At 49.4% G+C, this 84,372-nt stretch carries 76 protein-coding genes and 3 pseudogenes (1 of these 79 cut by a window edge); 45 read left to right on the top strand and 34 right to left on the bottom strand.

What is annotated here, in order from left to right:
- From Q0460_RS07150 to yajC, 9 genes are all read right to left on the bottom strand, one after another.
- A partial coding sequence (locus tag Q0460_RS07150) for a DEAD/DEAH box helicase (RefSeq protein ID WP_299086120.1) occupies window positions 1–2,172 on the bottom strand: 2,172 nt, incomplete at its 3' end.
- Window positions 2,172–3,065 (bottom strand): M23 family metallopeptidase, encoded by an 894-nt coding sequence (locus Q0460_RS07145; RefSeq protein ID WP_299086119.1) that lies wholly within the window; start codon window positions 3,063–3,065, stop codon window positions 2,172–2,174. The genes Q0460_RS07145 and Q0460_RS07150, both read right to left, overlap by 1 nt.
- The gene (locus Q0460_RS07140; RefSeq protein WP_367178673.1) at window positions 3,058–4,425 is read right to left on the bottom strand and encodes a bifunctional folylpolyglutamate synthase/dihydrofolate synthase; all 1,368 of its coding nucleotides are present in this window, start codon (window positions 4,423–4,425) and stop codon (window positions 3,058–3,060) included. Before Q0460_RS07140 ends, Q0460_RS07145 begins: the two co-directional genes overlap by 8 nt.
- Window positions 4,406–4,945: an LPS assembly lipoprotein LptE gene (lptE, locus tag Q0460_RS07130; RefSeq protein WP_005872277.1), complete on the bottom strand. Its 540-nt coding sequence runs from the start codon at window positions 4,943–4,945 to the stop codon at window positions 4,406–4,408. Before lptE ends, Q0460_RS07140 begins: the two co-directional genes overlap by 20 nt.
- Window positions 4,946–4,951: 6 nt before the next feature.
- Window positions 4,952–7,399: a leucine--tRNA ligase gene (leuS, locus tag Q0460_RS07125; protein ID WP_299086118.1), complete on the bottom strand. Its 2,448-nt coding sequence runs from the start codon at window positions 7,397–7,399 to the stop codon at window positions 4,952–4,954.
- A 9-nt stretch (window positions 7,400–7,408) separates the two neighbouring features.
- On the bottom strand, window positions 7,409–7,750 hold the full coding sequence (locus Q0460_RS07120) for a DUF6394 family protein (RefSeq protein WP_005872279.1): 342 nt from the start codon (window positions 7,748–7,750) through the stop codon (window positions 7,409–7,411).
- A 9-nt stretch (window positions 7,751–7,759) separates the two neighbouring features.
- The gene (gene secF / locus Q0460_RS07115; RefSeq protein WP_299086117.1) at window positions 7,760–8,728 is read right to left on the bottom strand and encodes a protein translocase subunit SecF; all 969 of its coding nucleotides are present in this window, start codon (window positions 8,726–8,728) and stop codon (window positions 7,760–7,762) included.
- Window positions 8,712–10,316, bottom strand: a complete 1,605-nt coding sequence (secD, locus tag Q0460_RS07110) for a protein translocase subunit SecD (protein WP_291935968.1) — start codon at window positions 10,314–10,316, stop codon at window positions 8,712–8,714. The genes secF and secD overlap by 17 nt, the downstream gene beginning before the upstream one ends.
- Window positions 10,306–10,578: a preprotein translocase subunit YajC gene (gene yajC, locus Q0460_RS07105; protein ID WP_005872282.1), complete on the bottom strand. Its 273-nt coding sequence runs from the start codon at window positions 10,576–10,578 to the stop codon at window positions 10,306–10,308. The genes secD and yajC overlap by 11 nt, the downstream gene beginning before the upstream one ends.
- Here yajC and Q0460_RS07100 point away from each other — a divergent pair.
- The 9 genes from Q0460_RS07100 to Q0460_RS07060 all read left to right on the top strand — a co-directional run bounded on the left by Q0460_RS07100 (window position 10,554) and on the right by Q0460_RS07060 (window position 20,933).
- Window positions 10,554–11,897 (top strand): apolipoprotein N-acyltransferase, encoded by a 1,344-nt coding sequence (locus tag Q0460_RS07100; RefSeq protein WP_299086116.1) that lies wholly within the window; start codon window positions 10,554–10,556, stop codon window positions 11,895–11,897. The two genes, yajC and Q0460_RS07100, sit on opposite strands and share 25 nt — an antisense overlap.
- 64 nt (window positions 11,898–11,961) lie before the next feature.
- Entirely contained in the window at window positions 11,962–12,681 is a 720-nt protein-coding gene (gene pyrH / locus Q0460_RS07095) for a UMP kinase (RefSeq protein WP_299086115.1), read from the top strand.
- Window positions 12,682–12,704: 23 nt separating this feature from the next.
- Window positions 12,705–12,923, top strand: coding sequence for a DNA-directed RNA polymerase subunit omega (locus Q0460_RS07090; protein WP_291935955.1), 219 nt, complete (start codon window positions 12,705–12,707; stop codon window positions 12,921–12,923).
- Window positions 12,901–15,093, top strand: a complete 2,193-nt coding sequence (locus Q0460_RS07085; RefSeq protein WP_297961523.1) for a RelA/SpoT family protein — start codon at window positions 12,901–12,903, stop codon at window positions 15,091–15,093. Before Q0460_RS07090 ends, Q0460_RS07085 begins: the two co-directional genes overlap by 23 nt.
- A 14-nt stretch (window positions 15,094–15,107) precedes the next feature.
- Entirely contained in the window at window positions 15,108–16,313 is a 1,206-nt protein-coding gene (gene tyrS / locus Q0460_RS07080; RefSeq protein WP_298061144.1) for a tyrosine--tRNA ligase, read from the top strand.
- On the top strand, window positions 16,313–17,401 hold the full coding sequence (locus Q0460_RS07075) for a nitronate monooxygenase (protein WP_299086114.1): 1,089 nt from the start codon (window positions 16,313–16,315) through the stop codon (window positions 17,399–17,401). The genes tyrS and Q0460_RS07075 overlap by 1 nt, the downstream gene beginning before the upstream one ends.
- Entirely contained in the window at window positions 17,385–19,223 is a 1,839-nt protein-coding gene (locus Q0460_RS07070) for an N-acetylmuramoyl-L-alanine amidase (protein WP_299086113.1), read from the top strand. Before Q0460_RS07075 ends, Q0460_RS07070 begins: the two co-directional genes overlap by 17 nt.
- A 667-nt stretch (window positions 19,224–19,890) precedes the next feature.
- On the top strand, window positions 19,891–20,610 hold the full coding sequence (locus Q0460_RS07065; protein ID WP_299086112.1) for a hypothetical protein: 720 nt from the start codon (window positions 19,891–19,893) through the stop codon (window positions 20,608–20,610).
- Complete coding sequence (locus Q0460_RS07060; protein WP_299086111.1) at window positions 20,607–20,933, top strand: hypothetical protein; 327 nt, start codon at window positions 20,607–20,609, stop codon at window positions 20,931–20,933. Before Q0460_RS07065 ends, Q0460_RS07060 begins: the two co-directional genes overlap by 4 nt.
- Window positions 20,934–21,037: 104 nt before the next feature.
- On the opposite strand, the gene Q0460_RS07055 is transcribed toward Q0460_RS07060, so the two are convergent.
- The gene (locus Q0460_RS07055; protein WP_299086110.1) at window positions 21,038–22,144 is read right to left on the bottom strand and encodes an FtsW/RodA/SpoVE family cell cycle protein; all 1,107 of its coding nucleotides are present in this window, start codon (window positions 22,142–22,144) and stop codon (window positions 21,038–21,040) included.
- 31 nt (window positions 22,145–22,175) lie between these two features.
- On the opposite strand from Q0460_RS07055, the pseudogene Q0460_RS10650 reads away from it, so the two are divergent.
- From Q0460_RS10650 to Q0460_RS07005, 10 genes and pseudogenes are all read left to right on the top strand, one after another.
- A pseudogene (locus Q0460_RS10650) lies at window positions 22,176–22,829 on the top strand (pseudouridine synthase); the annotation flags it as partial.
- A 498-nt stretch (window positions 22,830–23,327) separates the two neighbouring features.
- Window positions 23,328–23,654: pseudogene (locus tag Q0460_RS10645) on the top strand (RluA family pseudouridine synthase); the annotation flags it as partial.
- The gene (locus Q0460_RS07040) at window positions 23,584–24,249 is read left to right on the top strand and encodes a fibronectin type III domain-containing protein (protein WP_299086109.1); all 666 of its coding nucleotides are present in this window, start codon (window positions 23,584–23,586) and stop codon (window positions 24,247–24,249) included. The pseudogene Q0460_RS10645 and the gene Q0460_RS07040, both read left to right, overlap by 71 nt.
- A gap of 3 nt (window positions 24,250–24,252) precedes the next feature.
- The gene (gene trmB / locus Q0460_RS07035; RefSeq protein ID WP_299086108.1) at window positions 24,253–25,950 is read left to right on the top strand and encodes a tRNA (guanosine(46)-N7)-methyltransferase TrmB; all 1,698 of its coding nucleotides are present in this window, start codon (window positions 24,253–24,255) and stop codon (window positions 25,948–25,950) included.
- Window positions 25,938–26,627 carry a cell division ATP-binding protein FtsE gene (locus Q0460_RS07030; protein ID WP_295152369.1) on the top strand — a complete coding sequence of 230 codons (690 nt, stop codon included), beginning with the start codon at window positions 25,938–25,940 and terminating at the stop codon, window positions 26,625–26,627. Before trmB ends, Q0460_RS07030 begins: the two co-directional genes overlap by 13 nt.
- Complete coding sequence (locus tag Q0460_RS07025) at window positions 26,614–27,429, top strand: hypothetical protein (RefSeq protein ID WP_299086107.1); 816 nt, start codon at window positions 26,614–26,616, stop codon at window positions 27,427–27,429. Before Q0460_RS07030 ends, Q0460_RS07025 begins: the two co-directional genes overlap by 14 nt.
- Window positions 27,426–28,808: a peptidoglycan DD-metalloendopeptidase family protein gene (locus Q0460_RS07020; RefSeq protein WP_299086106.1), complete on the top strand. Its 1,383-nt coding sequence runs from the start codon at window positions 27,426–27,428 to the stop codon at window positions 28,806–28,808. The genes Q0460_RS07025 and Q0460_RS07020 overlap by 4 nt, the downstream gene beginning before the upstream one ends.
- Before the next feature lie 2 nt (window positions 28,809–28,810).
- Window positions 28,811–29,182 (top strand): hypothetical protein, encoded by a 372-nt coding sequence (locus Q0460_RS07015; RefSeq protein WP_299086105.1) that lies wholly within the window; start codon window positions 28,811–28,813, stop codon window positions 29,180–29,182.
- 25 nt (window positions 29,183–29,207) lie between these two features.
- On the top strand, window positions 29,208–30,023 hold the full coding sequence (locus Q0460_RS07010; protein WP_299086104.1) for a threonine/serine exporter family protein: 816 nt from the start codon (window positions 29,208–29,210) through the stop codon (window positions 30,021–30,023).
- Entirely contained in the window at window positions 30,016–30,516 is a 501-nt protein-coding gene (locus tag Q0460_RS07005; protein WP_299086103.1) for a threonine/serine exporter family protein, read from the top strand. The genes Q0460_RS07010 and Q0460_RS07005 overlap by 8 nt, the downstream gene beginning before the upstream one ends.
- A gap of 2 nt (window positions 30,517–30,518) precedes the next feature.
- On the opposite strand, the gene Q0460_RS07000 is transcribed toward Q0460_RS07005, so the two are convergent.
- Window positions 30,519–30,641, bottom strand: a complete 123-nt coding sequence (locus Q0460_RS07000) for a hypothetical protein (protein ID WP_299086102.1) — start codon at window positions 30,639–30,641, stop codon at window positions 30,519–30,521.
- Window positions 30,642–30,821: 180 nt separating this feature from the next.
- On the opposite strand from Q0460_RS07000, the gene Q0460_RS06995 reads away from it, so the two are divergent.
- The 4 genes from Q0460_RS06995 to Q0460_RS06980 all read left to right on the top strand — a co-directional run bounded on the left by Q0460_RS06995 (window position 30,822) and on the right by Q0460_RS06980 (window position 32,512).
- Complete coding sequence (locus tag Q0460_RS06995; protein WP_299086101.1) at window positions 30,822–31,022, top strand: hypothetical protein; 201 nt, start codon at window positions 30,822–30,824, stop codon at window positions 31,020–31,022.
- Complete coding sequence (locus tag Q0460_RS06990) at window positions 30,982–31,941, top strand: zeta toxin family protein (RefSeq protein ID WP_299086100.1); 960 nt, start codon at window positions 30,982–30,984, stop codon at window positions 31,939–31,941. Before Q0460_RS06995 ends, Q0460_RS06990 begins: the two co-directional genes overlap by 41 nt.
- 62 nt (window positions 31,942–32,003) lie before the next feature.
- Window positions 32,004–32,279: a hypothetical protein gene (locus Q0460_RS06985; protein WP_297944858.1), complete on the top strand. Its 276-nt coding sequence runs from the start codon at window positions 32,004–32,006 to the stop codon at window positions 32,277–32,279.
- On the top strand, window positions 32,276–32,512 hold the full coding sequence (locus Q0460_RS06980; RefSeq protein ID WP_299086099.1) for a zeta toxin family protein: 237 nt from the start codon (window positions 32,276–32,278) through the stop codon (window positions 32,510–32,512). Before Q0460_RS06985 ends, Q0460_RS06980 begins: the two co-directional genes overlap by 4 nt.
- Before the next feature lie 102 nt (window positions 32,513–32,614).
- Here the strand turns inward: Q0460_RS06980 and Q0460_RS06975 are convergent, their stop codons facing one another.
- On the bottom strand, window positions 32,615–33,775 hold the full coding sequence (locus tag Q0460_RS06975; protein ID WP_299086098.1) for a PepSY domain-containing protein: 1,161 nt from the start codon (window positions 33,773–33,775) through the stop codon (window positions 32,615–32,617).
- Window positions 33,776–34,127: 352 nt separating this feature from the next.
- On the opposite strand from Q0460_RS06975, the gene Q0460_RS06970 reads away from it, so the two are divergent.
- The 6 genes from Q0460_RS06970 to Q0460_RS06945 all read left to right on the top strand — a co-directional run bounded on the left by Q0460_RS06970 (window position 34,128) and on the right by Q0460_RS06945 (window position 40,142).
- Complete coding sequence (locus tag Q0460_RS06970) at window positions 34,128–34,817, top strand: hypothetical protein (protein ID WP_299086097.1); 690 nt, start codon at window positions 34,128–34,130, stop codon at window positions 34,815–34,817.
- 44 nt (window positions 34,818–34,861) lie between these two features.
- A complete protein-coding gene (locus Q0460_RS06965; RefSeq protein ID WP_299086096.1) occupies window positions 34,862–35,584 on the top strand; it encodes a hypothetical protein in 723 nt (240 codons plus the stop codon).
- A 295-nt stretch (window positions 35,585–35,879) separates the two neighbouring features.
- Window positions 35,880–36,773, top strand: coding sequence for a DMT family transporter (locus Q0460_RS06960; protein ID WP_299086095.1), 894 nt, complete (start codon window positions 35,880–35,882; stop codon window positions 36,771–36,773).
- Between the two features lie 204 nt (window positions 36,774–36,977).
- Entirely contained in the window at window positions 36,978–37,691 is a 714-nt protein-coding gene (locus Q0460_RS06955; protein WP_299086094.1) for a vWA domain-containing protein, read from the top strand.
- Window positions 37,692–38,453: 762 nt separating this feature from the next.
- Entirely contained in the window at window positions 38,454–39,560 is a 1,107-nt protein-coding gene (locus Q0460_RS06950; protein ID WP_299086093.1) for an alanine racemase, read from the top strand.
- A gap of 141 nt (window positions 39,561–39,701) precedes the next feature.
- Complete coding sequence (locus Q0460_RS06945; RefSeq protein WP_299086092.1) at window positions 39,702–40,142, top strand: pyrimidine dimer DNA glycosylase/endonuclease V; 441 nt, start codon at window positions 39,702–39,704, stop codon at window positions 40,140–40,142.
- Between the two features lie 446 nt (window positions 40,143–40,588).
- Here Q0460_RS06945 and Q0460_RS06940 read toward each other — a convergent pair.
- The 7 genes and pseudogenes from Q0460_RS06940 to Q0460_RS06910 all read right to left on the bottom strand — a co-directional run.
- Window positions 40,589–40,898: pseudogene (locus Q0460_RS06940) on the bottom strand (formate--tetrahydrofolate ligase); the annotation flags it as partial.
- 153 nt (window positions 40,899–41,051) lie between these two features.
- The gene (locus Q0460_RS06935) at window positions 41,052–41,612 is read right to left on the bottom strand and encodes a histidine phosphatase family protein (protein ID WP_299086091.1); all 561 of its coding nucleotides are present in this window, start codon (window positions 41,610–41,612) and stop codon (window positions 41,052–41,054) included.
- Window positions 41,613–41,780: 168 nt separating this feature from the next.
- Window positions 41,781–42,413: a tetratricopeptide repeat protein gene (locus Q0460_RS06930; RefSeq protein ID WP_299086090.1), complete on the bottom strand. Its 633-nt coding sequence runs from the start codon at window positions 42,411–42,413 to the stop codon at window positions 41,781–41,783.
- A gap of 56 nt (window positions 42,414–42,469) precedes the next feature.
- Window positions 42,470–45,103, bottom strand: coding sequence for a hypothetical protein (locus Q0460_RS06925; protein ID WP_299086089.1), 2,634 nt, complete (start codon window positions 45,101–45,103; stop codon window positions 42,470–42,472).
- Window positions 45,104–46,504: 1,401 nt separating this feature from the next.
- A complete protein-coding gene (locus Q0460_RS06920; RefSeq protein WP_299086088.1) occupies window positions 46,505–48,151 on the bottom strand; it encodes a formate--tetrahydrofolate ligase in 1,647 nt (548 codons plus the stop codon).
- Window positions 48,152–48,174: 23 nt separating this feature from the next.
- Window positions 48,175–48,417, bottom strand: coding sequence for a hypothetical protein (locus Q0460_RS06915; protein WP_299086087.1), 243 nt, complete (start codon window positions 48,415–48,417; stop codon window positions 48,175–48,177).
- 108 nt (window positions 48,418–48,525) lie between these two features.
- Complete coding sequence (locus Q0460_RS06910; RefSeq protein WP_299086086.1) at window positions 48,526–49,284, bottom strand: exodeoxyribonuclease III; 759 nt, start codon at window positions 49,282–49,284, stop codon at window positions 48,526–48,528.
- Window positions 49,285–49,351: 67 nt separating this feature from the next.
- Here Q0460_RS06910 and Q0460_RS06905 point away from each other — a divergent pair, with 67 nt between their 5' ends.
- A complete protein-coding gene (locus tag Q0460_RS06905; protein WP_299086085.1) occupies window positions 49,352–49,714 on the top strand; it encodes a diacylglycerol kinase in 363 nt (120 codons plus the stop codon).
- A 199-nt stretch (window positions 49,715–49,913) separates the two neighbouring features.
- Window positions 49,914–52,367, top strand: coding sequence for a molybdopterin-dependent oxidoreductase (locus Q0460_RS06900; protein ID WP_299086084.1), 2,454 nt, complete (start codon window positions 49,914–49,916; stop codon window positions 52,365–52,367).
- Between the two features lie 36 nt (window positions 52,368–52,403).
- Here the strand turns inward: Q0460_RS06900 and Q0460_RS06895 are convergent, their stop codons facing one another.
- The 7 genes from Q0460_RS06895 to Q0460_RS06865 all read right to left on the bottom strand — a co-directional run bounded on the left by Q0460_RS06895 (window position 52,404) and on the right by Q0460_RS06865 (window position 59,680).
- Window positions 52,404–53,417 (bottom strand): hypothetical protein, encoded by a 1,014-nt coding sequence (locus Q0460_RS06895; protein WP_299086083.1) that lies wholly within the window; start codon window positions 53,415–53,417, stop codon window positions 52,404–52,406.
- 113 nt (window positions 53,418–53,530) lie between these two features.
- The gene (locus tag Q0460_RS06890; protein ID WP_299086082.1) at window positions 53,531–53,863 is read right to left on the bottom strand and encodes a hypothetical protein; all 333 of its coding nucleotides are present in this window, start codon (window positions 53,861–53,863) and stop codon (window positions 53,531–53,533) included.
- 228 nt (window positions 53,864–54,091) lie between these two features.
- Window positions 54,092–55,372, bottom strand: coding sequence for a dihydroorotase family protein (locus tag Q0460_RS06885; RefSeq protein ID WP_299086081.1), 1,281 nt, complete (start codon window positions 55,370–55,372; stop codon window positions 54,092–54,094).
- Window positions 55,369–56,298, bottom strand: coding sequence for an aspartate carbamoyltransferase catalytic subunit (locus Q0460_RS06880; RefSeq protein ID WP_297901164.1), 930 nt, complete (start codon window positions 56,296–56,298; stop codon window positions 55,369–55,371). Before Q0460_RS06880 ends, Q0460_RS06885 begins: the two co-directional genes overlap by 4 nt.
- Window positions 56,299–56,577: 279 nt before the next feature.
- The gene (locus tag Q0460_RS06875; protein ID WP_299086080.1) at window positions 56,578–57,108 is read right to left on the bottom strand and encodes an NAD(P)H-dependent oxidoreductase; all 531 of its coding nucleotides are present in this window, start codon (window positions 57,106–57,108) and stop codon (window positions 56,578–56,580) included.
- Between the two features lie 560 nt (window positions 57,109–57,668).
- Window positions 57,669–58,538 (bottom strand): hypothetical protein, encoded by an 870-nt coding sequence (locus Q0460_RS06870; protein WP_299086079.1) that lies wholly within the window; start codon window positions 58,536–58,538, stop codon window positions 57,669–57,671.
- Window positions 58,539–58,549: 11 nt separating this feature from the next.
- Window positions 58,550–59,680, bottom strand: coding sequence for a CinA family protein (locus tag Q0460_RS06865; RefSeq protein ID WP_299086078.1), 1,131 nt, complete (start codon window positions 59,678–59,680; stop codon window positions 58,550–58,552).
- Window positions 59,681–59,798: 118 nt separating this feature from the next.
- On the opposite strand from Q0460_RS06865, the gene ileS reads away from it, so the two are divergent.
- The 7 genes from ileS (at window position 59,799) to Q0460_RS06830 (ending at window position 68,592) form a co-directional block, all read left to right on the top strand.
- A complete protein-coding gene (gene ileS / locus Q0460_RS06860; protein ID WP_299086077.1) occupies window positions 59,799–62,558 on the top strand; it encodes an isoleucine--tRNA ligase in 2,760 nt (919 codons plus the stop codon).
- Between the two features lie 96 nt (window positions 62,559–62,654).
- The gene (gene gatA / locus Q0460_RS06855; RefSeq protein WP_299086076.1) at window positions 62,655–64,013 is read left to right on the top strand and encodes an Asp-tRNA(Asn)/Glu-tRNA(Gln) amidotransferase subunit GatA; all 1,359 of its coding nucleotides are present in this window, start codon (window positions 62,655–62,657) and stop codon (window positions 64,011–64,013) included.
- Window positions 64,014–64,015: 2 nt separating this feature from the next.
- Window positions 64,016–65,467 carry an IMP dehydrogenase gene (guaB, locus tag Q0460_RS06850; protein WP_299086075.1) on the top strand — a complete coding sequence of 484 codons (1,452 nt, stop codon included), beginning with the start codon at window positions 64,016–64,018 and terminating at the stop codon, window positions 65,465–65,467.
- Window positions 65,464–66,570 carry a homoserine O-acetyltransferase gene (locus Q0460_RS06845; protein WP_299086074.1) on the top strand — a complete coding sequence of 369 codons (1,107 nt, stop codon included), beginning with the start codon at window positions 65,464–65,466 and terminating at the stop codon, window positions 66,568–66,570. Before guaB ends, Q0460_RS06845 begins: the two co-directional genes overlap by 4 nt.
- Complete coding sequence (xseB, locus tag Q0460_RS06840) at window positions 66,560–66,745, top strand: exodeoxyribonuclease VII small subunit (protein ID WP_005872361.1); 186 nt, start codon at window positions 66,560–66,562, stop codon at window positions 66,743–66,745. Before Q0460_RS06845 ends, xseB begins: the two co-directional genes overlap by 11 nt.
- A 9-nt stretch (window positions 66,746–66,754) precedes the next feature.
- Window positions 66,755–67,930, top strand: a complete 1,176-nt coding sequence (locus Q0460_RS06835; protein WP_299086073.1) for a carbon-nitrogen hydrolase family protein — start codon at window positions 66,755–66,757, stop codon at window positions 67,928–67,930.
- Window positions 67,927–68,592 (top strand): ThiF family adenylyltransferase, encoded by a 666-nt coding sequence (locus Q0460_RS06830; RefSeq protein WP_299086072.1) that lies wholly within the window; start codon window positions 67,927–67,929, stop codon window positions 68,590–68,592. The genes Q0460_RS06835 and Q0460_RS06830 overlap by 4 nt, the downstream gene beginning before the upstream one ends.
- A gap of 240 nt (window positions 68,593–68,832) precedes the next feature.
- Here Q0460_RS06830 and Q0460_RS06825 read toward each other — a convergent pair whose 3' ends face one another.
- From Q0460_RS06825 to Q0460_RS06810, 4 genes are all read right to left on the bottom strand, one after another.
- Complete coding sequence (locus Q0460_RS06825; protein ID WP_299086071.1) at window positions 68,833–70,404, bottom strand: ankyrin repeat domain-containing protein; 1,572 nt, start codon at window positions 70,402–70,404, stop codon at window positions 68,833–68,835.
- A gap of 180 nt (window positions 70,405–70,584) precedes the next feature.
- The gene (locus Q0460_RS06820) at window positions 70,585–70,995 is read right to left on the bottom strand and encodes an Rrf2 family transcriptional regulator (protein ID WP_299086070.1); all 411 of its coding nucleotides are present in this window, start codon (window positions 70,993–70,995) and stop codon (window positions 70,585–70,587) included.
- Between the two features lie 673 nt (window positions 70,996–71,668).
- Complete coding sequence (locus Q0460_RS06815; RefSeq protein ID WP_299086069.1) at window positions 71,669–72,304, bottom strand: NAD(P)-dependent oxidoreductase; 636 nt, start codon at window positions 72,302–72,304, stop codon at window positions 71,669–71,671.
- Between the two features lie 213 nt (window positions 72,305–72,517).
- Window positions 72,518–72,892 carry a cupin domain-containing protein gene (locus Q0460_RS06810; protein ID WP_299086068.1) on the bottom strand — a complete coding sequence of 125 codons (375 nt, stop codon included), beginning with the start codon at window positions 72,890–72,892 and terminating at the stop codon, window positions 72,518–72,520.
- A gap of 167 nt (window positions 72,893–73,059) precedes the next feature.
- Between Q0460_RS06810 and Q0460_RS06805 the strand changes: the two genes are divergently transcribed.
- From Q0460_RS06805 to Q0460_RS06785, 5 genes are all read left to right on the top strand, one after another.
- Complete coding sequence (locus tag Q0460_RS06805; RefSeq protein WP_299086067.1) at window positions 73,060–73,935, top strand: ABC transporter six-transmembrane domain-containing protein; 876 nt, start codon at window positions 73,060–73,062, stop codon at window positions 73,933–73,935.
- A gap of 53 nt (window positions 73,936–73,988) precedes the next feature.
- On the top strand, window positions 73,989–74,945 hold the full coding sequence (locus Q0460_RS06800) for a cation diffusion facilitator family transporter (RefSeq protein WP_299086066.1): 957 nt from the start codon (window positions 73,989–73,991) through the stop codon (window positions 74,943–74,945).
- Window positions 74,946–75,531: 586 nt separating this feature from the next.
- Window positions 75,532–76,146 (top strand): hypothetical protein, encoded by a 615-nt coding sequence (locus tag Q0460_RS06795; RefSeq protein ID WP_299086065.1) that lies wholly within the window; start codon window positions 75,532–75,534, stop codon window positions 76,144–76,146.
- A gap of 157 nt (window positions 76,147–76,303) precedes the next feature.
- Window positions 76,304–76,687 (top strand): transporter, encoded by a 384-nt coding sequence (locus tag Q0460_RS06790; RefSeq protein ID WP_299086064.1) that lies wholly within the window; start codon window positions 76,304–76,306, stop codon window positions 76,685–76,687.
- Between the two features lie 62 nt (window positions 76,688–76,749).
- A complete protein-coding gene (locus Q0460_RS06785) occupies window positions 76,750–77,316 on the top strand; it encodes a hypothetical protein (RefSeq protein ID WP_299086063.1) in 567 nt (188 codons plus the stop codon).
- Here the strand turns inward: Q0460_RS06785 and ribD are convergent.
- Window positions 77,308–78,498 carry a bifunctional diaminohydroxyphosphoribosylaminopyrimidine deaminase/5-amino-6-(5-phosphoribosylamino)uracil reductase RibD gene (gene ribD, locus Q0460_RS06780; protein ID WP_299086062.1) on the bottom strand — a complete coding sequence of 397 codons (1,191 nt, stop codon included), beginning with the start codon at window positions 78,496–78,498 and terminating at the stop codon, window positions 77,308–77,310. The genes Q0460_RS06785 and ribD overlap by 9 nt on opposite strands.
- A 505-nt stretch (window positions 78,499–79,003) precedes the next feature.
- Between ribD and Q0460_RS06775 the strand changes: the two genes are divergently transcribed.
- Window positions 79,004–79,258, top strand: coding sequence for a hypothetical protein (locus Q0460_RS06775; protein ID WP_069435689.1), 255 nt, complete (start codon window positions 79,004–79,006; stop codon window positions 79,256–79,258).
- A gap of 980 nt (window positions 79,259–80,238) precedes the next feature.
- On the opposite strand, the gene rimP is transcribed toward Q0460_RS06775, so the two are convergent.
- On the bottom strand, window positions 80,239–80,658 hold the full coding sequence (gene rimP / locus Q0460_RS06770; RefSeq protein ID WP_299086061.1) for a ribosome maturation factor RimP: 420 nt from the start codon (window positions 80,656–80,658) through the stop codon (window positions 80,239–80,241).
- Window positions 80,651–81,016 (bottom strand): 30S ribosome-binding factor RbfA, encoded by a 366-nt coding sequence (gene rbfA, locus Q0460_RS06765; RefSeq protein ID WP_299086060.1) that lies wholly within the window; start codon window positions 81,014–81,016, stop codon window positions 80,651–80,653. The genes rimP and rbfA overlap by 8 nt, the downstream gene beginning before the upstream one ends.
- A gap of 40 nt (window positions 81,017–81,056) precedes the next feature.
- Here rbfA and Q0460_RS06760 point away from each other — a divergent pair, with 40 nt between their 5' ends.
- Window positions 81,057–81,275, top strand: coding sequence for a hypothetical protein (locus Q0460_RS06760; RefSeq protein ID WP_299086059.1), 219 nt, complete (start codon window positions 81,057–81,059; stop codon window positions 81,273–81,275).
- A gap of 822 nt (window positions 81,276–82,097) precedes the next feature.
- Here the strand turns inward: Q0460_RS06760 and infB are convergent.
- On the bottom strand, window positions 82,098–84,372 hold the 3' portion of the coding sequence (gene infB, locus Q0460_RS06755; RefSeq protein WP_299086058.1) for a translation initiation factor IF-2. The gene runs 434 nt beyond the window's last position; the window shows 2,275 of its 2,709 coding nt (coding positions 435–2,709); its start codon lies off the right edge, out of view — the gene reads right to left on this strand; its stop codon occupies window positions 82,098–82,100.

Raw genomic sequence — 84,372 nt, 5'->3', positions numbered from 1 at the left:
AAATTTTAAAATTTCATCCTCCGTCGTCTTAGCATCAATCTTGGAGTGTAGAATTAAAATTTTAAGGCTCGGCAAAATTTCAAGCAGCTTCTTTTTGGCGCTTTGCATCGTCGCGATGTGGTTGTGGACGTAAAAAATCTGCCCGCCGCGTCGCAGCTCGCGCGTGATCGCCTCTTTTATGATCTTTTCGTCCCACTGCTTGACGAAGGTGCGCACGTCGAGGCGGTCCTGCGGCGGGCTAAGCAGCGTGGAGTAGCTTTTAATCGAGCTTAGCGCCATATTTAGGCTGCGCGGTATCGGCGTCGCGGACATACTAAGCAGGTGCGAGGCGGCGCTTTTCTCTTTGAGCCGCTCCTTTTGCTTAACGCCGAATTTATGCTCCTCATCGATGATTATAAGCCCTAAATTTGCGGGATTTAAATTTAAAAGTGAGTGCGTGCCGACCACGACGATCGCCTCGCCACTTTGCAAGCGCTTTAGAATTTCGCTCTTTTGCCTCGCGCTACTGAAGCGATCGAGCTTGAAAACAGGAATTTCAAACTCCCTAAAGCGCTCGCTAAGCGTGGCGTAATGCTGCGAGCTAAGCAGCGTCGTAGGCACGAAAAACAGCACCGAATGCCCACTTCGGATGCAAGCAAAGATCGCATTCATCGCAACCTCGGTCTTTCCAAAGCCCACGTCGCCGCTAAGTAGGCGATCCATCACCTTGCCGCTTTGCAGATCCGCCAAAATCGCGCTCACCGCCTTTTGCTGATCGCTCGTGTAGCTAAAGCCGCTCGCGCTTAAAAATTTCGCATAATCCGCGCTTTCGTTTTTGATGACGAGCCCCCGCACCAGCTCGCGCTTGGCCGCCAGCGCGATGATCTTTGAAGCGATCGCAAAGAGCTTTTCGCGCACTCGCTCCTTGATTTTTGAAAAGCTCGCCCTGCCCAGATGATCCAAGCTCACCGCACCGCCGCTTGCTACGTAGCGATCGATTTTATTTAGATACTCGACCGGCAGCAGCAGTTTGTCGCCGCCCTCGTAGAGCAGGGATACGAACTCCTTACTGCGCCCCATCACCTCGATGAGCTCAAGCCCGTTAAATTTAGCGATACCGTGATCTTCGTGAACGACAAAATCGCCCACGTTTAGCTCATCCAGAGCTAGGCTCGATCTTCGCACGCGCTTTTTAGGTGCCGCTTTGTTTAGCGAAAGGATGATCCGCTCGGCGCTTATTAAATTTACGACGAAATCCTCGCGTAAAATTTCGATATTGCTAAATCCGCTAAGATCAAACGGTGCGAGCAGAGCGTCGTTTCGCGCGATCAGCGTGATAGTCTCGCTGCGGTGAAATTCAAAAAATTCCTGCGACGGCGTCACGGCGAGGTCTTTAAATTTACGCGCCGCGGGCAGTACCTCGATCGCGTCTAAAAAATCCAAATTGCGCTCAGAAAAAATTTCATCCTTTTTGATCTCATGCAGCAAGACGCAATCAAACGCGCTCACGTAATCGACGAAGCCCTCGATAAACCAAAACCCGAGCGAGCCCAGATCGCGCGCTAGCGCGTCGCTATCTGCGCGCGATATCTTTTCGCTCACGCTCTCAAACTCGTCCTCGCTTAAATTTGCCAAAAACGGCGCTATCTCTGCTTGCGCAAGTTCATCTTTTTCGCTTTTTTGCGTAGCGACGTCAAATCGCCTGATGCTCTCGACCGTCTCGCCGTCGAGTAGAATTCTAACCGCGCTTTCGCTTCCTACCGAAAAAATATCGATGATCTCGCCACGGAAGCTCACATCGCCCATGCTTTCGACGATGTCGCGCACGTCGTATCCAAGGCGCAAAATTTCCTCTTTCAGCTCGCTTAAGTTTAACTCATCACCAAATTTTATATTTAACGGGCGCAGATGGCTTGCGGCGGGGAGCTTATTTAGGATCGTGCGAACCGGCGAGATTAAAATTTTTTTGCCGCTTGCTTTGTAAAACGCGCTAAGAGCGGTGCTGATGCCCGCAAGCTCGCCCATATAGCTGCGAAGATCCTCGCCGAAGCTAGCTCTAAAATCGGGCAGGCAAAAGGCCGCGTATCCCATAAATTTTAGCACCTGTTCGCACGCCGCGGCCTCTTTATCGTCCTCGCAGATCAAAAGCTCTTTTTGGTTTTGCAAAAAGTATTCGTAAACCTCGGCTTGCATTATTTAAACCTTTCGATCTGGTGCTGCACGACGTTTGCGATCTCCTGCCACGAAACATTAGGTTCCAAGGTCGAGATATTTTTGAAATTCTGCGCGTTCCAGCTCATAAAATTTGCAGGATCAACACTTTGAGCCAAAAACCTAACTTCGTAATGCAGGTGCGGACCGGTGCTGTAGCCGGTGTTGCCGCTATAGCCGATGAGATCGCCCTTTTTAACCCAAGAGCCCGGCGTTACGACCACGGAGCTAAGGTGTCCGTAGCGGGTTTCAAAGCCGTAATTGTGCGATAGAATCACTAAAATTCCATATCCGCTGCCGCTACCGCCTGCAAACTGCACGAAGCCCTCTGCCGTCGCAAACACCGGAGTGCCCTCACTCGCTCGCAAGTCGATGCCGTGGTGCATCCTCATAACGCCGCTGATTGGATGAGTGCGCATCCCAAAAGAGCTAGTAACGCCGCGATACTGCATCGGAAGTCCGTTAGGCACAGCGCTAAGAATCGCGCTCGCCGTTTTTTCGCTAGCTGCAATGTGCGCGCCGGAGCCCTTTTTACGCTCCTTTTTCATCTCATTCATCGCAAGCATTACCTGGATATCACTATCCAGCCCGCCCCCATCGTCTTCGCGTCCGTCCAGCTTAGCAAGTACCTCCTCGTTTTTGCCCTCAAGTGCGATATTTTGCTCTTTAAGCGCGAGATTTTCGGCGTAGAGGGTTTTGTTTAGCTCCTTTAAATTTGAGCGGTCGCTAGCGAGTTTAAAGATCGCAAAAAACAAAACGAGCAGAAAAATTACGAAAAACGCGGATAAAATTTTAAGTTGAAATCTAAAATTTTCGCCAAAATACAGCGTCTTGGTGCCAAAGTGATCGCTTAGGGTAAGTTTAGTTTTAGCCACGGCGCGCCTCAAGCCATAAAATGAAATTTTCTACCAAATGAAACGAGCCGAAAACCAAATACTCCTCGTCCTCTCTAAGCTCGCCGCGAAATGGCGAATGCGGAATTTTAAGCGCGTCAAGCGCGCGGGTTATCGCCTCTGCTGCCATTTCGCGATCCGCAACCTCGTAGTTAAAGATCTCCACGCGCTCTACCACGGGCGCCAAAGTCCGCAGCACCGCGGCTACGTCTTTATCGGCAAAAGCGTTGTAAATCAGCACGATCTTTCTGCCCCCGTAGATTTCGGTAATTTCGCGGGCTACTTGCTGTGCCGCAAGCTCGTTGTGCCCGACATCCACGCGTAAATTTGGCGCCAAAACTTCCATCCTGCCGCGTAAATTTAGAGGCGGCAGCTGTGAAATTTCAAATTTCAAATTTAAAAATTTCATCGCGGCAAGCGCTAGGGCTAAATTTGAAATTTGAAATTTAGGCAGATTATTGTGCGCGTAAAACTCCGCGATCTGCGCTTGCTCGCTCTTGCTTAAAAGCTCTGCTGCAAACCTCAAATGAGTTCCTTTTTGCTCTGCGATTTGCTGCGCGATATGAAGCGGAACCTCGCTCATCTCATCGCTTAAAATCGCCTCCTTATCCATCGTAATGAGCTTGGTGTGGGCGATCTGCTCTAGATTTTGTCCTAGCATGCCCAAATGATCGGTGCCGATCGGTGTAAAAAGCGACAGCGTGCGCCCGAAGCTCGACGTAGCGTCAAACTCGCCGCCCATCCCAGCCTCGATCACGCAGTAATCGCAATCCCTAAAAAGCACTGCCGCCGCAAGCGTGAGATACTCGAAATATGACAGGCTATCTTTAAACTTCGTGGGCAAGCTCTCTTGCAAAAACTCATGCGCGAAATCAAGCTCCTCATCCGTAGCATCGCGCCCTAGCGAAATGGGAGGCGAGCTTTGAGTGGATTTGGAATTTGATCTTAGCTGAGATTTAAAATTTTGCATTTTTTCGGAATTTTGTCTTTCCGTAGAATTTGACGCCAAAGCAGAATTTTGCTCGTTTTTAAAATTTGAAGAGTCAGAATTTAACGCAAAAAGTGGGATTTGCGCGATGCGTCCGCCTAGATAGATGCGCTCATTGAGCCTAAAAATGTGCGGACTGGTGTAGTGCCCGACACTAAAGCCCGCTGCGGCGATCGCGTTAGCCAAAAATCGCCCGGTGCTGCCCTTGCCGTTTGTGCCGATGATCTGAATGACGTTTTTAAGCGGAATTTTATCTTTAATAGCGGCATATGCCCGCGGGAAGCGCTCATAGTCGATTTTTTTGTAATAAATCGGGCGATTTTGCAAAAATTCTTTAATGCTGCGCCCGCTCAAGTCTGAATCCCCTAATCGCAAGCGCCGAAATAAACTCGTCAAACGCCTGCGCGGAGGCATTTTCGATCGCCTTGTAGCGGTCCTTATCGCTAATGATCGAGCTCGTATCGTAGCTATTTTTGACTAGGCGGCTAACTTTAAAATCGTAATCGCCCACGCAATCCTTGCTGAAAACCTCGCCGTTTTTAAGCTTGGTGCTGAAATTTACGATGAGATTCGCACGATAGCTAGTGACGTAGCCGAACTGATCGTATGAAAGCTCGCTAAAGCTTAGGCTTTTTATGCTCGCTACTACGATCGTCTGCGCCGAGTTTTTATCCGAAAGGCTCATCCCTAGGCGCTGGACTATGCCCTGCCTGATCGCGTCTTTGATCGCGACGGTGTTTTGCGGATCTGTCTTGCTCATCATAACGTCCACAAATACGCTTCCGCTCATCGTCTCTTTTGCAATCCTTGAAACGGGCTTGTAGCCGCAGCCGATCAAAAAAATCAAACAAAAAACGGTTAAAGCTTTTCTCATCTTTGCCTACTTTATCACAAAATTTACGAGCTTGTTTTTGACGTAAATTTCTTTTACGACGCTCTTGCCCTCTAGCCATTTGGCACAGTTCTGCTTCGCAAGGCTTAAAATTTCGCCCTCGCTTAGGCTCGCGCCCACTTCGAACTCAGCACGCTTTTTGCCGTTAATCGTGACGGCAAGCTTGATCGTATCGCTTTCGAATACCTCTTCGCAAACTCGTAGCTCGCCGAAATTCCGCCTCTTAAACAGCCGCTCGCTAAGCTCGGCGCAGATGTGCGGCACGATAGGCTCGAGCAGGTTTAAAATCACGAAGTAGCCCTCGGTGAATACGTCTTTGTTACTCTGCGCGTTTAGCGCGTTTAGCGCCTCCATACACGCGGCTATTAGGGTATTAAAAGCAAAACTGCTCTCATAAACCTGCTGCGATTTCTTGAGCGCCTCGTAAACTTTGAGGCGGGCGTATTTTTCCTCTTTATTTAAAGCGGCGTGGTCGATCTGCGGAATTTTATCCGTAGCATAGGCGTTTTCGGCGCGATCGTAGAGGCGACCAAGAAATTTATACGCGCCCTCTACCGCGCTGTCGTTCCACTCAAGCTCTTTTTGAGGAGGCGCGGCAAAAAGTATAAAAAGTCTCGCCGTATCGGCGCCGTAGGTCTCGATGATATCATCGGGATCGACGGTATTGCCCTTGCTTTTACTCATCTTTGCGCCATCTTTTAGCACCATGCCCTGGGTTAGCAGCCGCTCAAACGGCTCACTATCGCGCAGATAGCCTATGTCGCGAAGAGCCTTTTGGAAAAACCTTGCATATAAAAGGTGCAAAATCGCGTGCTCGATGCCGCCGATATACTGATCGACGTTCATCCAGTAATTCACGCTTTGCTCGTCAAACGCCCGCTGCTGCCACGTCCGCTCGTCGCTTGCGTAGCGCGCGAAATACCACGAGCTTTCAAAAAATGTATCGAGCGTATCGGTCTCGCGTACCCCGTCGCCGCCGCATTTAGGGCATTTGCAAAACTTCCAGCTAGGATGCGTATCGAGTGGATTGCCTTTGCCCGTGATCTTAATATCCTGTGGAAGCTCTACGGGCAGATTTGAAATTTCCTCGCTTACCAGTCCGCATTTTGGGCAGTGGATCATCGGAATCGGTGCGCCCCAGTAGCGCTGGCGGCTCACTCCCCAATCGCGCAATTTAAAATTTACCACGCGGCGCCCGAGCTTTAACTCCTCAAATTTTGAGATGACGGCGCTTTTTGCCTTCTCGCTATCCATGCCGCTAAATTCCGCGGAATTTACCAAAACTCCGCTCTCCACGTAAGCTTTGCTAGCGTCGTAATCGCCGCTTTTTGGAGCGATGCTTTGAATGATCGGCAGGTTAAATTTCTTTGCAAACTCAAAGTCTCTTTCATCGTGCGCAGGCACAGCCATAACCGCGCCGCCGCCGTATTCTGCCAGGACGAAATTTGCGATCCAAACAGGGATCTTTTTGCCGCTTAGTGGATGAAGTACGCTGATTCCGAGGCTCACGCCGTCTTTATCACTTGCTTGGCGCTCGCGCGGGCTTTGATTTAAAATTTCTCTCACCTTCGCCGCAGCTTCGGCGTCAAGTAAATTATTATCCAAAAGTCTCTTTACGACCTCGTGCTCCGGCGCGACCGCCGCGTAGCTCATGCCGTAGATCGTATCGGGGCGCGTCGTAAAAACCTTAAAACCCTCGATGCCGCCAAGCTTGGCGCTACTTTGCTCGTCAAATTTAAAGCTAAATTCCAAACCCTCGCTGCGCCCGATCCAGTTTTCCTGCATCGTAAGCACCTGAGCGGGCCACTTGCCCTCAAGCTGTTTTAGGCAGTCCAAAAGCTCCTGCGCATAAGCGGTGATTTTTAGGTAGTAGCCAGGCATCTGCTTTTGCACGACCTCGTTGCCGCAGCGCCAACACCTGCCCTCCTCGACCTGCTCGTTGGCAAGCACCGTCTGATCGTGCTCGCACCAATTGACCACGGCGCTTTTTCTATAGATAAGCCCTTTTTCAAAAAGTTTGATGAAAAATTCCTGCTCCCAGCGCGTATAAAGCGGATCGGAGGTAGCAAGCATACGACGAGCCGAAAAGCTAAAGCCTAGGCGGTGCAGCTCCTTTTTCATATAATCGATATTTTCGTAAGTCCAAGTTTTAGGGTGAATGCCGTGTTTGATCGCTGCATTTTCTGCAGGCATGCCGAAGCTATCAAAGCCGATCGGCTGAAGCACGTTGTATCCGCGTAGTCTATAATAGCGGCTCAGCGCGTCGCCGATGCTGTAGTTTCGCACGTGCCCCATGTGGATGCGACCGCTTGGGTAGGGAAACATCGAAAGGATATATTTTTTAGGCAGGCTATAATCGTCCTTAGGCTCGAAAACTCCCTCTTCGTCCCAAATTTTCTGCCATTTAAGCTCAATACTTTTACTATCGTAAGGCATTCTGCGCTCCTAGAATTCGTCTTTAGTTTTTGCCGATTCGATCGCTATTAAAATTAGCGAGAAAAAGTTTGCAAGTAGCGCACCGATGGCAAGCGAGGTCACGATCGATAGATCTCCCGGCGCTACTACAATCAAAACGAACGCCGGTATGAGATGCAGATCCGCGACGAGCGAGCTTGCAAAAAGCTCAGCTGCTAGCATATTTCGCACGCCTACCTTCAAAAGCGTCGAGACCGCATTCACGCTGGTTGCTATGAAAAGTAAAATTTCATTCTTCTCATACAAAAACCCGCCTATCGTAGTCATACTCATCAGCGCAAAAAATATGTAAATTACCCTTCCCCAGTTCATCTTTTATCCTTACACCGTGCCTTTTTCATACATGGCTCGGTTTTTTTCTTTCTCTTTGATACGGCGCTGTTTTTCAGCTAAAAACGCGCGGTACTTTTCAACGTTAAATTTAAACAAAATCAGCATCGGAGCAGCTACAAATACGGAGCTGAAAGTTCCTGCTATGACACCTATTAGCATCACGAAGCTAAAGCCGTGGATCATCTCTCCGCCCCAAACGAATAAAATCACGATGACGATGAGAGTCGTAAGCGAAGTAAGCAGCGTGCGCGATAGCGTGTGAGAGATTGATTCATTTATAACCTCGTCAAGCTTAATCGATTTACTATCTTTTACACCCTCTCGAATTCTATCGAAAACAACGATGGTATCGTTTAGCGAGTAGCCCATTATAGTTAGCAGTGCGGCTAAAATTTCAAGGTTGAAATCTACGCCGGCTAAAATCATCGCACCTACGGCAACTACGACGTCGTGCAGATCCGATAGCACTGCGGCGACCGCAAATCTCCATTCAAACCGCAGGGTGATATAAACCAAAATGAGCGCAAACGACACACATACCGCTAAAATTCCGTTTGTGCGAAGCTCCTCGCCAACTTTAGGACCTACGATATCGACTTTGCGAATGTCAAAGTTTCCACTGCCTTGCAAAATTTTTTGCGCCGCTAAAGCAGGATTATCGCCCAGTTCGCTCGCAGCGCCTGAATATCTAATCGTGACCTCTTGATCGCTGCCGAATTCCGTAACGTTGATATTGCCTAAATTTGCCGCTTCGAAGCGCTTTCTGATCTCATCAAGCGGCGCTTTAGCGTCATATTTAACCTGAATGAGTGTACCACCGCTAAAATCGATGCCGTAGCTGACACCTTTAATGAAAAACAGCGCAATAGAGCCTATTATCAAAACTGCAGAAAGCGTAAAGGTAAAATATCTAAATTTCATAAAATCATAAATTTTGCCCTTATCGAACACTTGCATTTGCGCCTCCTCTTACTTTATAACCGAGCCAAAGCGCGGTATTTTTGCTCTTTTCCATCTTATCCATTACTAACTCAAACATTCCATGAGTGCCCAAAATCGCCGTTATCATCGACGCTACGATACCGATGCTCATCGTGACGGCAAAGCCCTTCACCGGACCCGTGCCGTAAGCATAAAGCGCAGCGGAAGTAATTAGCGTAGTGATATTTGAATCCACGATCGCGCTCATCGCGTTTTCATAGCCTTTATTTATACTTTGGCGGATTGAAACTCCCGTCCTTAGAACTTCTCTAACGCGCTCGTTAATGATGACGTTCGCATCTACCGCCATTCCGATAGTTAGTACGATTCCAGCCATTCCAGGAAGCGTTAACGTTGCACCAAAAAGCGCCATACAAGCGATTAGAAATAAAATATTTACTACAAGCGCGATGTCAGCAAAAAGCCCCGCTACGCCATAATATAAAATCATAAAGATTAAAATCGCAACCGCCGCAAGACTAAGCGCTGCCATACTTTTATCGATGCTATCCTGTCCTAGGCTAGGACCGATGCTGCGTGTCTCTGAGACTTTAACAGGAGCCAAAAGCGCACCGCTTCTAAGCGCAATCGCTACGTCATGCGCCTCCTCGACGCTAAATCCGCCGCTGATCTGACCGCTGCCGCCGCCGATACGCTCGTTTATGCGCGGCGCGGAGTAAACCTTGCCATCAAGCACGATAGCTAGACGCTTACCGACGTTTTTGCCAGTAAAATCGCCAAAAATTTGAGCACCTTGGGAATTCAGCGTAAAATTTATGATCGGCTGATTAGTGTGTTGATCGAAAGCGACCTTCGCATCAACTAGCATCGCGCCATCAAGCACCGGAATTTCGTTTATGAGATACTTGTAATTCGGATTTTTAACGTCCGGGTAGATCACGTCGCCGTAAGCTCTGGCATCCGCTGCGCTGATAGTCTGCGCGCGGTCTTGGCGCACATCGTCCACTGCCATAAGCTGCAAGTGAGCCGCTTTAGCGATCAGATCCTTGGCGCGTTGCTCATCCGCTGCACTTTTGACGCCCGGAAGCTCAACCAAAATATAGCTCTCGCCCTGCTTTGCTACCGTTGGCTCCGCAAGTCCGAATTGATCCAAGCGGTTGCGGATAGTTTCTACGGCCTGTTCGATCGCGTATTTTTTAGTCGCTTCGACCTCCTCAGGTGTTAGCGTGACTCGGTATTTTTCGCCCGATTTTTGAATGTCTAATCCGCTTGCGGCGCTATGCAAAATCGCATCAAATTTAGAGGCCTCGTCCGCGTCTAAAATTTCAAACTCGAACGAATCGCCTTCCAATTTTAGCCCGTCCATCAGCAGATCATCGCGCTTGGCGGCGTAATTGACGCTCGCAGCGATCGATTTGATCTTTGAAACGACCGCCTCGTCGCTTTGAACCTCAAGCAGCATGTGAAGCCCGCCTTGCAGATCTAGACCCAAGTTTATCTTGCTTCCCTTTTCGGTCTGAAAGATCGAAGGCGCGGCAAAAATCGCCGAAAAAATTACCGCAGCTAAAAAGATCAGCAGGCGATATGAAATTTTACTGCTCATCTAATTTTCTTGCTACGAATTGTTTATCCAGCTCAACCATGACCTCATCGTTAAGCTTAACTGTGATAAAATCATTGTTTGTTTTCACGACCGTGCATTTTATGCCACCGCTAGTTATGATCTTATCGCCTTTGCCGAGCGCATCGACCATCGCTTTATGATCCTTGGCCTGCTTTTGCTGCGGTCTGATAATCAAAAAATACATAATCGCAAAGATTACGACGATAGGCAGGATTGATGCAAAGAAATTTCCTTGTTCCATGTGTTTCCTTCATTAGAAATTTAAAAAGTAGCTATTTTACATTAAGTTACATAAATAAAGGCTTTGTTCTTGCCCTTGCGCTTTCAAATTTTATTTTCGTAGAAATTTTAAGCTCTAAATTTGACGGCTTGGCTGCTTTGGCGGCGGAATTTTTCTCGCCTCTAATTGCGATAGCAGCACTTTTTTATCTACTAAAAGCAAGCAAGGCGGAGTGGTTTTGGTGCGGATTTTTTATCGGCGCGCTGTGGATGCACTGGATCAGCTTCAGTCTGATCTATTTCGATCTTGCGTTTTTGATCCCGCTTGAAATTCTTGGAATTTGCCTCGTTTATGCCTTTATTTTTCGCATCTTTGCGATCTTTGACGCGCCGGTTTTGCGCGCCGTGTGCCTTTTGATTCTAAAATTTATCCATCCTTTCGGCTTTGACTGGCTAAATTTTGAACTACTGCTAAGCCATGGAATTTTCAGAGCCGATCTTAGCGCGCTGGCTCTGATTTTAGCGGGGCTTTGCGCGGTTTTGTATCTACATAGGCGCGGCGCCCGGGCTAAGCTTAATGCCACGATCTTTGCGGTATTTTTGATCTGCGCGCTGCAATTCAGCCAAAAAGAGCCCGAGCCGCTACCGATTAAAATTTTTCTCGCAAACACCGACATTTCGCAGCATGACATCTGGGCGAAGGATAAAATTTTATCCGCCGCGTTGGCAAATTTGGCTCGGATTGATGATGCGATCGCAGAGGGACAAGACGCGATAATACTGCCCGAAAGCGCCTTTGCGATGCCGCTAAATTTAGAAAACGTATTAGTTGAAGCCCTAAAGGAAAAATCGCGCGCAATTACTATCATAGCGGGCGCGGAAGCGTATGAGAACGGGAAATTTTACAACAGCGCCTATCTTTTTGCGAACGGGGAAATGAAGCGCTTCGATAAGCACATTTTAGTACCGTTTGGCGAAATGGTGCCACTGCCGGAATTTGCGCGAAATTTTATCAACCGCGTGCTGTTAGGCGGTGCGACCGATTTTTCCACAGCTAGCGGTTTTAGCGACTACGAGCTTGGCGGGCGAAGCGTAAGAAGCGCCGTTTGCTACGAGGCTACGCGCGCAGAGCTTTACGAGGGCTCGCCCAAATACGTCGTAGCGATCAGCAACAACGGCTGGTTCGTGCCGAGCTACGAGCCCTATTTGCAGCGCCTCATAATCCGCTACTACGCGAGCTTACACGGTACATTGATCTATCACGCCGTAAACGGCAGCGCTAGCGAGATAATCGCTCCGAAGAAGATCTGGATAAACCGCCTTAAAGATCATCTAAAATAGCCTAAAAAGTTATTTTTAAACGACTTTTGGGTAATATTTTAAAATTTTATTAGGAGCTAAATTTATGGCTAAATACAATCGCATACTCGTAAAATTTTCGGGTGAAGCGCTAGCGGGAGAGAACGGCTTTGGGATCGACAGCGAAATTTTAAAATTTATCGCTAAAGAGATCAAACAGCTCGTAGAGTGCGGCATTGAAGTAGGCATCGTAATCGGCGGCGGCAACATCATAAGAGGCGTAAGCGCCGCAGCTAGCGGTATCATCAAACGCACCAGCGGAGATCATATGGGTATGCTAGCGACCGTCATCAACGCAATCGCGATGAGAGAGGCGCTAGAATACGCAGGCATGGATGTGCGCGTGCAAAGCGCGATAAAGATGGAAGCGATCTGCGAGACCTTCATCATCGGCCGCGCTAAAAGGCACCTCGAAAAAGGTCGCGTCGTGATCTTTGCCGCGGGCACCGGAAATCCTTTCTTTACGACCGATACTGCGGGTACTCTCCGCGCGATCGAGATCGGAGCCGACGCTATCATAAAAGCCACCAAGGTAATGGGGATCTACGACAAGGATCCGCAAAAATTTAAAGACGCCAAATTGCTTTCCAAAGTCACTTACGATCAAGCCCTGCACGACAACATCAGGGTGATGGATGATACGGCTATCGCGCTTGCCAAAGATAATGCGCTCCCGATCATCGTATGCAATATGTTTAAGAGCGGAAATTTATACAAAATCGTCGATGGCGGAGATCTAAGCTCCTGCTCGATCGTAAAAAACTGAAATTTTAAATTTAAGGAGAATTGATGAGAACCGAACAAATAGTAGCCAAGGCCTTAAAAGTAACGGGCGGAGACCGATATAAGCTATCTTTGATGATAAGCAAACGCGCCGAGCAGCTAGCTGCGGGCGAACCGCCGCTGATAGAGAACGTAGATACTCGCAGGATGAAATTTGCCGATATAGCAATCTTGGAACTAGCCGAAGGTAAGATCGCATTAGATGGAATCGTTGACAAGGATTAATGATAACTTCCTAGAAAGTCTCATCGACGATGTCGTCGATACCAAAGACATTCAAAGCGCCAAGCAGCTGCTTTATAATCTAAAAGAGCCCACTCCGTTACTGGTGGATGCTATAAATTTATGCATCGCTCAGCACGACGGGCAGTTTCGCAAAAGCGGCGAGCCGTATGCGATCCATCCGATTTTGGTAGCTTGCTTCGTATCTTTTATGGGTGGAGACGACGCGATGGTGATATCTGCGCTACTACACGACGTAGTAGAGGATACAGATTACAGCATCGAGCAGGTTAGACAAAGATTCGGCGACGAAGTAGCCAAAATCGTAGAAGGGCTTACTAAAATCGTCAACATCAGGGAGGATAAATTAGCCCCATCCGGCGATAGTAACGCCAAGCTTCGCACCACCGCACTTACCTTCCGCAGGATGCTGATGATCTCCATTAACGATCAGCGCGTTTTGGTAGTCAAGCTCTGCGACAGGCTACACAATATGCTAACCCTAGACGCACTTCGCCCAGATAAACAAAAACGTATCGGCGAGGAGACGCTTTTGGTTTACGCGCCGATCGCGCACAGGCTTGGAATTTCATCAATCAAAAACGTGCTTGAAGATCTTAGCTTCAAATACGTCATGCCTAAAGAGTATTCGGCGATCGCCGATTACGTCGAGGAGCATAAGCAGCAACTTCAGATGAGCTTGAGCAAATTTAGCGAAAAGATCAAGGAGTATATGCTTTCAAACGGCTTTAGTGAGGGAAGCTTTGAGATCCAAAAGCGGATGAAACACTACTACTCGATCTTTTTAAAGATGCAACGCAAAGGAATTTCGATCGAGGAGGTGCTTGATCTTTTAGCTATACGCATCATCGTGCAAAAGCCGATGGATTGCTACTTGGCTCTTGGCATCATCCATACTAAATTTAATCCGCTCATATCGCGCTTTAAGGATTATATCGCGCTTCCGAAGCAAAACGGATATCAGACGATCCATACGACCGTTTTTAACGAAAGTATGATCGTAGAGGTACAGATCCGCACCTTCGATATGCATAACACCGCAGAATTCGGCGTCGCCGCACACTGGAAGTATAAATATAGCGGCTCGATCAATCCGAAGCTTGATTGGCTAAACGACATCGGCATGCAGGAAGAGGACGACGCCAACGCCGAGGATCTTTACGAATATGCTAAAGACAGCCTCTACGTAGAAGATATCGCCGTGTACTCGCCGAAAGGCGGAATTTTTACATTGCCGCGCGGTGCTACGGCGCTTGATTACGCCTACGAGATACACTCTCAAGTGGGCTTAAAAGCAACCGAGGCCTTTATAAATCGCGTCAAAGTGCCGCTTCTTACGGAGCTTAAAAACGGAGATATCGTTCATATCATCACCGGAAGCGAGCCACACTACCGCTGCAGCTGGCTAAGCTCGGTCAAAACGGGCAAGGCGCGCGCGACGATAAAGGCATTTTGCAAGCAAAAGATCAGAGATATAAATTTTGAAGTAGCGATTAAAATTTTATGCGCGATCTTTACGACGAGCAAGGAGAGCATTCTAAGCTGGCTTGAAAAAGAAAATTTAAGCAAAAAGATCGGCAAAGCTGCCTACGACTCGGTATTTTTAAAAGACGTCGTAAACGCGCTGAAAAAATACCCGCTCAAAGAGAAATTTTTCAATATGAAATTTCGCAGCAAGTATGAGATCGAGAAGCAAAAATTTGACAACATCGTGGTGTATTCAAATTTTAAAATCGACGAGGTCGAGTTTGATTACTGCTGCAACCCAAAGCGCGGTGACGACATCATCGGCTTTCGCAACGGACACGGCGTGACGGTGCATCATAAGCTGTGCGAACGCGCAAGCGAGCTAATCAAAACCGATGAGATGATCTTCGTAAAATGGACGCGCAATGCGCCGCACCGCTACAAGATCATATTAAATTTAGAAAACAAGCGCGGCTCGCTGGCGACGTTTTTGAACTATTTAGTCAAGCTCGAGGTCGATCTAGTGTCGATAAGCCTCAACGAAAATAGCGAAACGACGTCGGATTATTTTGAGATCATCATCGAGCTGAACGAAAATTTAGACTCCACGGAGATTAAAGACAAACTCAAAAACCGCTTTAAAATCGTGGATTTCGTATCACTTACGGACGTATATAAAAACTAAATAAGGGAGAGCAAATGGCTGACATTCAAGGCATTATGGAAAATTTCAAGCGCGGCGTCGCGGAGATCATCGGCGAAGAGCAGATCGAGGCGCTGATTAGGCGCTATTACGACAGCGGCGAAGTCTTTTACGTCAAAATCGGCATGGATCCCACTGCTGCAGATCTGCACCTAGGACACGCCGTCGTTCTAAATAAACTTGCATTTTTACAAAACCACGGCGCGATCGTGCAGTTTCTAATCGGCGATTTTACCGCTCAAATCGGCGATCCTACGGGCAAGAGCGAGACGCGTAAAAAGCTAGCGCGCGAAGTCGTGCTTCAAAACGCCAAAACCTACGAGCAGCAGGTCTTTAAAATTTTAAATCCCGCCAAAACCAAGGTGATGTTTAACTCCGAATGGACCAACCGCCTGGGTGCTAGCGGTATGATCGAGCTATCAAGCACTTTTAATGTTGCCAGGATGCTCGAGCGCGACGACTTCGAGAAGCGCTACAAGGCCGAGCAGCCGATCAGCATCAGCGAGTTTATGTATCCGCTGCTGCAAGGATACGACAGCGTTTGCATGAAATGCGATATAGAATTCGGCGGCACCGATCAGAAATTTAATCTTTTAATGGGTCGCCAGCTGCAAAGAATTTATGATGTCGGCAAAGAACAAAGTGTCGTGATGATGCCGCTTTTGGTAGGTACCGACGGCGCGAATAAGATGAGCAAGAGCTTAGGCAACTACATCGGCGTAACCGATACGCCTCATGATATGTACGGCAAGGTGATGAGTATCAGCGATGCGTTAATGTGGGATTGGTATAATCTACTAAGCCAAAAAAGCAGCGAAGATATTGAGCTAATAAAAGGCTTTGTGGCGGATGGCTCGATCCATCCTAAGGCGGTTAAAGAGGAGCTTGCCTCCGAGATCGTCACGCAATTTTATGACGAAAACACCGCCTTTGAGGCTAAGCAGGAATTTGACCGCGTCCACGGCGCCGGCGAGCTTCCTAGCGAGATCAAGGAATATCACGTAAGCTCGCCTGCATGGATCGTAAAGGCGCTCATCAGCTGCAAGCTCGCGGTATCCAGCTCGGATGCGCGCAGATTGATAAAATCAAACGCCGTCAGCATCGATCAAAATAAAATTTTAGATGAGCAGCTTCAGCTTAGCTCGGGCGAATATACACTCCAAGTAGGAAAGAAAAAATTCGCTAAATTAAAGGTGGATTAATGAGTATAAAAATAGGCAAACACGAGATTGCACACCCGATAATTCAAGGCGGCATGGGACTTGGTATCAGCTGGGACAAGCTAGCCGGCAATGTCAGCCTAAACGGCTGTCTAGGCGTCATTAGCTCGGTCGGCACCGGCTACTACGAAAATCTTAAATTTGCCAAAAAATCGCTCGATGGCAGACCATATCAAAGCGAGAATTTTTATAGCAAAGAGGCGCTTTTTGCCATCGTGCAAAACGCCCGTAAAATTTGCGGCGATGCGCCTTTGGGGATGAACGTAATGTGCGCGGCGAACGACTACGAGCGCATCGTGCGCGACACGTGCGAAGCAGGTATCGACATCATCATAAGCGGCGCGGGCCTTCCTACCAATCTGCCGGAATTTACGGCAGATTTCCCGGACGTCGCGCTCGTGCCCATCGTCTCCTCCGCCAAGGCTCTTAAGATCATCGCCAAGCGCTGGAAGCAGCGCTATAACCGCATTCCGGATGCCGTAGTGCTGGAGGGTCCTCTTAGCGGCGGGCATCAGGGTTTTACCTACGAGCAGTGCGGCGATCCGGCGTTTGCGCTGGATAATCTAATCCCGCAAGTAAAAGCGGAAATTGCGCAATGGGGCAGCTTCCCGCTATTTGTCGCAGGCGGAATTTGGGATAAAACCGACATCGATCGCGTGAAGTCTTTGGGCGCGGATGGCGTGCAGATGGGTACGCGCTTCATCGGCACCTTTGAATGCGACGCCGCGGAGGAATTTAAGCAGGCGCTTCTTAACGCCAAAAAAGAAGATATCGAGCTTCTAAAATCGCCCGTAGGCTATCCCGCGCGCGGAATTCATACTAATTTGCAAGATATGATCGCCGCGGGCAGCGCGCCTAAGATCCGCTGTATCAGCAACTGCGTAAGCCCCTGCGAGCGCGGCAAAGGCGCTAACGCCGTAGGATACTGCATCGCCGACCGCCTAAGCGACGCGTATCTGGGCAAAACGCAAAGCGGTCTGTTTTTTACCGGCGCAAACGGATGGCGATTAAACGAGATAATATCCGTGAAGGAATTGATAGAAAAACTTGTAAATGGCGAAGATAGTTAAAATTTTTCTAATCGCAGCTTTTAGCTGCGTATTGGCGTTTGGAGCTTCCAGCGAGGCGTTTTTTGCGAAATTCGACAAGGATTTCATCGTAGCGACGCCAAATTACAAGCGCTCGCTGCACAAGGAGCTAAAATCGCTCTACCAAAGCGCGTCCGATAAAGAGGTCCGCATCAAAGCGCTAAAGAGATTGGTTTATAGCTCGAAAAATTTAGGACTTGATTCCTCGCCTTATGAATCTGCACTAGCCAAATTACAAGGCAAAGCAAGCGATAGCAGCACGAATTCTAAAAAGCTCAAAGATGAAAATGCAAAAAATTCAAAAAGTTCGGACGAGAAAAATGCTTCAAATTTAGCGCATAACCCCAAAGCCTCCGCCTCTAAAAATTCTAAGAATTCAAAAAATTCCACTTCCAAAAATCTCAAAAAGGCGCGCGCGCCAGAAGAAGCCGATCTAAGCTCGCTATCTAGTGAGGATTTGGAATTCTTACGCTCCACTAGGCCCCGCGGCGCGGACGACGCAAAAAATTCAACAGACGATGCGCATAGTAGCGACTCAAGCGAAAATCTCGCAGAAGCCGATGACTCCTTACAAGCGCAGAATTCCGCGGATAGCGCTGCGACCGAACGATTAGATTCTGAGCTTCGCAAAAGCAGTATAAAAAAATCCGCCCCCGATGCCAAACTCGCTTTAGCATCGCTGCGCGGCGATAAAAACGAGATCGTGCTTGAGTTTAACCGCGATCTAAAGCGCGGCGATTATAAAGATTTTACGATCGCAAGTAGCGATAATTTTCGCTTCGTGATTGATTTTAGCGCGCGGCAAAAGTCGCAAAAAACGCGGCTTAAAGATAGCTTTGTTAGCGATGTACGCGTCTCGCAATACAACGACAAGACCGTGCGCGTCGTGCTTAGTGATCCGAAAGAATTCAACGCAAACGTAGAAATTAATGACAATATGATGATTTTAAGTACGGCTGAAGGCTTAAAAGCCGCAAAATCCGCGCGCACAGAAAAAAACAAGGATCAAAAATCAGGGCGCAAGCGCGGACGCGAGCAAGATAGCGAGCCGCAAATCAGCACGATAGATGAATCTCAAGGCGCCAAATCGGTCTCCGTGGCCGCCGGTAAAATTTACAAATCCACTAAGGGCAAACTCATCGTAATCGATCCGGGCCACGGCGGTAGCGATTCGGGTGCGGTCGGAAACGGGCTGAAGGAAAAAAACGTCGTGCTGGCCACATCCAAAAAGCTCGGCGCGCTGCTTACCAAGCGCGGATACAAGGTGCTTTATACGCGCAGCACCGACGTGTTTATAAATTTAAGGTCGCGTACCGCTTTCGCCGCTAAAAAAAACGCCGATATGTTTATCTCTATCCACGCAAATGCCGCTCCTAACGCTAGCTCAGCACTTAAAATGAGCGGCGTGGAAACCTTTTTCTTAAGCCCGGCTAGAAGCGAGCGCAGTAAAAACGCCGCCGCGCTCGAAAACAGGGGCGATTTGGAGGATATGAACACCTTCTCGAAGCAGACCTTCCTAAATTTCTTAAACCGCGAGAAGATAATCTCCTCAAACAAGCTTGCCATCGACATTCAAAGCTATATGCTAAGCTCGGTCAAAAAGAGCTTCTCAAGCAGAGATGGGGGCGTACGCGAGGCGCCATTTTGGGTGCTGGTGGGCGCTACGATGCCCGCGGTGCTCGTGGAGATGGGCTACATCACGCACCCACAGGAAGGTAAAAATTTAGGCAAAAGCGCCTATCAAGATCGCATTGCCCAAGGCATCGCAAACGGCGTGGACGCATACTTTCAGAAAAACAAGTGATGAAATTTTACGCGCCACGTATTTTGCGAGCTAGATGAAATTTTATTTCGGCGCGAGATTTGCTCTGCGGATATAAGTTTGGTGATCGGCACAGATCTTGCGATAAACACAGCGCGAAGGCGGTAAATTTAAAATTTTAGAGCCCCCGCGCTAAATTTAAAGCAAAACGTGCGGCGCTGCGCGCAAAATTCTGCCCGCATGCCAAATATTTACTACGGGCAGGTAAATTTTGCGGAGCGTCTTGCGGCATATGCGAGCTGGGAACGCATACGGCTTAGACACGGAATTTTTAGCGCGGCTCGGCATAGAATTTTAAAGCACGTACTTGACGCTGCTCTACACGACAGAGTGCGACTGGCGGCAAAATTTACCGACAGAATCGCATTTAAACCGCGCGAAAATAGCGATTTTGTCGCACTAATGCGAGCCGCGTTTCAAACCGCGTCCGCGCAATTAGGATTGCGCTTTAAGTCATGAGTATGTGTATCGCTCTAGCCGCGCTTAAAACAGCACGGTCGCGCCCTAAAATTTTGCGCTATGTCCGCAGGGCGCGATATTTGCATAATGCTGCAGACATGGCAGTTGCAACGCGCCGATACTTGCGCTCTATGCGCATAAAAGGCGCAGCTGAATCGTAAATTTAAAGATAAAATTTAAAAGGTCTGAAATGAAAAAAATCGTATTTTTGATCCTGCTTTTCGCAGCCGTCGCGCTCGCACTCTACATCACTTCGCGCGTAAATCCAAATCTTTTCGCCGAAATCAAAATCCTAGGCGCGTTGCTAAACGCCACGATCTTCGGCGTCGCGCTCATCGCCTTGGCGATCGGCGAAAAGGATGTAGTGCGCTTTCCGTTTCTTACTGCCTCGCTACTGGCGCTGCTTTCGGGGCTGGTAGAGGGCATGCTACTCTTCGAAAACCGCTACTACATCGCGATCACGGCGGTGGCGTTCGTCGCTTTCGTCTTTTATCTGCAGATCAGGCACAAAAGATTTTCAAATAAAGCTTATAAAAATTCTGCGGACAAAGGCTCTAAAAATTTAGATGAGGGCGCAAATTTAAAAGACGCAGATTTCGGCAGCGCAAAAGAGGCGCGGGAGCCGCAAAATAAAAGCGCCGCGACGGATGAAATTTTAAACTTTAAAAGCGGCGGCGAAATTTCAAATTCTCAAAGCAAGGATGAAATTTTAAACTCTAGTGGCTACCTTGGTGAAAATTTCGCGAGCGGCGCGGATGAAAATTCTGCGCATCGCGCCGATGAAAATTCCGACGAAAATTTTAAAATTTCAAACGGCAGCGCGGGCGAAGGCAGCGCGGGCGAAAATTCCGCGCGAAATTTCAATCAAGGCGCTGAAAATTCCGCACCCGACGCAAGGCGCGATAGATGATCAGATCCGCGCTGATCGCGCTTGCGGTGATATTTTTACTGCTTTTAAATTTAGCCAATCTTTTCGGCATGATAGGCATAAGCGGGCCGGTGCCTGCGATGATCTGGTTTGCGATCAGCTTCTGCGGGGTTTTTTACCTATACAAATTTTGCGGTGCAAAGCCCGTCGCGGCGCGGATCGGGATCTTTGCCGTAGCCTTCGTGGGCGGATTTTTCACAAGCGTTTTGTATTACAGATTTTTTAATTCGCAAACTTTGGAATTTGCCTTTACATACGCCTTTTTCGCGGTGGTCTTTACGCTCGGTATCGGCGCGATTTTGTAGCGAGCTAAAATTTAGTGCCCCTGCTTCAAATTTCACCGCCAACTTAAAAACAAGTCTCGCGCGATTTTGTAGAATTTCAAAATTTACCCGCGCGAGCGCCAAATTTACATCCTGATCTTGTAGGTCTTGTAGTTATCCTTCATCCTAAACGTCAGTAAATTTTGTAAAATTCCAAAGAGGATCATAAAGGTGATGAAGCTGCTGCCGCCGTAGCTGAAAAACGGCAGCGGCACGCCCACGACGGGCGCGAAACCCACTACCATCGAGATATTGACGCCCGCGTAGATGAAGATGAGCGAGGCGAGCGCGCTCGTAAAGACCCGTATCAGATAGTCGCTTTTAAAATCGTAGTTCAGGCTCAGCAGATGCAGTATCAGCAGCGCATACAGCGCGATCAGCGCGGCAGCCCCCACGAAGCCGAAGCGCTCTATCGTATAAGCGAAGATAAAATCGCTCGTCGCAATCGGCAAGAATTTAAAGTGCGTCTGCGTCGCTTCATCCTTATCCTTGCCGTAGATGCCGCCGTTTCCGATAGCGATGATCGCCTGCTTGACCTGGTAATTGGGCTCCTCGCTGATAAAATCGGCGATGCGCTTTTTTTGATAATCGTGCATGTTTTCGTACAAAATCGGCGAGCTGGCCACAAAAGCGATTATGAGCGTGAGCCAAATTTTTTTATCCACGCCGATGATGAAAAGGATCGCAAATCCCGTCAAAAAAAGTATCGCGGCGGTGCCTAGATCAGGCTCTTTCGCGATCAGAACGAAAGGCAGAAGTATGTAAAAGCTAAGGCGCAAAAAATCCTTCAGCCCGTAGCCGTTTTTCGGCGGCGGATTTTTGTGTATCAGATACATCAGCATCAGGATAAACGCGGGCTTCATCACCTCGCTGGGTTGCAGCGTAAAATGCACGAAAGGAATCTCCAGCCAGCGCCTCGCTCCTAGCTTGCTAACGCCGAAAAAATCGACGCTGAGCAGCAATATGATATTGATCCAATAAAATATCGGGATCAAATATAAAAATTTGCGTATCGGAAAGAGAAAAAATAGAGTAAAAACGGCAAATCCGACGCCGAAATATACTACCTGTTTCGAGGATAGTACGTCGTTTGCCTCGTTTATTAAAACGTATGAGAAAACCACTATCGGCACGATTAAAAAAGGTTGAATGAAATCAAAATATGCTAAAATCTTTTTGTCAATTTTAAACAACGCTTAATCCTATTAAAATTTTGACGTAAGAATAGCCAAAAAAGGTATAAATTTGGATAATCTAATAGCACAATGCAGCGAAAGGCTTGATGTTTTTTTAAGCTCGCAGCTTGGAATTTCGCGCAATCAAATATCAAGCCTAATCAAATCCGCAGCGGTCAAAGTGGGCGGAGCCGTGCAGACTAAGCCCGGCTACAAGCTATCCGCGGGCGAGCTCGTGCACATCGACTACCCCGCGCCCGCGCCGCAGCAAACAAGCACGGAGAGGCTAAACTTCGACGTCGAAATTTTATACGAGGATGATGATCTGCTAGTGGTAAATAAGCCCGCGGGCCTTACCGTTCACCCCGCCGCAAGCGTCAAAGAGCCCACGCTCGTGGACTGGCTCAAGTCTCGCGGCTATCTGCTCTCTAGCCTCGGCGGCGAGCTTCGCGCGGGCATCGTGCACCGCCTGGATAAGCTCACTAGCGGCGCCCTGCTCGTCGCCAAAAACAACGCCGCGCACGCCGCGCTCTCGGCGCAGCTAAGCGATAAGAGCATGGGGCGTATATACCTCGCGCTCATCGACCTGCCGCTGAAAGAGCCCTGCGTGATCGAGCGACCGATCTCTCGCAACCCCGCAAACCGTCTAAAAATGGGGATAGTGCCCGGCGGACGTAGCGCAAAGAGCGCGTTTTATGAAATTTTAAGCGGAGCGGAACTAACGGAACTTCAAAACTCCGCCGAGAGGTGCGATAAAATTTTAAGTACGAGCGCGGGCGATGGTATAGCTGCGGGCAAAAGTGCAGGAGCGGATAAAATTTCAGCCGCCGATAAAATTTCGGCTACGAATGCAAGCGCAAGTAGAATTTCGACTGAAGAGAAAATTTTGGGCGACGCTGCGGATGAAATTTTAACTGGTAATGCGGATAAAATTTCGGCTAAGGACAAAATTTCAGACGCGACTACAGGCGCGGACAACGCGGATGAAATTTCAAATAATTGCATGCGGAGCGCGGATAAAATTTCAATCCAAAGCGCAGATAAAATTCCAAGCAGCCGCGCGGATAGCGCAGATAAAATTTTAACCGCCAAAATGAGCGCGGATCAAACCAGAGCCGCCCGTCTCGCCGAGAATAAGGCTTTAAATTTTAAAAATCCCGCTCAAAACTATAAGCTGCCGCCGCTAAGTCTAAAGAGCTTTAATCTCGTCGCGGCGAAGCTCTTCACGGGTCGCACGCATCAGATCCGCGTGCATTTAAGCTCGATAAATCGGCACATTTTGGGCGATCATTTATACGGATTTAAGAGCGAAAACGCTAAAATTAGCAGGATTTTGCTCCATGCCTATTTGCTCTATTTCATCCATCCGCGAAGCGGCAAAGAGGTGAAAATATGCGCGGGCTTGCCGAGCGAATTTCTAAATTTTACGACAAATCAAAAGGTAAAGGATGAAATTTATGAAAAAATTTTACCGACTAACATTGAGCGCTACTTTAGCGATACTAGCGGCTGGCTGCGCTACGTCTAGCGCGCCTAGCGCAAGCGACGAGAGCCTGCCGCGCGTAGAGGGCATTAGGACGATTACAAGCGACGATGAGATCGGACTTGAGTGGCCTAGATACGACAGCAATACCGCTGTATTGGGCTTTGTCGTTTATCGCGCGCCCGCAAATGGCGGCGAAGCCAAAAAGATCGCTACCATCGCAGATCCATACTCCACCCACTACGTAGATACGAGGCTGCAGCCGGGCACTTCGTATAAATACACGGTGCGCACATACGGCGCCAAGGGCGTTTCGGCTCCTTCTCCGGTCGCTATCGCAAGCACAGCAAAAATGCTAGAGTCCGTGCCGTTTGCACAGGCGATCTACGGGCTTCCGGGCCGCGTTAAGATCATCTGGCGTCCGCATCCAGATCTTCGAGTAAGCTCTTATCTAATCGAGCGCCGTCCTAAGGGAGGCGAGTCATGGAGCACGATTAAAGAGGTTCGCGGCAGACTTAGCGCCGAATATATCGACAATATCGATTACGGCGAAGGATACGAATACCGCATCACCGTCAAAACCGAAAACGGAGAGCTGTCCAAGCCTAGTGCAGTCATTACCGCAGCGCAGGCAGAATAAAGTTTGCCGAATTTCATAACCCAAAGCGTGAGCCTGCCGACGCTACCAGCTAGATTCGGCGAGGTCGAATTTTTAGAGACGGCGCACGGCAGAAATTTAACGCTTCTGCGAACCAAGAGCTTTGATAGCGAGTTTTTTATCACCCTAAAGCCCAGCGACGGCAAAGTGATAGTAAAGGGCGAAAAGATCACCAAGCCCGCTAAGATCGGTCATCTGCAGCGAGCGCTCGAAATTTTTAAAGAGTGCTTCTGCGGACGGATCATCTCGCAGGCGTTTGCTTACAAAGACAGCTCGCTTACCGAAAAAACGCCGCTGATTTTGGACGAGAATGAAATTTTATCCCTAGTAAAAAGCTCTAAATTTAATAAAATTTTCATCGAGATCGGCTTCGGCTCGGGCAGACACCTGCTTCATCAAGCACGCTCAAATCAAGACGCGCTGCTAATCGGCATCGAAATTTACAAGCCCGCGATCGAACAGGTCGCAAAGCTAGCGATCCGCGAGGGACTGCAAAACATCGCTCTCATAGCCACCGACGCGCGGGTTTTACTGAGCCTGCTGCCCGCGGGCTGCCTGCAGCGCGTATTTTTACACTTCCCAGTGCCGTGGGACGACGCGCCGCACCGACGCGTCATAAGCGACGAGTTCGCCTCGCAGATCGCACGCACGCTCGGGCGCAGCGGCCGCTTCGAGCTTCGCACCGACAGCGAGGAGTACTTCCTCTACGCGATGCAAAAGCTCTCGCCTTACGTTCGGCGCAAAGCGGGCGAAATTTCGCATTTTAAAAACCGCGACGCCGCCGTAGCGAGCAAATACGAGGATAGATGGCGCAAAATGGACAAAGACATCTACGATCTGATCTATGAGAATAAAACCGCGGGCCAGGGCGAGCCGCAGCGGTTTGAGATGGAATTTTTAAAATTTAACGCGGCGGCAATCGCGCGAAATTTTAAAAATTTCACCTTCAAAGGCGAGGATTTTTTCGTGCATTTTGAGGAAATTTTTTACTTTGACGCGCAGAAAAGCTTGGAGGCGAGCAGCGCTTGCGCGGCAGGCGGAGCGAATTTAAGCAGCGCGGGCGAAGTTATAAAAGACGAAGCTATAAATTTAGACGCGACACGCGGCGGAAATTTAACCGAGCGTGCGAGCATGGATGAAATTTCGTCAGGCGGCGGCAAAATTTCAGCTACGACAGCGGGCGATAAAATTTCAGCTTGCGAGAACGCTACGCAAATTCTAAAAAAAGCAAGCGGCGTAAATTTAACAGACGGCGGTGCAGTGAGTGCTAGAAATACAACGAACGCAAGCGTCTTACTTTGCAAAAATGAATTGCAAGCCGAACTAAAAAACGAGCTAAACCACGCTGCTGAACCGCAAGCAGAATTACAAAACAAGTCAAACTCTATCAAGTCGCAATTCGGGTACCGAAGCGAGCTAAGCCATGACGAGTTGCAAGCCGAACACCAAGACAAATTAAATCGTGCCGAGCAGCAAGATAAACGGCAAAGCAAGCCGTGCGCCGCCGAGCCGCAAGATGTGCTAATCCTGCTTTCGCTAGGTGCATTCGACTTTCCGCAGCAGTGTTTCATCCGCGCAAATGCAAGCGGTACGCGCTACTTCATCCGCCGCCCGCTTCCTACGCGCGAAAACCACGCGGCACATCAAAAAATTTCGGAGATATTTTCACAATGGCAGAGATAACGGACGATTACAACATCATCACCGCAGCGGGCCTCACGCTAGGCTACGAAAAGGCGGGCGCAGTCATCCAAGACGCGAGTTTCGGCATCGGCGCGAAGGACTTCGTCATCATCACGGGCAAGAGCGGCAGCGGCAAATCCACGCTGCTTAAGTCCTTCTACGGCGGCATCGACATCATCGGCGGCGAGCTAAACGTCTGCCTGTGCGATCTAAAGGGCATCACAAACTCCGATCTGCGCACCCTGCGCCAGCGCATCGGCATTATCTTTCAAAACTACCGCCTGATCAACGAATGGACGATCGAGCGCAACATAATGCTTCCGTTAATGATAATGGGCTACAATCAGCAGGTCTGCCAAGACCAAGCCAAAAAGCTACTACGCCACGTCGAGCTCGGGCATAAGATGGGTAAGTATCCGCTCGAGCTTAGCGGCGGCGAGCAGCAGCGCGTGGCTTTGGCGCGCGCGATGGCGCATAATCCGCGCCTGCTGCTGTGCGACGAGCCTACGGGAAATTTGGACGACTACTCCAGCGCCATTATTTGGAATTTGTTGCGCTCGGCGTGCGAGTCGTGGAACGCCTGCGTCGTCATCGTGACGCACAAAATGCCCGCCACGCTTCGTTTTAGGCACCGACATTTTGAGATTAAGGACGCTAAAGTAAATGAAATCGATTAAAACTCATTTCGGCGTGATCTTTTCGCTCGTCGCGCTGCTTTTTTCGGTGCAGTTTGGAATTTTTATGAGCAACCTAACCAAAAGCTACGAGCGCTCAATCCAAAACGAATACAACATCGTGCTAGTCTCCAAAACCTCGCTCAGCCTGCAAGACGCGCAAAAAGCGGTGCCGAAGATCAGCTCGATTAGCGAAATTTCCACAGCGGGCATAACCGAGCGGCTGAAGGGTAAAATTTCACAAAACGCCTTTGCCGAGCTTAGCAAAAATTTGCCTAAATTTTATAGCGTCAAGCTCGAGAGCTTCCCCGACGCCGCACAGCTTGCAAAAATCGAGCAGGATCTAAAATCGATCGGCTCGCTTACGCGGGTTGAAATTTTTAAAAAGACCCACGATGAAATTTTTAAAATTTTACTGCTTATCAAAAGCCTCGTTTACGGCTTTGCATTTCTGATCGTGCTTTTAGGCGTAATGCTAATCCACCGCCAGATGCGTATTTGGGTTTACGAACACAAAGAGCGCATCGAGATCATGGAGCTTTTCGGCGCGTCGTTTCTCATAAAAAGCGGCAAGCTCTACCGAATGGCGATAATAGACTCCTTCATCGCCACGCTGATCGTGACCTGCTTTTACATAGCGCTTCCTTCTTGGGAGGTGTTTTCGACCACGCTTAAGGGTATCGGCGATCTACGCACCGCCATAGTGCTGCCTTACGACGCGTTGATCCTTTTGGGCGTGGCTTTAGCGCTATCTATCATCGCAGTAAGTTTTATGATGCTACAAATCGGAAATAAACGAGCATGAAAAGAGCTTTTTTAGCGCCGCTTCTTGCGCTGGGGCTTGCCGCAGCTCTTACTTATGCCGCGCCCGCAAAGGGACAAAGCACGAAAGATAAGATCGCCAAAGCGGGTCAAGAGCTCAAAAGCTCGCAAAAGGAGGGGATGCAACTCTCGCAAAAGATCGACGAGATCGCAGGCCAGATCGTAAAGGAGCAGGAGGGCTTTAAAAAGCGCGAGGGCGAGATCAAACAGCTAAGCGACGCGATAGAAGGCCTAAAGGATCAATATGCCGCCGAAGCGCAGGAGCTTGAAAAGCTTAATAGCCAAAACGTCACGCTTCTTAGCGTGCAAAACGATCTGGAAAGCAAGATCGCAAGCGTGATCTCGCAAGAGCTATCGTTTGATCTCATCACCGACGTAAATTCCACCACCACGCCCGATTCTATCATGGCTAGCGAAATTTTAGAGGGGCTTGGCGTCGTTATGAACGACGAGCTGAAAGGGCTAATCAAAGACTACGAAAATAATCAAAATTTTATCAACGAGCAGAACAAAAAGATCAAATCGATCCAGGCAAGCATGGCGGGCTACGATAAGAAAAAAACCGATCTCAACGCCAAGCAAACCACCCAAAAAGAAAAGCTCGCACAGATGAAAAAGGACAAAGAGGACTACATCGCGCGCCTAGAGAAGATAAACGACGAGCAAGACGCCATATCTAAGACCCTGCAGGAGCTTAAGATCATCGACGACGCCGAAGAGAAAGCCAAAGCGCAGAAGGAGGAAGCGGCACGCCAAGCAAAGCTTGAAGCGCAGAAGCAAAAGGAGCGCCAGGCACGCGAAAAAGAGTACGCCAAAGCAAAGGCGGCTGCCAAAAAAGCGGGCAAGCCCGAGCCTGCGCCGCCTCTTGAGCCCGAGCCCGAAGTGAGCGAGCCCGCAGATGAGCGCGTAAGTAAGATCAACCAAAAGGTCAAGCAGTACGGCTCGAGCTATCAGTCCTCGCGCGTTAAAAAATACAGCGGAGCCAAGACCGCGGCGCCTCTGAACAGCGCGTATTTGAAGCGGAAATTCGGCAATTACAATGATCCCGTGTATAACATCAAGCTTTTCAACGAAAATATCGTGCTGGGCTCAAACAGCGGCGACACGCAGGTTAAGGCGGTGCTGCCGGGCAAGGTGGTCTTTGCTAAAGAGACCGCCGTGCTCGATAAGGTCGTGATCCTAGAGCACAGCGGCGGCATCCACACGATCTACGCGCATCTAAATCAGATCCCGCCTACCGTGCGCGTCGGCTCCAACGTCAAAAAGGGCTACATCATCGGGCGCATCGGCTCGGATCTGACCTTTGAAGTGACGCAGCAGAACTACCACATCAACCCGCTCGATCTCATCAGCCTGAGGTAAGCGTGAAAAATTCTAAATTTAGCGAATCTTGCGAGGATGCCGAAAGTCTAAATTTAAGCGAGCAGAATTCTTTAAAAGAGCAAAATTCCGCCTCGGCGTTAAATTTGAATGACGCAAATTCCAAAGTGACGTTAAATTTGAACGATCAAAATTTAAGCAGCCAAAGCTTTGCCGCCATAGGTATCGCCTCCATGTCAAATTTAGATGGCGAGAATTCCGCCACGGGAGCCACTGCATTAAATTTTAAAAATAAGAATTCCGCGACGACGGACATCGTAGCGACATCAAAAACGATGGCGGGCGCCGCAAAAACAGGAAGCTACAACGAGCGTCGTAGAAGTAAAAACGACGAAAACAGCGCAAAACGATATTGAGATTACAAGAGTAGCGGAGGAAATAATGACAACAGAAATGGCGGCAGCAAAAGAAGCAGAAGCGGCGAGACCGCAAATCCAAGAGCTCACCAATTTTCTTAGCGAATACACCGCCAAGATGCTTAGTATCGGCACTTACACCGCGCGTATAGAGCACTGCGTGCGCAGGATAGCGGACGCTTACGACTATGAGGCTAGCCTGATGATCTTTGTGCGCCACTTCATCATCAGCGTGATGGATCCTGCGGACAACTCTATCCGCCGCACCTACGTCAAAACGGGCGCTGCGGCGCAGATCAGCTTCGATCTGATCTCGGAGCTAAGCGCGCTTAGCTGGGAAATTTACGACGAAAAAATCCCCCTTGTGCGCGCCAGAGCCTCATTTGCAGAAATTTTAGCCTCGCAAAAGAAAAGCTTTGCCAAAACTCTTGTTTTGCTAAGCGTCGCAAATGCCGCATTCTGCGAGCTTTTCGGCGGCGATGGCGGCGCGATGGCGTTAGTTTTTGCGGCTACGGCTTTTGGAATTTGCGCCCGCTATCTACTTAGCAAGCTTAAAATCAACCTAAAAATCCAATACATCGCGATTTCGTTCGCAGTCTCATTCATCGTCTCGCTAGGCGCTCGCTACGGGCTTAGCGCCACGCCCGACGTCGCCGTGGGATCGAGCATATTGTTTTTGATCCCGGGCGTCTGGCTGATCAACTCGGTATTTGACATCCTAAACGAAAATATGCTCGTAGGTATCAGCAGAGGGCTGAACACCGGGCTTTTGATCATCTGTATCGCGATCGGGCTTTTTCTGACGCTTAGCATTTCAAATTTGGGGCTTGTAAATGTTTGATCTCGCACTTTCGGTATTTAAGGATGCTTGCTTTGCCGCTGCGGCGGGGCTTGGATTTGCGTATGCGTGTATGCCGCCTAAAAAGACGCTCGCCTTCTCGGCGCTGCTTGCGGCAGTAGCGCATTCGTGCAGATTTTTGCTGATACAGAGCCAAATTTTTTCGATCGCCGCCGCGACGCTTTTTGCGTCGTTTCTGATCGGCGTTTTGGGGATGCTCTGCGCCAAGCGCCTCAAGGTACCCGCAGAGATCATCGCCTTTCCTGCGTTGCTTCCGATGATTCCAGGCATCTACGCCTACAAGGCGGTTTTGGCGCTGTTTTCTTATATCAGAGCTGCGGATGTAGAACAGAAGCTAGCTCATCTAATCTCGTTTTTCGACAACGCCCTCGCCACGATCTCGATCTCACTGGCGCTCGGCACGGGCGTTTCAATAACGCTGCTGATTTTCTACGAACAATCCTTGATGATCACTCGCGGCGCAAGAGGCAAATAGCGCTAAGTAAGAAATTTTAAGCAAGCATGGCGGGTAAATTTAAATTTATCATCTTCGCTAGCGAGGTAAAATTTTATAAATTTACCACCCTTGCCGCAAAGGTAAAATTTAGTTATATCCTCCATTTATCGCCCATTATTCGATATTTGTTTTATTGTTTTCCCTTTTTCATCGTAGTAATATCCCATATGGCTCAAAAGTGTATTTCTGCAGCCCAAGATACATTTGTTGCATAATTATTAGAAAGATAAATGCTATAATTAGAATGTATTAAAATACTACAAATTTCTTAGAAAGGACTTGAAATGGCTTTAACAGAAGAAGATATGAAAATGTGGCAGGGCGTAAGCGATCATTTGACGCGAATGGAAAATGACGCCGAATATCGCAAGGAAGTCGAAAAGCAACTTTATCGCGGCGCTCCAAAAGAGAGTATTGAAAGAATACGACAAGCAGGTATAAAAAATGGCTCAATCAAAGTTAGTAAGCGCAATAAAAAAGATTGATTTCGGCCCCAATGCCGAAATGGTAAAAATTCAAGACGAAGCGATTGCTCTTGCCGAAAATTCTTTAGAGGATTTTTTAAAAGAATATAATGAGCACTCTGATACCATGGGTGGTCGCTATATCTGTTCCGATACATTCAAAGAACTTTTTCCTTGCTTTGAAGCAAAAGAAAATAGGGCTCTAGTAAATGACGCGATACATAATTCCTCCGCTGTTTTAGCAGCGACGCAATTTGAAGAGGTTCTGAAGCGTGATGAGCCGGGCAAAACTCAAGCAATTTTCATCACCGGAATTCCTGGAGCTGGGAAAACAACCTCGGTTAAAAATTTTATGACCGATGATAAAGTTAAACTTGTTTTTGAGGGTCAGTTGGCAAACCCGGCGCCGACTATTCCAAAAATAGAGCAGTGCCTACAAAAAAATTTAGACGTTACAATTGCTGCAGTGCATATAGAGCCCGAAAAGGCTTTAGACAATACTTTTAAGCGCTTTAACGAATATGGGCGCGGCGGGAGTATTGAAGTTATGTCTAGCATCCAAGGCAACTTGCCGGATGGCTTAAAAAAGCTAAAAGAGCATTTCGGGGATAAAATTAATATTATCGCCATTGATAGAAATAGCGATAAGAATAAAATTTTAACCGACGAAAAAGAGGTCTACAAACTAATCAGTATCGGCTCAAAAGAAGAAATTTTTAAACGTTTAAAAACGAAATTAGACCAAGATTTCCAAAAAGGCAAAATAGACAAAGCTTGTTTTGCTCAGGCGAATGAAACGAAGCTAAATAAAATTATGCCCAATCGAATTGACCCGACTGAAATCGCAAAATTTAAAAGTGAGCTAGAGCAAAACGCACGCAAAGTCCTTAACTCAAGCAAAAAAGATAGAGATAGATCAGGTGGAATAACATTAAGTTAATATATTTTCTATTAACTTAATACGATATATAAGGTACTTGAATAGTACGAAAGGATTAAAAAATGAAAAATATTGACACTATCCAATGGGATTACGCAATGAGTGGAGATGAGCTAGAGGCAGTTGTAGCTGAAGCTAAAAGTGCAGCCTCCAATTCATTTGCAAAATTAGCAAAAATAGGTGTAGATGGCTGGAGTGAAAACTTATGGATAGAATTGAGTAAAATTAAAGAAAGAATTTTTGATGAAAAAGATAAAACAGAAGAATACTGGGATAATAAAATCACGGAACTTATGGACGCTTTGGAAAATAAATACGGAAAGGATTTGTATAAATGACAGACCTTGAAAAATTATCAAAATTTAGTCAAGAAGACGTAAAGCGTGTTTCTGAAGAGGTGTGGCATGAAATATCAAGATATTGTCATCATCAAACTTCCACGCCAAAACTTTATCTTATTGGTGGTCAACCTGGCGCTGGAAAAAGCACCACAATAAAAGATTTCATTGCGATAAATCTTGATGATTGCTGCTCCACGCCATCGAGCATACAAAATTTCTCTAATCGTTAATCAAGGCTTTTTCTTGACCGCTTTGGCAAATTTCATCTCATGCTTTGTAGGCATTGGGCTCTCTTGCGCCGCTCGTCGCACCTCTTTCCGCAAAGGTAAAATTTAGCTGAGCTTTTCTGACTTAAACGCCCTTTTTACCGTCATATAAAAGCCGCTAAAGATAAAAAGCGCCATGCAAAGCGAAACGAGCGACCATAAAATTTTACCCGCTAGCCCGAAAAAATAGCCCGTGTGAAGCTGGTAGTTCGCGTCTTTAAACTCACCCACGGTGATACCGTCCGTCTGCTTCTGCTCCGCGACCTTGCCCTCCTTTAGCTTCACGCTCGCGCCTTTTGGACGGGCGGTAGCGGGCGCGTCGGGCTCATAATATCTGACGCCGATCTTATCTCCGGCTGCGAGCATTAGGGTAAATTCTTTATACTCTATGCCGCTTGATTTGAATATCTCATAAGCCCTCTGCGCGTCGCTAAATTTATACGTAGCGGGTTTTTTGCTCTCCTCTTTAGCAGGTGCGACGGCGCGATCATTATGCGCAGGCTCGCCGCGCGCCCCGGCTTGCGGCAAATTTTGCGAACTTACGAAAAGCTTCATCACGGCATCGTTATACCAGCTATACGACCAGTTAAGCCCGGTTAAACAGATGAGAAGGTAAATTACCGCGCTTAGCGAGCCTAGGCTCGTGTGGAGATTATAAAAAAGAGCGTATTTTTTGAGTTTAAAATTTGGCTTTATCGCCTCGATAAATTTACGCCTAAGCCTTGGGAAATGCAGCCAGACGCCGCTTATTACGAGCAGTATCATCGCTGTGGCGCTCGCGGCTACGATCTGTTTGCCGACCTCGGCTGCGGTTTTATTGCCGCTTAGCGCTAGACCTAAATTTCGATGCAACGCCATCACCGTTAGCACAAAGCCCGTGCCGCGATCCTTGCCGATGATCTGCGCGGTGTACGGATCGACCAGATACGCATCATTTCTGTTTGCGTAAATGACGAAGGCTTCGTCATCGCTTTTGGGCACGACGAGCCTTACGGGCTGCTTAGCGCCTGTTTGCTCGCTAAAGCTTTGCAGGATTTTCTCAACGCTTTGCATTTCGCCCGTTTTTTCGACCTTCTTAGAGCCCGCGTTTATTAGCGCCTCAAACTCGTGCTGATACGACAAAATCGCGCCCGTAACGCCAATGATAAGCAGCGGGATAGAAAAAACGATCGACAAAACAAGATGGACGTTAAACAAAATTTTATTACGCTTCAAAAGCGAGCTCATTGTAGATCCTTGCGAGATAAATTTAATCTTTATTTGATTGAGGCTCGCAATTATATTGTGCGATTTTAAATATTTAGATAATTATCATTAAGACTTAGGTCGCAAAATTTTAAGGCGCGTTATTGCATAGCAAGAGCGCTTGAGTACCTCGCGCAATGTCATAAACTGCATATTTCAGAATATCAAAGCTAAAAATTTAATCCGCCTTTCGCGCGGCAAGATCGCGCTAGCAAGGTAAAATTCTAAACGCGGTTTATAAAAAGCGCACTCAAAATCTCGTAAATTTAGAAATTTTGCGCTAAAATTGCCAAAGACGCTAGCTTACGCAATCCAAAAAAACGAGGTCATTATTATGTCGCAAAGTATAGTCGAGTTTGCTACGATAATCCTTTATGTTATGATAGGCTTTTGCCTTCTTGTTTCATTGCTTCAGACAAACAGATCGTATAAATTAGTGTATCGCGGGACATTATTTATCCCAACCGATCCGCTTTTAAAGATACCTATGTTTATAATATGCCTAAGCTTCGGTGTAGTCACTCTATCCAGCCCGAACGTAGCAAAACACAACGGCAAGCCGATACCTTGCTTTTACACCCACGATAAAGTTTGCTCGCAAGAGTACAAAGCGGCGGGCATAAATTTAAGATGCTTCGAAGAAGGCGATCCCAGATGCGTGGATGGGTATCTGCAAATAAGCGAGCCCAGACTAATACTTAGCAAAATCGGATCGGTCTGCGCCATAATTTTTTCCTTTATCGTGCTAATTCAAAAAGGAATCAGAATAGATAAAAGCGGCATCTGCAAGGAATGGGAGGTTCTGCCGTTTAGGCACACGGAAAAGATATACTTTGATGAGATGAACTACGCCACATGGTTTATAAGAGGCGTAAAAATAATCAGCATACGAGGCAAAATTAGCGGCGTTAAATTCGGGGCGGGATATTTGTATGCACAAAAGGATATAGATTTTTTGCAAAATTTTATATTAGAAAAGCTAGCTGAAATTTCAAAAGCCGAAGCGGCCGAGCAAAATGCCTAAATTTAAATATATCGTCGTAAAATATCCGAAGTGAAAGGAGCCGCATGAGGCTTTTATATTTTGTGCTTTTTGCAAATGTAGTGCTATTTGTACTTTGCGGTTTAAAAAACTTTCTGTTTAAAAGCAGCGCTTCTTATAAAACCGTACAAAATGGCGCCTGGCTCATACCGCCTAGCCCTGTAGCCAAATTTACACTCGTCATATTCCTTTTATCTTGGGGGTCGATAGTGGCGTTTGACGAGCCCTGGATAAAGAGGATAAAAGGTAAAGGTAAAGTTACATGCTTTGACGCAAACGACCCTTTATGTATAGACGGCTTCTTGCACAGAAGTGGCGACGAAACTGCACTTGTGATCGCGATGGGCATTGTTTTGATACTTATATCGCTATGGCTATTAACCGAAAAAGGGGTCATCATAGATAGCCGCAGTATAAGGAGAGAATGGGAATGCTCGCCGTTTAAATTTAGCACAAAGATCGATATAGAAAATGCCCTTATGGAAAAAGGGATGAAGGGCGAGATGCCGATTTTAAAAATAAAAGACGGGCAAAGCGGAAAAAATTTCACGCTCTCATTCCCATACACACAGCAAGATATAAAATTTATCGAAGCAGAGATAAGAAAGAGGCGCTATAAGATGATGAAATCAAAAGAGGCAAAGACTCCCCTTAAATCCGCGCTCAGAAAAACTATAAGCTTAAAAGACGCGAATGAGCGCGCAAACATAGAAATTCTAAAAAACGACAAAGAGGGCGTGGGCGATTAAATTTTAAATTTAGCCACGCGCTAGCAATAGCTATGAAAATTTATGACAAGCCGTAGCAAAGCAGCATAATGATCACGCGAGTAGCAGCTGCAAAATTTACGCGTAGCAAAGCCGCGCAATAATCACGCAAACAAGTGCACGTAAGCTCAAAAAGATGAGCGCGGCGTTTAAATTTAACTCGCGATTTTAAAAACCAAAATTCCAAGCCGTTCCGTCAAAATCGTCAAAATTTAGCCTATTTTTTACCTAAAATTTCGTAAAATTACCACTTTAAATTTACAAAAAAAGGACGCAGATGAATAAAAGTTTGGAATTCAGAGCCGACATCGGAATGCTCTTCGTGGCGATCGCTTTTGGGCTCGGGTATCTGCCCACCTCGCAGGCGCTTGCGAGCAACAACGTCTTCGTGCTGCTATTTTGGCGCTTTTTTGCCGCGAGCATCATCGCAGGCGCGATATTTTTCCCCAAGCTCAAGGCCATAACTTCGCGCGAGATCAAGCATGGAGCGGTGCTTAGCCTGTTTTTATTCGCAGGCTTTACGTCGCAAACCTTCGCCTTTAAATTCGCGCAAAGCTCCTCCGTAGCGTTCATCATCGGCCTAAACGTCGCGCTCGTGCCCTTCATCGCCGCGGCGCTTTTTAGGCATAAAATTTACTCCTACGCCTACGCAGGCATCGCGCTAGCGATCGCTGGGCTCTATCTCATCGGCGACACGCAGCTTGGGCTCGGCAAGGGCGAAGCGCTGGCGCTAGTCTGCGCGTGCGCGTATTCGTTTCACATCGTGCTGACTAACCGCTTCGTGCAAAGCTGCGACGTAGCGGGCATCGCCTACGTACAGATCCTCTGCCTAAGCGTGCTTTGCTGCTTTGCGGCGATCTTTTTTGAGAGGGTCAGCATTGTGCCGGTGATGGATAGAAGCTTTTTCGTCGCGATGGCGGTGATCTGCCTGCTGGGAACGGTTTTTGGCTTTTTTGCGCAGGCCTTGATGCAAAAATACACGACGCCCGTAAAAACCGCTCTATTTTTCACGCTCGAGCCCGTAACGGCAGGCATTATGGGCGTATTCGTAGGCGGCGAGAGGCTAAGCGCGATGCAAATTTTAGGCGCGGCGCTCATCCTCGCAGGCGTCCTAGTAAGCGAGATCGGAAGCTACCTCAGCGCGAAACGGAACAGATCCGCAGACGTTTGATTTTACGGCGCCATAAATTCTATGCCACGTGGAATTTTGCGCCGTAAAATTCCGTGCTGCATAAAATTCTGCGTCTTAAAATTCTGCGACGAAATTTCGTCTTAAAATTTTACGAAATGGAGCCGAGCAGCGAAGTTTTGCGATAAATTTCATCACTTAAGCGATACAATAGTAAAATAATGAAATTTTAACAAAGGAGCCCCTATGAAAAAAATCATCCTTCTTGTTGCCGCGCTTGCGGGTATAATGTTTGCCAAAAGCGTAGAGCTCGCCACACCGCCCGATCATAAAGACGGCGTAAATCACCTGGAATTGGTGCTGATCTTAGATAAATCGGGCTCGATGAGCGGGCTTGAGAGCGATACGATCGGCGGATTTAACTCGATGATAGAAAAGGAGCGTAAAGAGGGGATCGACGCCAGCGTCACGACCGTGCTTTTCGATACGAAATTTAACGTCATCCACGACCGCACGCCGCTTAAGAAGGTCGAAAACCTAACATCCAAAGAGTACTACGCCGGCGGCAATACCGCGCTACTTGACGCCGTCGGCAGCACGATAGCGCGTATCGAGCGGGTACCTGACATCTATGCAAAAAACAATCGCGTGCTTTTCGTCATCATCACCGACGGGCAGGAAAACTCAAGCCGCGAATACTCCAAAGCGCAGATCAAAAAGATGATTAGCGACAAGCAGGAAAAATACGACTGGGAATTTATCTTTTTAGGCGCTAATATCGACGCCGCGAGCGAAGCGCAAAGCATCGGCATCAAAAGCGAAAATGCCCTAAAATACGAGAATTCCAAAGAGGGCGTGAGTAAAAATTTCGAAGCGGCGGCCGAGATATCCAAAGACGTAGCGACCGACAACAAAGCAAACTCGAAATGGCGCGACAAGGTGCTACAAGATAAAAAATAGTAAATCGCGAGGCGAGGCGCGCTAGAAATGAAGTGCCGCTACGGAAACGAGCGGCGGCACTAAAATAGGCGGCAATGTGCAGCGCGCGGCGCAAAACGAACTTTAGTAAAAAACACTGGCGGCGGTGCAAACGAGATTTATCAAAAAAATGCGAGCGGCTACGCAAAAACAGATAGTGCGCCGGGTCGCTTGCCAAAAAATTTAACGCAAATATGTGCCGCAAGAAAAACAGGCGCGCGAGGAATAAAACGGCATGAAGCGGAGCCGAGAACTCCGTGAGCCTAGCAATATGGCGCACATATTGATTTTCACTCAGCGCATTTTAAAATTTTATTTTGATTTTTTCATGCGGCACGCGGTATTGCTTTTGCCTGCGCTGCTTTGCGCGACACGGAAACGCAAATCTACTCGCTAAATTTAAACGCTTCGCGCAGGCATCCTTAAATTTGATGCGCTAATTTTGCAATTTTGCAAGCGAGGCTAAATTTAATACGCGTAAACAAAATTTTCTAGTCTAAATTCAGGCGCTTCGCGAAGGGCGCCGATTTACGGCGAGCAAACCGCATTTCGCAAGCAGCGACAAATTTACGGCTCAAATTCCATATTTTGCGAGAAGCGCGTAAATTCTGCTTTTCGCGAGCGACAGGTAAATTTCGCTCTTTGTAAGCCGCGCTAAATTTTAAAATTTCGCCGTCGTGAAACGGGTGCAGCTACTAAGCGCGGCTGTATTAGAATTTCGTAAATTTAACAAGGAGGAAGCTTATGAAGGTATCAGAGATCGACACGCCGGCGCTACTGATTGATCGCGAGATCGTCCTTCGCAACCTGCAAAAGATGCAAAACTACGCAGACGCCGCGGGCGTGAGCCTGCGCCCGCACACCAAAACGCACAAAATGCCCTATTTCGCGAAGCTACAAGAGAGCATCGGCGCTGCTGGCATCACGGTCGCCAAAACGGGCGAGGCCGAGATCATGGCGGCAAACGGGCTGAAAGATATATTTATCGCAAACGAGATCGTGGGCGAGCTGAAATTTCGGCGCATCATCGCGCTTTTGCGCGCGGGGATAAACTTAAGCTTCGGCGCAGATAGCATAGAACAGGCGGGCCTAATAGAGCGCGCCTTTGAGCATAGCGGCACGAAAGCCTGCGTGCTTGCCGAGATCGAAGTGGGCGAAAACCGCTCGGGCTTCGTGGAGAAGCAGGATTTCGCGGCGTTTATAAAATTTCTAAAAGGCTGCAAAAATATCGAATTCCGCGGCGTATTCTCCCACGACGGTCACTCCTACAAGGCCGCTGGTAAAAGTGAGTGCGAGCGCATCCATCTAGCCGCGCAGCGCCGCACGCTGGAGTTTGCGGATATCGCGCGCGAGCTAGCTCTACCCGCACGCGTCGTTAGTATCGGCTCGACGCCATCGCTCATAAATGATTTTGAAATTTTAAAAGGCGTCACCGAGATCCGCCCGGGTACCTATATCTTTATGGACGCCTCGCAGGTGCAGGCGTACGGCGATTATTCGATGAACGCGGCGAGTATCCTTACGACCGTCATCAGCAGGCCTACGGCGGATCGCATCATCACCGACGTCGGCGCCAAGGGGCTCACGCAGCAAAGGCGCACCGAGGGCTTCACCGCCACGCCCGGGCTCGGGCGCATAAAGGGCACGGATGTGTGGATAAAGGGCGTTTACGACGAGCATGCGATCATCTACGACAAAGCGCTGCGAGACGCCGTGCGCGTGGGCGATCGGCTAGAAATTTATCCGAACCACATCTGCCCCGTCGTAAATTTGCACGAGTTCGCCTATCTCGTTAGCGGCGGCGAGGTGATAGAAAAGATCCCCGTGCTATGCAGAGGCAAGCTGCAATGAGCGGGAAATTTAGAGGCGCGGCGAGGTAAAATTTAGCCTCTAATCTAGGGCGCGGCCAAATTCAAGACGCGAATTTATCGCCGCTCAGGCTGCGGCGCAAAGCGCGCCGAATTTGACGACGAAATTTAACGAAAGACGAAAATGAGACTTTGGACGATAAGCTTTAAATATCTCGACGCAAAGGGGCTCGTGGCGCTGTGGCGCGAGGCGCTGCTAGCTAAAAACGTGCTGGCTGGGCTTACTAAGGGCTACAAAAATCACCCGCAGCTCGACCGCTTTTACGCGCATGAAAACGCGCTAGAGGCGATAAATGCGTATCTAGCGGAAGTTTATGAGGAGGGCTGCGCTCGCGGGTATAAATTTGACGCCGCGAAGGTGGGCAAATTTGACGCGCGAAATTTGGCTAAAATCAGCGTCGCTCGCGGTCAGATCGAGTATGAATTCGCCTTTTTACAAAAGAAGCTAAAAATGCGTGACGTCAAAGCTTACGAGCGAAATTTAAGCGTAAAAAATATAGAAATAGCTAGCATTTTTAAAGAGGTAGAGGGCGGAATCGAGCCGTGGGAGAAGGTTAAAATTTAGCTCTGTTTCGCGCAGGATTTTTGGCTTGCCTAGGCAAATTTGATCAATAAAAACGCCAAAATACATTACGTCGATTTTCCCCTAAATTTGACGTAAAAATCTCAAATTTACGATTAGCGGCGATTTGCCAAAAAGGCAAGCAATTTTATCCGCTTTGGCGAGAAATTATGGGCAATTCGTCAAATTTTAAAAGGCGAACCTAACGTCAAATTCTCGTCAAATTCGCCTCTGCTTTTAAAAAGCAAAGCCGATCCGCAAAATCCCGCGCTTAAAATTTACCCGCAAGCGAGCAAATTCAGCCAAATTTTGCAAATCGGTAACTCTACTCCGCTCTCATCTGAGTACCTACGAACGCTAAGCTTAAAACGCGACTAGGCCGGTGAGCTAAGCTTAAACCCCAAGACTGGCGCGCAAAAAAATGGGCGCGCAAAAAATAAAATTTCAAATCAAGCTAGTCCGCTTATAACGCCCTCGCTCGTGATCTTCATATTTAGCGCGTTAGGAACCTTCGGCAGCCCCGGCATCAGCATTATCTTGCCGCAGACGGCGACGATGAAGCCCGCTCCCGTGCGAATCTGAAGGTCCTTAACGCTGAGCTTAAAGCCGCGCGCGCCTGAGCGCCTTAGCATCGTCGCTGAAGCTATACTGCGTCTTTGCGATGCAGACGTTTAGCCGCTCAAGCCCCAAAGCCTTGATGTGCTGTAGTGCCTTTTGCGCCTCGGGCTCGAAAACCACCTCGCTCGCGCCGTATGGTTTAAATTTTACTTAGCGGCGGCGGGCTATCCGTATTTAAAAAGCGGCGCTCATTGCATGATAAAATTTCGCCGCCTCGCGACAGCTGTCAAACGGCACATTAAATTTAAAATTTACAAAACGCAAAATTTCAAAATTTCGCGCAGAGCTGTATCTTTACGCAGCGTGCTGCCAAATTTCTACGCAGAAGCAGCCCTCGCAAAAGCGGTATATCAGGCGGTAGCCCGCCTGCCGCGCGCTATGGCGTATTACGCGCAGCACGAAGCCGTGCGCGATCACCGCCGTGTCCGCTTCTAGCAGCGACGGCACCAGATCAAGCGCGCGCCGCCGTTCCGCTCCTACGCTTGCGCCACTAGGGTTCATGCCGCACAGCCACAGCAGGCGCGAGAGCACGAGCCAGTAATCAAACGGCATTTTTATTAGCGGCACGGGGAATATTCGCAAATTAAACTCGCGCAAAGCCTCTAGGTACTCTATGTCCCGCTGCGGGAATAGCTTTTGCGCCGTAAGTGCGGCGCGTGGCAGCGGCGACGAGCATATTCGGCTTATGCGGGTGAGCTTTTCGCATGCGGCGCTGCTTTTAAATTTATCGGTTTCATACAAGGCCAAATTTTGTGTAGCGTCATACAAGATCGCGCGCCGTGCCGCTTCTGCGGCGTCGCACACGCCGCGATCGATCAGCGGCGTAACGTGGCGGATCAGCGCTATCGTAGTCATGATTTTGTCTCCTAAAATACGAGCCCGCTAAGAACTTGCGCCGTTATGTTTCCGCTTCCACAGGATACTTGATGTTTAGATTTGCACTATTTATGCGAAATCCGCTAGAGTTCTTACTCCGTAGCCACGGCGAGCGCAAGGGTCTGCTTCAAAGCATGGATTTGCGGACTATTTAAGCCTTTCGTAGCTTTCGCATGAGCTTTGCCATGCCCTTTCATGCTCCGCTACCGAGCTCATAAATCTATCCTTGCCGCCTAGCTCGCAGGCCTTTTTGTAGTACTGCACGGCTTTAACATTATCTATGCCCTCGTAAAGACGCGCTAAATTTAAACACGCAAGCCAGCTGTCCGCGATATCCATATCGCAACCGCGCACATAGTAACCTACGCCCTTTATAGCGTCTTTGCGCACGCCTCTGCCTCTGATATACGCAGAGCCTGCGTTACTGCAGCCTATCGCGTGCCCGTCATCGCAGGCTTTGTCAAATAGCTCCGCCGCCTTCGCCTCATCGCGCGGCATCCCCTCTCCGCTTTGATACAAAATGCCTAAATTTACGCACGACTCCGCATCGCCGCCTTTGCAAGCTTTGACGTATAACGGCGCAGCCTTTAGCAGATCTTGCGGCACGCCCCAGCCATAATTATAAATCTGCGCCAAGGCCCCGCACGCCTTCATATCGCCCTTATCGCAGGATTTTGTAGCCCAGCTTATATCGTCTGCGGTGATTTCAAAATTTTCGGCTAGCGCAAAATTTGCGGAAAGCGCCGCAGCGAATGCTAGAATTAAAATTTTATTTTTCATTTTCGTCCTTTTTGGTTTTTAAGATCGCGCGCTAAGCCTAAGGCGCGGATTTATCGTTAAGGCACAGTTTGATCGCTAGAGTTCGGGTTCGTTCTCGCCTGCTCTTTGTTTTTTAACGCCTCGTAAATTTCATCGACGCCGCTTAGGTTTTGATCCAAAACCTCTCTCGCTTTTTTTAGAGTGCGTGTACCAAAAATCCCATCCTGCTTCACTCCGATGCTTTTTTGGATATATAAAATTTTATCCTTTTGCATCGCAGCGAAATCCTTAGTCGCCCCGGAAGCGGAATTTAAAGCAGGGCTTTCAGAGCCGCTAGAGCTTGCGCTCGTAGAATTTTCGTCTGCAGAATTTACGCCATCACTCGCGGAAGCGGAATTTTCGTCCTCAAAAAATGCAGGCATCCACCCTCGCAGCAGCCCTGCTGCGCCGGTTTTCGGTACGTAGCTCATATTTGCCGCACCTCCGTAGATTGCGCTAGTCAAAACGGCGCAAAGCAGAGCTTTGCAAAAGCGAGCAAACGCCGCGCCGCCTCTGCCGCAGCGATACTCTCGCGGAATTTTACGAGCTTTTACGGCGCACCGCACTGCGCTTGCCAGCCACAGCGCCACACCGCCCAGCAGCCCCACAGCGGCTATTGCCACGCCGCATGCAAGTGCCCAAAAATAATGCTCCGCAAAGATCATCTCGAAGCAGCCCTCGCACGCCAGTATAGCCGCCGCGATGAGCGCGCCTCCGCCTATGCACCACACCGCGCGGTCATAGCGTGGGCTTAGCACGCCAAGCGCCCCAGCCATCGCGCTGCCCAAATCACGAGCGCATTGCTGCGAAGTAAAGCCCTCGCAAACGCGCATAATCGCCGCGGCGAAACTCTGCGCGCAATCCTCGCGCAAAGAATGCGGGAAAAAGAATTTCTTCAATCGTGCAAAGGGCGAAATTTTAGAATTTGACGCAGCAGGATCTCGCGTATTCGCGCGATTTTTAAATTTTGCAGCGGCGAGGTTTTTGGAATTTGCGGAATTGATTGAGGCGGAGTCTATGGAATTTGTGGAATTTTCAGCACCCAAGGCACTTAAGTCTCGGTAATCCTGCTCGCCGCGTAATTCGTAAAGATCCTCCGCAGTGCGATCAGAAGTGCCGCCTAAGCCCTCTTGCGAGCCGGCAAAATTAGGTCCATTCTGCGCGAGAGCTTCGTCGCTTTGCTGCCTAGTCTCAAAATCGCCGGCAGAATTCTCTCCCGAAAGATCTGCCCCTGCAAATTTTATGCCACCGCTCACTCCTCCTGCAAACCTGCCTTGCTCTCTGCGCGATTCCAAGTGATTATCTTCTGCGCTCATAGGATTTGCCGAAGCGCTCGCAAATTTTGTGCCTGCAAATTTTACGCTCGCGCCGCCCTCGAGATTTTCTTTGCGAGAAGCGTCTTTTGCAAGGCTCAAAGCGTCGCGATCAGCCGCGCTGCGGGCAGAATTTACAGAGTTAAAATGTCCGTCCGAGCCGCGCAACTGATCAAGATTTAGCGTCTCGCCGCGCAGCTTAGCACTAGCTAGGCGCATCGCCGCATCTAGCACAGGCTTCGCGCGAAATAGCGCAAAAAGGCTTTGCGCATCGTCCCGCCCTAGCCTAGCGGGCGCGCTGCGTACCGCCGCAAGCTCCGGCGCAAAAACTTCGTCCAAAAAGTTAGGTCTTACGAATGTCGCGCCACCAAAGCACGCCGCATCGTAAGCCTTGCCGCAGACGGCAAAACTCAAGCGCAAAAAATCATCCTCCGCGCTAAATACCGCTTCGCAGCCGCCCTGCACCGCTCGCAGCGAGCTTAGACGAAACAAAAGTCTGCGAGCTGCAAAGCCTACGCCCTTGCTGCATAAAAACTCCAGCAGCTCGCGCCCGAAAACCTGCGAGCTAGCGCCTATGCTGACGCTCGGGCGGGCATAGACGGATACTTTGCCGGTGCGAGTGAAATACCCGCGCCCATCGCAATGCTCGCAGCGAAAATCGCCTGCACCACCGCACTTTTCGCAGCGTAATCTGCCTGCGCCGCCGCAAGCGGGACAAATGCGCGAGCCGCTACCGCCGCAGTTAGCGCAGGGAATGAAGCGATAGCCCATAGAATTTGACGCAGAGCCTGCAGAATCGCCTCCAGAAAGGCTGCGCACATGAGCGTCCGTAGAGCTTAACGCCGCGCGGCTATAGCCGCCGGTGCCTTTGCAATCGGGGCAGATCAAGCGCCCGCGCCCGCCGCAGTTAGCGCACGGCGTCGTACCTGCGCCTTCGCAAGCTTTGCAGCGCCTCCTGCCCGATCCGCCGCAATGTTCGCAACGCAGATGAACGCTAAAGGGCTTAAAATCGTGGAATTTTATGATTTGATCCGCATTCATAGCGGCTTTTTGGGGGTCTGTGCGCAGACGCAGCATAAAGGCCTCGCTTAGCTCCGCATCAGTGCTTGCCGCGCGTAGGCACTCGCGCGCGTAGGCTTCGAACTGCGCGACATCAGTGAAATGCAGCTGCGCTCGCTCACCGCCACTTATCTGTGAGACGCTAAGCTTGCCGGCAAAGTCGTAACGCACGCCAAGCCTCGCGCTAAATCCGTAAAACTCGCGATCAAGCTCACGCAGATCGGCGCCGCCGCTACGCGCTAGTGCTTTGAGCCTAGCGACAAACGTCTCTGCAAGCTCCTCTTTATCCAGCTTGTCCATGATCGCTCCTTTCTTGCGGACGCACCGCAAAGCCGCGCCGCATAAATTTTAAAATTCCTTTATTGAAATCCTGCAAATTTTGCATTTCATACAATTATACCGCGAAAGGGAATTTTAAAATTCCAAAATCTCACGCAGAATAGAATTTAGCGCTATTGCACGCCGTAAAATCTCGCACTGCGGCGCGGCGACGTACATAACTGCCGCAACAAATACGGCGCGAACGGATCGCAAAACGGAGTCGCCCGGCATACGGCGCCCGAGCGGTAGCAGCGGGCATGCAAGACTTTTAATTTCGCAACAGCGCATAATTTGGCTCGCGACGATGCACTACACAGCGTAACGCGAAGCAAATTTCACGCCTGCATAAAATTAAATTTCACGGCGAGCTCGTACGTACGACATGCAATTTAAAATTTTACGACATCTATGGCGCGGCGTGCAGCGATCTAAAATTCTGCGATAAGCAGCGCGCAAATTTCAATCCCGCGACAATCAGGCGACGGGTGCGTGTAGTGCAATTTAATTTACGAGCGCATAGCCGACATATTATCGCACAAATTTAGTTTGCAGCTAGCAGCACGGCGCAAAATTTCATTGCCGCGACGCAGCGGCTCGTAAAATTTAGCTCTACTGCCGCGCAGCTATAGCCCGCCTGCGCCTTTGCAAGCAGAGCAGATCAGACATCCGCGCCCACTGCAGGCACCGCATGGCAGTGCGTAAAATTTAATCCGGGCGCCGCAAACCTCCGCCAACATGACTGATCGCGTGAGCGTAAAATTTAGCTCGCCTGCCGCATAATTTAACTCGCAGCGGCGTATGTCGCGGCGCAAGCGCGAATTTTAGATCGTGCGGCGATCGGCTGCGCGACCGACGGATTAATTTCACGGTGCGCTCGACATGAAATTTAGAATCTCGTAACGACACATGACACTGTGCGCAGCCGCGTGAAATTTTAAATTTTACGGCGAGCTCGCACATTATGAAATTTTAAATCTCGCCGCGAGTGAGCTCGCAAGCTCGCGGACGGCTCGATTTAAGATCTTGCGCCCGGTTTTTGCGCGGAATTTTGCGAGCGGAATTTCAAATGCCAAACCCGTGCAAATTTTACGCAGAATTTAATGAAATTTCGCGGGACGAACCCGGCGGGCCGAAATCCGACCAATCCGACCAATCCGACCAATCCGACCAATCCGACCAATCCGACCAATCAAAACTCGACTGGCTAAAACCCGGCGCGATAAAGCTCGAGCGTAGCAAAACCATGACGCGATAAAACCGGGGCGCGATAAACTCGTCGCAACCTACAAGCAAAATTTATCGCCGCCGAAGCCCGCAGCTAAATTTTACCGCCCAAGCGCGGAATTTTAGGCTTTGGCTTCGGGCGCCGAAAATAAAATTTCACGCCAGCCCGCTTATAACGCCATTGCTAGTGATCTTCATATTTAGCGCGTTAGGAACCTTCGGTAGCCCCGGCATAAGCATTATCTTGCCGCAGACGGCGACGATGAAGCCTGCTCCCGTGCGGATCTGAAGATCTTTGACGCTGAGCTTAAAGCCGCGCGCACGCCCAAGCGCCTTGGCATCGTCGCTGAAGCTATACTGCGTCTTGGCGATGCAGACGTTTAGCCGCTCAAGCCCCAAGGCCTTGATATGCTGTAGCGCCTTTTGCGCTTCCGGTTCGAAAACGACCTCGCTCGCGCCGTAAATTTTAGTAGCGATCTTTTCGATCTTGCTCGCCGTATCGTCGCTAAGCTCGTAGGCGAATTTAAGCTCCTTGGCGCGCTCGCACTCATCTACTACGAGACGGGCTAGCTCAAGCGCGCCCTCGCCTCCTTTGGCGAAATTTTCGCAAATCGCCATCTGCACGCCGCGCTGCTTGCAGTAATCGCGCACGAAAGCGATCTCGCCGTCGCTATCGAAGCTAAAGCGGTTAAGCGCCACGACAGGATTTAGCCCGAAGTTTTGTAAAATTTCAATATGCCCGCCTAAATTTACGATGCCTCTTTGAAGCGCGGCAAGATCCGGGCTCGCGATATTTTCTTTATCCGCGCCGCCGTTGTATTTAAGAGAGCGGATCGTGCTAACCAGCACCGCGGCATCCGGAGCGATACCCGCGCGGCGGCACTTGATGTCGATAAATTTTTCAGCCCCCAGCTCGCTTCCAAAGCCCGCCTCCGTCACAGCGTAATCTGCAAGACTTATAGCTAACTTGCTCGCCATTATGGAGTTGCAGCCGTGCGCGATATTTGCAAAGGGTCCTCCGTGCACGAGTGCAGGCGTGTGCTCTAGGCTTTGGATGAGATTAGGCTTTATCGCGTCTTTTAGCAGGATCGCCACGGCATCCGCGCAGCCCAGATCGCGCACATATATCGGCTCTCCCTGCGTATCGTAGGCGACCATGATGTTTGCGATGTTTTCTTTAAGCTCGGCAAGATCGTTTGAGAGGCACAGCACCGCCATTATCTCGCTAGCTGCGGTGATATTAAAGCCGTCCTCGCGCTGCACTCCGTCGGTGCGCCCGCCCTGTCCTACGGTGATGTGGCGCAGCGCGCGATCGTTCATATCCATGCAGCGCTTCCATAAAATTTTCTCGATCTTTAGCGGGTTTTCTTGATACAGCGAGTTGTCGATGACCGCCGAAATGAGATTGTTTGCGGAGGTAATCGCGTGAAAATCGCCGTTAAAATGCAAATTTAGATCATCCATCGGCACCAGTTGCGAGTACCCGCCGCCCGCGGCGCCGCCTTTGATACCAAAAACTGGTCCCAGCGACGGCTCACGCAGCGCAAGGCAGACGCTTTTGCCTAGACGCTTTAGCGCGTCGGCTAGACCGATAGAGGTCGTAGTCTTGCCCTCGCCAAACGGCGTCGGATTGGTCGCCGTGACCAAAATAAGCTTCGAAGCGCGCGAGCGCAGCTTGATATTTAGCTTGGCTTTGTAGTGGCCGTACAGCTCGATCTCATCCTCACTAAGCCCCAAATTTTTCGCAACGTTTGAAATTTTATCCGGCTTCGCCGCATTTGCTATTTCGATATCGCTCAACATCTTCTCTCCTTAAATTTAAAATTTTATCGCGCAGCGTTTATGCGCGATCTGTTTTGATCCGCGCGAGCCGTCAGGGCGGCATCTAGGTCTGCGAGCACCCGCTCGGACGCAATCTTGCAAGCGGTTACGAAAGCCCATACTCGCGCCGCCGTGGAAGCATCCTGCCCGCAAGCGTTAAATTTGTGCGCTACTTTGCCGCAAAAGCGGCTCGCAAGCGCCAAATCCGCGAGCCAAAAGCAACTGAGCCACTGCGGAAATATTATCATCGCTACCGCAAAATGTCCTTGCTCGCTCGCAGCCGCGAAAACGCCTCACGCCTGCGAGCCACTCGCAAACCGCGCAAATCAAAGCTCGCGGCGCGAAATTTAACCCAGCTAAATTTCGATCTCGATGCCCACGGGGCAGTGGTCGCTGCCCATCACATCGCTTAGGATGAAAGCGTCCTTTAGCCGCGAGCGCAAATTAGCCGAGATGAAAAAATAATCGATCCGCCAGCCTACGTTTTTTGCGCGCGCGTTAAAGCGGTAGCTCCACCACGAGTAGGCGTCCCGCAGCTCGCCGTGCACGGCACGGAAAGTGTCCACGAAGCCCGCTGTCTCCACCTCATCGAGCCACGCCCGCTCGATCGGCAAAAAGCCCGAGATTTTGGAGTTTGCTTTGGGGTTTGCAAGATCGATCTCGCGGTGCGCGGTATTTACGTCGCCACAAAATATCACTCCGAGCCCCTGCTCCGCGAGGCTGCACGCGTAGGCTAAGAATTTCGCGTAAAATTCCATCTTGTAAGCTAGCCGCGCCTCGTCTTTTTGGCCGTTAGGAAAGTATATATTAAAAAGCACGACATCGCCGAAGCGGTGCTGCAACACGCGCCCCTCATCGTCTGGGAAAAACAGCGCCTTGCTTGTCTCGCTTTTAAATTTCGCTAGGCTCGCCACGCCCGAATAGCCCGCGCGAGCGGCAGAATTTAGATCGATCTGAGAAAATCCGAGCTCATAAAGCCCTTTCGGAGCGTCCTTTTCGCTCACCTTGATCTCTTGCAAGCCCAAAAAATCGGGGTTTTGCTCCGCAAGCCACGCAAAGCCGTCTTTGCCGAGCACTGCGCGCAGTCCGTTTACATTCCAACTAATCAGTTTCAAATTTAGCCTTTGGCGCAAAAATTTTGGTATGATTATACGAAATTTTGACTAAATTTAAAGGAAAATTATGCGCAATCAGCCCAAATACCGATTTTTTGCCAACTGGGGCTACGCGATGGCGGGTCTTGCCGAGATGCTTCGCAGCGAGCGTAGCTTTAGACTCGAGCTTTGCGTGTTCATGCCGCTTCTGCTGTCGCTATTTTTTTGGAATTTCGGTGCGACTCTAAATCTATTTTTGATCTTCGGCGCGGTCTTTACGCTCACAACCGAGTGCATAAACTCAGCTATTGAGCGCGCGGTCGATCTTGCCACGAGCGAAATCCACCCGCTAGCCAAGGGCGCCAAAGACACCGCAAGCACGGCGGTGATGATGAGCCTATTTCTCAACGCCGCGCTGTGGGGATACGCGCTGATAGATAAGCTCCTTTAGCAGCAACTGCGTATAAAAATTTAATTTCGCCGCAGTGCCATAGATAAATGGCAAATTAAGCCTAAATTTCGTAAAATCATCGCTAAGACGCGAGGTCGCGTAATACGATAAAAGGCAAACGATGCAAAGTTCAACCTCATAAATCCCGCTAAATTTAAACCAAACCAACAAACAAATTTAAATTTAACGGAGAAAAACCATGAAAAGACGAGATTTTCTAAAACTAGGCGCGCTGGCTGCGGCATCGGCGCAAGCAAAACAGTTTGACGCGGCGGCGCAGGCGATATTTGACGAGCAGATGGGGCTTTGCGCGAATAAATTCGGCGCGTTTTACGTCCAAACCATCGGCGGCAGGGTCGTTGGCACCGAGCCCTTTGAGGGCGACGCGATGCCAACGGTGCTAAATAACGCTCTAAGCGATCACATCCAAAACGAAACGCGCGTGAAATACCCCTACGTGCGCAAAAGCTTCCTAGCCGATCCCTCAAATCCAAAACCGGAGCTTCGCGGCAAAGAGCCCTTCGTGCGCGTTAGCTGGGACGAGGCGATAAAGCTAAGCGCTAAAATTTTAAAAGAAAACTTCGACAAATACGGCTCGGAGGCCATTTACGGGCAGCTTTATCAGTGGGGCAGCCTAGGCAAGGTCGGCCACTCGCAGCGCACCGCAAAGCGTATGCTAAACGCGCTAGGAGGCTACGTGAGCGAGCTTGGCGGCTACTCATACGGCGCGGCGACGGCGTTTTTGCCTCACGTGACCGGTTCTATCGATCCGACGCATAATCCTACGCGCTGGGAGGGCGTGGTAAAGGAGGCTAAAACGATCGTGTTTTGGGGCACGAACCCAGTCGTCTCAAACAAGATCGCTATCGGCGTGCCGATGCATAACTCCTACGCCTACTACGAGATTATGAAAGAGAAATTTAAAAAAGGCGAGATGAAAATTTACAGCGTCGACGTCTACCGCAACGAAACGGCGGAGTATTTCGGCGCGCACTATCTCGCCGTGCGCCCTTGCACCGATACGGCGATGCTGATTGGGCTTTGCGAATATCTTTACGAAAACGGGCTTTACGACAAAGAGTTTATTGAGCGCTACACGGTCGGGTTTGATAAATTTAAAGAGTATTTCACCGGCGCGAAAGACGGCGTGAAAAAGGATCTTGCGTGGGCGAGTAAAATTTGCGGCGTGAGCGAAAAGGAGCTAAAAAGCCTAGCCGATACGCTAGCTAAAAAAGATACGCTTATAGTCACGGGCTATGCGATACAGCGACAGCACCACGGCGAGATGGCGTACTGGGCGCTCATCACGCTGGCTGCGATGCTAGGCGACATCGGCAAGACCGGGCGCGGATACGTGATGAACGATCAGATGCATAAAAACGCCGATATTAGCTTCATCGCGCCAAAGCTTCAGGCCTTTAATCCAGCGATAAACGAAAAATACATCGCCCCGCAAGGCAAGCTAGCCAAAGCCAAATACCACGAGATACCAAACAGCAGGCTCATAGACGCGATCATGGAGCCGGGCAAGCAAATCGAGCGCAACGGCAAAAAATACGTCATGCCGCATATCCGAGTAATGTTTAACGCCAACGGCTCGACCTTCACCCGTCACCCCGACACTAACCGCGCGGTCGAAGCGATGAAAAAGATCGAAGCGATCATCACCACCGAGCCCTTTTGGACGAGTACGGCGAGGCTCAGCGACATCGTGCTGCCGTCGGCTCTGGAGTGCGAGCGCACGGATATAGAGTTTGCAAACTCCACTAGCGAGTACCTTTTTGCGATTAAGCCGCTAGTAAAGCCCGCGGGCGAGAGCAAGAGCGACTTTGAGATCGCGAGGCTCATCTGCGCGCAGTGGGGCGAGGAGTACGAGCAGGCCTTTAGCGAGGGCAAAACGGAGCTTGAGTGGGTGAAAGAAATTTATGCCGATGCAGTTCAAAAGGCTGAAGGCATGGGCATAGCGATGCCTAAATTTGAGGAGTTTTGGCAAAAGGGCTACGTCAAATTTGATCAAGTAGACGAGAAAAAGAGATACTTCACAAACTACTCGGACTTCCGCGCCGATCCCGAGAAAAACGCTCTAAAAACCCCGTCGGGCAAGATCGAGCTCTACTCCGAGGCGGTCGAAAAGCTAGGATATCCCGACTGTCCGCCGCACGCGACGTGGATGGAGCCCTTTGAGTGGCTGGGCGGCGACGTGAGCAAGTATCCGGTCGCTATCAGCGGTGCGCACTCTAAATTTAGGCTCCACTCGCAGCTAAACAGCTCGCTCATCCGCAACTACGCCGAGATCGCGAACCGCGAACCCGCGCTCATTAGCCCCGCCACGGCAAAGGCGCGCGGCATCAAAACGGGCGACGTAGTAAGGATATACAACGACCGAGGCGAGATCCTCTGCGGCGCGTTGGTAAGCGATACCGCGCAAGATAACGTCGTGATCGTGAGCGAGGGCGCGTGGTACGATCCCGCCGTCTGGGGCGAGCGCAGCTTATGCAAGCACGGCAACATAAACGTGCTAACCAAGGACGTGCCAAGCTCGCAGCTCTCGCAAAGCAACACCGCGCACACGAGCATGGCGCAGATCGAGAAATTTAAAGGCGAACTGCCGAGCGTAACGGCGTTTGATAGGCCTGTGACGATAGAGGCCTAGCGCGCTTTCTAGCTCTTGTGCCAAAGCCCTAAAGCCCTACCAGCCGTTTATCGCAAATAAAATCGCTAAGTTTTTCTGCGCCAAGAGCTCGTCCGAGAGGCGGTCATATTCGTCCCCGAGCCCCATTTCTTGCGCCATAGACGGCGGCTCATCGTCCCAAGAGCCCATCGCACCGAATACATCGGCGATCCCCGCCGCGGCAAACGCCCTCAAGCTCGGCTGCGGCAGCGCTGCAAACGAAACGGCGTAATACTCGCCCACAGCGACTTCGCCCCGCAGCGTCTTAAGCGCATTATCAAACGTCTGCGCAAAGTTTTCGCAGCCTATCTTGCTCGCGAAATCCCTGATTTGCACTAAAACATTCCCGAATTCCGCGCTGTTATCGCGCGCGTTTAGCGCATCCCGCGGCATCCCGCGCCAAAGGCGCTCGACGTATTTCACATACCAAGCCTTTTTGTCGCGATCGTATTTCCAATCAGGCGTAAAAACGCCGTCAAAGTCCTCAAAGCGGCAGACGATGCCGTTTACGTTCATCCCCGAAAAGCCCAAAAGCGCTCTATCTTTTACGAAAGTTGGAATACTAAGTCCCGCGTCCTTCAGACCGAGCTTTAGGCACTGCTCTATCCAACGCCGCCGTGCGGAGATCGGCTCGTCCTCGCGCCCTTTTTGCGCGACTTGTTCGGTAAAAAATTTGCGCGCCTTTTGCAAAAGTGACAAGCCCGTGCTTTCGTCGGCGCCTTTTTTACTAGCCGCTTCTTTTCTGTTCGCGCGCTTTTGTTTCACTGCCTCGTCGCTTTCTCTGGCTTCGTCCGTCGCGCCGCCATGCGCTACGCCGTACGTATCTTTTTGCTCCGCAGCTTTACTTGCGTCGTTTACGCTGTCCTGCACTGCGCGGCTCGCGCCCTCTGCGGTGCGGAAATGTTCCTCCGCAAACTCAAAATTTAAATATTTTATATATTTTTGATCTTGCGGCAGTGGCTTAGGATTGCTGCGCAGAGCTGATTTTAGCGCGACGCACAGCGCGCACGAGAGATATATTTCACCGTTCATAGATATCCTTTAAATTTCGACCGCTCCCGTTCATGCGGCGAATTATTTATGCTCCGCGCCAAAAGCTAGCGGCGGCAAAATTTTAAAATTTTGCGCCCTAACGACAAATTTAATCACGATAAAATTTGCGCAAAGATAAAATTCTCAACCGCTGCGAACATAAATTTAAAAGCAGCTGCCGCATCAAAAAAAGGTGCCGCTATAAATTTAAGAGCAGCTCGCGCACGGGCACGGATAAAAATTCCGAAGGCAAAATCTACGAGCGGCACAGGCAAGGCGATGTGCGTTAAATTTACGCGCACTTTAAAAATGACAAACCGCTTTAAAGAAATTTCAATCGCGCTCGCGCTATGAAATTTTAAAAGCAAGTTACCACACCGAGCTACCGATAAATTTAAGCAAGGCGATCGCGCTACTGGATCAAAGATCGCGCCGATACCGAGCAAAACGCGCTATGAAATTTTAAAGACAAATCGCCGCGCCTGCGCTGCCGCTAAATTTAAAATGAACCGATCGCACCGCAAAATTTTAAAAGCAAGCCGTTGCGTCCAAACTAGCTAAATTTAAAATTAAGCAATAGCGCCATTTGCGCTACGAATACCGCTCGTCGGCAAGCTACCACTCGCAAGCTCCGCCCGCAAGTCGCCGCTCGCAAGCTCTACGCCGCAAGCGCCCTACGCTACGACGTTTGGAAACTCATAGACCACGCGGCCGCTTTTGATCGTGCAAACCGCAGCGCCCGTAAGCTGCTTGCCGAAAAGCGGCGAGTTGCGCGATTTGGACTTATTTAGCGCCTCATCGTAAACGTAGGAAATCTGCGGATCGATGATCGCGATGTCGGCTAAAAAGCCCTCTTTGATCTCGCCCTTGTCTTTTAAATTTAGAATTTTAGCCGGGTTAAACGAGCACAGCCGCACCATGTCTTCAAGACTGATGACGCCCTCGTTTACGAGCCGAAGCGTAAGCGGCACGAGGGTTTGAAGCCCCAAAATTCCAAACGGCGCGTGATCAAATTCTACGAATTTATCGTCGGTATTGTGCGGAGCGTGATCGGTCACGATGGCGTCAATCAGACCGCTTTTAAGCGCCTCTCTGATCGCCTGCACGTCGTTTTGGGTGCGAAGCGGCGGCGACATTTTAAAATTCGTATCGTATCCCATCAGCTCGCGCTCGTCGAAAGTGAAGTGATGCGGCGTAGCTTCGCAGGTGACGCGGATACCCTCGCGCTTAGCCTGCTTTATGAGCTTTAGCGACCACGCCGAGCTTACGTGCGCGATGTGGATGTGGCCGCCCGTCTTTTTGGCAAGCAGCAGATCGCGCGCGATCATAATCTCCTCTTTTTCGCTTGCCATCCCCTTTAGACCGAGGATCGCGCTTATCTTGCCCTCGTTCATCACGCCGCCGTGGCAAAGCGAGCAATCCTCGCTGTGATTTATCACGAATGAGCCGAAGTGCGCGGAGTATTCAAGCGCCTGTCGCATCACGGAGCTGTCGGTCACGGGCAGCCCGTCGTCGCTGAAGGCCACGCAGCCCGCCTCAAGCATATCGCCCATCTCGACGATCTTTGCGCCCTTGCAGTCCTGCGAGATCGCGCCTATAGGTAGCAGATCGATAAGCCCGCGCCCCTTAGCCTTGGCGATCATCGCCCGAGTGATGCTGGAGTTGTCGTTTACGGGTTTGGTATTTGCCATCGGGAGGCAGGTCGTCACGCCGCCTGCGACCGCAGTTTCGCTGCCGCTGATGACGTCGTCTTTGTATTCGAGCCCGGGATCTCTAAAATGCACGTGCATATCGATGAGCCCAGGCATCACGAGCTTGCCCGCAGCGTCTATGACGCGGTCTGCGGCGGGACACTCGCGCGTGATCTTTGAAATTTTATCGCCCTCGATCAGGACATTCGCCTCCTCGCTGCCGCCCCAATTAACGATAGTGCCGTTTTTTATCAAAATTTTCATCGTGCGCTCCTGTTTAAATTTATCGTATGAAGTATCGCCATTCGCATCGCCTCGCCATTTTCTACCTGATCTAAAACGCAGCTATAGCGCGGATCGTCGGCTACGTCGGAGTTGATCTCCACGCCGCGATTGATCGGGCCGGGATGCATTATCATGACGCCCTCTTTCGCTGCTTGCATCCTCTTAGCGGTAAGTCCGAAAAATTTCGAGTACTCGCGCACGCTCGGAAAGCTCGGCTCGCCGTCTTGCCGCTCAAGCTGAATTCTAAGCATGATGATGACGTCGGCGCCCTCGATCGCCTCCTCCACGCTTTTGCATATCGGGCAGCCGAACGCGTCGCAGTCGCGCAGCATCATCGGAGGACCGAAGAGCCGCACGTTTATGCCGAGCTTTCGCATCGCCCAGATGTCGCTTCTAGCCACGCGCGAGCGAAATATATCGCCGATGATCGCGACGTTTAAATTCTCGATCCTGCCCTTGTGCTCGCTGATAGTAAAAAGATCCAGCAGCGCCTGGCTCGGGTGCTCGTTCAGCCCGTCGCCCGCATTTACGATCGATGCATCGCAGTTGGCCGCGACAAATTTCGCCGCGCCCGAGCAGCTGTGGCGCAGCACGAAGATATCCGTGCGCATCGCCTGCATATTTCTGATGGTGTCAATCAGCGTCTCACCCTTTTTCGTGCTGCTGTCTGCGGCGGTGAAATTTACGCTGTCCGCGCCCAGGCGCTTGGCTGCGATCTCAAAGCTAGTGCGGGTACGGGTGGAGTTTTCGAAAAACGCGTTGATGACCGTCTTGCCGCGAAGCGAGTCGGATTTTTTGACGTCAGAGCGGTTGAGCGCTTTAAACTCGCGCGCCAGATCTATAAAGTCGTAGATGTCCTCGCGGCTCAGATCCTGCGCGCTAAGAAGATGCTTTAGCTTATACATTCCCTCTCCTTTTTTGGGCCGAATTTCAGCCGTAATTGTATAAAAAAATCTCTGATAAAATTTTAAAATTTAAGAGCAGGGCTCAAATTTAGACGCATAATTTTGCTTGAAATTTCATTTGAGTTCGCATACGAAGCGCGAGTGGGATTTTAGAGTAAAATTTAAAAATTTTGGGATTAAATTTGAGCTTCTTGAGCGAAAATTTTAAAAAATCCGCCGCGCTACTTACGTAAAATTTTAAAGCTTTACGCGCAACGGGCGGCTAGAAAAGCAAAGAATTTAAAGCTTATTTAAATACTCTATATAATTTTTCGCGCTATTTTCTACAGCTTGCTCGCTTTTATCGTAAGTAAAGCCGTATGAGACGAAATTAGGCATAGTCGTTGCGCCGACGAAATTAAACGTAGCTTTAAATGGCGCTAGCACCTCATCCACGCTAAAGCCCACGATGCCGTTTTTAGAGTAGTTTGCCTCGGTCGCGCCAAGCGAGATCGCAAGCGCGAATTTTTTGCCTTTAAGCTTGCCGCCGCTCTCTGTGCCATAAGCCCAGCCGCGCGTAAAAACATCCTCAAACCACTGCTTAAGAAGCGGCGTGCAGTTTGAAAAACGAAACGGAAACTGAAGCACGATTTTATCGTGGCTTTCGAGCAGTTTTTGCTCCTTTTCCACATCGATTTTAAAATCCGCATAAAGCGCGTAGAGATCATGAAGCTCGAACTTATCGGGATGCGCTAGCACAGCATCCCTCCAGTGGCGGTTTACAAGCGAGTTTGCGATATTTGGATGAGCCAAAATAATGAGAGTTTTCATTTCTATCCTTTAAATTTGAAATTGCGGGGCGCATTATAGCCCTACTTCGTAAAATTTTTCTCGTTTTATCGCAAGCAGCCTTAAATTCTAAAGCTTTACCGGCCGCTGTCCGCTTCTCTTTGACAGCGGCTTCAAAGGGCGTGAGCTTTGAATTCCAAACTTCATCCACTACTCGCGCTTTATTTAGAAATGCTCGCCCTCGGGGCACTCGTCGCGTTTTACAGAGGTTTACCACTTCTTTGCAAATATTTATATTCCATTGCGGAGGCTCGCGCGAGTAAAATTTTAACGAAACCGCCGCGCAGGGGAAATTTTAATAAAATTTAGCATCGTTTCTCTGCAAGCATTTGCCACAACAAATAAAATTTAGATGAAATCTAGCCGTGCTTTAAACTATACAACCTTGCCATCGGTTCCGTCGTCGGGCTGTGGGTGCTCATCGCGCTCTTATGAGTGTCTGCCCCCCCTTTCGTGCAGGCTCATTACGCTCCTGCGAAGACTTGCCGCTTTCCTGTGGGTGGTAGTTGCAACAAAAAATTTTGAGTAGAATTTAGCGTAATTTAAATTCTAAAGCTTTGCCTACCAGCCGCCTCTTCAGGATCTGAATTATCATCGCGCTCCTGCGAGCGCCCGCCGCGCAGCTCCTGTCTGGGCTGCGCGCCAAAGCCCTCCAAGACCTTACCTAGGCTCTCGTTTGCATCCTTGATGATTCCCTGTAGGCTCTGCCCCATTTTATCAAGGTTTTTGCCGGCCTCGCGTGCCGCCGCCTCGCCCTGCTTTAGCAGATCCTTGGTCCTATTCGCGTTGCGAGCGGCAAAATCGCTCAGCGCTTCGGGCGCCTTTTTCTGCAATTTTTGCAAAGCCTCGCCCAAAACTTTAGCATCGTTTGCAAGCTCATCTATCGTGGAATTTAGATCGGATTTTTGCTTGCTCTCAAAGCCCTGCGGCACGGAATTTTGCGTGGAGCCTTGCATAGAATTTTGTGTGGAGCTTTGAACGGAATTTCGCCCCGAGCTATCCGTGCTTTTATTAAAATTTTGCCCTTGATTACCCGCGCTAAAATTCTGTTCCGAGCGCGCGCTTTGCTCGCGATTTTGCGCGTCCGATCCGCCGTCGCAGCCGCCCAAAACGCACGTCGCGACTAGCGCCAAAGTAAAATTTCGCGCCGCGTTTAAAAAGCTAAAATCATTTATAAAACTAAAATTTCTAGCGCGACCCGCCGAGATAAAATTTAATCCGTCCTGCGCCGAGATAAAATTTTGCCCGCTGCCGATCTTGATAAAATTCTGCCCAACGTACGCCGAAGTAAAATTTTGCCCGCTGCCCGCCGAAACGAAATTACGCAGCCGTCCAAAGCCCGGCTCGCCGCTCGCTCGGATAAATTTCTGCGCTAAATCGCGTCCACATCCTTTCAAAATTAGTCTTTTCAAAATCCGCTCCTTTAAATTTCATCCCTAGCAATCGCGCTTGGAAGCCGCCCGAAAAACAGATCGCTTCTAAGCTTTAAAAGCAAGCAGATAGCGATATCGGCGCTTTGTTCGCGGATATAGTTTCGATCGCCTTTTAGATGAAATTCCCCGACGATCTGTTTGCCGCCCTGCTCCTTTGCGCCGATAAAGACCGTTCCTACGGGCTTTTGCGCGCTTCCGCCGCCGGGACCCGCGATACCGCTTACCGCAAGAGCAAAGCTCGCCCCGCTGCTTTGCAGCGCGCCCTCCAGCATCTCGCCCACGGTCTGCGCGCTTACCGCGCCGTAGCGAGCGAGCGTATCTTTGCCTACGTTGAGCCAGAGATTTTTTATCTCGTTGGCGTAGCTTACGAGCGAGCCGTCAAAAACGTCGCTCACGCCCGCAACTGCGCCGAATTTTGCGGCGATGAGCCCTGCGGTGCAGCTTTCGGCGAAGGTGATCTTAGCGCCTATCTCGCGCAGTCTATCCACCACAAAGCCCATAAAATCGCCGCCTTCGATATAGCAGCTCTCATAATACTTCCCGACGCTTTGTAAAAACGCGTCTAGCGCTCCGAATTTCATCGCACTGGCGCGCACGAGCAGCAAAAAGGAGCAGGGCCTACTGATCGTAAGCGAAATTTTATAACTGATCGCGAGGCTTTCTAGGCGCTGCTTTACGCTTTCGTATTCGCAATCGAAAAGATAAAAGCTCTCGCCCGCGCTCGGCGCGTCTTGAAGGATCGGCGGCAAGCTCTGCAAGCAAAGCGCCTTGATCACGTTTACCGAGCAACCTCTGACGTTTAACAGAAAGCTGTTTTTCGCGACCGTTCGCGCCATCGAGGGCGCTAGGGTCTCTCCGTTTTTCAGCTCAAGCGAATCGAAAGAGAGCGTCGATAAAATTTTACCGACGACCGCATAGGCGGAGTTTGCCGCAAAGATCGTGATGAAATCGTACGAATCGATCATTTTTTCAAGCGCGAAGGGCAAAACCTTATCGTTTTCGCTTAAGAATTTCAGATCGTCCATCCGCCCAAAAACCCGCTCGTAGCTGCGAGAAATATAGCTCATCAAAGCCGTGTCGTAGCGGATCTCCTCGCCGATTACAAGGATGATATTTTTCATAAAGACCCTCATTAAATTTTCGCACATTATAGCATAAACGCAGGCTGCTCTTTCAGAGCTTTTTAATGGCGTTTTGGATAAACTTCACAAATTTTTTAAGACACGAAAAGGTACAAATATGAACTACAAAGATACTCTCTTTCTTCCTACGACAGACTTTGCGATGCGAGGCGCGCTGCCGCAAAACGAACCTGCGAGGTTTAAGGCATGGTACGACGAGCGTAAAATTTACGAAAAGATGAAGGCTAGGCGCAAGGGCGCAAGCGTCAGCTTTAATATCCACGACGGCCCGCCGTACGCTAACGGACACCTCCACATCGGCCACGCGCTGAATAAAATTTTAAAAGACATCATCACCAAAACCCATTATTTCTTCGGCGAGGATATCCGCTACGTGCCCGGCTGGGACTGCCACGGTCTGCCGATCGAGCAGCAAGTAGAGATCAAACTAGGCGAGCGGAAAAAATCGCTTTCAAAAGTGCAGATCCGCGAGCTTTGCCGTCAGCACGCCAAAGAATTTATTGACGTGCAGCGCAATGAATTTAAAGATATGGGGATTTTGGGCGACTGGGACGATCCGTATCTGACGCTAAAATTTGAGTTTGAGGCTGAAATTTACAAGGCGCTCTGCCAGATCGCAAAAAAAGGAATTCTAATCGAGCGCTCTAAGCCCGTGTTTTGGAGCTGGGCGGCAAAAAGCGCGCTTGCAGAAGCCGAGGTCGAGTATAAAGACAAAGAGGACTACTCTATCTTCGTGGCGTTCGATCTAAGCAGTGAAGCGAACGCTAAAATCGGCGCGAAAGGCGCTAAAGCAGTCATCTGGACGACCACGCCTTGGACGCTGCCCGCAAACGGCGCGATATCTTTGAACCCGAATGAAATTTATGCGCTGACGAGCGAAAATTTGATCCTTGCAAAACCTTTGGTCGAAAGCCTCGTAAGCCTGGGCATCACAGAAGGCAAGATCGTAAAAGAATTTAAGGCTACCGAGCTTGAAGGCCTAAACGCTATCAATCCGCTAAACGATAGGGCTTCGAAATTTATCCTCGGCGAGCACGTTTTAATGGACGGCGGCACGGGGCTCGTGCATACGGCTCCGGGACACGGCGAGGACGATTATTTCGTAGGTCTTAAATACGGCATCGAGGTGATTATGCCGGTGGATGAGGGCGGCTGTTTCGACGAGACACTTAAAACCAAAAAACTCTTCCGCGCAGACGTCGTAGATGAGCTCGTGGGGATGCATATTTTCAAAGCAAACGAGAAAATTTTAGAGCTTCTAGGCCCCGCGCTTATCAAATCCGGCAAATTCGTCCACTCCTATCCACACTGCTGGCGCACGCACAAGCCGGTGATTTACCGCGCGACGAAGCAGTGGTTTATCGCGATGGACGAGCCTAAACTCAGCGGTAAGACGCTGCGCCAAGTGGCATTAGAAGAGATCGGCAAGGTTAAATTTTATCCGCAAAGCGGCATCAACCGCCTTACCTCGATGATAGAAAACCGCCCTGATTGGTGTATCTCGCGCCAAAGGGATTGGGGCGTGCCGATCGCGTTTTTCCGCAATAAAAGCACCAAAGAGCCGATTTTTGATGAGAAAATTTTAAATAATATCTACGAAATTTTTAAGGCTAAGGGCGCGGATGCTTGGTGGCAGATGGAAATTTCGGAGCTTTTACCGCAGGACAGCGGCTATAAGCCTGAAAATTTAGAAAAGGTGATGGATATCTTAGACGTTTGGTTCGATAGCGGCTCTACGTGGAAAGCAGTGCTACAAAGCGGCGCCTACGATGCAGGCAAATTCCCTGCGGATATGTATCTTGAGGGTAGCGACCAACACCGCGGCTGGTTTCAAAGCTCACTGCTTCTAAGCTGCGCGATCAACGAATGCGCGCCGTACAAAAGCATCCTCACGCACGGATTTACCGTCGATGAGAAGGGCCAGAAGATGAGTAAATCAGTCGGAAACGTCGTCTATCCGCAAGAGGTCGCAAAGAGCCACGGCGTGGAAATTTTACGCCTTTGGGTCGCGATGAGCGATTATTCGACCGATCTAAAGATCAGCGACAATATCCTTAAGCAAGTAAGCGAGCAGTACCGCAAGATCCGAAATACTATAAGATTTCTGCTCGCAAGCACCAGTGATTTAAATGAGATCGAGACGAGCAATTTTACGCGGCTTGACCGCTGGATCCTAACGCGCGCGGCAAACGCCTTTGCGGGCGCGGAAGCGGCGTTTAGAAACTACGATTTTTCAAAGGGCTTCAACGCCTTGCTAAATTTCTTAAGCGCCGATCTGAGCGGAATTTATCTTGACATCTGCAAAGACAGGCTCTACTGCGACGCACCCGACGAGCCGCGCCGCAGAAGCGCGCAAAGCGCGATAGCTCTGATCACGCGAGCGCTGCTGCCTCTGATCGCGCCTACGCTAACCTACACGATCGACGAAGTAATGCAGTTCGCGCCACGTATCATCAAAGAGGGCAAGGAAGACGTCTTTGATCTGATCTACAAGCAGGTAGAATTTGACGATTTTCTAGAATTCGACGAAATTTTAATCAAATCGAGGGAGAAATTTTTCGAGCTTATTGACGCGCTTAAAAAGGACAAGATCATCAAATCGACGCTTGAGCTGATTTTGCAGACGAGCTCGAACGAAATTTTATCAAACGACATTCTAGGCGTGGCGGATTGGTTCATGGTAAGCGACGTGGACACTCTGCAAAGCGGGCCTGCCCTGGCGGAGTTTAAGATAAATGACGAAATTTTCCGCCTCGTAAAATCCTCTAAGCACAAATGCCCGAGATGCTGGAAATTTAACGCAAAAGAGTCTGATGAGCTCTGCCCGCGCTGCGCGAAGGTCATGCATGCTCGCTAGCCCCATAAGTCTCGGCTTCGTATTTTTTACGATCGCGCTGATCTGCGTAGCAACGGGCGTGGGGATCTATTTCGTGAATAAATTTAAGGATGGCAGATGATAAGTTTGAAAGAGGCTCTAAAGCTGAGCGCGGATGAAATTTCGGCGCTTAGAGCGGAGCTAAAGGATAAAATTTTAAAAACCAAAGAGCTCGGCGCCTACGTCGAGCAGCTCACGGGCGAGGCTCTAAACATCAGCGGCGAGGGCGTGCCGATCGCGATCAAAGATAACATTCAGGTAAAAGATTGGAGCGTCACCTCGGCGAGTAAAATTTTGCAAGGCTACGTTGCGCCATACGACGCGACGGTGATCAAAAAGCTACGCGAGCGCGGTTTAGCGCCGTTTGGGCGGACGAATATGGACGAGTTTGCGATGGGAAGCACGACCGAGAGCTCATTCTACGGCAAAACTCTCAATCCGACCGATCACTCGCGCGTACCCGGCGGCAGCAGCGGCGGAAGCGCGGCTGCCGTAGCGGCAAATATCGCCGTAGCCGCACTCGGAAGCGATACGGGCGGCTCGATCCGCCAGCCGGCGGCATTTTGCGGCTGCGTAGGTTTTAAGCCGAGCTACGGCAGGGTCAGCCGCTACGGGCTCGCGGCGTATTCGAGCAGCCTCGATCAGATAGGACCGATCACGCGCAGCGTCGAGGATGCGGCGATTTTATACGACATCATCGCAGGGCGCGACGAGATGGACAGCACGAGCTACGCGGGCGCTTACGAAAGCACCGCGGATAAGCTAAACGCAGATCGCAAGCTTAAGATCGCCGTTATAAAAAATTATATCGACGAAGCCTCGCAGCAGGTCAAAGAAGCTCTAAATTCGGCTATAGAAAAGCTAAAATCATTCGGGCATGAGATCATTTACCGCGATCTTTGCAGCTCCAAATACGACATCGCGACCTACTACATCATCGCCACCGCCGAGGCTAGCGCAAATTTAAGTCGCTACGACGGCGTACGCTACGGAAACCGCGCAAAGGCTCTAAATTTAAAAGAGCTCTACGCCAACACTCGCGGCGAAGGCTTCGGCGACGAGGTCAAAAGAAGAATGCTTCTAGGCACCTTCGTGCTAAGCAGCGGCTACTACGACGCGTATTACATCAAAGCGCAGAAGGCAAGGGCTTTCATCAAAAGTGAATATGAGGAAATTTTAAAAGACGCCGATTTGATCTTTATGCCGATCGCGCCGGGCGTGGCGTATAAATTCGGCGAGCTTAGCGATCCGCTGCGTGCGTATCTTAGCGACATCTACACGATCGGCGTAAATTTAGCGGGGCTTCCCGCAATCTCCGTGCCGGTAGCGAAAAGCAAAGAGGCTCTTAATATCAGCGCGCAGCTCATCGGGCGCGCTTACGACGAACAAACGGTGCTGGACGGCGGCTTGAGTTTAGAAAAAATCGTGAAAGGATAAGTATGAAGATCGTCAAAAAGGCTCTGACCTTCGAGGATGTTTTGTTGGTACCGCAATACTCTGAAATTTTACCCAAAGAGGTCGATATCAGCACGAGTTTTACGAAAAATATCACGCTAAATACCCCTCTCGTGAGCGCTGCGATGGATACGGTCACCGAGTATCGCACCGCGATAATGATGGCGCGCCTCGGCGGCATCGGCGTGATCCATAAAAATATGGACGAGGACTCCCAAGCCAAGATGGTTCGCCGCGTAAAAAAGAGCGAAAGCGGCGTCATTATCGATCCTATCTCGATCAAGGCGGACGCCACGATCAAAGACGCTCTCGATCTGATGGGCGAGTACCACATCAGCGGCATTCCCGTTATCGACGACAACGGCGTGCTGATTGGAATTTTAACCAATCGCGACCTGCGCTTCGAAACCGACACCGCCGCGCTAGTAGGCGAGAAGATGACCAAAGCTCCGCTAATTACCGCTCCAAAGGGCTGCACGCTTGATGATGCGGAGAAAATTTTTAGAAACAATAAGGTAGAAAAGCTTCCGATAATCGACGCAAACGGTCACTTAGAGGGGCTTATTACGATTAAAGACCTTAAAAAGCGCATCGAATATCCTAACGCCAATAAAGACAAATTCGGCCGTCTTCGCGTCGCCGCGGCGATTGGCGTAGGCCATCTGCAAAGAGCCGAAGCTCTCGTCAAAGCGGGCGTAGACGCGCTTGTGATGGACTCCGCGCACGGACACTCCAAAGGCATTATCGATACGCTTAAGGAGCTAAAGCGAAATTTTGACGTCGACGTAGTAGTAGGAAACGTCGCAAACCCCGCTAGCATAAAGGATATCGCAAACGCGGGAGCGGACGCGATTAAAGTAGGCATCGGCCCGGGCTCGATCTGCACTACGCGCATCGTAGCGGGCGTGGGCGTGCCGCAGTTTACCGCAATCAACGATTGTGCGATCGAGGCGGCTAAATTTGGAATTCCGATCATCGCAGACGGCGGCATCAAATACTCGGGCGACATCGCCAAAGCTCTAGCTGCGGGCGCAAGCTCGGTGATGATGGGAAGCCTGCTTGCAGGCTGCTACGAGACCCCGGGCGAGCTCATTACGTTTCAGGGCCGCCAGTACAAAACCTACCGCGGTATGGGTTCCTTAGCGGCAATGCAGAAGGGAAGCTCGGATCGCTACTTTCAAGACGGCACCGCAAAAGAAAAGCTCGTGCCCGAGGGCGTCGAGGGACGCGTGCCTTACGCGGGCATGCTAAAAGACGTGATCTTTCAGCTACTAGGCGGCTTGCGAAGCTCGATGGGATACTGCGGCAGCAAGGATATCGCGACCTTTCAGCAAAAGGCGGAATTCGTCGAGATCACGAGCGCAGGTCTTAAAGAAAGCCACGTCCACGACGTCATCATCACGCAGGAAGCGCCGAATTACCGAGTTAATCAGTGATCCTTCAAAGCAAAATTCAAAATTTCGACGAGCCGCTCTATCTGGAGAGCGGCCGCGTCTTTTCTAACTTCAAGCTCGCCTATGAAACCTACGGCGAGCTAAACCAGGACAAATCAAACGTCATCGTCATCTGCCACGCCTTAACCGGCTCCGCGCACGCCGCGGGACTTTACGAAGGCGACGTTAAGCCCGGCTGGTGGGACGGGCTCATCGGCGATCATAAAGCGGTCGATACGACAAAATTTTTCGTCATCTGCATAAACATTTTAGCTTCGCCGTTCGGCTCGACATGCCCGCTTGATGTCGATGAAAGCAGCGGCCGCGAGTACCGCTTGCACTTTCCGGTAGTGGTCGTCTCGGACGTCGTGCGCGCGCAGATGATGCTTTTAAAGCGCCTCGGCATCGCCCGCGCCCGCGCCGTTATCGGCGGCAGCCTGGGCGGCATGCAGGCGCTGTGCTATGCGATCGAATACCCCGAATTTGCGGATGAAATTTTCGTACTCGCAAGCACATACGCTACGCAGCCTTGGGCGATCGCGTTTAATAAGATCGCGACCGAGGCCATCTTGCGCGATCCGAGCTTTAAAAACGGCAACTACGATAAAAATCTGATCGCCGAGCACGGACTTGACGGCATGGCGGTGGGGCGCATGGCGGGGCATATAAGTTTTTTAAGCCCAAGCTCGATGCAGGATAAATTCGGGCGCAACTACGTTGAAACCGACGGTCTTTATGAAATCAACGGGCGCTTTCAGGTGGATCGCTACCTTGAATACAACGGCGAAAATTTCGCGCGTAGGTTTGATCCGCTGTGCTATCTCTACATCGCCAAGATGATGAATATCTTTGATTGCACGCGCCACTACGGCAATCTCAAAAACGCCTGCGCGCAGATCAGATCGCGCCTGCACCTCATCTCTTTCAAAGGCGACGTGCTCTTTCCGCCGGGGCTGATGAAAGAAATTTACGATGCGATGAGCGATCTGGGCAAAAAGGATCGCGCGAGCTACGCGCAGATCGACAGCGACTACGGACACGACGCGTTTTTGGTCGAGATAGAAAAATTTGATTACATCATAAAAAGGATTTTGGATGAGTTTTGAGGAAAAAATGGAAAAAATTAACGCGCTTTTAAAAAGCCTAAACGACAAGGATCTAAGCCTAGAGGAGAGCGTGAAGCTGTATAAGCAGGGCGTGGCGCTGCTAAAAGAGGCGAAGGAAATTTTAGAAAACGCCAAACTCGAGGTTGCCGAAATAAACGCACCCGAGCAGGCTTAGGAGGCGACGATGATAAACGTATGCGTTTTACAACTACCGACGCTTTCGATGAGCGAAAATCGGATCGATTACTATATGAAGGTCGCCAAGGATAACAGCGCGCGGATCGTGCTGCTGGGCGAATATGAGCTAAATTCCTTCTTTAGCGAGCTTAAAAAGATGCCCCGCTCTATCGCCTGCGAACAGAGCGAGCATAAGCAGGAGCTGATGGCGCGGCTGGCCGCCAAATACGACCTGCATATCGTAGCGCCGATAATCAGAGCCGCTAGCGGCGCGATTTTGAGGCAAGCGGGCATCTTCGGTGGCGCGGCTCAAAAAAGCGCGCGCTGCGGCGGCGAAAATTCCGTAAGCCTTAAAGGCGAGCCCGGTTGCAAGGGCGAGCTAAATTCCAAGAGCGATTTAAGCTCCAACGATGGTTCAAATTCTAAAGGCGCTTTAAATTCCAAAAGCGAGCAGAATTGCAAAGGCGGCTTAAGCTCCTGCGGCGCGCACGCTTTAAATTTCAAAGCCGCAAATTCCGCAGACGATTTAAATTTAAGCGCTTCGATCCCGAGTAACTCGAACGCTTCAAATTTAAAAGCCGAGAGCCAAAAAGATGCGAGCGAAGAGGAGATCTTTTGCGCGAGCGAAAACGAGCCTATCTGGGTGAAATCCTGCGCGAAATTTTCGCCCTCGGAGGTAAAATTTTACGATCAAAATATCCTGATGGACTATCCGCACTGGAACGAGGAGGGCTTTTTCGCCAACCGCAAAAGCCGCAAAATCGGTAAAATTTCGCCGATGATCTTTAGCGAGGGCGGCGTGAAATTCGGCGTCTGCTTCGGCTACGAGGCGCATTTTGACGTATTTTGGCGCTACTTTATGCAGAAAAACGTCGGCTGCGTGCTCGTGCCGTGCGCCTCAACCTTCGAAAGCGGCGGGCGCTGGCGCGAGCTTTTGAAGATGCGCGCGTTTACGAACTCGCTCTATGTCATCCGCGCCAACCGCATCGGCGAGGCGAAATTCGGCGAGAGCGAGTTTAAATTTTACGGCGAGAGCTTCGTCGTAACCCCCGGCGGCGAGATCGCAAACGAGCTGAAAAACGAAGAGGGCGTGCTGATGTGCGAAGTGGACGCGGACGAGATCGCTGCGGCGCGCGGGTTGTGGAAATTCCGAAAAAATCTAGTCGGCAGGGGGCTTTTATGAACTACTTTCACAGACAGATCCAGCTTTGGGGTGAGCAGACGCAGCGCGCGCTTGCGGATAAGCGCATCTTAATCATCGGCGCTGGCGGGCTTGGAAGCAGCCTTTCTTACGCTCTGGGTGCAAGCGGCATCGGGCGGATCAGCGTCGTAGATTTCGACACGGTGGCGCTTCACAACATCCACAGGCAAATTTTATTCACGCTCGCAGACGAGGGCAAATTTAAAGCGGATGTTTTTAAAAGCCGTACGGAGGCTCGCTACGACGGCGTGAGCGTGGAGGTGCACAAAAGCCGTGCGGAGGAATTTTTCACTAGCGCGATAGGCGCGGGCGAGAAATTTGATCTCATTTTGGATGCGACCGATAATCTCGCTACGCGCGCGCAGATCGATGCGTTTGCTAAGCAAATAGGCGTGCCGTGGGTGTTTGCGTCGGTGGACAGCTGGCAGTGCCAAGTCTGCTTCGTGCAGAATGCGGATTTTAAATTTTTTCCGAGCCTAAACGCGACGCCTGCGGGCATAACGGCTGCGATCGTGATGTTTGCGGCAAGCTTTGAGGCAAACCTCGCTCTGCGTTATCTGGCGGGGCTTGAGGTCGAAAAAGACCTGCTTTACTACGCGAACTTTTTCGGCGGCGAGCTGGAAGTTAGGAAGATAAAATTGTAGTTTTGGCTCGGGCTAGTTTAAATTTAAGCCCGAGCTTGTGGGTTTTTACTGCATGGCACGAAGCGGTATTTAAAATTTTGAACCTAGATTTAAAGAGCCAAATTTAAAATTTTAAATTTAATCGCTTTGAGCCGATTTTTTATAAAATTTCAATGATTTCGAATTTATTTTAATACCGCAAGCACGCGGCTTCTCATCTAAATTTAAATGAGCTTAGTTTATCTTTTTTATCCCCCTCAATTAATAAATTTTGTAATCTCCAAATCCTAAGCATTTAACATTAGGATTGCTTATATCATATATCTGCCTTATGCTGCATGCCTCATCCCATGTAATATTAGGATCTTTTAATCTCTTTGAATAATATTCTTTTTGCGTCATATTTTCATCTTTTAAAAATGCGTTTCTACCTTCTGCAATAATACCCCTGTAATGTTGTATGGCATGCAGATATCCTATTAAAGTCCTAATGTCGAAAATATCACTCTGATTAGAAAGTTCCGCTTCTGAAGTTTTTTCCGTATTCGCAGAATACGCATCTAAATTTACTACGCTTGCGTTACTTTCTCCGCAAAATTTTCTATAAAGATTTAAAATCTGATCCATTTCGATGAGGCGATATTTTTCTATAGTATATGGCTTTCTTCTTATTGCGTGATCTTTTTGCATCTTCTCTTCGCCATTCCGGTAACCGTATTTTTCTATATAGCTGCTTTTTATAAAAGTCTCTTTTTCGTGATCTATGCCATACGCGGCATTGTATAGCGCATTAGCTCGCAAATCTTCCAATTCCAAAAGCGATTCTTTGCATTCTTTATATTTTTCTCGTCTGAAATATTCACTTGGCTGAACGGATACATCGTATTTAAGCAGCAAATCAAGCATCTTCTCGTAATCATTCATATAAATTAATAATCCATATGGCGTAGCTTTAAACATAGCCTCCTCCAATCGAGGTCTTGGATAATTTTCTATTTCCTTTTCATACCACTCCGTTAAAATTTTTGTAAAGTTATCGTCCTGTTTGATCGTGCCGTCTAAACCGACCTTGGTATATTTATAGGGCCTATATCCGCTTTCTAAAACTATTTTTACCATTTCTAAGGAATTATCGTCTATGACATATCCGAAAGGGTCGCTCGGATCCCTCGGTCCCTTACTATTATATATGAAAGGGCGATCGTTTTTATATTTTATTATTGCTTTATCGCCGTCTATTATCGTATGATCATATTTTCCTTTAACCCACGCCACTTGTACCGCCTTCACCTCTTCAAATTTAACCCCGTTATCTAGTAACAGTTTTGCCGTTTTGGTGGAGTTATTTTCTATCGCATAGGCTAGCGGACTAAGTTTATATCTGTCCTTATGCCTCATATCCGCCCCTAGCTTTATAAGCTCTTTAGCGGTATTTTCATCGTCGTAAAACGCGCTATAAATAAGCGGGCTAGTGCCTGCATGCATCTGTAAATTTACGCTTAGATTATTGTCTTTTAAAAAATTTAAAACGCCTCCGGTGTCTTTGGCTTTGAGCATTAAGCGAAGCTTTTTCAAAGTAGCATTTTCTTCCCAATGAGAATTCGTATATTCCGCCTCATCGTCAATATCCCAGTAGCGAAACGCGAAGCTATCGACCTCCTCTTGGCTTACGTATTTGCTAAGACCCGGTACTTTGGAAACATTAGTATCTGAAGTAACGGTGAAATGGGTTTGTTTGCGCTCCGTAAGACCTGATCTTTCGGCTAATAGATACAGCGCGCATACGACCACCACGCAGACGGCATAAATAAACCGAAGTTTAAAGCTTTTCAAAATTTCCCTCCCCTTTAACAAAACGTCATTTTGCTATTTTCGAGCGCATTATAGCCTAGCTTAAATTAAATCGAAATTTTACGTGACGAGCGGGTAAAATTTTATATAAATTTAGCCCGCAAGCCTTGAAATTTTGGCAAGTTTAGAAGATAAATGCGTGTTTAGAAATTTTAATTAGCTTTATTCTAGATCGCTCAAAAGATCCGCCAAGCTCACGCTTGATAGGGATTTTTTAAAATCATTCTGAATACGAGTAAATCGCGGCGCGAGTACCGCCTCGATCTTGCCGCCCACGGGGCAGGCGCTAGGCGAGCCTTTATGCAGGCGAAACATCGCGTCCTCCTCGCTCACCGCCTCGTAAATGTCTAAAAGCGTGATGAGCCGCGCGTCGCGAGCCAGCGTGATGCCGCCCACGCCCGCGGTCGTGAGCACCAAGGCTGCGTTTTTCAGCTGCGAGATCAGCTTGCGCGCGATGGCGGGGTTTATCCCCGAGCTTGCGGCGACGAAATCGCCCGTGACCTTCTCCTCACGAAAATACGCGACGCAAAGCATGATGTGAACGGCGAGTGAAAATTTGATACCTACTTGCATTTCGCTCCTTGATTTGGATCTGAATTTTAGAATTTAAGCGAATTTTTACTTAAATTCGGGCGCTAAATTTCAGATCGCGCTAAAATTTAATCCACCAAGCGATTTTCTTAAAATTCTAATCTTAAATTTAATCGTTCCGAAATTTCATCCGCTAGTCGATTTTTTAAAATTTAGATATTAATTTTAATCACGCCTAAATTTCATCCGCGACATAGCAAGCCGCGCGCCGCCGATACCGATAGCGCGACTATCCCCGCCTACACCGCCGTTGCAGCCGCTACCGCTGTTCATTACCTCTGCTGCGGTTGTCGCGAATACAATCGCCGCTATCGCCACCACCGCTATTATTCGAATACAATCGCTACCGATGTTCTGCAACGCAATCGCCGCCGTCATTAGCACCACGGTCGCCGCTACCGTCGCCGTTAAATTTTAAATTTTAGCTTGAGTTCGGCTCCGCCACTAAATTTAATTTCAAGCCGTAGCTCGCTCTAGCTCTAAATTTTAATTCAAACATAGGCTCTGTCCTAGCGCTAAATTTTGATTTAAGCCAGAGTTTACTTTGCTGCTAAATTTTAAATTTACGTTCGAATTTTACTGCGCCGCACGATTTAAAATTTACGTTAGAATTTTGCCGTGCCGCGTAGTTAAAATTTACGCGCGGCAACGCCCATTATTCGCCGACCGCCGTGAACGGCTTGCCGATAAATTTTTGCGCCTTGATCTCATCTATTACTGCGAGCGCGAGGTCTGCGTAGCCGATGTAGCTTTTGCCCTTGCCGTTTAGGATCAGCTCGTCGCCTCCGAGGACGTATGAGCCCGTGCGAGCGGCGTTTGCGTCGTATTCCGCGGCAGGGATCACGTAGGTCCAGATCAAATCTTTGCTCGCTTTTAGCACCTCGTAGCTCGCCGCAGTCGCCTCCGCTACGCCCATATACTCAGCCGGGAAGCTCGGAGTATCCATCAGGCGCATCTTGCGCGAAGCGTCTGTGTATAATACGCCCGCGCCGCCGATGACGAAAAGTCTAGTCTGCGTGCCGCCTAGCAGCTCCGCGATGCGCTGCGTCATTTTCGCGTGAAGCGGGAAGGTCTGCGGCGTCCATGCAGCGACCGCGCTGATGACGACGTCAAAGCCCGCCAAATCGGCCTTGCTAAGCTCAAAAACGTCCTTGTGCACGAGCTTGATGGCGTCGTTTTTATACTCTTTGTTTCGCGCGAAGCCCGTTACGTCGTAGCCCTGCTTTAGCGCCTCCGCAACTAGCGCGCTACCTGATTTTCCGTTTGCTCCGATGATTGCTACTTTTTTCATTTTCTATCCTTTAAATTTAGATTTTGTTTGCTGACGCAGCCACTTATCGCCGCTGCAAGCTAATTCACTTCCGCCGCAGCTAATGTACTTATTCATACGACCATTTATCGTCGCCGTCGCGGCCGATGCACCCGCCACGCAGGGGCGTCGTTTGCCTGCCGTACGGTTTAAAATTTACGACCGCGCTTTGCTGCGTGCTTGTCTTGCGAAATTTTACAGCCAGCTCGGCTTTACGTCCTCGTTTATCACGCCGTCGCCGTTAGTGTACTGCTCCAGGCTGCCGCGTTTAGTTTGGATGCAGATAAATTTCATCCCCTGCGCACCCGCCTTGAAGCATCTCTTGCCCGCCGGGTCGATGCGGATCGCATCGCCCTCTTTGACCGCCTTTTCCTCGCCGTCGATGAAGAGCGTGCCGCCGCCTTTTAGCACCAAATAAAGCTCCTCGTTTTGCTTGTGCGAATGCACGAAAGGCACGCTCACATTTGCGGGAAGCTCGTTGATAGAAAGCTCGCAGCCGCTTAAGCCTAGAGCTTCTTTTAGCTCGACTCTAGGTTCGTTTTTCGTTGAAATGATCTTGTAGTTTGACATCTTTTTCTCCTTGTAAATTTTTGTTGTAATGTTATAACTTACAACCGATAAGCGAAGTATAGTTAAATTTTGTTGTAATGTCAAGAGTTACAGCAAAAATTTTCAAAAAATTTGACGCAAATTTTAAAATCAGCTAAAATCCGCGCGATTTTAACCGAAGGATTTTTATGCAAAATAGCGCATTTAAGACGCTAACGCTCATAGCAAAGAAAAACTTTAAAAAACTGTTTTTAACGTTTAGCCTGGTTTTGGCGGAAAACGGGCTATTTCTCGTCTATCCAGTACTAGCCGGCATCGCCATAAACGCCATCGTATCCGGCGACACGCTTTTGGCACTTAGCTACTCGGGCTTAGTGTTTGTCGGCTGGGGGCTTGGCTCGATTAGGCGGCGTGTGGATACGCAGGTATTTACTAGGATATATGCAGGACTTGCCGTAAGCGTGATAATGAACGAAAAAAGAGCCGCAAAAGACGAAAGCGTCATAATCGCAAGGGCAAATTTATCTCGCGAATTCGTGGATTTTTTCGAGCAGCACTTTCCCGTATTTTTCACCTCGGTCGTCTCGATTTTCGGCTCGGCAATCATGCTTTTGTTTATCGAGTTCTACGTAGGTTTGGCCGTTTTTGCCCTGCTCGCGGTTTTTGGCATTTTGCTGCCAAAATACATCACTAAAAACGACCGCTTGTATCTAAAGCTAAACAACCAGCTGGAGCGCGAAGCAGGACGCATAAGCGTAGGCGACGAATACACGCTAAATCGCCACTACGACGTACTTTCAAAGCTTCGTATCCGCATTTCAAACAGAGAGGCAATGAGTTTTTTTGTCATCGGCGCGAGTGCGGCGGCGATTTTTAGCTTGGCGATATTTTTACTCTCGAGCAATCATGCAAATGCGGGTCACATCTACTCGGTGCTTACCTATCTTTGGACGTTTGCGATCAGTCTTGACGACGCGCCGAGGCTAGTGGAAGAGTTTAGCAAGTTAAAAGATATAGGCAAGCGCGTAAACGTCGAGTTAGAGGGAGATTTGGCTAAAATTTAAGCGCTTTTTTTGGGGTATAATGTATCTAAAATTTGCCGAAAAACGAGGTCAAAATGCACGAAAATCACGTCCATTGCGCGCATTCGCACACATCAAATAAAACCGTTTTGAGAAATTCCTTCCTTATGATATCCGCTTTTATGCTGGTTGAGGTCGCGGGCGGCTTCGCGACGAACTCGCTTGCCCTACTCTCCGACGCCGGGCACATGCTATCAGACGCCGCGGCGCTCGGGCTTTCGCTGTTTGCGTTTAAATTCGGCGAACGCAAAGGCAATCTGCAAAAGACCTTCGGCTACAGGCGGATCGAAATTTTAGCCGCGACGATAAACGCCCTCGCCCTCGTCGCGATCGCCGTTTTGATCGTCATCGAGGCGGCGCGGCGCTTCCAAAACCCGCCCGAAGTAGCCACCGCGGGCATGCTCGCCATCAGCACGCTGGGGCTTGCCGTAAACATCGTCGTGGCGCTTTACATGCTGCGCGGCGGCGACGTGAGAGAAAACGTCAATATGCGCGGCGCCTATGCGCACGTACTCGGCGACGCTCTGGGCTCGGTGGGCGCGATCACGGCGGCACTGCTGATCATGTGCTTTGGCTGGGGTTGGGCGGACGCGGCGGCTAGCGTGCTCGTGGCCGCGCTCATCGTAAAAAGCGGCTGGGGCGTGCTAAAAGACAGCCTAAACATCCTGATGGAGGGCTCGCCAAAGGGCGTGTGCCTGGACGGGCTCGTCGCGCAGATCAGGGGCGTGGACGGCGTGCTTTCGGTGCACGACCTACATGTCTGGAGTATAACAAGCGGCGCAAACGCGCTCACGGCGCATATCGTGGTTAGCGGCGAGCTGAGCGTGCGCGAGGCGGAGCGGATCTTGCGCGAAATATCGCACGAAATGGAGCATCTGGGCATCACGCACACGACCTTGCAACTTGAAAGTAGCGATAACGATTGCGGCGGCGAACTCATCTGCGAAGTAAGATCAAATGGCGGTGACGGGCATTTGGGGCATCATCACTAAATTTTTGGATTTGGAATTCCGCTCAATTTAGAATTTAGAATTCCGCTCGGTTTGAAATTTAAAATTTGGCTTGAGTTTTAAATTTTAAATTTGCCCGCGCCGCGAGATTTCGGAATTTTAGAATTTTGAGATTTTAAATTTTAAAATTCTGTGTCTGTTATGAAATTTTAAATCCATTCGCATAACGGAATTTTAAAATTTAGCCCCGCGGACGCCATTTCAAAATCAGGCGCTGTACGCGCAAAATAGTAGAATTTTACGCAGCAGATCGCTGTATCATTCAAAACGGCGCCTATACGCGTTTGTAGAATTTTAAATTTGACGGAAACGGCAGGCTGGCAAATGCGGTGAAATTTGGCAGAAGCTTGGAATGGTTTAAAATTAGTTAAACGCCTTCCATTTTAATAGCGCTGAAATGACATAACGCGCTACATTTTAATTTAGCCAGCATACCGCGCCTCTAAATTTAAAAATTCAGCACCGCGAATTGAGCTGTAAATAAAACCGTAAATTTAAACTACGCATCAAAATTCTGTCAAATTTCACTCATTATTTTCCTGCCGATTTGAGGCGGTTAAAAGCAAATTTGACGTATAATCTCGCGAAATTTCAGGGAGCCAAGGTGCGCAAAAACATAAAATACCTAATTTACAAGTTCTTTTTGGGTAACGTATTTTTAGCCATTTTTGTGATTTCATTTTACGTTGTTTCGTGGCATATTGAAAATATTTCAAATATCGATGTTATGAGCCTTTTGAAGGGATATTTTTTATTTCCGGGCGATATTCGCCTGCCTTTTACGACGGCGATTCTTGAGCTATTCGCCTTTTACGTCAGCAGCAGTTTGAGCGATTTTTACGTCAAAGAGGTTGATCGCAAGCTAAATTTTATATTTTTCATCGCCTTTGCGACGATAGGAATTTTAGCGCTTACCGCCGTTACTTATATCATAGTATTCGGTTTTATGCTATTCGGTTTGGATTTGGATAAAAGATTAGTAGCGATATTATCCGCCGCGATATTATTCATAGGCACCTATTCTACGGCATTTTCATTTCGCAAAAGTAATTACGAGCTCGGTAAATTTTTACAAATCGTTAGTCTAAAAAGGCGCTGGAATGCCAACGAAACACTATCGTCTATTTTATTGCTTATAGGCGTAATAATATGGCTAAACTTTATCGTTTTTGAATCTAAATAAAGCTAAGTACCCCATTTAATTTCGTCCGTCTGCGCTAAATTTCATAGGCGTAGATCACCCGCACGGCGCGACAAAATTTTAAGTACGAAATACTTTTTATCAAAATTTAAATCTACGCACTATAATTGCAGGAATTAAAAAAGGGCAGCAATTGGATATGAAAAAACATATATTAATCGCGATTTTAGGCTTACTTTGCGCCTTTATAGATATTAATTACATAGGTTTTCTTATCGCATTAAATTTGATAGTAGTCTTGGTTTGCGCCGCTTTTCCTTTTATGAAAAAGAATTATATATTTTTGCTACTGCTAGCGCTAAATTTGGCTTTGTATTTCAACGCTATCGACACTCCTTTTGAAAAGCCCGAGCTTTGGACTTATAGCATACCTGCGCTGGCAAATGCGACATATGTGCTAGTCGCTTTAGTTTATGCTTCGGGATTTGTCGCTTTTGTCCCGCTTGCGGCATATATCTGTTTTTTATACTCGCTCTGCGTTGTTGCCTGCGGCATACGTGAAAAATTTCAAAGCTTACGCTAAATTTGCGATCAAAATTTTAAGCTGCCATTGCGTATAATTTCGCAGAATTTTAAGGATTGAGTGTGAAAATATATTTTTATAAAATACTTCTAGGCATCTTACTGACGGGCGTATTTTCATTCTCGCTCGGCTTTACTTTATCGCACGTAGGTATCATATCGAATGCAGTTTTTGGCGTACCGCTATTGCCCTACGCTTCTTTTAAGGCCGAGCTCGCAAAAGCTATCTTAACGATAATCTCCGCATTTTATATCGCTGATAAAATTATTAATTTTCGCATTTTAGGCATCGATTGCAAGCTAAATTTTATATTTTTCATCGCCTTTGCGACGATAGGCGTGATTATCGTTAGTCTGCTATCTTTATTTATGATCGTCGGCATAATGATATTAAATAAATCAGAAATTGTATTTGCGGCGATGTGCCTATCCCTCGGATCGATTTGGACCGCTTGGCTATTTCATATCAGCGGATACAAGCTCGGGGCTTTCTTGCAAAATTGCAGCCCAACGACAAAATCTACGGCAAGAAAATATAACATAGACAAGGCGCTATTGGTCGTCATAATAATAGTAGCGCTGCTGATCCTCATACCGATAATAGCGAAGCTTTTGCAATTTTCATTTTAAAATTTTAAACCAGCCGTAGAATTCGTTCGCTTCCAGATGCGGATCACCTGCGCTGGAGATGAAAAGCGGCTGTAGCGCAGCATTTGCTCTAAAATTTCCCGCCTCCCTCATCTGCGCGCTGTAAAAAATAAGCGCGTGGCTCGCAAACTGCGCAAACTCGTCAAACGAACTCGCCCCCGCCTCTATCATCGTGATTTTCGCGCCCGCAGGCAGCGACTGCGAGACCTCCACTTTGCGCTCTTCGACGCCAAAAAGCGGAATGCTCGCATCAAAATCCGAAAGTGCGCGGCGCGAGTGGATCCACACATTGGGCGTGCGCAGCTTTAGATTTTGCGGCGCAACACACGCGTCTAGCGTCAACATATCGGCTCTGCCTACCAAAGCGCTAATTTCATCAAATTTAGCCGCGCGCACGTCCAGCGTTGGTCTATCGGCGCGCACGGTTTGCCCGCCCACGCCTATGTAATCGCATACGCTGCGCAGCTCGTGCACGAACGCACGCTGCTTCTCACTGCCGATCCGCCCATGCACCGAGCCGTTTAGTGTGGCGTTAATTTTGATGAAGCAAAAACCGCCCTTGCGCGCCAAATAAAACGGTTCCACAAGCTCCGCCGCCGCGGCATGGCAAACGTCAAATTTCACCTCTATGCCCCCACGGCGTAAAATTTCTGCGCCGCCAGCAGCCTGCGCATTCGTATCGCGTGTGCCGATTACCACGCGCGACAGCCCAAGCTCCGCCAAAAGCTCGGCGCAAGACGGGGTCTTGCCGCGGTGCGCGCAGGGCTCGAGCGTGACGTAGGCGCAAGCGCCGCGCAAAAGCCCGCCGTGACGGTTTAAGATAAAATCATAAGTGAAGCTCGGCTGCAAAAGAGCGCTTTTTAGGGATTCTAGGTTTTGAAATTTAACACCGAATTTGCGGGCGTATTCGCAAGCGAAATCCTGCGCGAAATTTGCGTCCAGATCGCACAGCGCGGCGAAAACGGCGTTTGCCTCGGCGTGCAAAAAGCCCGCCTTTTTGTGCGCGCCTATGTCAAGAACTCTGCCGCCCCTATCCAGAAGTACGCAGCCCACGGCGGGGTTGGGTAGCGTCAAGGCCTGATAGCGCCACGCAGCCCGCAGCGCCAAATCCATATAAAATTCGTCGTTCATAAAATTTCCAAAATTTAAATTGTCCCGCTCCACCGCGATTGCTTAGTAAAATTACGGCAGAGCGGAGAACTCGCCTACTCCCAGCAAATCGCGCTTCGGGCGCAAACCGACTAGCTCACCTGCGCTCTTCCTCGCTGCGCTGGATGACGCCGGCTCGCACTTAACCCACTGCAAGAGCCAAGCTTGCTTTAAACGCCAAATTTATCGAAGCTTGCAAGCCGCGCGCCGTATGTGCCTAAGAGAAATTCCGCGCGGAAGCGAAACTGCGAAATCTTACCACAGGTTTTAGAATTTTATCCTAAATCGCAAATTTTGCGGCGTCCGTTTCGCGCGCGAACGGCACAAAATTTTACGCTTATCGTGCAAAAGAGCGTCTGCCAATAGCGCGGAGAAGCCGGCTTTGTGAAGTAAAATTTTAATAGGCGCCATGGCAAAATCGCAATCGAGCGTGAATATACAGCCCCAAAAGGCACGGCTTAATTTCAGCTCAAATTCAGGGGGGGGGGTAGAATTACATAATTTTTTTCAAAGGATTAAAATGTCTGAACAACCGACCGTTCAACCCCAATCAAACGTGCTTGGGATACTCTCCATAGTCTTTGCGATTTTAGGGATATTTTTTCTAGGTATCGTCTTTGTTCCGCTTGCGTTTTTGTGCGCGATCGCCGCGACCTATCAAGCCGTCAAAAAGCAAGCCTCGCTCGTAATAGCGATATTAGCGTGGATCCTTACGATCGTAGGGCTCATGACGTCGCCCGTACTGCTAGCCACGATCGGCATCTCCGCTTCATAGTCGCAAACATCCGCGCCGCTCAGCCGGCAATCGAAATTTCGCCGAGCGAATAATTAATTCGCCGGCGGATAATCAAAGTCCCGCAGGGCGGCGCGCAAACCTTTGCCCGCGGAATTTTAAAGCTAAATTTATAGGCAAATTTAACCGCTTAAAATTCTGCGACGAAAATTTTAAGGCGAAATTTGACGCGGGAGCTTTGTATTAAAGTTGCAGACCTAATTTCGGCGCGGAATTTTACTGCAGCAAAACAGCGCGTAAATTTTAAATTTAGCCGCTTTCAGGCGCGAGATAAAATCCAAAGCAACGCGCAAGCGTCGCGCAAAACTTATCTTTTGGCGGCGCAGCGTAAAATTTTAAAGCGCCGCCTAGTAGCGCGAAAAATTACCTTTTATCGGCGCTACGTAAATTTCAAAACAAACAAGCGGCACCGGAATTTTAAAATTCTGCGCCGAGCGCCGCGAGAGATCAAGAGCGACCGGTAGCGGCAAATTTTAAAAAAATCTAAAAATTCAACATGCTCGCGTGCCTATGCGACGCAACAAGGCGGTACTGCGGGCACATCCGCGCGAAAGGCTAATATTTATCGAATTTCACTCTGTCCGTAGCCGCACATTCGTACCGATGCCGACAATCGCAAACCTAAGCCGCAAAAAGCTTGGCAAAACGGCGTTTCGCCGCGGTGCGCATGCGAACAATTGCAACGCAGAAATTTTCGTGCGATACGATCAAGCTCAACGCGAAAGGCTTGCGCGCGGTATGTGTTTTTGAAAGCCGCACCGAATATAGCGCGCCAAATTAAAAAGTGAAGCAAGATGCCACGAGCCGTGCATCGCTCGCGATAGACGCAATACTTAAAAGCGCGCAAAAAGCAAGGCAAATCCAAATTAGCCTCGCCGCTTTAGCTTAAAAATTTAAGTTCGCGCTTCTTAGGCGCCGCACCCCAAAGCCCTGCGCGCAAAGCTTTAAAAATTCCGGTGCCGCTACCACTGCACGTAGGTTCGCGCCTTTTTGATCTCGTCAAGTCGCACGCTTACCTCGCCGCCATCCGTGCGTAGCCTAATCACGCCGTCTTCGCAGTCTAGCACCTCGCCGCTTAGCTTCTGCCCGTCCTTGCGGCTTAGGCGCACCAGCTCGCCCACGGAGTTTGCGAAATGCTGCGGCTTGCTTAGCTTGCGCTCAAGCCCAGGAGAGCCGACCTCCAGCGTCCACTCGCCCTCAAGCGGCGGCTCCACGTCGAAAATCGGCGAAAGCAGCCGCGATAGCCGCTCACAGTCGTCTAGGCCCACGCCGCCCGCTTTCGTGATACTGATGCGATAGATCGTTCTGCCGTTTTCGCTCACCGTCTCCACGTCGTAAAGCTGCACGCCGCACTCGCGCGCCAAAGCCTCTAAATCAACCATCTTTGTGCAGCTCCTCCTCTATTTTGTCAAAAAGTTCGTCCATTTTGTTTTGATACTCCAAGCGGTCGTCAAATTTGAAGTGAAACGCGGGGCAGCGGTACCAGCCCTCCGCCTCGGCGCAGAAGTTTTGCAAATATCTCGCCACGCGGCCGAGCTTTTCGAGCACGAATTCCTGCTCGCGCTCGTCGAATGCGTTTTTATCCAGATATACGAACGCGTCGTAACGCCCGCGCTTGCACTCCACGTCGGTGACGCACAGCCCGCGCAAAAGCTCGTCCTCAAGGCTCGCGAGCGCTTCGGGGATGAGCTGCTTTAGCACGCTTTGCGTGCGCAGTCTTCTGAGTTCGGTCGGATTCATCTTTACCTCGCTATCTTAAATCGCCGCAGATTGCGCGGCGATGGAATTTTATTTTGCGTCTTGCGATGACGGAATTTTATTGCTTTGTCGCAACGGAACGTCCGTCTTGTGGCGACATAGAATTTTATCTCGCATCCATCTTATGGCGACGCGGAATTCTATCTCGCTTCGGCACGGCGGAATATCCGTCCTGCGGCGACGCGATCTGTTTAAATTTGACGCGGCTTGCGATGCGCCGGAGCGTCCGTTTAAATTCTGAGCGGTTTGCTGCGCGCAGGTATTGAGAGCGGTGCCGCGCCTTTTAAAATTTCGCTCTTAAATTTAGCCCGGTGCTCCGCGCTTAAATTTTAAACGCAGATCGCGCAAGAATTTCATGGCTCGCGTATGGAAGCTCGTCGCATAATTGCGCCGCTACCACAGAAATATTTTCGCGCCAAGACACGATGCTATTCTGCGCCGTGCTCTGCTAGTTACGACTCCTTATATTCGCTGCTACGCTGCCCGTCTTGTCGGCGCAATAATGCAGTACGCGGCGGCATCCTCTTTGCGCTACGCTCGCTTACTGCGTCGCTATTTACGATATCCGTTGCTGTCTTTTGGCAGCGCCGCAATGACACCACACGCCGTTGCAACATCATTTTTAAATCGCACTGCCCGCTGCGTCGCCGTTTTGTCACGCACTGCGCCGCTGTGGAATTTATCTTAAATTTTAAAAGCGCTTCAATGCCGCGCGAAATCTAAATTTTGCCGCTTTAAAATTTCAACTTTGCGATTAAATTTAAAATTTAAGTCGCGCGGAAAAACTGCGACCAGCAAGCAGCGTAAATTTAAAATTTGATCGCAAAGCCGCGCCGCAAAAAAGTCTAAACATTAAAATTTCAAAACTGACGCTACGCGACAAAGCCTCGCGCAAAAACCGACAAAATTTAAAGCCTTACTTGCGCGCTCTACCATTAAATTTAAAAGGCGAAATTTCATGCCCAAATTCTACGAGCATAAAATTTCAAAGCGCGATCGAGGCTTAAAATTTAGCCGCAAGCCGTGCGAACGAAGCCAATGCCCACGCGAAATTCCGCGAGCATTAGTCGATCGTAGCCTGCTCCTCTTTTTGCTTGTAGCTTTCGATAAAATCGCCCACGCGCATATCGTCGTAGCCCTCGATGCCTACGCCGCACTCGTAGCCCTTGGCGACTTCCTTGGCGTCGTCTTTGAAGCGCTTGAGCGAGCTGACGTTGCCCTCGAAAACGATGACGCCCTCTCTGATGACGCGGATCTTCGCGCCGCGAGCGATGAGCCCGTCGGTAACCATACAGCCCGCGATCTGCCCGATCTTAGGCACGTTGATGACCTGGCGGATCTCCGCTTGACCCAAGGCCTCCTCGCTGATGATCGGGCTCATAAGGCCGCTCAAAAGCGCCTTGATATCGTCAATGAGATTGTAGATGACGTTATAGGTCTTAATCTGCGCGCCGCGCTCCTTGGCAAGCTCTTTGATCTCGCCCGTAGGGCGGACGTTGAAGCCCAAGATCACGCAATTTTCGCTGGCGCTTGCTAAGGCGATGTCGTTTTGCGTGATACCGCCGATGCCGCTGTGGATGATATCGACCTTGACCTCGTCGTTGCGGAGCTTCTCAAGGCTCGCTTTGATAGCCTCCAGCGAGCCCGCGACGTCGGCTTTGACAATCACAGGCAGACTTTTTAGCGAGCCTTCAGCGATCTTGGCGCTTAGCTCGTCGATGGTGACCTTGGTCGATTTGCTAAGCTCTTTTTGGCGCTGATGCTCATAAATTTTACTCGCGTACTCGCGCGCTTCTTTATCACTTGAAACGCCGATCAGCGTCTCGCCCGCGCCCGGAACCTCGCTAAGGCCTATGATGACGCCGCATTCGCCCGGTAAAATTTGCTTTAGCGCCCTACCTTTATCGTCGCTAAGTGCGCGCACCTTACCGTACGCAATACCCGCTACGACGGTATCGCCGACGCGTAGAGTGCCGTTTTGCACGATGACAGTGGCAACGGCGCCACGCCCTTTTTGAAGGGAGCTTTCGATGATGGTTGCTTTAGCCTGCTTGCTAGGATCGGCTTTGAGCTCCAAAAGATCGGCTTGCAAAAGCACGATCTCTAATAAATTTTCAATTCCGTCGCCCGTCTTTGCGGAGATCGGCACGAACTCGTAGCTACCGCCCCACTCGGTAGGCATGATATCAAGCTCTGCAAGCCCAGTTTTTACGAGATCGGGATTAGCATTAGGCTTGTCCATTTTATTTATCGCGATGATGATCGGAACGTTTGCGGCCTTGGCATGCGCTATAGCCTCCTTGGTCTGAGGCTTGACGCCGTCGTCTGCGGCCACTACGATGATTACGATATCGGTAACCTCGGCTCCGCGCGCTCTCATCGAAGTAAAGGCCTCGTGGCCAGGGGTGTCGATGAAGGTGATCTTTCTGCCGTTTTTCTCGACCATATACGCGCCTACGTGCTGCGTGATGCCGCCTGCTTCGCCGCTTGCGACGCGAGAGTTTCGGATGTAATCAAGCAGGCTCGTTTTGCCGTGATCGACGTGTCCCATAATGGTGATGACGGGCGCTCTAGCGATTAAATTTTCTTCGCCTTCGCTGTCCTCATAAGCCTTTATGTAGTCAAACTCCTGCGCCTCATCGATGATATTTACCTCAATGCCAAATTCGCTTGCTAAAATTTCTATCGCATCCTCGTCCAAAAAGTCGTTTTTCGTCGTCATCATTCCAAGCGCAAATAACTTGCCGATGATCTCGCTAGGCTGCTTTTTGATCTTATCGGCGAACTCATAGACGCGGATCTCTTTTGGGATATTTACAGAGCTTACGATTTCGCTACCCTGCTCGCGAGGGGCTTTTTTATGCTTTTTGCGACCGCCGCGACTTATGCCGCCTTCGCTACTAAAAATTTGATTCTGAGAGGCGCGATAAATATTAGGTTGGTTTTTACTTTTGGTGCGGTTTTCGGTCTGAATTGGTTTAACGGTGAAATCGGGCATTACCACGACGTCTTCGTCCTCAATGACGATATCGGCCATTTCGTGATCAGGAATGATGTCGATTTTAAGGGCGTCCTCTTTTTTAGCGGCGGGAGCTTTTTTCTTTTCGATCTTTTTCTTTTTCAAATTTAGTTCAGCGTTTGAGAAGATCGCCTCTAGGCTTGCACTTATCTTTTCGCGCCTAGGCTCAACTCTATCTTGTGCCGCCGGAGCTTGAACTTCCTTTTTCTTTTTGACGATGACTAAGCCTCGGCGCTTTTGCAGGCTCTCGCTAGCGATACTATCGCCGCTGTTTATCTGTACCGAAGCGGGTTTTGAAGCGGTGTTTTGCTTCTCCTCT

Origin of the sequence: uncultured Campylobacter sp. (assembly GCF_937980635.1) — a bacterium.
Lineage (GTDB): Bacteria > Campylobacterota > Campylobacteria > Campylobacterales > Campylobacteraceae > Campylobacter_B.
This window is presented reverse-complemented; position numbering and strand designations above follow the sequence as displayed.

What these genes read in the sequence shown, in the direction of transcription:
- lptE (WP_005872277.1), bottom strand. Translation starts at nt 4,945, where the DNA reads ATGAGAAAAGCTTTAACCGTTTTTTGTTTGATTTTTTTGATCGGCTGC.
- leuS (WP_299086118.1), bottom strand. Translation starts at nt 7,399, where the DNA reads ATGCCTTACGATAGTAAAAGTATTGAGCTTAAATGGCAGAAAATTTGG.
- Q0460_RS07120 (WP_005872279.1), bottom strand. Translation starts at nt 7,750, where the DNA reads ATGAACTGGGGAAGGGTAATTTACATATTTTTTGCGCTGATGAGTATG.
- secF (WP_299086117.1), bottom strand. Translation starts at nt 8,728, where the DNA reads ATGCAAGTGTTCGATAAGGGCAAAATTTATGATTTTATGAAATTTAGA.
- secD (WP_291935968.1), bottom strand. Translation starts at nt 10,316, where the DNA reads ATGAGCAGTAAAATTTCATATCGCCTGCTGATCTTTTTAGCTGCGGTA.
- Q0460_RS07100 (WP_299086116.1), top strand. Translation starts at nt 10,554, where the DNA reads ATGCAAAGAAATTTCCTTGTTCCATGTGTTTCCTTCATTAGAAATTTA.
- yajC (WP_005872282.1), bottom strand. Translation starts at nt 10,578, where the DNA reads ATGGAACAAGGAAATTTCTTTGCATCAATCCTGCCTATCGTCGTAATC.
- pyrH (WP_299086115.1), top strand. Translation starts at nt 11,962, where the DNA reads ATGGCTAAATACAATCGCATACTCGTAAAATTTTCGGGTGAAGCGCTA.
- Q0460_RS07090 (WP_291935955.1), top strand. Translation starts at nt 12,705, where the DNA reads ATGAGAACCGAACAAATAGTAGCCAAGGCCTTAAAAGTAACGGGCGGA.
- Q0460_RS07085 (WP_297961523.1), top strand. Translation starts at nt 12,901, where the DNA reads ATGGAATCGTTGACAAGGATTAATGATAACTTCCTAGAAAGTCTCATC.
- tyrS (WP_298061144.1), top strand. Translation starts at nt 15,108, where the DNA reads ATGGCTGACATTCAAGGCATTATGGAAAATTTCAAGCGCGGCGTCGCG.
- Q0460_RS07075 (WP_299086114.1), top strand. Translation starts at nt 16,313, where the DNA reads ATGAGTATAAAAATAGGCAAACACGAGATTGCACACCCGATAATTCAA.
- Q0460_RS07070 (WP_299086113.1), top strand. Translation starts at nt 17,385, where the DNA reads ATGGCGAAGATAGTTAAAATTTTTCTAATCGCAGCTTTTAGCTGCGTA.
- Q0460_RS07065 (WP_299086112.1), top strand. Translation starts at nt 19,891, where the DNA reads ATGAAAAAAATCGTATTTTTGATCCTGCTTTTCGCAGCCGTCGCGCTC.
- Q0460_RS07060 (WP_299086111.1), top strand. Translation starts at nt 20,607, where the DNA reads ATGATCAGATCCGCGCTGATCGCGCTTGCGGTGATATTTTTACTGCTT.
- Q0460_RS07040 (WP_299086109.1), top strand. Translation starts at nt 23,584, where the DNA reads ATGAAAAAATTTTACCGACTAACATTGAGCGCTACTTTAGCGATACTA.
- Q0460_RS07030 (WP_295152369.1), top strand. Translation starts at nt 25,938, where the DNA reads ATGGCAGAGATAACGGACGATTACAACATCATCACCGCAGCGGGCCTC.
- Q0460_RS07025 (WP_299086107.1), top strand. Translation starts at nt 26,614, where the DNA reads ATGAAATCGATTAAAACTCATTTCGGCGTGATCTTTTCGCTCGTCGCG.
- Q0460_RS07020 (WP_299086106.1), top strand. Translation starts at nt 27,426, where the DNA reads ATGAAAAGAGCTTTTTTAGCGCCGCTTCTTGCGCTGGGGCTTGCCGCA.
- Q0460_RS07010 (WP_299086104.1), top strand. Translation starts at nt 29,208, where the DNA reads ATGACAACAGAAATGGCGGCAGCAAAAGAAGCAGAAGCGGCGAGACCG.
- Q0460_RS07005 (WP_299086103.1), top strand. Translation starts at nt 30,016, where the DNA reads ATGTTTGATCTCGCACTTTCGGTATTTAAGGATGCTTGCTTTGCCGCT.
- Q0460_RS07000 (WP_299086102.1), bottom strand. Translation starts at nt 30,641, where the DNA reads ATGGAGGATATAACTAAATTTTACCTTTGCGGCAAGGGTGGTAAATTT.
- Q0460_RS06995 (WP_299086101.1), top strand. Translation starts at nt 30,822, where the DNA reads ATGGCTTTAACAGAAGAAGATATGAAAATGTGGCAGGGCGTAAGCGAT.
- Q0460_RS06990 (WP_299086100.1), top strand. Translation starts at nt 30,982, where the DNA reads ATGGCTCAATCAAAGTTAGTAAGCGCAATAAAAAAGATTGATTTCGGC.
- Q0460_RS06985 (WP_297944858.1), top strand. Translation starts at nt 32,004, where the DNA reads ATGAAAAATATTGACACTATCCAATGGGATTACGCAATGAGTGGAGAT.
- Q0460_RS06980 (WP_299086099.1), top strand. Translation starts at nt 32,276, where the DNA reads ATGACAGACCTTGAAAAATTATCAAAATTTAGTCAAGAAGACGTAAAG.
- Q0460_RS06975 (WP_299086098.1), bottom strand. Translation starts at nt 33,775, where the DNA reads ATGAGCTCGCTTTTGAAGCGTAATAAAATTTTGTTTAACGTCCATCTT.
- Q0460_RS06970 (WP_299086097.1), top strand. Translation starts at nt 34,128, where the DNA reads ATGTCGCAAAGTATAGTCGAGTTTGCTACGATAATCCTTTATGTTATG.
- Q0460_RS06965 (WP_299086096.1), top strand. Translation starts at nt 34,862, where the DNA reads ATGAGGCTTTTATATTTTGTGCTTTTTGCAAATGTAGTGCTATTTGTA.
- Q0460_RS06960 (WP_299086095.1), top strand. Translation starts at nt 35,880, where the DNA reads ATGAATAAAAGTTTGGAATTCAGAGCCGACATCGGAATGCTCTTCGTG.
- Q0460_RS06955 (WP_299086094.1), top strand. Translation starts at nt 36,978, where the DNA reads ATGAAAAAAATCATCCTTCTTGTTGCCGCGCTTGCGGGTATAATGTTT.
- Q0460_RS06950 (WP_299086093.1), top strand. Translation starts at nt 38,454, where the DNA reads ATGAAGGTATCAGAGATCGACACGCCGGCGCTACTGATTGATCGCGAG.
- Q0460_RS06945 (WP_299086092.1), top strand. Translation starts at nt 39,702, where the DNA reads ATGAGACTTTGGACGATAAGCTTTAAATATCTCGACGCAAAGGGGCTC.
- Q0460_RS06935 (WP_299086091.1), bottom strand. Translation starts at nt 41,612, where the DNA reads ATGACTACGATAGCGCTGATCCGCCACGTTACGCCGCTGATCGATCGC.
- Q0460_RS06930 (WP_299086090.1), bottom strand. Translation starts at nt 42,413, where the DNA reads ATGAAAAATAAAATTTTAATTCTAGCATTCGCTGCGGCGCTTTCCGCA.
- Q0460_RS06925 (WP_299086089.1), bottom strand. Translation starts at nt 45,103, where the DNA reads ATGGACAAGCTGGATAAAGAGGAGCTTGCAGAGACGTTTGTCGCTAGG.
- Q0460_RS06920 (WP_299086088.1), bottom strand. Translation starts at nt 48,151, where the DNA reads ATGTTGAGCGATATCGAAATAGCAAATGCGGCGAAGCCGGATAAAATT.
- Q0460_RS06915 (WP_299086087.1), bottom strand. Translation starts at nt 48,417, where the DNA reads ATGATAATATTTCCGCAGTGGCTCAGTTGCTTTTGGCTCGCGGATTTG.
- Q0460_RS06905 (WP_299086085.1), top strand. Translation starts at nt 49,352, where the DNA reads ATGCGCAATCAGCCCAAATACCGATTTTTTGCCAACTGGGGCTACGCG.
- Q0460_RS06900 (WP_299086084.1), top strand. Translation starts at nt 49,914, where the DNA reads ATGAAAAGACGAGATTTTCTAAAACTAGGCGCGCTGGCTGCGGCATCG.
- Q0460_RS06895 (WP_299086083.1), bottom strand. Translation starts at nt 53,417, where the DNA reads ATGAACGGTGAAATATATCTCTCGTGCGCGCTGTGCGTCGCGCTAAAA.
- Q0460_RS06885 (WP_299086081.1), bottom strand. Translation starts at nt 55,372, where the DNA reads ATGAAAATTTTGATAAAAAACGGCACTATCGTTAATTGGGGCGGCAGC.
- Q0460_RS06880 (WP_297901164.1), bottom strand. Translation starts at nt 56,298, where the DNA reads ATGTATAAGCTAAAGCATCTTCTTAGCGCGCAGGATCTGAGCCGCGAG.
- Q0460_RS06875 (WP_299086080.1), bottom strand. Translation starts at nt 57,108, where the DNA reads ATGAAAACTCTCATTATTTTGGCTCATCCAAATATCGCAAACTCGCTT.
- Q0460_RS06865 (WP_299086078.1), bottom strand. Translation starts at nt 59,680, where the DNA reads ATGAAAAATATCATCCTTGTAATCGGCGAGGAGATCCGCTACGACACG.
- ileS (WP_299086077.1), top strand. Translation starts at nt 59,799, where the DNA reads ATGAACTACAAAGATACTCTCTTTCTTCCTACGACAGACTTTGCGATG.
- gatA (WP_299086076.1), top strand. Translation starts at nt 62,655, where the DNA reads ATGATAAGTTTGAAAGAGGCTCTAAAGCTGAGCGCGGATGAAATTTCG.
- guaB (WP_299086075.1), top strand. Translation starts at nt 64,016, where the DNA reads ATGAAGATCGTCAAAAAGGCTCTGACCTTCGAGGATGTTTTGTTGGTA.
- xseB (WP_005872361.1), top strand. Translation starts at nt 66,560, where the DNA reads ATGAGTTTTGAGGAAAAAATGGAAAAAATTAACGCGCTTTTAAAAAGC.
- Q0460_RS06835 (WP_299086073.1), top strand. Translation starts at nt 66,755, where the DNA reads ATGATAAACGTATGCGTTTTACAACTACCGACGCTTTCGATGAGCGAA.
- Q0460_RS06830 (WP_299086072.1), top strand. Translation starts at nt 67,927, where the DNA reads ATGAACTACTTTCACAGACAGATCCAGCTTTGGGGTGAGCAGACGCAG.
- Q0460_RS06820 (WP_299086070.1), bottom strand. Translation starts at nt 70,995, where the DNA reads ATGCAAGTAGGTATCAAATTTTCACTCGCCGTTCACATCATGCTTTGC.
- Q0460_RS06815 (WP_299086069.1), bottom strand. Translation starts at nt 72,304, where the DNA reads ATGAAAAAAGTAGCAATCATCGGAGCAAACGGAAAATCAGGTAGCGCG.
- Q0460_RS06810 (WP_299086068.1), bottom strand. Translation starts at nt 72,892, where the DNA reads ATGTCAAACTACAAGATCATTTCAACGAAAAACGAACCTAGAGTCGAG.
- Q0460_RS06805 (WP_299086067.1), top strand. Translation starts at nt 73,060, where the DNA reads ATGCAAAATAGCGCATTTAAGACGCTAACGCTCATAGCAAAGAAAAAC.
- Q0460_RS06800 (WP_299086066.1), top strand. Translation starts at nt 73,989, where the DNA reads ATGCACGAAAATCACGTCCATTGCGCGCATTCGCACACATCAAATAAA.
- Q0460_RS06790 (WP_299086064.1), top strand. Translation starts at nt 76,304, where the DNA reads ATGAAAAAACATATATTAATCGCGATTTTAGGCTTACTTTGCGCCTTT.
- Q0460_RS06775 (WP_069435689.1), top strand. Translation starts at nt 79,004, where the DNA reads ATGTCTGAACAACCGACCGTTCAACCCCAATCAAACGTGCTTGGGATA.
- rimP (WP_299086061.1), bottom strand. Translation starts at nt 80,658, where the DNA reads ATGGTTGATTTAGAGGCTTTGGCGCGCGAGTGCGGCGTGCAGCTTTAC.
- rbfA (WP_299086060.1), bottom strand. Translation starts at nt 81,016, where the DNA reads ATGAATCCGACCGAACTCAGAAGACTGCGCACGCAAAGCGTGCTAAAG.
- Q0460_RS06760 (WP_299086059.1), top strand. Translation starts at nt 81,057, where the DNA reads ATGGAATTTTATTTTGCGTCTTGCGATGACGGAATTTTATTGCTTTGT.